Here is a 113508-nt window from a genome sequence, read left to right on the forward strand (position 1 = left end):
CTTCTCGGTCCGGGGGTTTCGTGGTTCGCGAGTCGGGTTAGCGGGCCGACAGCGCGTTATGTTCCTGCCGCATGTCGCCACTGGCGACGGCGACGAGACGCTCCTGGTCATCGAGCGGCATCGCGAAAAATCGCATTCCGAAGTGTGGTTCGCCGAGCTCAGCGGCATCGATTTCGATGGACCGCCGCGTCGTCTCGACCACGATGCCCGGCCGATCCTGCGCCACCCGGACGGCAACGATTTCAGGGAAACCGTCACGACCGCCGATGCAGTACCGCAGTTGCTCGCCGGGCTCGCGAACACCACCGATGCCGCCGGAATCCAGGCGCCCCTCGCCGTTCGCGACTTCCACGAAGGTCGCCAGGAAATCTGCATCCTCCGGCCAGCCCATGAGATCGGCTTCCGGTGGCCGTCGTGCGTCGCACCAGACGCGCCATGTGAATTCACCGCGGGAACCAACCGGCGTGACCGGCTCCCAACCTTGATCGCGGAGGGTCATTCGTGCGTTCCGGATCAAACGTTCTCGCGCAGTTCAGGCGCGAGGCCGAACAGGGGGAACAGCTTGTCGGTGTCGAGGAAGAAGTTCAGTCCGGCGATGGTGTCGCCGTCGAGTTCCAGCACCGTGATCGACCACGGCACCCACACGCCCGGCTCGTCGCTCGGCTTGTAGTGGCCGAAGGCGGGCAGGCCGTTGGCGCCTTCCAGCCGGACCAGTCGCGAATCCCGGCAGGCGCTTCCGTGGCCGAGCATGAACGCGGCCACGTTCTCCGGGCCGGAGATCCACAGCTCGATCGGCGGCATGGACAGTGCCACATCGGCTTTCAGCAGTGAGGTGAGGGTATCCATGTCGTAGGCCTCGAACGCCTTGACGAAACCGTCGACGAGTTTGCGCTGGTCCTCGTCGGTCTCGTCGTAGGTGTCGGTGGCCGCGGGCTGGACCTTGGACATGGTGGCGCGCGCTCGTTGTAGCGCGCTGTTGACCGACGCGGGCGACATGGTGAGCGCCTCGGCGGTCTCGTTGGCGGAGAAGCGCAGCACCTCGCGCATGATCAGGATCGCGCGCTGGGTGGCGGGCAGGTGCTGGCAGGCGGCGACGAAGGCCAGGCGCAGCGTGTCCTTAGCGCTGGCGTGCTCGGCCGGATCGGCGCCGAAGGCCAGGGCGTTCGGGATCGGCTCGATCCAGACGTAATCCGGTTGGGGCGCGGGCAACGGCGAATCCGGCCGCGACGGACCGGACAGATCCATCGGCCTGGCGCGGCGCTGCGGACCGTCGAGCATGTCCAGGCAGACGTTCGTGGTGATCTTGTACAGCCAGGAGCGGAGGCTGGCGCGGCCCTCGAACGAATCGTAGGACTTCCACGCCCGGGTGAGGGTCTCCTGCACCGCGTCCTCCGCTTCGAAGGACGAGCCGAGCATGCGGTAGGCGTACGCGCACAGCTCCCTGCGATGGGTCTCGAACGCGGCGAGCAGATCGGGAGCGAGGCCGGCGGGGGAGCCGGGCGAGTCGTTCATGGGTGTCACCCTGCCACAGGCCACCGACAAGAAACAGGCTCTTCAACTCGAGTACCGCGCTGATCAAGATCATTAAACCTGTGCGGCCTGTGGGACGTGTCACGGTCGTCGCGGCGATGAATCGACCGCTCGCGGACCGTCATATCCGGTGACACGAAAAGAATTTGCTCGAGAGGAAGAGGCCATGAGCAGCAAGATGATCTTCATCAATCTCCCGGTCGCCGATCTGCACCGATCGATGGCGTTCTACGAGGCGCTGGGCTGGAAGGTCAACCAGGAGTTCACCGACGACAACGCGGCCTGCATCGTGGTGGACGACAACATCTGCCTGATGCTGCTCATCAGGGATTTCTTCACCACCTTCAGCAAGCGTCCGGTGGCGGACACGAAGGCGGCGATCAACGCCGCGTACGCGCTCGCGCTGGGCAGCGCCGAGGAGGTCGACAGCCTGACCGAGGCCGCGCTGGCCGCGGGCGCGACCGAAGAGGTGAACGAGGACAAGCGAGCGCAGGAGGCGCAGGTCGGCATGCACGGCCGCACCTTCATCGACCCGGACGGTCACCAGTGGGAGCCGTTCTGGATGGATTACCCGGGCGCGAACTGAGCCCGGCGAGGGGTCGCACCCGATGCGCGTGCACTGGCCGCGCATCGGGGGCGTAGGGCTCGATCCGGGAACTCAGTTTCCGGTGAAAGAGGGCTTGCGCTTCTCCGCGAACGCGCGCGGCCCTTCCTTGGCATCGGCCGAGCGGAATACGGACATGCCGAGCTTGGCGTCGATCTGGAAGGCGTCCTCCTCCGGCATGGCCTCTGTCTCGCGGATGGTGCGCAGGATGGCCTGCACGGCCAGCGGGCCGTTGGCGGCGATCTGCCCCGCGATCTCCAGCGCTTTGTCCAGCGCCGTGCCGTCCGGCACCACGTGCCCGATCAGGCCGATCTCCTTGGCCTCGGCGGCGGTCAGGTGCCGTCCGGTGAGCAGAATCTCGGCGGCGACGGTGTAAGGGATCTGGCGGACCAGCCGCACCGCCGAGCCGCCCAGCGGGAACAGGCCCCAACGCGCCTCGGAAACGCCGAATTTCGCGCTCTCCCCGGCCACGCGGATGTCGGTGCCTTGCAGGATCTCGGTGCCGCCCGCGATGGCGGGGCCCTCGACCGCCGCGATCAGCGGCTTGGTCAGCCTGCGTCCCTTGAGCAGCGCCTCGAGCTTGGCCGGATTCCAGCCGCCGCCGTCGATGGTGTCGCCGGGGTGCTCGGAGGTCATGCCCTTGAGATCGGCGCCCGCGCAGAACGCGCCGCCCGCGCCGGTCAGGATCGCGACCCGGATGTCCGGATCGTCGTCCACCTGGTTCCAGGCGTCTTTCATGATCGCCATCATCTCGCCGGACAGCGCGTTGCGCGCCTCGGGCCGGTTCATGGTGACGATGAGGACGTGGTCGCGCTTCTCGACGAGGCAGTGCGGCATCGCTGATTCTCCTGACTTCGAGCCTTGTCAGAAACAGTAACACGTTCTATTTTTATGACTGTGAGCTACAACATAGCGGACCTTGTCGAACATGCCATCGACCTGATGCCCGACCGCGTCGCGCTGGCCGACGACGGCCGCGAGGTCACCTACGCCCAGTTGGAGGAGCGGGCCAACAGTCTCGCTCACTACCTGCAAGAACAGGGAGTCCAGCCGGGCGACAAGGTGGGTATCTACTCACGCAACACGATCGAGGCCGTCGAGGCCATGGTCGCGGTCTTCAAGGCGCGGGCCGTGATGATCAACGTGAACTTCCGATACGTCGAGAACGAGTTGCAGTACATCTTCGACAACTCGGACATGGTCGCGCTGATTCACGAGCGGCGCTACAGCGACCGGGTCGCCGCCGTTCGTTCCAAGACCCCGCAGCTGCGCACCGTCATCGTCGTCGACGACGATACGACCGGCACCATTCCCACCGCAGCCGATTCGGTGGAATACGAAGCGGTGATCGCGCAGTCCTCCGGCGAGCGCGACTTCGGTGAACGCTCCCCGGACGACCTGTACATGGTCTACACCGGCGGCACCACCGGCATGCCCAAAGGCGTGATGTGGCGTCAGGAGGACGTCTGGCGCGTGCTCGGCGCGGGCATCAACTTCATCACCGGCGAATACGTCCAGGACGAGTGGGAGCTTGCCAAGGTCGGTGCTGGCAGCCCGCCGATGGTGCGGTTCCCGATCCCGCCGATGATCCACGGCGGAGCGCAGTGGGCCACGTTCCACAGCCTGTTCGGCGGCGGCAAAGCCGTGATGCTTCCGGAGTTCTCCGGGCACGGCGTGTGGCAGGCCATCGATCAGCACAAGATCAATCTGATCTTCATCACCGGTGACGCCATGGCCCGCCCGATGCTCGACGCGCTGATCGAGGGCAATCCGGAAACCGGTCAGCCCTACGATCTTTCGAGCCTGTACGTGATGGCCAGCAGCGCGGCGCTGTTCTCGCCCGCGCTCAAGGACCAGTTCCTCGAGCTGCTGCCCAACCGGATGATCTCCGATTCGATCGGCTCCTCGGAGACCGGGTTCGGCGGTATCGCCATCGTCGCCAAGGGCGCGACGCACACCGGAGGGCCGCGCGTGAAGATCGACGCGTCCACCGAGGTGCTCGACGAGGACGGCAATCCCGTGCAGCCCGGCTCCGGTGCGGTCGGCATCCTGGCCCGGCGCGGGCACATCCCGCTCGGCTACTACAAGGACGAGGTCAAGACCGCGGCGACCTTCAAGGAGTTCAACGGCGTCCGCTACGCCATCCCCGGCGACTTCGCCCGCGTCGAGGAGGACGGCACGGTCACCATGCTCGGCCGCGGCTCGGTCAGCATCAACAGCGGCGGCGAGAAGATCTACCCCGAGGAGGTCGAGGGCGCGCTCAAGACGCATCCGGAGATCTTCGACGCGCTCGTGGTCGGCATCGAGGACGAGCGCTGGGGCCAGCGAGTGGTCGCGGTCGTGCAATGCCGCGGCGAGTCCCGCCCCACCCTGGAAGAGCTCCGCCCCATGCTCACCCAGGAGATCGCGCCGTACAAACTCCCCCGCAGCTTGTGGTTCGTCGACGAGATCAAGCGTTCTCCGGCGGGCAAGCCCGACTACCGCTGGGCCAAGGAACAGGCCCTCTCCCGTCCCGCCGACGACAACGCCGTGGCGAGCGCGAAGTAGCAGTCTGACCGCACGGCCGGCCACCGCGCCTCGCGGGGTGGCCGGCCACTACGGCATCAGCGCGGCCGATCGGTCTGCCGTGGATGCCTCGTACCGGCGGGTGTCAGGTAGAGGGTGCGGTTGGCGTCATCGATCGCGTACCAGATCCGGCCGCCTCCGGTGATCTCGTATTGCCATTGCTCCAATTCCGCGCCGCCGAGTTTGACCGATTTGAGCTCATACTTCAGTCGATGCTGCAGCGAAGGATTCGCCATGCTTCGAGGATCGCTGGTGATGTCGACCCATGCTCGATCGAGGTTTCCCGGGGCCTGGGCCAACAGTTCGGCCCAACCACGCGCGGCATTCGAGCTGTGCACGACAACGCGCCACGGATTGGGGCGCGGTACCTCATCACCTCGGTGCGGCTTCATTCCGCCGTTCCCGGCCGTGTGACCTCGGTGAAGTCCGCCGGGTCGAACGGCCCGGTCAGTCGGCGGGCGAGTTCTGGTTGCGCGTAGATCTCGGCGGTGCTCCGCCAAGCGGCCAGATCGCGGGCGAACGGAATGAACAATCCGGTGTCCGCACCGGCGATGAGCTGGTCCAGCAGTTCGCTCACCGCTTCGGTGCGTCCGGTCTCGGGTAGCCATTTCAGCCAGGGCAGCTCTTCGGCGAAAACCTCTTCCGCCAAGGACCGATTCGATCGGGCGATGATGGCGAGGGTGCGGGCGAGCAGCCGCGTCGCGGCCTCCTTGGCCTCGAACCGCTCCGAGCGAGACAGCACGAGATTTTCCGCGTCGCGGCGCTCCAGGATGACGTCGGCGTCGTCCAAGGCGGGAAACACCGACGTCTGTTTACGAATCAAGTCGCTGAAGGGAAAACTTCTCGCGGTCATGTTCCTAGCCTACGCGACTTCTGAAGTAGTTCAGCGATTGGCGAGTTCGGACAGTTGGTAGGCGAGGCGGTGGCGGAAGGTGGGGATGCGGGACAGGGTGCTGAGGACCAGGTTGCGTACGGTGCGGGCGGGGCGTGCGCGCAGGGTGGCCATCTTGGTCATGCGGTCGGTGAACGAGACGACGCCCAGCGCGACAGGGCGGCGGGTGGTTTCGTAGTCATCCAGCAAGGTGTCCGGCTCGCCGGCCAGCACGCGAACCAGCAGCGGGCCGAGGGTGGCGGCATCTTGGATGCCGGTGTTCATGCCCTGGCCGCCCGCCGGGCTGTGCACGTGGGCGGCGTCGCCCGCGAGCAGGATGCGGCCGCTGCGGTAGTGGTCGGCGACGCGGTGGTGCACGCGGAAGCGCGAGCTCCACAGCACTTCGTGCACGCGCACCGTGCCGCCGGGGCCGCGGGCGTCCAGAAGCTTCTGGATGTCCTCCGAGGTCGAGTGCTCGGGCGCCGTTTCCAGGGTGGCGACCACGCGGAAGCGGTTCGGCTCCTTCTCGTCGGGCAGCGGCGCGACCACCATGACGCCCTTCGGTGAGAGGTGCAGGGCCACTTCGTCGCGCGCGATCGGCCAGTCCATCCGCACGTCGGCGAGGACGAAGGATTCCGGGTAGGTCGCGCCGGTGAATCCGATGCCCGCCTGCTCGCGGACGATGCTGTGCATGCCGTCGGTTCCGATGACGTAGTCCGCGCGGATGCTGCCCGGCGCGCCCGCCTCGTCGGTGTATTCGACCGTGACGCCGTCGTTCTCCTCCGCCACCCGGGTGACCTGGTACGGGCGCTGGACCTCCCCGCCCGCCTGCCGCAGTCGCTTCAGCAGCACCGCCTCGGTGGTGTCCTGCGGTGTCATCAAGGTGTAGGGGTAGCGGGTCGGCAGCCCGTCGAACCCGATGGTCGCCAGGGTGCGCCCGCCGTCGTGGACGGTGAAGCGCGCGACGATGTCGCCGGTCGCCACCAGTTCGTCCGCGATGCCGAGCTGCTCGAGCACTTCCAGCGTCCTGGCGTGCACGACCGCGGCGCGCGAGGTGTTCGCGCCTTCGCTCAGCCGGTCCAGCAGGACGAAATCCACCCCCGCGTCGGCCAGGGTGATGGCGGCGGTGAGTCCGGCGGGACCCGCGCCGACGATCACGACGGAGGTGGCGGCGGGCAGCGGGTTCGGGGTGGCGTTCATCGGAACTCCTCAGGTCAACGTTTGTAGGCCAACGTTTGTTGACATAACCGTAGCGCGGGCCGCGCTAGGAAGTCAACAGTTGTTGGCCTACACTTGTTGGCGTGACCGTAGAGCCTGATCAAGCCCCCGCTCGGCGCTCGGACGCGACGCGTGCGGCGATTCTGGAAGCGGCCCGTGCCCGATTCGCCGCCGAAGGTTTCCGCAAGGCGACCATCCGCGCCATCGCCGCGGACGCGGACATAGACCCGTCCATGGTCATGCGGTACTTCGGCAGCAAAGACGGCCTCTTCGCGGCGGCGGTCGACGTCCGTCTCGATCTGCCCGACCTCGGCTCCGCGGACCCGGACACCCTGGGCGAGCAGTTGGTGCGCCGCTTCTTCGAGATCTGGGAAGAGCAGCCGAACAGGGAGGTGCTGCTGACGCTGCTGCGCTCGTCGATCACCGACGAGGCCGTGGCCGAACGCGTCCGCGCCATCTTCACCCAGCAGATACTGCCCGCCGTCCTGCGTTTCGGGGCTCCCGCCGACGCTCCACGCAGGGGAGGTCTGATCGTCACGCAGATGCTCGGCCTCGCCCTGTGCCGCTATGTCCTGTGCCTGCCCCCGGTCGTAGCCCTGACCCGCGACCAGATCATCGCCGAGGTCGCGCCCACCCTCCAGCGCTACCTGACGTCCATCCCGACTGAGTGAAATCAGCTGGTACGGGGCGGTACGGTCGAATGACGGCCGACGATCCCTGCTGCTCCGCGACAGAGTGGCCGCATGTCCATGGCTGCGGCGCGAATGCGCTCGACCAGCGCCGAGCGGCGTTCGAAGACGCCGCCGACCACGTATTGCGGGTCAGCGCGGAGCTGAACCGGCGAGTCGCCTGAGGCGCAACGAAATCGGCCCGCACGACGTGCTGTCGTGCGGGCCGATCGGTCTGCCGTGCCGCGCTCAGCCTGCCAGCAACGCACCGAGGGCGCGGAGGTGGTCGGTGCCCGCGCCGAGGGCGAACTCGTTGTGTTTGGCGGCGGTGAAGTAGTTGTGCGCGATGTGGTCGCGGTCGATGCCGACGCCGCCGTGCACGTGGACGACGGTGTGGGCGACGCGGTGGCCCGCGTCGGCGGCCCAGAACTTGGCGGTGTGTACCGCTTCGGCGGCGGGCAGGTCCTCCGACAGCAGCCATGCCGCTTGGGTGACCGCCAGGCGCAGGCCTTGGACGTCGATGTAGGCGTCGGCGAGTCGCTGCGCCACCGCCTGGAAGCTGCCGACCGCCTTGCCGAACTGCTCACGTTCCCTGGCGTAGTCGGCGACCAGCTCGAGCGCCCGTTCCAGAGTGCCGAGCTGTAGGGCGCTCAGACCGAGCCAGGCGCGAGTGAGGATCCAGTCCAGGATCTCCACGCCACTGTCCACCGTGCCGACGAGTTCGGCGGGGGTATCGGTGAGTTCGACCGCGAATTCGGGGCTACGGTCGACCACCTGCTGCGCGGTCACGGTCGCCGCCGCGGGATCGACCAGGAACACCGCGGTGATCCCTGAGACGGTGGCGGGCACCAGAATTCGCTCGGCCCGGTTCGCGAAGGGCACGGTGGTCTTCGCGCCGGTCAGCCGCCAGCCGTCCTCGGTCTCCACCGCGGTGGTGGTGGGTGCGGCGGGTTCCCAGTTGCGCTCCTCGGCCAGCGCGACCGTCAGGATGACGCTGCCCGCGCCCGCCCGGGTGGCCAGCTCCTGTTGCGCCGCGGAACCGAACCGCGCCAGCGCGCCCGCGCCGAGCGCGATCGACCACAGGTACGGCACGGCCGCGAGGTGCTTGCCCAGCTCGCGCAGGATGGCGGTCTGCTCGAGCGAGCCGAGGTCACTGCCGCCGACCGCCTCGGGCAGCGCGGCCGCGAGCACGCCGGTCTCGGCCAGCGAGTTCCACAGCTGCTGATCGAATCGCTCGTCTGCGGTGTCGAGTTCGCGCAGCCGGTCGGCGGTGACGAGCTTGCCGCACACCTCGCCGGTCAGCCGGCCGAGATCGAGTTGGGCTTCGGTGGGGGTGAAATCCATAGCGTTCTACCTGCTTTCGATCAGCGCGCCGCGGCAGGCTGCTTGAGGGCGGTCATGGCGATGATGTCGCGCTGCACCTCGTTGGTGCCGCCGCCGAAGGTCAGGATGAGCGCGGCGCGGTGCATGCGCTCCAGACGGCCGCGCAGTTCCGCGCCGGGGGAGTCCTGGCGCAGGTAGGCCTGCGGCCCGAGCACCTCCATGAGCAACCGGTACGCCTCGGTGGCCAGCTCGGTGCCGTACACCTTGCAGGTGGAGGCATCCCACGGGCGCGGAGCCGCGTCGCCGCCCGCGTCGGCCCGGCTGGCGATCTCCCAGTTCAGCAGCTTGAGGTACTCGACCTTGGCGTGCACCTTGGCCAGGTTGAGCTGCACCCATTCGCGATCGATCACGCGGGAGCCGTCACCGGCCTTGGTGTTGCTCGCCCACTCGACGGTCTGGCGCAGGGCCAGCGCGAGCGGCGCGGCCGAGGTGAGCGCGACGCGCTCGTGGTTGAGCTGATTGGTGATCAGCGCCCAGCCGCCGTTCTCCTGGCCGACCAGCGCGCTCGCGGGCACCCGCACGTCCTGGTAGTAGGTGGCGCTGGTGTCCGGCCCGGCCATGGTGTGCACGGGCGTCCAGGAGAAGCCCTCGGCGGTGGTCGGCACGATGAGCATGCTGATGCCCTTGTGCTTCTTGGCGGTCGGGTCGGTGCGCACCGCCAGCCAGACGTAGTCGGCGTAGGCGATCAGGCTGGTCCACATCTTCTGGCCGTTGATCACGTAGTCGTCGCCGTCGCGCACCGCGGTGGTGCGCAGGCTGGCCAGATCGGTGCCCGCGCCCGGCTCCGAGTAGCCGATGGAGAAGTGCAGTTCACCGGCCGCGATCTTGGGCAGGAAGAACTTCTTCTGCTCCTCACTGCCGTAGTGCATGATCGTGGGCGCCACCGAGTTGATGGTCAGGAACGGCACCGGCGCGCCCGCGATCGCGGCCTCGTCGGTGAAGATCAGCTGATCCATGGTGGGGCGATCCTGGCCGCCGTACTCCTTGGGCCAGCCCAGCGCCAGCCAGCCGTCGTGGCCCATCTGCTGGACCACCTCGCGGTAGACGTTGCCCTGCCCGTACTCGCCGGTCTGCGCGCTCAGGGCCTCCCGGCGCTCGGGGGTGATGAGCCGCGCGAAGTAGTCGCGCAGTTCCGCGCGCAGCTGCTCCTGTTGCGGCGTGTACGCAATGCGCATGGCTATACCTCATGCTTCGTTGGATCGGGTTCCCCCGATCATTGCATATGGACTGAAACATGTTCCAGTATTGATACTGAATCCTCCCGATGACGCCCCGGTGGAGCGGATCGGCTTGTTAGGCTTCGGCCAGAGTGGTGGTAAAGGAGTTGCCATGAAGATCAGTGTCGATCCAGACCAGTGCGAAGCTAATGGAATATGTGTCGGAATCGCCCCCGACGTGTTCGAACTCGATGACGAGGACGTGCTGCACATCGCGAACGCCGATGTGCCCGCCGATCGGCTCGCCGATGTCCAGGATGCCGTCGCGCAGTGCCCCAAGGCGGCGCTGCGGCTGCAGTGAAGGACTCTTGCCGTAAGTTGGAACACGTTCTAGAGTCGGCCGCGTGAGCAATGATCTGAGTCTGGCGGGCCGAGTAGCGATCGTGACCGGCGGCGGCGCCGGACTTGGGCGGGCCGAAGCGCTCGCGCTGGCCGAAGCCGGCGCGTCCGTGGTGGTCAACGACCTCGCCGAGTCCGACGCGGTCGCCGACACGCTCGGCGCGATCCGGGCGCTCGGCGCCAAGGCGGAGTTCGTCGCGGGCAGCATCGCCGAGCGCGCCACCGCCGACGCGCTGATCCGCGCAGCGGAGGAGTCGTTCGGCTCGGTCGACATCGTGGTCAACAACGCGGGCATCACCCGCGACCGGATGCTGTTCAACATGTCCGACGAGGACTTCGACGCGGTGCTCGCGGTGCACCTGCGCGGCCATTTCCTGCTGTCGCGCAATGCCGCCGCCTACTGGCGCGGCAAGTCGAAGCAGGCGGGCGCGCCGGTCTACGGCAGGTTGGTCAACACCTCCTCGGAGGCCGGCTTGCTGGGTCCGGAGGGGCAGGCCAACTACGGCGCCGCGAAGGCGGGCATCACCGCGCTGACCCTTTCGGCAGCGCGGGCGCTGGCGCGCTACGGCGTGCGCGCCAACGCGATCGCGCCGCGGGCGCGCACGGCGATGACCGAGGCTGTGTTCAGTCCCGCGCCGGAGGGGGAGCCCGATCCGCTGTCGCCCGATCACGTGGCCCGGCTCGTGGCCTATCTGGCCTCGCCCGCGGCCGACGCGGTCAATGGGCAACTGTTCGTCGTCTACGGGGGGATGGTGGCGCTCATGGCGGCGCCCGTCGTCGAGCATCGGTTCGACGCGGCCACGGGGGAGTGGTCGCCGCGGGATCTGGCCGACACGCTGGGCGGCTACTTCGCCGATCGCCCCGATGGGCGGACCTTCTCGGCCTCTTCGCTGACCGAGTTGGGGTGAGCCGCGGCGGCCCGCCGCGAGCGCGCAACTGATCAGCTGTCCAACTGTTGATCATGGGATCGGTGCTTGGTAGACATAGGGACGGGTTATGTCTCACCTCACAAAGGTGGGATCATCACTCGCTGACACCGGTTCCAAATTTATATGCCGATCTTTCGAAAAATTGCACTTCAAATGTGTGAAAAGTGCTACCGGCAACACGGTGAACATGTTCTAATCGTTCCGGCGGTGCGGCCACGGTGAGATTCGCGCCGTGTGCTGTGTACGCCGGTGAGCAAGGAGGATCGCGGATGAACGAGGTCCTTGCCGTGCCGTTGCGGGCCGTCGGCGGATTCTTCGAACTCACCGCCGATGTCGCACGCGCCAGCGTGCGCAGACCCTTTCAATGGCGCGAGTTCATCGATCAGTCGTGGTTCATCGCGCGGGTATCGATCGTGCCGACATTGCTGGTGGCCATTCCGTTCACCGTTCTGGTGAGCTTCACGCTGAACATTCTGTTGCGGGAGATCGGCGCGGCCGACCTCAGCGGAGCGGGTGCGGCGTTCGGTGCGGTCACCCAGGTGGGGCCGATCGTCACCGTGCTCATTGTCGCGGGGGCGGGCGCGACCGCGATCTGCGCCGACCTCGGCGCACGCACCATCCGCGAGGAAATCGACGCCATGCGGGTGCTGGGCATCGATCCGGTGCACCGCTTGGTGGTGCCCCGGGTGCTCGCCTCGATGTTCGTCGCACTGATGCTCAACAGCCTGGTGTGCACCATCGGCATCGTCGGCGGATTTCTGTTCTCGGTGTTTCTGCAGGACGTTAACCCCGGCGCGTTCGTCAATGGCATCACGCTGCTCACCCATCTGCCCGAGCTGATCATTTCGGAGGTGAAAGCCGGATTGTTCGGGCTGATCGCCGGACTGGTCGCCTGCTATCTGGGCCTTAATGTCAAAGGCGGACCCAAGAGTGTCGGTGATGCGGTGAATCAGACCGTAGTCTTCGCTTTTATGGCCTTGTTCGTCGTGAACGTGGTGGTCACCGCCGTCGGCATCAAGTTCACGGCGCGGTGATCCGATGGCCTTCGTAATCGAATCCCGCTTCCCCCGTACCGTTCGACGGATGCGCCGGATGTCGGACTCGCTCGATTCGGTGGGCAAGCATGCCGTTTTCTATGCCCAGGCGCTCGGCGCCATTCCGCGGGCGCTGGTGCACTACCGGACCGAGACCATCCGGCTGATCGCCGAGATCAGCATGGGCACGGGCGCGCTGGCGGTGATCGGCGGCACGGTGGTGATCGTCGGGTTCCTGACCCTCTTCGCGGGCGGCACCATCGCCGTGCAGGGCTACAGTTCGCTGGGCAATATCGGCGTCGAGGCGCTGACCGGCTTCTTCGCGGCGTTCATCAATGTCAGGATCGCGGCGCCGGTAATCTCCGGCATCGGCCTGGCGGCCACCATCGGGGCCGGTTCGACCGCGCAATTGGGCGCGATGCGGGTCGCCGAGGAGATCGACGCGCTGGAGTCGATGGCGATCCGGCCGGTGCCCTACCTGGTGGGCACCCGCGTATTGGCCGGGATGATCGCGATCGTCCCGCTCTACGCGCTGGCGGTAATCGCCTCGTTCCTGGCCAGCCGGTTCGCCACCGTGGTGATCTACGGGCAGTCGGCGGGCGTCTACGACCACTACTTCTCCACGTTCCTCATCCCGAGCGACATCCTCTGGTCCTTCGCCCAGGCGATCTTCATGGCACTGGCGGTCATGCTGATCCACACCTACTACGGCTACAACGCCGCGGGCGGGCCGGTCGGCGTGGGTGTCGCGGTGGGCAACGCGGTGCGCACCTCGCTGGTCGCGGTGGTCACGGTGACCTTGTTGATCTCGCTGGCCATCTACGGCACCTCCGGCAACTTCCATCTCTCCGGATAAGCGACATGGCGGAATCGAAGCAAACGGAAAACCGCCTGGTGCGGGCGCTGCGCGGCGGGCTCGGCCTGAAACTGGCCGGGGCGGCGATGGTGCTGGCGCTGGTCGCGATCGTGGCGGTCGCGCTGGTCATGTTCGTCGGCGGGTTCACGCCCACCGCCACTGTGACGGTGGACGCGCCGCGCAGCGGCCTGGTGCTGGACCCGGACGCCAAGGTGAAGGTGCGCGGTGTGGAGATCGGCCGGGTGGCCTCGGTCGACCACACCGACGAGGGCGCCAGGCTGAAGCTGGCCCTCGATCCGGAACTGCTGAAGCTGGTGCCGTCCAACGCGGACGTCGACATCAGGTCCACCACGGTGTTCGGTGCGAAGTACGTCAACTTCATCGTCCCGCAGCAGCCGGCGACCACTTCGCTGCAACCTGGCGCGGTCGTCACCGCGCAGCGGGTGACCGTCGAGTTCAACACGCTGTTCCAGCACCTGTCCGACGTGCTCGCCAAGATCGAGCCGGAGAAGCTGAACGCGACGTTGTCGGCGCTGGGCACCGCGCTGCAGGGCCGCGGGGAGAAACTGGGCGAACTGCTCGAGCAGAGCGACGCCTATCTGCGCGACATCAACCCGTATCTGCCGACGCTGCAACAGGATCTGGCGAAGACCGGCCAGGTCACCGACCTGTACGCGGACTCGGTGAACGACCTGCTGCGCACCGTGGACAACTTCACGGTCACCAGCAAGACCCTGACCCAGGAACAGGACAGCCTGGACAACGTGCTGGTGAATCTCACCGGCTTGGCCGACACCACCGGATCGGTTCTGCGCGACAACGAGAATCAGCTCGGCACGGCGCTGGATCTGCTGCGCCCGACCACCGGATTGCTCGACGAGTACGCGCCCGCGCTGTACTGCTTGATCGGCGGCCTGGGCAAGGCGCTGCCGATGGGTGAGGCGGTCTTCGGTGGCCTGCAGGAAGGCGTGGCGCTGAACACCGGCTTCATGTACGGCGCGAAGCCGTACACCTACCCGGAGGATCTGCCCAAGGTCAACGCGACCGGCGGCCCGCAGTGCGCGGGCATCCTGGACCGGGTGCCGGGCAGCCACTCGGACTATGTCGTCACCGACACCTCGGAGGGGCATGTGTACACACCGTCGACGACGCTGACTGTCAACCCGCCGAAGATCTTCCAGATCCTGTTCGCCGGACTACCGGGGGTGCCGCGCCCGTGAAGAACACCGCGACCACCGTCAAACTGGCCATCTTCACCCTGGTGATGACGCTGATCTTCGCAGGCCTGGCGGTCGTGTTCAGTCAGATGCGCTTCGCGCGGGAGAACGGCTACCACGCCGTGTTCACCAGTTCGTCCGGCATGCTGCCCGGTGCGAAGGTGCGCATCGCGGGCGTGCCGGTCGGCTCGGTCAAGTCGGTGAAGGTCGGCAAGGACTATCTCGCGCACGTCGAGTTCGATGTCGACCGCAAGTACCGGCTGCTCACCAGCACTCGTGCGGCGATCAAATACGAGAACCTGGTCGGCGACCGCTATCTCGAGCTGTCGGAGGGCCCCGGCTCCAACCGCGTCTTGCAGCCGGGCGGCACCATCGCCAAGGAACAGACCGCGCCCGCCCTCGATCTGGACATGTTGCTCGGCGGTTTCCGGCCGCTGCTGCGCGGACTCGACCCCGGCCAGGTGAACGACCTGACCAACGCGCTGCTGCAGATCTTCCAGGGCCAAGGCGGCACGCTGGTGTCGCTGCTCAACAGCGGCGGCTCGTTCGCCAAGACGCTCGCCGACCGGGACGCCCTGATCGGCAGCGTGATCAACAACCTCAACGCGGTCCTGCAGACCATCGATGAGCGCGGCGACCAGTTCGCCACCACGATCGCCGAATTACAACGCTTGATCAGCGGATTGGCCGCCGACAAGGACCAGATCGGCGACGCGATCCCGCGCATCGCCGGCGCCACCGGCGATCTGACCGATCTGCTCTCCCAAGCCCGCCCCGATCTGCGGGGCACCATCGAGCAGACCGGGCGCCTGGCCACGAATCTCGACGCCGGGTCGGACACGGTCCAGTGGGTGCTGGACCGGCTGCCGTCGACCTATCGCCAGCTGATCCGCATCGGCTCATACGGCTCCTTCCTCCAGCTCTACGTCTGCTCGACGAACTTCCTGGTGGACGGCCCGAACGGCCAGACGATGAAGATCAACATGCCCGGGGCGCAGACGACCGGAAGGTGTGCGGACAACCGATGAAAGAGCAGCGATCACCCGCCATCACCATCGGCATCGTCGGCCTCGTGCTCGCCGTGGCGGTGGCGCTGTCGGCCCTGCAATTCGACCGGCTGCCGTTCATCCGTTCCGGCGCGACGTTCACCGCCTACTTCGCCGACGCGGGCGGCCTGCTGCCCGGCGACCCGGTCCAGGTGGCGGGCGTTCGATCCGGTCGCGTGGAGGACGTCAGCCTGGACGGCGCGAAAGTGCTCGTCCGGTTCACTCTCGCGGAGTCGATCGTGCTCGGTGAGAAGACTTCGGCGGCGATCAAGACCAACACGGTGCTCGGCCGCAAGTCGCTGGAGCTGACGCCGTCGGGCACCGGCGCGCTGCGCGTCGACGACACCATCCCGCTCGAGCGCACCACATCGCCGTATTCGCTCAACGAGGCGCTGAGCGACCTGGCGGGCACGGTGCACGACCTGGACCTGGACCGGGTCGACCAAACCCTCGACGCGCTCTCGGCGACCTTCGCCGACACGCCCGCGCCGTTGCGCTCGGCGCTGGACGGCGTCACCGCGCTCTCCCGCAGCATCAACGCGCGCGATCAAGCGCTGACGGACTTGCTGAAGCGGGCGCAGAACGTGACGAAGATCCTCGCCGACCGGGGCAACCAGATCAGCGCGCTGCTGCTGGACGGCAACGAACTGCTCGGCGAGCTGGACCGGCGGCGCACCGCCCTCGGGCAGCTGATCGTCTACGTCAACGGACTCGCCCAGCAGCTCTCCGGCCTGGTCGCCGACAACGAGGCGCAGCTGAAACCCGCCCTGGACAAATTGAATTCGGTGCTGGCGCTGTTGCAACGCAACAAGCAGAATCTCGCGGACGCGCTGGACGGGCTCGGACCGTTCGCCGCGGCCCTGGGTGAGCAGGTCGGCAGCGGTCCCTACTTCCAGGCCTACGTGATCAACGCGGCGAGCAAGACGCTGCAACCGCTGGTGGACGCGCTGGTGTGGCCACAGCACCTGCCGAGTGATCTGCAGAGCTACCTCACGCCGTCCCCATCGATCGAACCCGCGATACAGGAGCCGCCGCGGTGAATATCGTACGGAAACTACCTCGCTGGGCGTTGGTGCTGGCCGGAGTGGTCGTCGCGGCGCTCGTGGTCGCCGTCGCGTGGAACGGCATAACCCGGATCGGGACCACCAAGGTCACCGCCTATTTCACCTCCACATCCGGCCTGTACGCGGGCGACGACGTGCGGGTGCTCGGCGTCAAGGTCGGCCGCATCGACGCGATAGAGCCCGGCGCGGATCGGGTGAAGGTGTCCATGACCCTGAATCGCGGAGTCGACGTCCCCGCCGACCCGAAAGCGGTGATCATCTCGCCTTCGCTGGTCTCGGCGCGTTTCATCCAGATCGCGCCCGCCTACGTCGGCGGTCCGAAATTGAAGGACAACGGCGTGATCCCGATCGAGCACACCGCGGTGCCGGTCGAATGGGACGACATCAAGGCCGAGCTGTCCAAGCTGGCCACCGCGCTCGGCCCGGTCGGCGACGACAAACAGGGGTCGTTCGGCCGCTTCGTCGACACCGCCGCGAACAACCTCGACGGCAACGGACAGCGGTTCCGCGACACCCTGCGGGAGCTGTCGGCCACCTTGAACACGCTGTCGGACGGCCGCACCGACCTGTTCGGCACCGTGCGCAACCTGCAGAAGTTCGTCGACGTGCTGTCGGCGAGCAACGAGCAGATCGTGCAGTTCGAAGGCAGGCTCGCGTCGGTGTCCTCGGTGCTGGCCGGGGTCTCCTCGGATCTCGGCGCGGGCCTGGACAACCTGGACGCGGCGATCGTCGACGTGCGCCGGTTCATCGCGGGCAGCGGAGCGGAACTCACCGAGGGCGTGCAGCGGCTGGCCGACGCCACCCAAGTGCTGGTCGACAAGCGACCGGAATTGGAACGCGTCCTGCACTCCGGCCCGACCGCGCTGGTGAACTTCTACCAGATCTACAAACCGGCCCAAGGCACCCTGACCGGCGCGATCGCGCTGAACAACCCGGCCGACCCGCTCGGCTTCCTGTGCGGCTCGGTCCGCGCGCTGGAGACCAACGACTCCGATCGCAGCGCCGACCTGTGCGCGCAATACCTCGCGCCCGTGATCAACAGCCTGAGCATGAACTACGTGCCGATCATGACGAACCCGGCCAGCGGCGTGACCGCGTTTCCCGACCAGCTGGTGTACTCCGATCCCAGCCTGGCCGGGCGGGTGGCGAGCCAGAATCCGGCGCAGCCGCAGCCCGCTCCGGTGAGCATCCCGGACGGCCTCGCCGGGCTGGCCATCCCGGGCCTGACAGGAGGAGGGCGATGATGCCGAGGCGGCGGATGCGCCGCACCGCCGCCGTCGCGGCGGGGCTGGCGGTGGCGCTCGGCGTCACGGGCTGTCAGTGGGACGGACTGAATTCGCTGCCCATGCCCGGCACCGAGGGGACCGCACCCGGCTCCTACGAGGTGCGCGTCCAGATGCCGAACGTCACCACGCTGACCAGGAATTCGCCGGTGCGGGTGCATGACGTCGCGGTCGGCACCGTCTCGAAGATCGAGGTGGAGGACTGGCACGCGCTGGTCACCGTCTCGCTGAACCCGGACGTGCACCTGCCCGCGAACGCCGTCGCCAAGATCGGGCAGACCAGTCTGCTCGGCTCCAACCATCTCGAGCTCTCCGAGCCGACCGATCAGCCCCCCGAAGGCCAGTTGAAGGCTGGCGATGTCATCCCGCTCGCGCGTGCCGGAACCTATCCGACCACCGAGCAGGTGCTGTCGTCGCTGTCGGTGGTGCTCAACGGCGGTGGCGTCGCGCAATTGGAAACCATCACCCACGAGCTGAATTCCGCGCTCACCGGGCGGGAGGACGCCATCAGGGACCTGCTGCCGCAGCTGAACGAGCTGACCACGAACCTGGACCGCCAGACCGGCGACATCATCGCCGCGATGAGCGGACTGGACCGGCTCGGCGGTCAGCTCGCCGAGCAGCGCGACGTGGTGGCGGAGGCGATCGAGCAGATCCATCCGGCGTTGACCGTGCTGGCCGATCGCCGCGCGAACATCACCAGGGCGATCACCGCGCTGGGCGAGCTGAGCGACGTCGTGCGGCGCATCGTCGCGGCGAGCGGCGACGACTTGAAGGCCAACCTGCACAGCCTCGTGCCGGTGCTGAAGTCGCTGTCGGACACCGGCAGCGATCTGACCGAGGCGCTGAAGATCCTGGCCACCTTCCCGTTCCCGATGAAGAACCTGGACCACGCGATCAAGGGTGACTACCTCAACCTGTTCATGACCGTGGACATCACCGGCAAGCGGCTGGATTCGAACTTCCTCACCGGAACGCCGCTGGGCGGACGGTTCGGCGGCGTGGAAGGCGCGCTCGGCAGCTTCGCGCCCGGCACGGCAGCGCAGAACGGCGACCCGGCCACGGGTCCGTTGCAGGCGCCGCCGCCCGCGGCGAGCCAGCCCGCCCCGACCATCCCGGGACTCCCGCCGATCCCCGGCATTCCCGCCATTCCCGGGTTGACCGTGCCCATGCCGGGCAACACCGCGCCGCAAGGGGGTCCGGGACAGTGACACTCACCCGGTTCGTCCGTACCCAGCTGATCATCTTCTCCGTGCTGACGGTGATCGGCCTGGTGGTCATGGGCGGCACCTACGTCAAACTGCCGGCGATGTTCGGCATCGGGCGCTACGAGGTCACCGTGCAGCTGGCCGCGACCGGTGGTCTCTACCCGACGGCCAACGTCGCCTATCGCGGCACGAACGTCGGTGTGGTGAAGGAGGTCCGGCTGACGCCGGTCGGCGTGGACGCGAAGCTGTCCATCGCCAGCGACTACAAGATTCCCTCGGATGTCGACGCGTGGGTGCGCAGCGTCTCCGCGGTCGGCGAGCAGTACGTGGACCTGGTGCCCGCGCAGAACCGCACGGGCGGAAACCTGCGCGACGGCAGCGTGATCCCGGTGGAGCGCACCAAGCTGCCGCAAGAGGTCGGCGCGCTGCTCGACCAGGCCGACCGGCTGCTGTCGAGCGTCGCGGACACCCGGCTGAAACAGGTCATCGACGAGGCGTTCCTCGCGTTCAACGGCGCGGGACCGGATCTGCAACGGTTCATCGATTCCGCGTCGTTGCTGGTGCAGGAAGCGCAGGCCAACGCGGAACCGACGAAACAGCTGCTCGACCGGATCGGGCCGCTGCTGGACACCCAGACCCGCTCGGACGCCGCGATCCGTTCCTGGACCGCCGATCTCGCGACGGTCACCGACCAGTTACGCGGTCACGACCCCGCGCTGCGTGGCATCCTGCGCGAGGGCCCGTCGTCGATGCAGCGGGTGACCAACCTGTTCGAGGACCTGCGCCCGACGCTGCCGCTGCTGCTGTCGAATCTGGTCAGCGTCGGTCAGGTCGCCGTCACGTATCACGCGGGGCTGGAGCAGATCCTGGTGGTGTATCCGCCGCTGGTCGCCGCGCTGCTGACCGCCGTCCGCGGTCCGCTGGAATACGGCGCGCTGGTCGACTTCATGGCGCTGGTCAACGACCCGCCCGCGTGCACGACCGGCTTCCTCCCGCCCGACCAGCGGCGCTCGCCGAGCGAGCTCGACACACCGGACACACCGCCGGGCCTGTACTGCAAGGTTCCACAGGACGCACCCGAAGCGGTGCGCGGCATCCGCAACACGCCGTGCGCCGAGGTGCCCGGTGTGCGCGCCCCGACGCCGGAACTGTGCCGCACGGGGTACGTTCCGATCGGTGACAACCCGCCGTTCGGGCCGCCGCGTCCGGTGGCGCCCGCCGCCGCGCCCGCGAGCGAGCCCCCGGTCGTCGCACCCGCGAGTTACGGTGGCGGCACACCAGCCGCCGCACGGTCGTACGACCCGGCCACCGGCGTGTACATCGGCACCGACGGGCGTACCTACCGACAGGGCGATATCGGACCGGGCGGTTCGGGCGCGGTACCGTCGAGCTGGCAGGCGATGCTCGAGGAGCAGCAACGATGAGTGAGAGCAACGGAGAAGGTCACCGCGCACGACGGCGTGCGGTGCGCTCGGCTGGGCCGCCGGTCGAGGAGAACGCGACCGGTGGCGTGCGGACCGTGGTCGCGAAGGACCCTGCCGCCGCGACCGAAACCGGCGTCGCGGACGGCGGTACGAGTTCGGTCGCGGCCGAGCCGGAAGTCTCGTCCGCTTCGGCGCCGGTCACGGACGACTCGAGCGTCGATGCGGCGAAGGTATCCGTGACGAAAACCGACGCCGAACCCGACTCCGAGGCAACACCGGCCGAGCCCGAAGGGAACAAACGGCGCGGAGTCCCGCGTGTCCTCGCCGCGGCCGCCGCGGCCTTGCTGGTCGTGGCGCTCGTGGCCGGTGCGGTCGTGTCGGTTGTCGCGACGCACGCGACCCACGAACGTGACCAGCGCCGAGCCGAATACGTGGAAACCGCCAGGCAGGCGATCGTCAACCTGACCACCATCCGCGCCGATACGGCCAAGCAGGACATCGACCGGATCCTCTCGCTGGCCTCGGGGGAGTTCAAGACCGAGTTCGACGGCCGGGTCGACCCGTTCACCAGCATCGTGCAGCAGGCCAAAGTGGTCTCCAGCGGCGAGATCGTCGAGGCCGCGCTGGAAAGCGACGACGATCGCTCCGGACGGGTGCTGGTCGCCGCCAAGCAGACGCTGACCAACGCCGGCCAGGCCGAGCCGCAGACCAGGTACTACCGGTTCCGGGTCACCGTGTCGCGCGGCGATTCGGGGCTGTCGGTGTCCAACGTGGAGTTCGTGGCATGAACGGTCAGGCCCGGAGGCGGCAGCGAAGCGTGACCACGCAGGGCCCCGTTCATGCCGGAGTCGGACACAGCATGAACGGTCAGGCCCGGAGGCGGCAGCGGAGCGTGACCACGGAGGGCCCCGTTCATGCCGGAGTCGGACACAGCATGAACGGTCAGGCCCGGAGGCGGCAGCGGAGCGTGACCACGCAGGGCCCCGTTCATGCCGGAGAGGACACAGCATGAGTATGAACGGCATTCGCGCCAAGATCCTGCTAGCGGTCCTCGGTGTGGTCGTCGCGGCGGCCGCGGTCGTCGGCGGCGTGAACGGCTACCGCTACTGGGATGACCGGCAGGCCGAGCAATCGCGCAAGGACGCGGTCGCGACGGCGGGCCGCACTCTCGAGGCCATGTTCACCTACAACCCGCAGACCGTGGACACCGAGCTGCGCAAATCCGCCGACAACCTCAGCGGTGACTTCCGCGCCGACTACCTGACGCTGATCGAGAAGCAGATCGCTCCCGGCGCCAAGGAGAAGCAGCTCACCGTCACTGCGACCACCCAGGCGGCCGGCGTCATCTCCGCCGACCGCTCGCACGCGCAGGTCCTGCTGTTCCTCAACCAGGTGATGACGAGCAAGGACACCCCGCAGGGCACCACCACGGGCAGCCGGGTACGCGTCTCTTTGACGAAGTCCGATTCGCACTGGTTGGTGTCGGCGGTGACGCCGGTCTGACGCCGGTCCGCTGGATTCGCTAGGCCGATTCCGATGACACTGTGCGCGGCAGCCGCACCGTGAACGTCGTCCCGGCCTCGGGCGTACTGCGCACGCCCACCTCGCCGCCGTGCGCCGTCACCAGCGCTTGCACGATGGACAAGCCGAGACCCGTGCCGCCGCTGCTGCGGGCGCGGGAGGTGTCGGCGCGGTAGAAGCGCTCGAAGACGCGCTCGGCGTCCTCCGCTGTCAGTCCTGGACCGGTATCCGCCACTTCGAGCAGCACATCGTCGGGGCCGGGGGTGAGCAATACCGTCACCTTCGCGTCGGGCGCGGTGTGGGTGAGGGCGTTGTTCAGCAGATTGCTCAGTACCTGGCGCAGCCTCGCCTCGTCCCCGATCACCTCGAGCGTCCCCTCGCCCGGTTCGATCCGCAGCTCGATGGTGCGGACGGGCCCGTCGGCGTGCCCGGCGGAGACCACGGCGCGCGCGTTGTGCACTCCGTCGCTGGCGACGGCGAGCAGGTCCACCGGGCCGAGTTCCAGCGGGCGCTGCGCGTCCAGCCGCGCGAGCATCAGCAGGTCTTCCACGAGCACGCCCATCCGCTGGGATTCGCGCTCGATGCGGTCCATGAACGCGGCGGGATCGTCGGTCGCGCCCTGCCGATACAGCTCCGCGAACCCGCGGATCGTCGTCAACGGGGTGCGCAACTCGTGACTGGCGTCGGCGATGAAACGGCGCATGCGGTCCTCGGACCGGCGGGCCGCCTCCTCGGACGCGGCGGTCGCGGTGAACGCGCGCTGGATCTGCGTCAGCATCCCGTTCAGCGATCTGGACAGCCGGTCGACCTCGGTGTTGGTGTCGCGCACCGGCACCCGGCGGTGCAGGTCGCCTTGGGCGATGGCCGCGGCGGTGCTCTCCACTCGGCGTAGCGGCCGCAAGCTGCGCCGCACCATGAAGTACGCGAGCACCGCCAGCACGGCCAGGACGACCGCCCCGACGATCAGCTCCAGCACCACGAGCCGGTGCACCGTGTCGGTGTTCTGCGTGAGCGGCAGCGCCACTGTCGTCGTGCCCTCCGGTGTGCGCAGCGTCAGCACCCGCCACCGGATCGCTCCTCCGTTCGCGGAGTCGACGGTGTACGGGCCCGTCGGCGGCGTGGCAGGCAGCACCGGCTCCGCGTCGACGGCGAACGCCGGGATGAGGAACGCGCGCCCGTCGGTGCGTATCGAACGCACCCAGAACTGGCTCGGGGCGTGGCGTGGGTCGGGTGGCAGCACCGGTGGCGGCGGCCCACGCCGGGACCATTCCATCGCGCCTCCGCGCAACTGCTGGTCGGTACGGGCGGTCAGCTGCTGTTCCAGGGCCGAAGTGACCACCATGCCGGAGACGAGCAAGCCGAGCCCCGCCGTGAGCACCAGCAGAACCATCAGCGTCACGCGCAGCGGAACGGCGGACAGCCAGCCGGAAACCTTCGCGCGCGCGCCGACGATCCGGCCCCGGCTCATGAACCGCTCTTGCGGTGGGGCGCGCGCATCACGTAGCCGACGCCGCGCAGCGTGTGGATCAGCCGGGTATCGCCGGTGTCGACCTTCTTGCGCAGGTAGGAGACGTAGGTTTCCACGACGCCGACCTCGCCGCCGAAGTCGTAGCGCCAGACGTGGTCGAGGATGCGCGGTTTGCTCAGCACGGTGCCCGCGTTGACCATGAAGTAGCGCAGCAGTGTGAACTCGGTGGGCGACAGCGCGACCGGCTCGCCCGCCTTCCACACCTCGTGGGTGTCGTCGTCGAGTTCGATGTCCTCGAAACGGAGGCGCGAGCTTTCCCGCTGCGGCGCGGCGTGCCCGGCGCGGCGCAGGATCACCCGCAGCCGGGCCACCACTTCCTCCAGGCTGAACGGCTTGGTGACGTAGTCGTCGGCACCGAGGGTGAGGCCGGTGATCTTGTCCTGCACGTCGTCGCGCGCGGTCAGGAACAGCACGGGCGCGTCGATGCCGTCGGCCCGCAACCTGCGCAGCAGGCCGAAGCCGTCCATGCCGGGCATCATCACGTCCACGATCAGCGCCTGCGGACGGAAGCTGCGCGCCTTGTCCAGCGCCTGCGCGCCGTCGGCCGCGGTGTCGACTTCGAAGCCCTGATAGCGCAGACTCACCGCGAGCAGTTCGACGATCATCGGCTCGTCGTCGACCACCAGCACCCTGGCCTCGGGTGTCTGCTGCACGGGGGCGCCACTCATGGCTTCATCGTCCGCTGTTCGCCTGCGAACTTCCTGGACCGAAGCTGGGTGATTCCTGTGAACGTCGGACTCAGCGGTCCTCGGGATAGACATCGTCGTCGGTCAGCAGCGCGCTGCCCGCGACCTGGTCCTGCGCCAGCGCGTCGAGGAAGGCCCGCGCCCAGCGATCAACATCGTGCGCCAGCACCTGCCTGCGCAGCGAACGCATCCGCCTGCGTTTGACGTCGCGCTCGTCCTCCAACGCCGCGACGATGGCGTCCTTCACGTCGTCCAGGTCGTGCGGATTGCACAGGTACGCCTGCCGCAGTTCCGACGCGGCGCCGGTGAACTCGCTCAGCACCAAGGCGCCGTTGAGCCCGCTGTGGCACGCGACGTACTCCTTGGCGACGAGGTTCATGCCGTCGCGCAGCGGCGTCACCAGCATCACGTCGGCGGCGACGAAGAACGCGACCAGCTCGTCGCGCGGGATCGGACGGTGCAGGTAGTGCACCACCGGGTAGCCGACCCGGGCGAACTCGCCGTTGATCCGGCCGACCTGGCGTTCGATGTCGCCGCGCATCTGGATGTAGCTCTCCACCCGCTCCCGACTGGGCGTGGCCAGCTGGATCATGACCGTGTCGGCGGGATCGATCCGGCCCTCGACGAGCAGCTCCTCGAGCGCGTTGAGGCGGATATCGATGCCCTTGGTGTAGTCCAGCCGGTCGACGCCGAGCAGGATGTTCTTCGGGTTGCCCAGCTCGGCCCGGATCTTGGCGGCGCGCTCGCGCACCGATCTGCGCCTGGAGTGCTCGTCCAGCTCGGCGGAGGCGATGGAGATCGGGAACGCGCCGACGCGCACCGTGCGGAAACCGACCTGGACGACGCCGAGCTTGGAGCGCACGCCGACCGACCCGCGCGAGGTCGGCTGACCGGCCAGCCTGCGCGCCAGATAGAGGAAGTTCTGCGCGCCGCCGGGCAGGTGGAAGCCGATGAGATCGGCGCCGAGCAGGCCCTCCACGATCTCCGTGCGCCACGGCATCTGCATGAACAGCTCGACCGGCGGGAACGGGATGTGCAGGAAGAACCCGATGGTGAGGTCGGGGCGCAGCATGCGCAGCATCTTGGGCACCAGCTGGAGCTGGTAGTCCTGTACCCACACCGTCGCGCCCTCGGCGGCGACCTTGGCGGTGGCCTCGGCGAAGCGCCGGTTCACGGTGACGTAGGCGCTCCACCACCTGCGGTCGTAGACCGGCCGCACGATGACGTCGTGGTACAGCGGCCACAGCGTGCCGTTGGAGAAGCCCTCGTAGTAGTCGGCCACCTCGTCGGCCGACAACGGGACCGGATGCAGTTCGAGGCCGTCCTCGATGATCGGATCCACGTCGACATTGGGGACGCCCGCCCAGCCGACCCACGCCCCCTTGTTGTTGCGCAAGACCGATTCCAGCGCGGTCACCAGACCGCCCGGGCTGCGTTTCCACCTGGTGCTGCCGTCGGGCAGTCGTTCGAGGTCGACCGGGAGCCGGTTGGCGACGACGACGAAACCGGAGCCAGCACCGGAGCCGGTGGTTTCCGCCGCGGCGTCAGCAGTCGAGGTGTCTCTGGCGTGCTCGGAGTCGTCGGACGGATTCATCTGGTCCACTCACGCATCCTTTGCGCGTTGCTGTATCCCGCTGGAGTTGTGTAGTCGACGTCGCCGTTGGCGTCGAGAACGAGATTATTCGCCTCGAGCGTTCGGTCCAATACCCAACATAGACAACAACATCCGGCATTCGTCCGCGTCCTCGGCGTAGGCCGCGACCACTCGCTGCGCCTGACGCGCCGTTTCGTCGGCGAGTGGTTCCAGATCGTCGTCCGCAATGTCGTTGGCGCTGCCCTTCGCGGCCATCGTCAAGTCCTCCCGGCTCGTGCGCTCTTACCCTGCGAAAAGTCAATGGTATGCGACGCTGGGAGGCGCGCCCGCCGGGGCGCTGGCGCAATGGCGGCGCGCGCCGCCAGGACACCCCGGTCGACGTGCCTTCCTCGCTGGTCCCTATACCGTGGGGAGCGCAGCACCAACTCCACGAAAGGGTCGACATGCCGCTGGCCACGGTGAACGGGATTTCCCTCAACTATCAGGTGAAGGGTGACCGCGCCAAGGGCTCCGCGCCGCTGGTGGTCATGATCATGGGCACCGGCAGTCCCGGCCGGGTGTGGGAGCTGCACCAGGTTCCGGCCCTGGTCGCGGCCGGTTACCGGGTGTGCACGTTCGACAACCGCGGGATCGCGCCGTCCTTCGAGGCCGCCTCCGGCATGACCATCGACGAGCTGGCCGCCGACACCGCCGCCCTGATCGAATTCCTGGACGAGGGCCCGGCGCTGGTGGTGGGCACCTCGATGGGGGCGCGTGTGGCGCAGGAGTTGGCACTGGCCCGCCCCGACCTGGTCCGCAAGGCCGTGTTCATGGCCGGGCACGGGCGGCTGGACCAGTTCCAGAAGACGCTCTCGCTCGGTGAACACGAACTCGACGCGGGCGGGGTGACACTGCCGCCGAAATACGAGGCGGCGATCACCGCGGTCATGAATCTCTCGCCTGCGACCATGGCCGAGCCGAACGCCGCGCGCGACTGGCTCGACCTGTTCGAGTTCACCGGCGGGCCGGTCTCGCCAGGCATTCGCGCCCAGCGCAGGATGGATCACGATTTCGACCGGGTGCAGGCCTACCGGGCGATCCGGGTGCCATGTCTTTCGGTCGGATTCGCCGACGACCGGATGATTCCGCCGTATCTGTCCAGGGAGATCGCCGAGGTCATTCCGGGTGCGCGGTACCAGGAGGTACCGGACGCCGGGCATTTCGGATATTTGGAGCGGCCGGAGGCGGTGAACAAGATTCTCCTGGACTTCTTTGCGTCCTGATTGCGAGTCGGCCGAGGTGCGGGCATAGGTAACCGCCCAGGCGTAACGTCTTGCTTGCTAGTGTCGAAACAACGCTCGGGTCTGTCGGCGCCAGAGGTTGGAAGCAACCCGGCACCGTGCGAACCAGGAGCGATCCCGTACATAGCGCCAGTATCCAGTGAGGTGAAATTGAGCACCAACCCCTTCGATGATGAAGACGGCCGCTTCTTCGTCCTGGTCAACGACGAGGAACAGCATTCCCTGTGGCCGGCCTTCGCAGAGGTTCCAGCCGGATGGCGAGTCGTGTTCGGTGAGGACAGCCGCGCCGCCTGCGTCGAGTACGTGGAGAAGAACTGGACCGACATGCGTCCGAAGAGCCTGCGCGACGCCATGGCCGCGGACGACGCGGCTCGTCAGGGCTCTGTCTGATCTGCCGCGCCTCCGGCGCGGCGTGTTCGTGACTCCTTGACGGCTCCCGTCCGAGTGACCGCCGCTCGCGACTTCGTCGCGGACGCGGCGGCCACTCGGCTATGAGCTGGGCCGCGAACGGCACATGCTCGATCTCGCTTCGCTCGAAAGCGGTTGTCGGGCCGGTACGGTCGCGTTCGGTGCCGAACGCGGATTCCGTTGTGATGCGGACGGCGTACCGGGCTATGATGACAACCGCTTTCCCGCCTCCTTAGCTCAGTGGTAGAGCACTCGCCTTGTAAGCGAGCGGTCGTCAGTTCAATCCTGACAGGGGGCTCCGTCCAGCCGCTGCGCGTCTGTAGCTCAGTGGTAGAGGCCGTGCTCGATGTTGTAAGCGAGCGGTCGTCAGTTCAATCCTGACAGGGGGCTCCGTTCAGCCGCTGCGCGTCTGTAGCTCAGTGGTAGAGGCCGTGCTCGATGTTGTAAGCGAGCGGTCGTCAGTTCAATCCTGACAGGGGGCTCCGTTCAGCCGCTGCGCGTCTGCAGCTCAGTGGTAGAGGCCGTGGCCTTGTAAGCGAGCGGTCGTCAGTTCAATAGTGACCGGGACACCATTCGGCACCTCTGTGGTTGCAGCCCGTGAGGTCTCTGCCGGGCAGGATGCCGCTCGATTCGATCGGCGGCCCCGACACCGCTCGTCGCTGTCGCGGTCGTCTCCGGCTCGAGTTCGGCTGCGTGATTCGGTCGGGCCGGGCGCTTTCGGGAGTCTCCGAGAGGGCGTCACGGTCGCGGCAGGCGAGAGCCGAGGCGGACCGGGCGCACCGCTTGCGCTGCCAGTTGGACGATCTGCGGGCTGTGGCGCGGCCAGAGGGAACGATCGCGGTGGCCGCGGAAGACCTGCCGCCGAACGCGCCGATTCGAATTCGGTGGCTGCGGTGAAGAATTCGTCATCCTTGCCTGCTCCCGAGTGCTCAGCGCAAACGGCTGACCAGTTCGAGAGTGATAGCAAACAGTTGGCAAATCTGATTACCGACTGCCGAGCATGTTTCCCGCTATGAGTCCGTTTGTAGTCTGGTGTGCGCAAATATTTCTCGTGACGAGCGTGTTCAGGTCACGCGCAAACACCGGATGGGCCACAAACGGGACATCTCGGCATACTTCGCGCACATTCGGGTGACTCTAGCTCTGTCGGGTTCTCCATCTGCCGAAAGTTGCTTCAGATGTACGAATACAACGCGTTGCCGCCGACCGTTGCGCGGGCTCGTACGACCAAGGGGGCGCGCGATGACTGAGCTGATCGACTTCTCCGCCGCGCTCATCGAGCCGCAAGCGATCAAAGACGCTGGATACACGGGCGTCATAGGCTACTTCAGCGATTCCCGTCCTGGCACGAATTTCGGTGCGAAGCCGCTGCGGCGGGAATACTGCGACCGATTACGCGCCATCGGGCTCGAGATAGTCACCAATTACCAGTACGGCAAGGGGGAGACGTCGGACTGGAAAGGCGGTTACGACGCGGGCGTGCGCCACGCGCGGATCGCGCTCGGTTACCACCGCGCGGCCGGCGGGCCGGATTCCCGCCCGCTGTATGCCCCCGTTGACGCGAATCCGTCGCTGGACGAGTGGAATTCGCTGATCGCGCCGTTTCTCCGGGGCTGGGCATCGGTCGTCGGTCTGGAATGGACCGGCATGTACGGCAACGCCCGGTGCATCGACTGGGCGCTCGAGGACGGCGTCGCCACGTGGTTCTGGCAACACAACTGGTCCGGTGATTCCTCGATCAACGGCGACCATCCCGCCGCGCACCTCCATCAGATCCGCATCGACGCCGACCGGGTCGGCGGCGTCGTCGTGGATGTCGACAAAGTCCTCGCCGCCGACTACGGCCAATGGTCGAAGGCGAATCCGAACTCAGGGGGAACAATGCAGAAGCCCGATTACGTCGAATTGGACCGGATGGGTGACTCCGCGTCCAGCCGCCACGGTGCGCGCGTCGAGAACTTCCTGCTGCATACCCAGGAAGGCAACGGAACCGCCGAGAGCCTGGCCAACTATCTGAACAATCCGGCGAACGGCGTGAGCTACCACTACACCGTCCGCGATGGCGTGGTGGTCGACGTGGTCGACACCGACCTGGCCAGCTGGTCGGTGCTGGACGCGAACTCGTTCACCATCAACCTCTGCTTCGCGGGCAGCCGCGTCGCGTGGAGCCGGAACGACTGGCTGCGCATCCGCGACGATATCCGCATCGCGGCCTGGCTCGCGGTGCAGGACGCGCGCAAATACGGCTTCGACACGTATGTCATCAAGCCGCCCTACCAGCGGCGCCAGGGCATTTCCGACCACAAGTACGTCACCGAGTGTCTCGGCATCGGAACGCACACCGATGTGGGACCGAATTTCCCGTGGGACGTGTTCGCCGACGACGTGCGCGGCTTCGCCACCGGCGAGCCGAGCGGGTCGGAGCCGAACGCGATCAACGATTGCGCGGCGGCGAATCCGTGGCTCGGTACGCGGATCACCGCAGGGGAGATCGCGACACCCGACGGCGCGGGGCGCTTCGCCCAGTTCGAGCACGGGTACATCTATTGGCATCCGGACACCGGCGCGCACGCCATCCCGGAGACGCTGTGGGGAAAGTTCGAAGCATTGGGTTGGGAGGCAGGCCCGCTCGGCTATCCGATCACCGACCGCACCGTCATGCGCGGGGCGGACGGCCAGACGACCGGTGAGGTGCAAGGCTTCCAAGGCGGAGCGCTCTACCGGCGCCAATCGAGCGACAGCGTGTGCTGGGTGCACGGCGCGATCCGCGACCGCTGGAACCGCTCGGGCTACCAGACCGGCCCGCTGGGCTGGCCGACGACCGACGAGATCCCCTGGGACACGGGTACCTACCAGGACTTCGAGCACGGCCGGATCTACTGGACCCCGAGCCAAACCCTGGCCACGGTCGCGATCGGCGGAGTCGATACACCCTTGCACGACGTCGCGAGCTGACCGATAGATAGAGAAAGGTAAGGGTCGACCGCGACGAGCGGTCGGCCCTTACCAAAACCGAGGCGACGACTGATCTCGTACGAACATGGGTAACTCACCGGGTACTCCCAGAACCTACGTGGCACGCAACGCAGGACCTGAACGCAAATCACGCACCACCCGACCAGTACGGCCTGAATACCCGGAGAGGCGGATCAGCCTGGGACGTTGTCGCCGTGGCCGAGGTCGCGCAGCGCCTGCTTGATCTTGGCCTGGGCCTCGTCCAGGGACTCCGGACTCGGGTTCGGGTCGGCGCCGGAGATGTCGAAGTCACCCAGCGAGAAGGCCGGGAACACGTGGACGTGCAAATGCGGCACTTCCAGACCGGCGATCAGCAGACCGGCGCGCGGCGCGTCCCAGGCCGCGCGCACGGCCTGGCCGATCTTCTGTGCGACGGCGGTCAGCCGGGCGAGGGTGTCGGCGTCGATGTCCTGCCAGTGGTCGATCTCCTTGCGGGGCACCACGAGGGTGTGACCGGGAGTGACCGGGGCGATGGTGAGGAAACCGACGAACTCGTCGTCCTCCCAGACGAAACGGCCCGGGAGCTGACCGGCGATGATCGCGCTGAAGACAGAAGCCATGTCCCGCAGCGTAGACCGGCCCGTGTGCCCAAAGCGCCGGACCGCCCCGCGCTACACCGCGACGAAATGCGACAGGATGCCCTGCACCTCGTAGATGTCCACCTGCCGGTTGAACCGCTTCAGCAGCGGCTCGTCGCTGCCCGAGATCCAGATGGCCAGCTCCGCGTCCAGATCGAAGGTGCCTGCGGTCTCCACCGAGAAGTGGGTGATCGCGCGATAGGGAACGCTGTGGTAGCTCACCTTGCGGCCGGTGACGCCCTGCTTGTCGATGAGGATCAGGCGGCGGTTCGTGAACAGCATCGCGTCGCGGACCAGCAGGTACGCGGCGTAGACCTGTTCGCCGTTGCCGAGGAGCTTGGCGTACTCCTGTTGCGCCTGTCCCGGATCGATCCGGCCGGCGTTGCCCATCAGTCCGTCGATCAGACCCATCTCAGCACTTCCTTCGGATGCTCCGGCGGCACGAGTGGTCAGGCCCCCGCTCGTGCCGGAAAGGACGACAGTGGTCGGTGTGGGCCGTGTCACGCCCCACATCCGTTGTCCCCTTTCATCATCCCCTCCGCGCGCACCGGCAGCGGCGAAGACGCCGAACGGCTCGTTTAGGCTGTCTGCCGTGCGTGTACTCGTCATCGGTTCCGGAGCCCGTGAACATGCCCTCGTCCTGGCGCTGCGCCGGGACCCCGCGGTGACCGCGCTCTTCGCCGCCCCCGGTAACGCCGGGATCGCCCAGCACGCGCAGGTCCGCCCGGTCGACCCGTGCGCCGCCGAGGACGTGGTCGCGCTGGCCACCGAGGTGGACGCCGACCTGGTGGTGATCGGCCCCGAGGTCCCGCTGGTGCTCGGCGTCGCCGACGCGGTGCGGGTGGCGGGCATCCCGTGCTTCGGCCCGTCGGCCGCGGCCGCCCGGATCGAAGGCTCCAAGGCGTTCGCCAAGGATGTGATGGCCGCCGCGGGCGTGCGCACCGCGCACAGCGAGGTGGTGGACAACCCGGCCGAGCTGGACGACGCGCTGGACCGTTTCGGTCCTACCTGGGTGGTGAAGGACGACGGACTCGCGGCGGGGAAGGGCGTGGTGGTGACCGCCGACCGCTCCGCCGCGCGCGAGCACGGGGCCGAACTGCTCGAACAAGGCCACCCCGTGCTGCTGGAATCGTTCTTGGACGGACCGGAAGTTTCGCTGTTCTGCCTGGTCGACGGCGAGACGGTGGTTCCGCTACTGCCCGCGCAGGACCACAAACGCGTCGGTGACGGCGATACCGGCCCCAATACCGGCGGCATGGGCGCGTATACGCCGCTGCCCTGGCTGCCCGCGCAGACCGTCACCGCGATCGTCGACGACGTGGTGAAACCCGTTGCCGCCGAGTTGGTGCGGCGCGGCAGCGGCTTCTCCGGCCTGCTCTACGCGGGGCTGGCGATCGGCGCGGCCGGACCCGCCGTGGTCGAATTCAATTGCCGCTTCGGCGATCCCGAGACGCAGGCGGTGCTCGCGTTGCTGGAAAGCCCGCTCGGCGAACTGCTGCACGCCACCGCCACCGGCACGCTGGCGCAGGTCGCCCCGCCGCGCTGGCGCGACGGCTCCGCGATCACCGTGGTGCTCGCCGCGGAGAACTACCCGGGGCGTCCGCGTCTCGGCGACGCGATCTCCGGCGCGGGCGAGGGCGCGTCCGACGAGAACGCGACGGTGCTGCACGCAGGCACCACGCAGCGCGAAGACGGCGCCCTGCTCTCCGCGGGCGGACGGGTGCTGAACGTGGTCGGCGTCGGCGCCGACCTTTCCGAGGCCCGCGCTCGCGCCTACGACCGCATCGCCGCGATCAAACTGCCGGGCAGCCACTACCGCACGGATATCGGCTTGGCCGCCGTCGAGAACCGCATCGAGGTCTGAGCGGGCGGCTCGGTCGGTGCAGGCCTTGATGGCCGCGCAGCAGAGCCGACGGATCGGGGTCGAACCGGCTCGGTCGGTGCAGGCGCTGGTCGCCGTACAGCAGAGGCAGTGGATCGGGGTCGAACCGGTCCGGTCGGTGCAGGCGCTGGTCGCCGCGCAGCAGAGGCAGTGGATCGGGGTCGAACCGGTCCGGTCGGTGCAGCCGCCCTGGTCGCCGTACAGCAGAGCCGACGGATCGGGGTCGAACCGGCTCGGTCGGTGCAGCCGCCCTGGTCGCCGTACAGCAGAGGCAGTGGATCGGGGTCGAACCGGCTCGGTCGGTGCAGGCCCTGATAGCCGCCCAGCAGACGGCAGTATGGGGCTCGAACTGCTGAGCCTGCTACTGGTCGGGGCCTGGTCCGCGGCGTCGATCTCCTATGCCGCTACGTGGCCGACCGTCGTCCACACCAGCGCAGCGCCGGTCCTCGCCGCAGGTGCGTGGGAACCGCTCCTGTGCCGACGGTTGCGCGTGCCCCGATGCCGCTCGAGCCACCGGGTGCGTCGCGGTTCAGCCGAACGTGAGTCCGCGCACCGCCAGCCACTGCTGCGGGTCCACGTGCTGTCCGCCGACGATCACCTCGAAGTGCAGGTGCGGCCCCGTCGAGTCGCCTCGGTTGCCCATGCGGGCGATCTGCATCCCCGCGGGCACCCGCTCGCCGACCGAGACGAAGAAGTCGTACATGTGCCCGTAGACGGTGATGCTGCCGTCATCGTGGCGGATTCGCACCCACAGGCCGAAGCCCTGCGCCGGTCCCGCGTCGATGACGGTGCCGTCGGCGACCGCGTAGATCGGGGTGCCGATCGGGCCCGCGATGTCGATGCCGTTGTGGAACGTGCCCCAGCGCGAGCCGAAGCCGGAGGTGAAGACGCCGTGGGCGGGTAGAACGAAGCCCCGGCCGCCCGGCAGCGTCGCCCCGGGCTGCACCGGTGCGGTTCCGGTCATCCACGGCTGCTGCTCACCGGCGACGGCGGCGGCGGCCTCGGCCTTCGCGCGTTCGAGGGTCGCGCGTGCGGCGGCCGCGACCACCGCCTGTTCGCGCAGCCGCTCACCGTTGGCGATGGCGTTCAGCAACCTGGTCACCGAGGGCGGAGTGTTCTGCATCTGCGGTGGATATGCGACGGCGACGAGCTGGGCGGCGTCCGGCGCGGGCGTGCGATCGGTGACCGTCCCGGCGAACGACATGTCGCTCGCGGCGAACACCGCGGTCGCCGCGAGCCCGCCGAGCAGCACCTTGTGCTTGCGCGCCAGTCCGAGCAACGCCTCGCCGCTGGGTTTGCGGCGCCACAGGTCACGGGGATCCGGCCTGCGCCGCCACCAGGCCCGCAGGTGGCGGCGGCGCGCCCACAGCACGCGCGGATCGAGTCTCCCGAAAAGTCGAGGTCGGGAACGTCGCGGTAGGCGCGCACGCCAGTCGCGCGGAATGACGCCTATGCCGGCTACTCCGCGCACTCGGTCGAGTCCGTCTCGTCGAGACTTATCGAGCATCGGGTAGACCATAACCGCGACTGCGCGGTGAAGCGTGCTCTACCGTCTGTCGAGTGTCCAGAGAATCTCGCCGGTCGACCATTCCACCTTTCTACGTGATGGATGTGTGGAAAGCCGCCGCGGAACGCGCCCGGACGCACGGTGATGTGCTCGTACTCGCGGCGGGGCAGCCGTCGACGCCTGCGCCCGCGCCGGTGCTGCGCGCGACCCAACTGGCCATTCAGTCCGAATTGCTGGGCTATACCGAGACTTTCGGCATCCTGGCGATTCGGGAAGCGATCGCCGAACATCATCGGGAGACCTACGGTTATCAGGTCGATCCGGACGACGTCGTCGTGACGACCGGCTCGTCCGGCGCCTTCTCGCTGATCTTCCTTGCCGCGTTCGACCCCGGCGACACCGTCGTGGTCGCGCGTCCGGGCTATCCGGCCTACCGCAACACGCTCGCCGCGCTCGGCTGCCGCGTGCTGGAGCTGGACTGCGGCGCGCAGACCAGGTTCCAGCCCACCGTCGCCATGCTCGAAGCGCTTCCGGAGCCGCCCGCCGGTCTGGTGGTGGCCAGCCCTGCCAACCCCACCGGCACCATGATCGCCCCGGCGGAGCTCGCGGCGCTGGCCCGCTGGTGCGAGGAGCACGGCACGCTGCTGATTTCCGACGAGATCTACCACGGCATCACCTATGACACGGGGGCCGACAGCGCGACCTCGTCGGCGTGGGAAACGTCGCGGGAAGCGGTGGTGATCGGCTCGGTCTCCAAGTACTTCTCCATGACGGGTTGGCGGCTGGGCTGGATGCTGGTGCCGAGCGGGTTGCGCCCCGCGTTGCAGCGCCTGGCCTCGAACCTGACGGTGTGCCCGCCCGCGATCTCGCAGTACGCGGCGCTGCACGCGTTCGGCGCGGAGGCCAAGGCGGAACTCGACGGGCACGTCCGCCGGTACGCGGTGAACCGCAGGTTGCTGCTGGACGGACTGCCGAAACTGGGCATCACCGACCTGGCCCCGGCCGACGGCGCCTTCTATGCCTACGCCGACATCGGCCACCTCACCGACGACTCCCGCGCCTGGTGCGCCGACGTGCTGAACCACACCGGCGTCGCGCTCGCACCGGGAGTGGATTTCGACACCGTCAACGGACACCGAACGGTACGTTTCTCGTTTGCCGGAGCCACCGCCGACATCGAGGCGGCGCTGCTGCGTCTAGGGCACTATCTACGCGTTTGAAAGCTTTGCCCGGCAAGAACTTTTCGCAGTTCGGCACCCCGGCCGCGCGGATGCGGTAAAACAACGATGGTTGCTTTTCCTCGCTGATTTCCCCTGGAAGAACTGATGACGACTGGCACGATGGCACGGTGATCACCGCGACGACCCCGAAAGGCGAACGGCGTCGCCAGGCTTTGATAGCCGCCGCTGCCGAGCTGTTGCTCGAAGGCGGATTCGAGGCGGTGCGGCATCGTTCGGTTGCGACGCGCGCTGATCTGCCTCTGGCGTCGACCACCTACTACTTCGAATCGCTGGACGACCTCATCGCGCGAGCGGTCGAGTTCAGCGGCAACGCCGAGTTGGACGCGATGCGCAGGCGCGTCGGCGAGGTGAGCCACCGCCGCCGCGGCGCGGAGGCCACCGTCGACCTTGTGCTCGACCTGCTGGTGGGCAGCGACGGGGCCGACGAGGGCGCGCGCGGGCAGCTCATCGCCCGCTACGAGCGATCGGTCGCGTCGGCGCGGCACCCGGAGCTACGCGAAGTCCAGCTACGGCTGCGGGCCCAGCTGGACGAGCTGCTGGCCGACGTGCTGCGCCGATCCGACCGGATGGTGCGGCCGGAACAGTTGCGCCGACTCGTCGCGGTGGTGGACGGAGCCGTGGTCGCCGCGCTCACCGAGATGGACCCGGAGCCCCGGCGGATGGCTCGCGGCGCGCTACTGGAAGTGATCGACATCGTCGCGCCCCCGGCGCGGTCGGCGCCTCCGGAGGCGGCGGCCTACGCGGCCGCGGACAGCCCCGTGCGTGCCACGCCCCAGCAAGTGGATCGTTACCGAGCACTAGACTGACCGGACGTGAGCATCGTCCCCAATGTCCTCGCCACCCGCTACGCCAGTCCCGGGCTGGTGCATCTGTGGTCGCCGGAGCACAAAGTCGTACTCGAGCGGCGGTTGTGGCTGGAGGTGCTGCGGGCACAGGCCGAGCTGGGCGTCGACGTGCCCGACGGGGTGATCGCCGACTACGAGCGGGCGCTCGACGAGGTGGATCTGTCCTCCATCGCCGAACGCGAGCGGGTCACCCGACACGACGTGAAGGCGCGCATCGAGGAGTTCAACGCGCTGGCCGGGCACGAGCACGTGCACAAGGGCATGACCAGCCGCGACCTCACCGAGAACGTGGAGCAGCTGCAGATCCGGCTCTCGCTCGAGCACGTGCACGCGCACGGCGTCGCGATTGCCGCGCGACTGGCCGAGCGCGCCGCGGAATACCAGGCGTGGGTGATGGCGGGCCGCTCGCACAACGTCGCGGCGCAGGCCACCACCCTCGGCAAGCGGTTCGCCTCTGCGGCCGACGAATTGCTGATCGCGCTCACCAGGCTGCGCGAGCTGATCGACCGCTACCCGCTGCGCGGGATCAAGGGCCCGATGGGCACCGCGCAGGACATGCTCGACCTGCTCGGCGGCGACCCGGCCAAGCTCGCCCGGCTGGAGCAGCAGGTCGCCCGGCACCTGGGTTTCGCGACCGTGCTCACCAGCGTCGGCCAGGTCTACCCGCGCTCGCTGGATCACGATGTGCTGTCCACGCTGGTGCAAGTGGGCGCGGGCCCGTCCTCGTTCGCGCACACCATCCGGCTCATGGCCGGGCACGAGCTGGTCACCGAGGGTTTCCAGCCCGGGCAGGTGGGCAGCTCGGCGATGCCGCACAAGATGAACACCCGCTCCTGCGAACGGGTCAACGGTCTGCAAGTGGTGCTGCGCGGTTACGCCTCGATGGCGGCCGAGCTGGCCGGTGCGCAGTGGAACGAGGGCGACGTGTTCTGCTCGGTGGTCCGCCGCGTCGCGCTGCCGGACGCGTTCTTCGCCATCGACGGGATGATGGAGACCTTCCTCACCGTGCTGGCCGAGTTCGGCGCCTACCCGGCGGTGATCGCCCGCGAACTGGACCGGTACCTGCCGTTCCTCGCCACCACCCGCATCCTCATGGCAGCCGTCCGGACCGGTGTCGGCCGCGAGACCGCGCACGAGGTGATCAAGGAGCACGCCGTCGCGGTCGCCTTGGCCATGCGCGAGCAGGGTCGCGAACCCGACCTCCTGGACCGCCTCGCCGCCGACCCGCGCCTCCCGCTCGACCGCCCCGCCCTCGACGCGGCGCTGTCCGACAAGTCCGTCTTCGTCGGCGCCGCCGAAGCCCAGGTCGCCGAGGTGATCGGCCAGGTGCAGAAACTCGTCGACCGGTACCCGGACGCGGCCCGATACTCGCCGTCACCGATCCTCTAGCGGACTGCGCCTTTCGCGGCGAAATCCTTCGTCGCGCGGGCGGGAACCGGAAGGGATTGCGTAGCACGAAGACACAGACGACCGCATAGGCTGCGAGTCGTGAATCCCTACACGATTTTCGCCGATATCGTTGCCGGGCGAGCGCCGTCGAGCAAGGTCTACGAGGATGACGATGTTCTGGCGTTCATGGACATTCGGCCCATGACGCCGGGGCATCTGCTGGTGGTGCCGAAGGTGGCGGCGCGCAGTCTGGCGGAGCTCGATCCGGTCGTCGGGGGGAAGTTGTTCCAGGTGGGGCAGCGGCTTGCGGCGGCGTTGCGGGCCAGTGAGGTGGGGTGCGACGGGGTGAATTTTTTTCTGGCGGATGGAGTTACCGCCGGGCAAGAGGTATTCCACGTCCACTTGCACGTGATCCCGCGTACTCCGGGCGACGGGTTCGGCTTGCGCGGCCGCCCGACCAGTCCGCGGCGGGAGGATCTGGACTACCTGGCCTCCTCGATCCGCGGCGCGCTGGACTGAGCTCGCCCGCCGCTCGGCTCATGGTCGGCGATCATCGCCAAGGCGTCATCGATCGGCGCGGTGATGCCCCGGCCTCTCGGGTTTTCGCGGGACGCGAGGAATCGGCCGCGCCCGCGTTTCCCGTAGCGACGAGTCAGTCGCGCACCAGTTCGGCCGCGGTCCAGTTCGGATAGTCGCTGTAGCCCTCGGCGGTGCGGCCGTACAGGTATTCCTCGCGGATGGGAGCCAGCGGCAGGTCATGCCGAATGCGGTGCACGAGATCGGGATTCGAGATGAACTGCCTGCCGAAGGAAACCAGGTCGGCGTGACCGGCGCGCAGCACCTGTTCCGCGCCCGCCGCCGTGGTCGGCTCGCGATTCTCGCCGATGTTCGCGATGAGCGTGCCGTGCCAGCGCGGCCGCAGGTCGGCCAGCGCCGGGTAGCGGTCGTTGTCGGTCAGGTGCAGGTAGGCCAACTCGCGCCGATCGAGCTCGCTGACGAGTGCGCGGTAGAGCGGGGCCGGGTCCGCCTCGTACATGTTGAACTGGGGATTGCCCGGCGAGAGCCGGATGGCGGTGCGGTGCGCGCCGATGGCCTCGCTCACCGCGTCCACTACCGCGAGGGGCAGCCGCATGCGGTTGGCGATCGAACCGCCGTATTCGTCGTCGCGCAGGTTGGTGTTGTCGGCGAGGAATTGGTGCAGCAGATAGCTGTTCGCGCCGTGGATCTCGACGCCGTCGAAGCCCGCTGCCACGGCATTGCGCGCGGCGGCGGCGTAGTGCTCGATCGTGGCCTCGATATCCGCGTGATCGAGTGCGGCGGGAGTGATCGGATCGGCCTTGCCGCCGTCGATCAGGTGCACTCTGTCGTCGTCCAGCACCGCCGACGGTCCGGCGGGCCAGGATCCATCGATCCGGGCGAGCGGATGACCCTTGCGCCCGCCGTGCATGAGCTGCGCGAAGATCCGTCCGCCGCGCGTGTGCACCGCCTCGGTGACCCGGCGCCACGCCGCGACGTGCGCGGGCGTCTGCAAGCCGGGCACCCACGCTTCGCTCTGGCCGGTCGAATGCGGCCAGATGCCCTCGGTGACGATGAGTCCCGCCGTGGCGCGCTGGGCGTAGTAGGCGGCGACGTCGCCGGTCGGCGAGCCGTCGGGCAGCGAACGCAGCCGGGTCATCGGCGCCATGACGATCCGGTTGGGGAGGTCGAGCGGGTGGTTGCGGTATTCGGTCAACAGCAGCATGGCTGTACCGTAAAACCTGACATTGATGTTAGGTCAAGGAGCGATGGTGCGGATCGGTGAACTCGCCGAGCGGACCGGCGTGAGCGTCCGGTCGCTGCGGTACTACGAGACGAAGGGACTACTGGCTTCGGAGCGGACCTCCGGCGGGCAGCGAGAGTACGCGGAGGCGGCGGTCGACCGCGTCCGGCGCATCCAGCAGATGTTCGCCGCCGGCCTGCGCAGCGACACGATCGGCGAACTGCTGCCGTGCATCCACGACGTCGACGGCACGCCCAACGCCAGGGCGACGCCGTTCCTGGTGGAAAAGCTCACCGAGGAGCGCGCCAGGATCGATCAGGCGATGCGCGATCTGCGCCGGACCGGTGACGTGCTCGACGGCATCATCCAGGCGGCGGGCGGCGAGGCATCCGAACAGTAGGGTGGACGCCATGGCTCTCGACAGCGGAACGATCTCCGAACCCGGTAGCGGCGCGGTGGCGCCGCCGGTCGCCAAGACGGTGCCCACCGAGCGGGTGCACCACGGCGACGTGTTCGTCGACGAGTACGAGTGGCTGCGGGACAAGGACAACCCCGACGTCATCGCCTACCTGGAGGCGGAGAACGCTTACACCGAGGCGCAGACCGAGCACCTGAGCACGCTGCGCGAGACGATCTTCGACGAGATCAAAGCGCGCACGCAGGAGACCGATCTGTCGGTGCCAACCCGGCTGGGCGACTACTGGTACTACTCGCGCAGCTTCGAGGGCAAGCAGTACGGCGTGCACTGCCGGTGCCCGATCGCGGCGAGCGCCGAAGGCATCGACGCGTGGACTCCGCCGCAGCTGAACGCCGAGACCGAGGTGCAGGGCGAAGAGGTGCTGCTCGACAGCAACGAACTGGCCGAAGGACACGATTTCTTCTCGCTCGGCGCGTTCTCGATCAGCCACGACGGCACGCTGCTCGCCTACTCGGTGGACAACGTCGGTGACGAGCGGTACGTGCTGCGCTTCAAGGACCTGCGCACCGGCGAACTGCTCGGCGACGAGATCGCGGGCACCGCTCCGGGCGCGACCTGGTCGCTGGACGGTAGCCACGTCTTCTACCAGACCGTCGACGAGTCGTGGCGGCCCGATACGGTGTGGCGGCACCGGCTCGGCGCCACCGATCCCGACGTCAAAGTGTTCCACGAACCCGACGAGCGCTATTGGGTCAGCATCGGCGCGAGCCGCTCGGAGAAATACCTGATGATCTGGGTCGGCTCCAAGATCACCAGCGAGGGCTGGGTCCTCGAGTCCGACGATCCCGAGGGCGAGTTCCGTGTGCTGCTGCCGCGCCGCGAGGGCGTCGAGTACTCCGCCGAGCACGCGGTGATCGGCGGCGAGCACCGCTTCCTGATCCTGCACAACGACGTGGTCGACGGCGTCAAGGCGGAGAACTTCGTGCTCGCCGAGGCGCCGGTGGACGACCCGTCGAACCTCACCCAGCTGATCGGCCATCGCGAGGACGTGCGGCTCGAGGACATCGACGCGTTCCGCGACCACCTGGTGCTCAGCTACCGGCGCGAGGCGCTCACCCGGATCGCGGTGTGGCCGCTGACCGACTCCGGTTACGGCGAGCGCCGGGAACTCGACTTCGATCTGGAACTCTTCGCGGTCGGCGTCGGCTCCAACCCGGAGTGGGCGCAGCCGACCCTGCGCATCGGTGTGACCTCGTTCATCACGCCGATGCAGGTGTTCGACTACGTCCCGGTCACCGGTGAGCTGCTGCTGCGCAAGGAACAGCCCGTGCTCGGCGGCTACGACGCGAACGAGTACGAGCAGCACCGGGATTGGGCCGTGGCCGAGGACGGCACCCGGATTCCGATCTCGCTCGTGCGGAAGAAGACGACGGCCGAGGGGCCGAAGCCGCTGCTGCTGTACGGCTACGGCTCCTACGAGGCGAGCATCGACCCGTCCTTCTCGGTTGCCCGATTGTCGCTGCTGGATCGCGGCATGGTCTTCGCGGTCGCGCACGTGCGCGGCGGCGGCGAGATGGGCAGGCTCTGGTACGAGCACGGCAAGACGCTCACCAAGAAGAACACCTTCACCGACTTCGTCTCCGCCGCACGGCATCTCGTCGACACCGGGGTCACGGCCCCGGACCGGTTGATCGCCGACGGCGGCAGTGCGGGCGGCTTGCTGGTCGGCGCGGTGGCGAACCTGGCTCCCGAACTGTTCACGGGCATCCTGGCGAACGTCCCGTTCGTCGATCCGCTCACCTCCATCCTCGATCCGTCGCTCCCGCTCACCGTGATCGAGTGGGACGAATGGGGGAATCCGCTCGCCGACGAGGACGTCTACGCGTACATGAAGTCCTACTCGCCGTACGAGAACGTCGAAGCCAAGGACTATCCGGCGATCCTGGCCATCACCAGCCTGAACGACACCCGCGTGCTCTACGTCGAGCCCGCGAAGTGGATCGCCAAGCTGCGCGCCACCGCGACCGGTGATGCGCCGCTGTTGCTGAAGACGGAGATGAGCGCGGGCCACGGCGGGGTCAGCGGGCGCTACGAGAAATGGCGGGAAGTGGCCTTCGAGCACGCTTGGATTCTGGACACGCTCGGTCTCGCAGGCGCGTAGCGCACCGGCACGCCGACGCCCGCCATCGGTTGGCATCGGCGCGCCGACCGCGGGGCGACCACTCGGCACAGGCGTGGCGGAGTGTTCGCCACGTGGTCATACACTCTGCACATCACGGACACGTGCGGCTGGCACCGTGGGGTCATGAACGCTGAGTTGATCGTGTCGATTTCCGGGATCAGGGACACCACCCGGGACACGGCGATCGAATTCGCCGAAGAGATGGATCGGCGCGGCGTGCCGCTCTCGCTGCTGGTCGCGCCGCGGCTGAAGGGCAAATACCGGCTGCTGGAGGATCCCGCGACGCAGGCCTGGCTGCGCGGCAGGCGGGCTCGCGGCGACGCGATCGTGCTGCACGGCTACGACCAGGCGGCCACCAAGCGGCGGCGCGCCGAGTTCGCCACGCTGCCCGGACACGAGGCGCGGCTGCGGCTGACCGCCGCGGACCGGGTGCTGGAGCAGGCCGACCTGCGCACCCGGCTGTTCGCCGCTCCCCGCTGGGATGCCTCGACGGGGGCGCTCGAGGCGCTGCCAGGAGCCGGTTTCCGGCTGGCGCTCGGCCTCACGTCGATCGTCGACCTGGAGCGCAACACGGCGCAGAAGGCCAGGGTGTACGGCATCGGCGAGGGTTTCCGCGCGGAACCGTGGTGGTGCCGCGCCCTGATCATGGGCGCCGCGCGCACCGCCCGTCGCGGCGGGGTGCTGCGGCTGGCCGTGTCCGCCGCACAGCTGGGGCGGTCCGGTCCGCGCCAAGCCGTGCTCGACGCCGTCGACCTCGCGCTGTTCCACGGTGCGGTGGGCGCCACCTACCGGTGGGAGCCCTTCGCGGCGGCTCGGGCCGCATGACTGACGCCGCGGGCGACGGTGGGTCGGCTCCATCGCCCGCGGCCGGTCGGGACCGCCTTCGCGCGACCGATCGGCGCCGCCGCCCGCGAATGGCGTAGCCGGGCGGCGGCGCTGTCAGGACGCGGCGATCGACGGCTTCGCTACGGCGGGCGCAGCGTCGTGTGTGAAGCCGCCCGCCTCGGCGCGCGTGAGCGAGGTCGAGAACGGCCGCTGCCGCAGCTGCCGCATGCAACGGTCGAGGTCCGCGAGCAGCAGGTCGGCCATGTCGATGGTGAAGCCGTGGCGCAGCACCGCCCGCATCACCGTCTCGTCGTTCCGGTCGGCGGGCAGCGGATAGGCGGCGATCAGCCAGCCTCGGGAACGCAGCCGGTCGGACAGGTCGTAGAGGTTGAAGCCGGGATCGCCGGTCAGGCGCCAGCACACCGCCGTGATGCCGCGTTGCGGGTCGCCGTCGTGGATCAGTTCGAAGACCCCGAGCCCGCGCACTCCCGCGGCCAAGTGCTGCGCCGCGCGGTAGATCGCGGACTGCACCCGCGCGTAGCCGGTGCGCCCCAGCCGGATGAACTGGTAGTACTGCGTGATCGCCTGCCCGCCGGGCCGGGAGAAGTTCAGGTTGAAGGTGGCCATGCTGCCGCCGAGGTAGTCGACGTCGAAGATCAACTCCTCCGGCAGGTCGCCGGCTTCGCGCCAGATCGCCCAGCCCGCGCCGAGTGGGGCCAACCCGGTCTTGTGGCCGGAGGCGTTGATCGACTTGACCCTGGGCAGCCGGAAATCCCAGACCAGATCCGGTGCGGCGAACGGGGCCAGGAAGCCGCCACTGGCCGCGTCGACGTGAATGGGGATGTCCAGGCCCTTCTCGCGCTGCAAGGCATCGAGCGCCGCGCTGATCCCGGCCACATCCTCGAACAGGCCGGTGTAGGTCTGCCCGAAGGTGGGCACGACCATCATGGTGTTCGCGTCGCAGTACTCGGCGAGGTCGTCAGGGTGCATGGTGAGCCGCTCGCCACGTAGCGGGATCTGGCGGATCTCGACATCGAAATAGCGCGCGAATTTCTCCCAGCACACCTGCACCGGTCCACAGACGAAGTTGGGTGTCCCCGTGCCGCCGCGCTTGCGCCAGCGGAATTTCGCCGCCAAGCCGCCGAGCATGGCCGCCTCGCTGGATCCGGTGGTCGAGGTGCCGTGCGTGACGGCCGGATCCGGCGCGTGCCACAGATCGGCGACCATCCGGACGGCTCGGCGCTCCAGCTCGGCGGTCTGCGGATACTCGTCCTTGTCGACGATGTTCTTGTCCAGGCATTCGGACATCAGCCTGCGCGCCTGGTCGTCCACCCAGGTGGTGCAGAACGTGGCCAGGTTCATCCTGGAGACGCCGTCGAGCATCAGTTCGTCGTGCACGATCTCGTAGGCGACCTGAGGAAACATCTCGTGCGCGGGGAATCCGGACCGCGGCGCGGACCGGCTGAGCCCCGGCAGGGCGAACAGGTCATCGGCTGCTTCGGACATGAGAACGGCCTCCCGATTCGACGGTGTGCGGGTGTGCCTGCAGAGGATGCCGACAGTTAGCCAACGCCCTCGAAGCTCAGCTTGGCACACCCTTTCCACCATCGGGCGCACTTCCCGCTTCCGCGCGCGGACCGTCCGAACACCCGGCAGGCGGTGCGAACTCCGCCCGGGGAACGGGGGATAGGGTGGGGGAATGGCGGAGGATGTGCGGGTGGCGGAATTGCGCGGTGCCGTGGCCGGATTGATGGACCAGGCGAAAACCGATCTGGCGCAACTTGTTTCGTTTCAATCGGTGGCCGATCCACGGCAGTATCCGATCGAGGAGTGCGACATGGCGGCCCAGTGGGTGGCGGACGCGTTCGTCGCCGCCGGGCTGACCACGGTCGGCTTACACGAAACGCCGGACGGCACCAAGGCGGTCGTCGCGTCCCGGCCCGCCCCCGACGGCGCGCCCACGGTGTTGCTCTACTGTCACTACGACGTTCAGCCCCCGATGGACGAGGCGGCGTGGCGCACCCCGCCGTGGGAACTGACCGAGCGCGACGGGCGCTGGTACGGACGCGGCAGCGCCGACTGCAAGGGCAACATCGTCATGCACCTGACGGCGTTGCGCGCGCTCGGCCCGGATCTGCCGTTGGGGGTGACCGTCGTCGCCGAAGGTTCCGAGGAGCAGAGCACCGGAGGACTGGAGCGCTTCGTCGAGGCCAATCCGGAACTGCTGCGCGCGGACGCGATCGTGGTCGGCGACTGCGGCAACTTCGCCGCCGGTGTGCCGACCCTGACCCAGACGTTGCGCGGCGGCGTGAACGTGGTGGTCACCATCGAAACGCTCGCCAGCCCTTTGCATTCCGGCATGTTCGGCGGCCCCGCCCCGGACGCGCTGGCCGCGCTGATCCGCTTGCTGGCCTCGCTGCGCGACGAGCGGGGCAACACCACCATCGACGGGTTGTCGAACGATCAGGTCTGGCCGGGGGTCCAGTACCCGAGCGAGCAGTTCCACGCCGACGCGCGCGTCCTGCGCGACGTCGAACTCATCGGTGACGGCACTGTCGCCGACATGCTCTGGGCGCGACCGGCGCTGACCGTGCTCGGCATCGACGCGCCGCCGGTGGTCGGATCGGCCGCCGCGATCCCCGCGACCGCGCGGGCCCGCCTCAACCTGCGTATTCCGCCTGGCACCGACCCGGAAGACGCGTACCAGGCGCTGCTCGCGCATCTCGAGGCCAACACGCCGTGGCGCGCCAGGCTGACCGTCGAGCTGGAAGGCACCGCAGCGCCGTTCCGTTCCTCGACCGGCGGACCCGCGCGCGCCGCGATGGAAGCGGCGCTGGCCGCGTCCTACGGCCGCCCGGCGACCACCCAGGGGCAGGGCGGCTCGATTCCGCTGTGCAACGTCTTCGCCACCACCTATCCGGACGCGGAGATCATGCTGATGGGTGTCGAGGAGCCGAAGTCCTTGATCCACGCGCCCAACGAGAGCGTGGATCCGAAGGAGATCGAACACATGGCGCTGGCCGAGGCGATATTCCTCGCCACCTACGCCGGGTAGCGCTACAGATCGGTGTCTTTCTCCGCCTCGAGCACCCGGAATTCGGTTCCGGCCGGGGCCATCTCCGACAGCCTGCCGAAATAGATGCCCTGCGCCTCCTCCCGGATGATGCCGTAGTGGATGGGCAGCGCGACACGCGGAGCGACCGCGCGGAGGTAATCGACGGCTTCGCTGATCCGCATCCAGGGCGCGGCGGCCGGTGCGGCGAGCACGCCGACCGGGACCGGGGGCACCCACAGCGAGTCGCCGGGGTGGACGAGCTGGGCCGGGTCGTCGGCGGTGCCCAGCTGGAAGACGGTGTTGTCGATCACGGGGATCTCCGGATGGATGACCGCGTGCCTGCCCCCGCCGCCGGTGATCCGGAGATCGCCGAGGGTCAGCACGTTGCCCGCATGCACCGCCTCCCACCGTTCGCCGCGCTGCTCGGCGGTCTGCGGGTCCGACAGCAACCGTGCGCCGGGGTTCGCGTCGATCAGCGCCTCGATCCGGTTCGGGTCGATGTGGTCGGGATGCTGATGGGTGACCGCGATCGCGTCCAGGCCGGTGAGGCCCTCGAAGCCGTGCGAGAAGGTGCCCGGATCGAACAGGATCTTCTTGCCGTGCAGCTCGACGAGGAGGCAGGAATGACCGAAGTGGGCTATGCGCATGCCGCCATGCTAACCACGCCGGGTGTGTTCTCCACGACAGTGCCACGGTCTCGGCCGACCCCGCGGATGACGCACGCGACCAGCACAACTACGCTGCTGAGGTAACCCCCCAACCACATGAGGAGCAACGCGTGGCACGAGTCGTGGTCGAGGTGATGCCGAAGGCCGAGATCCTGGATCCGCAGGGGCAGGCCATCGTCGGCGCACTCCCGCGTCTGGGATTCGAGGGCATCTCGGACGTGCGGCAGGGCAAGCGATTCGAACTCGACGTCGACGACAGCGTCGACGACGCGGCGCTCGAGCAGATCGCCGAATCGCTGTTGTGCAACACGGTGATCGAGGAGTGGAAGGTGGTTCGCGTCTCATGACCGCGCGCATCGGGGTCATCACGTTCCCCGGCACGCTCGACGACATCGACGCGGCCAGGGCGGTGCGTCTGGCCGGCGCCGAGGCGGTCGACCTGTGGCATGCCGACGCCGACCTGAAGGGCGTCGACGCGGTGATCGTGCCCGGCGGCTTCTCCTACGGCGACTACCTGCGTGCGGGCGCAATCGCCCGTTTCGCCCCGGTGATGGGCGAGGTCGTGCGAGCGGCGGGCTCCGGGCTGCCGGTGCTCGGCATCTGCAACGGCTTCCAGGTGCTGTGCGAGGCCGGCCTGCTGCCCGGCGCGCTGACCCGCAACGAGGGGCTGCACTTCATCTGCCGCGACGAGTGGCTCACCGTGGAGTCGGTGTCGACCGCGTGGACCTCCCGCTTCGAGACGGGCGCGCAGATCCTCGTCCCGCTCAAGTCCGGGGAGGGGCGCTACCAGGCGTCGGAGGCCGTGCTGGACCAGCTCGAAGGCGAGGGCCGCGTGGTCTTCCGCTACGCGAGCGACAACCCGAACGGCTCGCAGCGTGGTATCGCGGGTATCGCCTCGGCCAACGGTCGCGTCGTCGGCCTGATGCCGCATCCCGAACATGCCACCGAGCCGCTGACCGGCCCCAGCGACGACGGGCTCGGCCTGTTCCTCTCGGTGCTGGACACGCTGGTCGGGGTGTGATCGTCCCGCGGCGTCGGGTCAGCTGATCCGGTCGACGATCTCGAAGTCGACGCCGTTCGCGCGGGCGATGTAGCCGTGCTGAATCGCCTGATTGCCTCGGAAACCCCTGATTCCGGAAGGGGTTTCGAGGTGCAGGCCGTGGTCGAGGGCGTCGAGGATCTCCGGCACCTCCAGTGATCCGACCGTCCGCGCGAGCGCGCCCAGCGTGTGGACGGCTTCGTAGGTGGCGTTGCTGAAGCTGGTCAGCGCGGGAGCGAACGCGCCGTGCCGCGCGCGATAGCGGGTCATCCGGTCGCGTCCGTCGGACATACGGTCGTCGAGGAAGAAGCTGGACGCCACGAAGAAGTCGTGGTTCGCCTCCGCTCCCGCTGCCAACAGCACGTTTTCGTCGGCGGCCGGACTCACCCGCAACTGCGTCGCGGCACGGCCACTGGCCGCGTACTGCCGGTTGAAGCGGGCGACGTCGGCGCCGACCATCAGGATCACCACGGCGTCGGCCAAGTCCAGCGCCGGATGGGCGAGGAAGTCCGCGAAATCCGCGTATCCCAGTGGCACATACCTTTCCAGCACGATCGCGGCCGGGTCGGACAGGCTTTCCCGAATCGCCTTGGCGGACCGGCGCGGCCAGATGTAGTCGTTGCCGATGACGGCCCAGCGCCGCACGCCGTACTCGCGTTCGAGCCAGTGCACGGCGGCCACGGTCTGTCCGGCCGGGTGCTCGCCGAGCATCAGCACGCCGGGTAGCTCGTCGGTCAGTCCCTCGTGGCTGGTGGCGTACAGGTACGGCACCCGGCCCGCACCGGCGCGCGCCACGGCCCGCCGCACCGCGGAGGTGTGCCAGCCGGTGATGGCGTGCACCATGCCGGTGGCCAGCAGGGCGGAGACCTCGGCGGCCACCTCGTGCGGCGACCGTCCCCCGTCGATATTCGTAGTACGAATTTCCCGCCCTAGAATTCCCGCGCCTCGGTTGATTTCGTCGACCGCGAGCGATATCGCCGCATCGCAGGACGGCGCGACGATACCGCCAGGTCCCTGCCGTGGCACTATGTTCAGGACCTCGATCGTGCCGTCGGGGCTCTCGATCGGCGTCGACATTCGGTACTCTTCTTCTCGTTCGAACGGAATTCACGGCAGGCGGGAAATAATGACGTCCATTGTAAGCGGAAATTCGACGCTGCATGGCGCGCTGCGTGCCGCGGAGCGCGGTTGGGTACGGCATTTGGACGCGGCGCTGTGCGCCAGGCAGCTCTCGCCGGATCAGTGGTCGATGCTGTCGAATCTGTGCGGCGACGCGGGTATCACGATGACCGAGCTGGCGGCCAAATCGCAGCTCGCGCCGTCCTCTGCCACCAGGCATGCCGACTATCTGGCCGAGCGCGGCCTGATCTTCCGGCTCGCCGCGCAGGACGATCGGCGCCGCATCCTGATCGGCCTGAGCAGGCTCGGCGCCGACTTGGTCGGCGAGGTGCGCGCGGAGGAGGCGCGCGCCGAGCAGGAGTTGCGCGGGCGAATCGGCGCACGCCGATATACCGAACTCATGCGATTGCTCGACCTGGTTTCCATCGCCTCGGAGTAAATACTCCGGCGTACCGGACATTCGTCCGATGAATGCCGCGTACGTCCGATTCGTGATCGGTCGCCGGACCATTCTTGCCCTTATGTTGTGGGATGAATCGACGGGCGCCTCGAGCTGATCTCGGTGCGGCTATAACGGCATAGTCCGCACCGTTTCGGACGGTATTCGCCACGCGTGCCCAGCGACCGGGACACGCCGGTCGCGCCCCGCTTGCCTAGGATCGCAGGCATGCCCGTCTCCACCACCGCAGCCACGGCCGCCGGGCTGTGCGCGTTCATCGATGCGTCCCCGTCGCCGTTCCACGTCTGCCGCACGGTCGCCGCGGAATTGGACGCGCGCGGGTTCACCCGGCTCGCCGAGTCGCAGACCTGGTCTGCGGAGAGCCCGGGCAGGCATTACGTGATTCGCGGTGGGTCGCTGGTCGCCTGGGCGGCGGGGGACACCGCGGCCGCGACGGGGTTCCGCGTGGTCGGAGCGCACACCGACAGTCCCAACCTGCGCGTCAAGCAGCATCCCGACCTGACCTCGGCGGGCTGGCAGCTGGTCGGGCTGGAGCCCTACGGCGGTGCGTGGCTGAACTCGTGGCTCGACCGGGAGCTGGGTGTTTCCGGTCGGCTGAGCGTGCGGGACGGAAACACGATGCGCGAGCGCCTGGTTCGCATCGATGAGCCGATCCTGCGGGTGCCGCAGCTGGCCATCCATCTGTCCGAGGACCGTAGGGGTGTGACGCTGGATCCGCAGCGGCACGTCAACGCGGTGTGGGGCGCGGGGTACGAGGCGGCCGCCTTCATCGATTTCGTGGCCGACTGGGCTGAGGTCGATCCGGGCGACGTGCTCGGCTGGGAGCTGATGACCCACGACCTGACGCCGAGCAGGCTGATCGGGCGGGACCAGGACTTGGTCAGCGCGCCGCGACTGGACAACCAGGGCACCTGCTTCGCGGGCTTGCAGGCGTTCCTGGCCGCGATCGAGGAGCCGGGCGCGGCCGTCCCGGTGCTGGCCATGTTCGACCACGAGGAGGTCGGCAGTCAGTCCGACCGCGGCGCGCAGTCCGATCTGCTGCCCGCGGTGCTGGAGCGGATCGTGCTCGCGCGCGGCGGCGGCCGCGCCGACTATCTCGCCGCACTGGCCGGTTCGGTGTGCGCGTCCGGCGACATGGCGCACGCGACGCACCCGAACTATCCGGAGCGGCACGAGCCCGCGCACCGGATCGAGGTGAACGGCGGGCCGGTGCTGAAGGTCAACCAGAATCTGCGCTATGCCACGGACTCCACCGGCGCGGGCGCGTTCGCGCTGGCCTGCGCGCAGGCCGCGGTCCCGTTGCAGCGTTACGTCCATCGCGCCGACCTGCCCTGTGGCTCCACCATCGGGCCGATGACCGCGGCGCGTACCGGCATGTCGACCGTCGACGTCGGTGCGCCGCAGCTGGCGATGCATTCGGCGCGCGAGCTGATGGGCGCGTTCGACGTTCCGGCCTACGCCGCCGCGCTGGCCGCCTTCCTCACGCCCGAGACCACCGGGCGATAGGTGAACACCGCGACGACGAACACGGCGAAAGTGGCGAGCACGTAATTGCTTCCGATGATCTGCTGCCACCAGGCCCAGTCCAGCTCGCGGTCGCGCGAGTGCGGCAGCAGCCAGTGCGGGCCGACCAGGAACAGCGCGGCGGCGACCGTGACCACGCCGATCGCCCGCGGGCTGCGCGCACCGCGCACCATGAGGTCGGCGGCGACGACCAGTGCGGGCGCGATCCACACCCAGTGATGCGACCACGACACCGGCGAGACCAGCAGCACCGCCGCGGCGTTCACCAGCAGCGCCGCCACGGTGGCGCCCGCCTCGATCAGCCTGCGCATCCACACCGCGGCCAGCGCGACCGCCAGCACGGACAAGGTGATCCACACCAGTGTGGCCGCCGTGTCGCCGATGCCGAGGCGGAAGGCCATGCCTTTGATGGACTGGTTGCCCGCGAAGTAAGGAGGTCCGATCCGGCCGGTGTCGGCGAGGGTGTGGAACCAATAGTCCACGGAATCGCCGGGGAACAGCAGGAATCCGAGACCCACCGCCGCGATCGCGGAGACCACCAGTGTGCCCGCGGCTTTCCAGTCCTTGCGCAGCACGAAGTACAGCAGATAACCGGCGGGGATCAGCTTCACCGACACCGCGATGCCGATCAGCATGCCGCGCGGCCAGAAAGGCTTGCGCGCCAGGCAGTCCAGTGTGATCGCGGCCATCAGCACCAGGTTGATCTGGCCGAAGCCGAAGGTCTGGCGGATGGGTTCGAAGAACTGCGCCACCGCGACCGCGCCGATGACCAGCGTGAGCAGGATCGGGCGCGACAGCTCGGGCCGCAGGCGGGTCAGCACCAGCCACAGCGAGATGCCAAGGCTGACTACATTGGTGACGACCACCAGCACCTCGGCGGCGACCAGCGGCATCAGGGCCAGCGGCGCGAAGAACAACGCGGCCAAGGGTGGATAGGTGAACGGCAGTCCGATTCCCTCGACCGGCGGCATCGGGCCGTACAGGTCGCCGTTGTCCAGCCAGACCCGGGCGCCGTTGCGATACACCTGGAGGTCGATGTAGCCGTGCCACCAGTGCGCGAGCAGCGAGACGATCGCCGACACCGCGAACAACGCGATCGCAGCAATCAGCCAGCGTACTTGCGGGGTCAGTGGGTTCGGCGACGCGTGACCGGATGTGGTCCCCGATCCGCCGCTGCCGGTCGGCGCGGCATCCGAGGTGACCGATCTCTCACCCGGATTCGCGACCCCCGATCCTTCGTTCACGGGCCCAGAGTAGCCGGTGCGCATGGTCGGTACCCAGTGCCTCTAGACTTACACGTAGGCATCTCGCCGCCGCCCAGTGACAACGCTCGTCGCTTCGCTGAGCTCGCCCACCCCGCCGGCTCCGCCGGCTTGCCGACCCCCATGCCCGGCCGAAAGGACCCTGGTACTCCGTGACTCCGCAGGTCGACACCGTCAGCTCAGCCGCAGCAAACCCCGACGTGGCGCAACCCTACAAAGAACTCGGCCTCAAAGACGACGAGTACGCCCGCATCAAGGAGATCCTCGGTCGCAGGCCGACCGACGCCGAGCTGGCGATGTACTCGGTGATGTGGAGCGAACACTGCTCCTACAAGTCCTCCAAGGTGCACCTGCGCTACTTCGGCCAGACCACCACCGACGAGATGCGCGAATGCATGCTCGCGGGCATCGGCGAGAACGCGGGCGTCGTCGACGTGGGTGACGGCTGGGCGGTCACCTTCAAGGTGGAGAGCCACAATCACCCCTCCTACGTGGAGCCGTACCAGGGCGCGGCCACCGGCGTCGGCGGCATCGTGCGCGACATCATGGCGATGGGCGCGCGCCCGATCGCGGTGATGGACCAGCTGCGCTTCGGCGCGGCGGACGCGGCCGACACCCGTCGCGTGGTGGACGGCGTGGTGCGCGGCGTCGGCGGCTACGGCAACTCGCTCGGCCTGCCGAACGTCGGCGGCGAGACCGTGTTCGACGCCTCCTATCAGGGCAACCCGCTGGTGAACGCGCTGTGCGCCGGCGTGATGCGAGTCGAGGACCTGCACTTGGCCTTCGCCTCCGGCACCGGCAACAAGATCGTGCTGTTCGGCGCGCGCACCGGCCTGGACGGCATCGGCGGCGTCTCGGTGCTGGCCTCGGACACCTTCTCCGGCGACGAATCCGGCTCCGGCCGCAAGAAGCTGCCGTCGGTGCAGGTGGGCGACCCGTTCACCGAGAAGGTGCTCATCGAGTGCTGTCTAGAGCTGTACGCGGCGAAGCTGGTGGTGGGCATCCAGGACCTCGGCGGCGCCGGATTGTCCTGTGCCACATCCGAACTCGCGGCGGCCGGTGACGGCGGCATGCACATCGAGCTGGACAAGGTGCCGCTGCGCGCGACCGGCATGACGCCCGCCGAAGTGCTCTCCAGCGAATCGCAGGAGCGCATGTGCGCGGTCGTCACTCCCGAGAACGTGGACGCGTTCATGGCCGTGTGCCGCAAGTGGGACGTGCTGGCCACGGTGATCGGCGAGGTCACCGACGGTGACCGGCTGGTGGTCACCTGGCACGGCGAGACGGTGGTCGACGTGCCGCCGCGCACCGTCGCGCACGAGGGTCCGGTGTACGAGCGCCCGGTCGCGCGCCCCGACGAGCAGGACGCGCTGATCGCCGACACCCCGGACCGGCTCGCCCGTCCGAAAACCGCCGACGAACTGCGCGCGACGCTGCTGCGGATGATCTCCAGCCCGCAGCTGTGCAGCCGCAAGTGGATCACCGAGCAGTACGACCGCTACGTGCGCGGCAACACCGTGCTGGCCGATCAGGCCGACGCGGGCGTCATCCGGATCGATGAGGAGACCGGCCGAGGCATCGCGCTGGCCACCGACGCGTCCGGCCGCTACACCAAGCTGGACCCCTATGCCGGTGCGCAGCTCGCGCTGGCCGAGGCCTACCGCAACGTGGCCAGCACCGGTGCCACGCCGAAGGCGGTCACCAACTGCCTGAACTTCGGTTCGCCCGAGGATCCCGGGGTGATGTGGCAGTTCCAGCAGGCGGTGCGCGGCCTGGCCGACGGTTGCGTGGCGCTCGGCATCCCGGTCACCGGCGGCAACGTCAGCTTCTACAACCAGACCGGCCAGACGGCGATCCTGCCGACCCCGGTGGTCGGCGTGCTCGGCGTGATCGACGACGTGCACCGGCGCATCCCGACCGGGATCGGCCTGGAGCCGGGCGAGACGCTGATCCTGCTCGGCGAGACCCGCGACGAGTTCGGCGGGTCGATCTGGTCGCAGGTGGCGCACGACCATCTCGGCGGCGTCCCGCCGAAGGTCGACTTCGCCCGCGAACAGCTGCTCGCCGAGGTGCTGACCGCCGGTTCGCGCGACGGCATGATCAGCGCCGCGCACGACCTGTCCGAGGGCGGTCTCGCTCAAGCTGTCGTCGAAGCGGCGCTCGCCGGTGAGACCGGTTGCCGCATCCTGCTTCCCGAGGACGCGGATCCGTTCGTCACGCTGTTCTCCGAGTCGGCGGGCCGTGTGCTGGTCGCGGTTCCCCGCTCGGAGGAGACCAGGTTCACCCGCATGTGCACCGCGCGCGAACTGCCGTGGGTGCGCATCGGCGTGGTCGATCAGGGCTCGGATTCGGTCGAGGTGCAGGGCCAGTTCTCGATCACCATGGACGAGTTGCGGACCGCGCACGAGGGCACGCTGCCGAAGCTGTTCGGCGCCGGAACCGTCTGACGAGACGCCCACCTGGGCGGGCCTGAACCCCTCGTTACCGGGCCCGCCCAGGTGCGCGTACTCAGGCGACGGAATTGAACGGATCGTGCTCGGAGAGCAGCTTCTCCATCCGCGCCTGATCGATGCGACCGTGAACGGTCGCCGCCTCGTGCTGGTCGCGCACCACTTTCGCCAGCGTGAAGGTGCTGGTCACCAGGAAGAACACGGACATACCGAGGAATCCGCGCTGCCAGACGTCCAGCGGCAGCGCGTAGATCCCGATGCCGATGCCGACGAAACTGATGCCGAAGGCGATCGCGGCCTGTGCGACGTATGCGGCGCTGGCTTTCTGCGCCGCGGTCGTTGTGCTCATGGACCAAAGTTTCCGGATGGCGCGACCCGCGCACCCGTGTACAACTACTCGAGCGAAATGGGTAGTTGCCATCCGCGCGAAGGCGTCCGATCACGGGGTCGCGCAGGGTGTGATCCGCGTCGTGCGCGCCCGCGTCACGGTGGGCGACGCGCCGGGCCGTCGGTGGCGACCGCCATACTGATCGAATGCTGGAGACCGCGGGGACCATGCGGAAACTGCGCACGCGCGCGGTCGCGGTGATCCGGCGCGTCGAGGACGTCATCGACCTCAATTACGTCGGCTTGGTGGTGGCGACGGTGTTCTTCGCGCTGTCGGTGACGCCGTCGCTGCTGCCGCGCGACTGGCTGTTCCAGGGGCTGATCAGCGGGATCAATGCCGCCATCGGATACGGCGCCGGCTGTTTGCTGGAGTGGCTGTTCCGGCTGTGGGTGCGGCCGCGGCTGAAGATCGCGCCGCCGCCGACGTGGGCGCGTTACGCCGTCAAGTCCGCCGTGCTGCTCACCGCCGCGCTGAGCGCCGCGCTGATGCTGGTGCAGTCGGCGCGCTGGCAGCGGGAGATCACGGCGTTGATGGGCATGGCGGGCACCACCACGCCCGCCTATCTGCGCACCGGACTGCTGAGCATGGCGGTCGGCGCCGCGGCGGTCGCGGTCTACCGGACCGTGCGCGAGTTCATCCTGTTCCTGGCCCGCCTGCTCAACCGGTGGGTGAAGGTGCCCCGCGAACTCGCTCCGGCCGCCGGATTCCTGGTGCTGGTGGTGCTGGCGGTGACGATCTTCAACGGTGTCGCCACGCAAGCGTTCTTCGCGGTGGCCAACTCCGCGTTCAGCGTGCGCAACGACCACACCTCGGTGAACGCGGTGCAGCCGCAGCAACCGGAGCGCTCCGGCAGCCCCACCTCGCTGGCCAAATGGGAGACCCTCGGATTCGAGGGGCGCTGGTTCGTCTCGCACGGACCCACCGCGAGCCACATCACCTCGCTCACCGGCCGCCCGGCCAAGGAGCCCGTCCGGGCCTACGTCGGTCTGGAGTCGGTCGACGGGAATCAGGAACCGGCCGAGCTGGCGGTGTCCGAGCTCGAGCGAACCGGTGCGTTCGACCGGAAGGCGCTCGTGGTGGTCACCACCACGGGGACCGGATGGGTGAACTCGCTGGCCGCGTCCGCGCTCGAGTACATGTACGACGGCGACACCGCGATCGTCGCCACCCAGTACTCGTATCTGCCCAGCGTGCTGTCCTTCCTGGCCGACCGGAGCAAGGCCGCCGCGGCGGGCAGGGATCTGTTCGACGCGGTGTACCAGCATTGGACCGCGCGCCCGCCGCAGGCACGACCCAAATTGCTGGTGTACGGGGAGAGCCTCGGTTCGCAGGGTTCCGAGGCGGCGTTCGACGGCCTGGCCGATCTGCGCGCCAAGGTCGACGGCGCGCTGTGGGTCGGCCCGCCCAATTCCAACCGGCTGTGGCAGCAGTTCGTCGCCCGCCGCGATCCGGGCTCCCGTGAGGTGGAGCCGCTGTACGCCGACGGGCTGGTGGTCCGGTTCGCCTCCGACAGCGGTGACCTGGCGCGCCCGTCGTCGGAATGGCGGCCGCCGCGCATCGCGTATTTGCAGCACGCGTCCGATCCCATCGTCTGGTGGTCGCCGGATCTGATCTTCTCGCGGCCGGATTGGCTGTCGGAGCCGCGCGGTTCGGACGTCTCCTCCCAGATGCGCTGGTGGCCGTTCGTCACCTTCTGGCAGGTGGCCGCCGATCTGACCAATGCGCAGGGCGTCACCGACGGGCACGGACACCGCTACGGCAGCCTGGTCCTGGACGGCTGGGCCGCCATCGCCGCGCCACCGGACTGGACCGCCGAGCGTTCCGAGCGGATCCGGGTCGAAGTCGAGGCCGCGGAGGAATTCGAGCGGAAGATCAAGTGAGCCAGGAACGGGCCGTGCGAACCATTGCGGCCGTTGCCGTTCCGTTGTTCTGGAGCAACGCGGTCCTGCCCCGCCTCCGTCTCGGCATCCGCGGACGAACCGCCGCCAATGCCGGTTTCGCCACCGCCTACGCGGTCGCGCTGCGCGCCGAACCTGGCCGGTGGTCGAAGAGCGGCGTGCGCTGCGGACTGCTCGCCGCGTCGGTCGTCGTGGCCGGTTACGCAGCGGCCCTTGCCGTTCCGTCGCTGCGATGGCAACTGGCCGAACTCGCTGAACGGGGGCCCGCTGTGTCGACGCAGGAGTGGGTGGCTGTGCACATTCCTCTCGGGACTGTCTACAGCGAGGAACTCGTCTTCCGCGGCACGCTGGATCCCATGCTGGACCGCCTTTTCGGTCCGCGAGCCGGTGCATTGGTCGGCGCGACGACCTTCGGACTCTGGCACATCACTCCCGCGCGGGCCGTGGGCGACAGTGTTCCCGCCACTGTGGCGGTGACTACGGCGGGCGGACTCGTGTTCGGTTTGCTGCGCCGCCGCACCGCGGGCACCGCCGCCCCCGCGCTGCTGCATCTCGCCATGAACGCGGGCGGAGCGATCGCTCCGCGCCTGGCCCGCCACTTCCCGGGTTCCGCGCGTGCGATGCGGGTGGCACGTTCGGACCTCGGGACGACTGTGGATGAATTCGCAACTCCGGCTTCGGATATACCGCGAGCCCGTTGACGGGGCGGCCGACGCCGGGCACCGCGCCGCCGCCGTCCCGAAGCCGCGCCGACACCGTCGTGTCGACCGCCCTCGCCGAAGCACGGCTGAGGTCGATCACGGGCGCGAGGCGTACGGAGCGCGAAGTAGGGTCGGGCAGGTGGCAGGACGAGGCACGGTAGACCCCGCGCAGACGCGGGCAGCGGTGGCGGTGGTGAGCGAATGGTTGCGTGACGAGTCGGTCGACGCGCCCGCGCGCGCCGAACTCGCGGCGGCTGTGCGTACCACGGCGCGCTCGCTGGCGGCCTCCGCGCCCGGCCACTCGGTCGAGGTCCGGGTGCCGCCGTTCGTCGCGGTGCAGTGCGTCGAGGGCCCGCGGCACACCCGGGGTACACCGCCGAACGTCGTGGAGACCGACCCGCGTACCTGGCTGCTACTGGCCACCGGACTGCTCGAGTTCGACGACGCGCTCGACTCCGGCGCGGTGAGCGCGTCCGGCACCCGCGCGGCCGAGATCACGCACTGGTTGCCGATCGTCCGAGTCGACTGAGACCGAGCCGACCGTTGCGGCGCGGACAGTTCACGCCCGGACGATGTTGCGGCGCTCCAGCCCCTTGCGGTCGTAGAAGCGGGTGACCGACGCGCCGAAGATCAGCCCGATCGCGAGCCCGAGGACCGCCATCCACACACCACGCGTGAGCCCCGCCTCGAAATCGGCGTCGAAGTACAGGATCGACCGCACACCCAGGAACACCTGGTGCATGGGTTCGAAGGAGGCGAGCCAGCCGAAATATCGCGGCGTCGCCTCGATCGGCACGGTGCCGCCCGAGGACGGCAGGCCGAGGATGACGAACAGGATGAGGTTCACCAGCAGGCCCGCCGAGCCGATCGCCGCCAGCATCGACAGCCCGGTCACGCCGACGGCGATCATGGCGAGCGCGCTGTAGAGGTACAGGGCCAGCGGATTGCCGATCGGCATGTCCAGCAGTTCGCCCACGACGAGGAACACTCCGGCGACGATGTTCGCCGCCAGCACGAACACGCCCCACTTGATCAGCAGCGTCTTGAACCGCGAGATCGGCGTGGGCGGGTAGTGCACGTACCACGGGCCGTACTCGGTGGGCACGAAACCGAGCTGCGCATCGATCATGGTGTGGATGACCATCGCGCCGACCACGCCGGCCAGCAGCAGCAACAGGGCGTAGAAGAACGCGGTCAGGCCCTGGCCGCTACCGTGCGGCAGCGGGTGGTACTGCTGCTGCACCACCTCGATCGGCGACGCAAGAGCCACCCTGGTCGCGCCGGTCAGTTCGGGTGCGGGCGGACCGCCAGGACGCGGGGCCAGCTGCGCGTTCACCTGGTCGAGCAACTGCTTGCCGACCTGCTTGTTCACCTCGGTCAGCGCCTCGTTGCCGACCCGCAGCACGATCTGCGTGCCGAACGCGCCCGCGCGCGGGTTGGTCTGCACCGTGATGATCGGGCGCGGGATGTCACCGGGTATGACACTGCCCACACCCAGATTGCCGAGCTGCTTGCTGAAATCGCTCGGGATGACGATCGCGCCGTAGACCTGTCCGGACTGCATCTGCCGCTCGGACTCGTTGATGCTGAGCACGCGCAGGTCGACCTTGTCCGACGGCACTCCGGCGGCCAGCGCCTTGGTGATCTGATCGCCGAAATTGACCTTCTGCTCGGCGCTCCCGCTGCCGATGGTGTCGCCGACATCCTGGTTCACCAGGGCGATCGGGAAGTCGTGCAGGTTCTTCTCCGGATCGACGACATAGTCGAGGTACATGATGCCCAGCAGCGCGGTGAGCAGGCTCAACACCGCGATGGGAAACAGCACCATCCGAGGCCATGGCCTGCGCACCGGCGCCGTCGTGCCCGCGTCGTCCGTAGTCGTCACGGTCCGCACCGTAACAGCCGAAGGCGTCGCGGCGACCCCGCTTCGGTCACCTGGAATTGCTGCTCGGATGCGGCGGCGGTGCGCGGGCATCGCCGCGGCATCCGTAGAATGAAATCTGCCCCCAGCCCGCCCGAACAGGGAGCAAACGGTGACCAACGCCGAACTGCCGGTCCAGAGCATTTCCGCCGCCTCGTGTCCCACCCCGGACGTCGACGAGAACGAGCCGCGCGAGGAGTGCGGAGTCTTCGGAGTCTGGGCGCCGAGCGAAGAAGTGGCGAAACTCACGTATTACGGGCTTTATGCTCTGCAACACCGGGGACAGGAGGCGGCGGGCATCGCGGTGTCGGACGGCTCGCAGATCCTCGTGTTCAAGGATCTCGGACTGGTCAGCCAGGTGTTCGACGAGCAGACGCTGGCGGCCATGCCGGGTCACATCGCCGTCGGTCACTGTCGCTACTCCACAACGGGCGGGGTGACCTGGGAGAACGCTCAGCCCATCTTCCGCACCACCGCGGTGGGCTCCGGACTTGCCCTGGGGCACAACGGCAATCTGGTCAACACCGCCGAATTGGCCGGCCGTGCACGGGAACTCGGCCTGCTCGCCTCCGTCCGGGGCGGGCGCCCGCAGCCCGCCGCGGCGACCTCCGACTCCGACGTGGTCACCGCGCTGCTCGCGCACGCCGCCGCCGACTCCAGCATCGAGCGGGCCGCGATGGAACTGCTGCCCACCCTGAAGGGCGCGTTCTGCCTGACCTTCATGGACGAGCACACCCTCTACGCCGCGCGCGACCCGCACGGCGTGCGCCCGCTGTGCCTGGGCAGGCTGGAGCGTGGCTGGGTCGTTGCCAGTGAGACCGCCGCGCTGGACATCGTCGGGGCCGCCTTCGTCCGCGAGATCGAACCCGGCGAATTGCTGGCGATCGATGCCGACGGCGTGCGCTCGATGCGCTTCGCCAACCCCGAGCCCAAGGGCTGCGTCTTCGAATACGTGTACCTGGCGCGGCCGGACAGCACCATCGCGGGCCGGTCGGTGCACGCCACCCGGGTGGAGATCGGCCGTCGCCTGGCGAAGGAGCACCCGGTCGACGCCGATCTGGTGATCCCGGTTCCCGAATCCGGCACACCGGCCGCCGTCGGTTACGCGCAGGGGTCGGGCGTGCCCTACGGCCAGGGCCTGATGAAGAACGCCTACGTCGGCCGCACGTTCATCCAGCCCAGCCAGACCATCCGTCAGCTCGGCATCCGGCTCAAGCTCAATCCGCTGCGCGAGGTCATCCGCGGCAAGCGCCTGATCGTCGTGGACGACTCGATCGTGCGTGGCAACACCCAGCGCGCGCTGATCCGGATGTTGCGCGAGGCGGGCGCGTTGGAGATCCACGTGCGGATCGCCTCGCCGCCGGTGAAGTGGCCCTGTTTCTACGGCATCGATTTCGCCTCGCGGGCGGAACTGATCGCCAACGGAGCGGGCACCGAGGGCGATGTCGCGGACATGGTCGAGGGCGTGCGCCGGTCGATCGGCGCCGATACCCTCGGCTACATCTCGCTCGACGGCATGATCGCCGCCACCGAACAGCCGCGCTCGCGGCTGTGCGCCGCGTGCTTCGACGGCAACTATCCGATCCCGCTGCCCACCGAGGCCGCGATCGGGAAGAACGTGCTCGAGGGCATGCTCACCGGTCAGACCGAGGCCGAGCTGCTGGGCGACAACGCGAATGCGAGCGCGCTGAGCCGTCCGTGACGCGGGACGTCGCTCGGGATCCGCGTAGCCGAACTCGCTCACCGCGTGCCGCACAATGAGCGCATGGATGCGAAGTACGCCGCCGCGCTGGAGCCCGTGCGTCGGGATCTGGCCGCTACCTGCGCTGTCCAGCCCATCGTGGTCGAGGAGACGCATCAGGGCATGGACTGGGTGATGTTCTACGAGCCGGACGGTAGCGGCGCCGGGATCGGACCGCTGGTCGGCGACGACTACGCGGAGCAGGTGGCGTATCTCGCCGACAAGGCGCACGAGTGGGCGGTAGAGGCGTTGTGGACGGCGGGCGAGTCACCGGTGTGGCCGGTGTGCCCGAGACATCCGAACACTCATCCGCTGGCGGCGGGCGTGAGCGGCGGGGTGGCGGTGTGGTCGTGTCCGAGGACACGTGCGATGGTGGCGCCAATAGGGCAGTTGGGAGTCAGCGTGCCGTGACCCCGCACGTCGTTGACGATCACGAACCACCGCTGAGGTTCGGGCCAGTCGCGCTGCTGGGCGCGAACGCGATGCGCTGCTGATGCTGTTCGCTGTCTCGCGCGGTGATGTGGCCTGCTCGAGACATCACGCCGTGCACCGTCCGGCGATTCTGGACGTACGACCGGTTTTTGGGCCGGTCGTAGTCGCCGCGCATAACACCTGCTGAGAGCGCCGCGGATTTTCTTCGAAAACGTAACGTGCCGAAAATGCTTCGTAGGTACGGTGCCGATCAGATCGGAAGTTCACCCGTGTCCGCACCGGGCCTGCGATCCAGGGCAACGCGTGCGGCGCTCGAGAAGTGGGGCCGTGATGAGGAATTCGAGGTTGGGGCGACGGATCGGGACGCGAATCATCGCGGCCGTCGGCTTGCTGGCATTGGCGGGTTCGGTGCTGGCGGGATGCGGTTCCGGGCGAACCGGGGAGGGCGGTGACAGCGGCGGCTTGGTGGCGGGCACCACCGACAAGATCTTCTCGCTCGATCCCGCGGCCGCCTACGACAACGGGTCGCTGGTCGCCGAGACGCAGATCTATCAGTACCTGCTCAACTTCGCACCCGGTGACGCGACGCCGAAGCCGGACGCGGCCCAGAAGTGCGAGTTCACCACGCCCACGGTGTATACCTGCACGTTGAAAGACGGCCTGAAGTTCGCCAACGGCAACCCGCTGACCGCGACCAGCGTGAAGTTCTCCTTCGACCGGATGCTGCGGATCAACGACCCGAACGGTCCCGCCTCGCTGCTCGGCAACCTGGAGAAGACCGACGTAGTGGACCCGCGCACCGTCGCGTTCACGTTGAAGGTGGCCGACGACCAGACCTTCCCCGCGATCCTGCCCACCCAGGCCGGGCCGATCGTCGACGAGAAGGTATACGCGCCGGACAAGGTGATGCCGGACGAGGATGTGGTGAAGGCCAAGGGCTACTCCGGCCCGTACGTCATCGCAAGTTACGACAAGAACAAACTCGTCGAGTACCAGGCGTTCGCCGATTACAACGGCATCCTCGGCAAGCCGAAGACCGAGACGGTGTCCACCAAGTACTACGCCACCACCGACAACATGAAGCTCGACCTGCAGAACGGTTCGCTCGACGTCGGATATCGGTCGTTCACGCCCACCGACATCGAGTCGCTGCGCAACGACGGCAAGGTCGCCGTGCACGAGGGCCCCGGCGGGGAACTGCGGTACATCGTGTTCAATCTGAACACCATGCCGGGTGGCACGCCCGCGCAGAAACTGGCCGTGCGCAAGGCCGTCGCGGCCACCGTCGACCGTGCCGCGCTCGCCGACGGCGTCTACAAGAAGACCTACCTGCCCGCGTATTCGTCCGTGCCGCAGGGCATGCCGGGCGCGGCCGAGCCGTTCAAGGAAATCTACGGCCCCCGGCCGAACAAGGACCAGGCGGCGAAGTTCCTCGCCGACGCGGGGGTCGCGACGCCGGTCGAGCTGAATCTCCAGTACAACCCCGACCACTACGGCTCCAGCAGCTCCGAGGAGTACGCGGCGATCAAGTCGCAACTGGAGGCAACGGGTTTGTTCAAGGTCGATCTCCAATCCACCGAATGGGTGACCTACCAGCGAGAACGCGCCCGTGATGCCTACCCGCTCTTCCAATTCGGCTGGTTCCCGGACTTCCCGGACCCGGACAACTACCTTTCCCCGTTCTTCGGGCCGAACAACTTCCTGCAGTCGCATTTCGAAGACCCCGGCATCTCCGCCCAGCTGATCGCCCAGGCGACCCAGCCCGACAAGGACAAGCGGCTCGCGCAGATCCAGCAGGTGCAGCGTGATCTCGCGCAGAACTTCCTGCCGATCGTTCCGCTGCTGTCCGGCAAGCAGATCGCGGTCTCCGCCACCGGGGTGCGGGGTGTGGAACAGACGCTCGACGCATCGTTCAAGTTCCGCTATACGGTGCTGAGCAAGTGAGTTCCGGCGGTCCGGCCGGGCCCGGGGCGACCACATCGGCGGACATCGCGCCGACACCCGTCCGGGCCCGGCCCTTCGCCCTGCGGCGAACCGGCAAGGGCGGCGACGATTCTCGCCACGGCGCGTTGCTGCGCTACCTCGGCGTCCGCCTGCTGCTGATTCCGGTGACCGCGTGGATCCTGGTCACGGTCGTGTTCTTCCTGATGCGCGTGGTCGGCGACCCGATCAGCGCGGCGATGGGCGGACGCATGACCCAGGAACAGATCGAGGCGCGCAAGGAGGCGGCCGGGCTGAACCGGCCGATGCTGACCCAGTACTGGGACTATCTGTCCGGGCTTCTGCACGGGGATCTCGGTCGCTCCCAGGACAACCGGGAGATCAGCGAGGTGGTGGTCACCTACGGCGCCGCCTCGCTGGAACTGGTGTGCTGGGCACTCGTGGTCGCGTTCGCGATAGGCGTCCCACTGGGCAGGTACGCCGCCACCCGGCGGGATTCGGCCGCCGACACCACGTTGCGGTTGCTGGCCATCTTGTTCTACGCCGCGCCGGTGTTCTTCGTCGGCCTGCTGCTGAAGCTGGTGTTCGCGGTGCGACTCGGCTGGCTGCCGGTGGCGGGCCGGGCGAGCACCAACGTGGAACTGCGGCTGCAACACGTCTCGCCGAAGACCAACATCATGGTGATCGACGCGATCCTCTACGGCGACGCCGGATACCTGCTCGACGTGCTGGAACACGCCGTGCTGCCCGCCATCGCGCTCGGCTTGCTCACCGCGGGCATCTTCTTGCGGCTGGTGCGGATCAACCTGATCCAGACCCTCCGCGCCGACTACGTGGACGCGGCACGGGCCCGTGGCTTGTCCCGCCGCGTGGTGACCGGGCGGCATGCCTTCCGCAACGCGCTGATCCCGATCGTCACGGTGATGGGCATGCAGATCGCCATGATGCTCGGCGCCTCGGTGCTCACCGAGACCACGTTCGAGTGGAAAGGCCTCGGCTATCAATTCGCGCAATACCTCTCGGCGCGCGACTTCATCGCCGTGCAGGGCATCGTCGCGTTCATCGCGCTCATCGTGGCGGTGATGAGCTTCCTGGTCGACGTCCTGGTGGCGCTGATCGATCCGAGGGTGAGGTTCTGATGACGGCTCCGGAACTGCTGAACGAAACCCTGGTCACGCCACCCGCGGCGCGGCGGGGTGTACCCGGCCTCCGGTTGTTCTCGATGACCTCCGGTTTGCAGCGTGCGACGCTGGTCCTCGGCCTGGCTCTGGTCGGTGTCTTCGTGGTCGCCGCGCTCTTCGCTCCGCTGATCGCACCGTACGGATTCGCCCAGAGTGCCGCCGACGGCGTCGATTTCGTTCGCCAGCAAGCACCGTCGGCCGAGCATTGGTTCGGCACCTCGGTGCGCGGGGAAGACGTGTTCTCCCGGGTGATCTATGGCGCGCGGACAGCCGTGTGGGTGATCACGATCTCCCTGCTGCTCTCGCTGCTGATCGGGGTACCGCTCGGACTGCTGTCCGGCTACGTCGGCCGGTGGCCGGACCGGTTGCTCGTGCTGTTCATGGACGCGATGTACGCGTTCCCGACACTGTTGCTGGCGATCGTGGTGTCCATCGTGGTCGCGGGCGGTCGCTCGACCAGCCTGGGCGGTGTGCTGTCCGCGGCGGTGGCCATCACGGCGGTCTTCGTCCCGCAGTACTTCCGGGTGGTGCGCAACGCGACCGTGGCCGTGAAGCAGGAGCCGTACGTCGACGCGGCGCGGGTAACCGGCGCGTCGACCACGCGAATCCTGTTCCGGCACATCCTGGCCAATGTCACTCAATCGCTGCCGGTGATCATCACGCTCAACGGGTCGGAAGCCATCCTCACCCTGGCCGGCCTCGGCTTCCTCGGTTTCGGCATCGAACCGACCCAGGCCGCGGAATGGGGTTTCGATCTGAACAAAGCGCTGCCGGACGTGTCCAACGGCATCTGGTGGACGGGCATCTTTCCCGGTGTCGCCATCGTGCTCGTCGTGCTCGGCATGACCTTGGTAGGGGAAAGCCTCAACGAAGTGCTGAACCCCGTCCTGCGCACCCGCCGCGCCGCGGCGGTGGCCGGACCGGACGGCGGCGGAAAGGACGCGACCGATGCCTGAGTCCTCCGCGACGGAGCGGGGCCGCCCCGCCCTGTCCATCGAATCGTTGTCGGTCACCTTCGCCACCGACGCGGGGCCGGTGCACGCGGTCACCGACGTCTCCTACGAGGTCTACCCCGGCGAAGTGCTGGCCATCGTCGGGGAGTCCGGTTCGGGCAAGTCCGTGAGCTCACGCACCGCGATGGGCTTGCTGCCGGAGACGGCCACGGTGCGCGGCCTGGTCACCCTGGGGACCGAGCAGGTCACCACGATGAACGAGAGGCAGCTCACCGCATTGCGCGGCGGCGCGATCTCGATGGTGTTCCAGGAACCAAGCCTCGCCCTGGACCCGCTGTTCACCGTCGGCTTCCAGATCGGCGAGGCGCTGCGCGCCCACACCGACCTGACCAAGAAGGCGGCCAAGGCGCGGGCGGTGGAACTCCTGCGCCTGGTCGGGTTGCCCGATCCGGAGCACCGGGTGGACTACTACCCGCATCAGCTCTCCGGCGGGCAGAAACAACGCGTGGTGATCGCCATCGCCATCGCCTGCGAGCCGAAGGTGATCATCGCCGACGAGCCGACCACGGCGCTGGACGTCACGGTGCAGGCCGAGATCCTCGCCCTGCTGCGGGGCCTGCGCGACCGGATCGGCAGCGCGATCGTGCTGATCACCCACAACATGGGCGTGGTCGCCGACATCGCCGACCGCGTGGTGGTGATGCGCGACGGAGCGGTGGTCGAGCAGGCGCCGGTGGATGAACTGTTCGCGCGTCCCAGGGCGGACTACACCCGCGCCCTGCTTGCCGCGGTCCCGCACCTGGGTACCGAGCAGATCGAGCACGGCCCGCCCGACAGTGCCGAGACCGAGGGCGATCCGGTACTCGAGGTCCGTGATCTGGTGGTCGAATTTCCCGGCCCGTTCGGCAGGCCGCGTTTCCGCGCTGTCGACGGCGTGAGTCTGCGCATCGGTCCCGGCGAGACGCTCGGCCTGGTCGGTGAGTCCGGCTCGGGCAAGTCGACCATCGGCCGCTGCGTCGCGGCACTGCAACGGCCCACCTCCGGAACGGTGCGAGTGCGCGGGCAGGACATCGTGGGGTTGTCACAGCGCGAGCTGCGACCGATTCGGCGGCGCTTCGGATTCGTCTTCCAGGACCCGGCCAGTTCGCTGAATCCCCGGCTCACCGTGGGCGAGTGCGTATCCGAACCGCTGCTCGTGCACAAGGCGGGCAGCTCGGCGGAGATTCGCGCCAGGGTGCGCCTGCTACTCGACGACGTGCGGTTGCCCGCGGGCGTCGAACGCCGGTACCCGCACGAGTTGTCCGGCGGGCAGCGTCAGCGTGCCAGCCTCGCCCGCGCGCTGGTGCTCGACCCGGACCTGCTGGTCGCCGACGAGCCGACCAGCGCGCTGGACGTCTCGGTCCAGGCTGCGGTGCTGGAGCTGTTCGGTCAGCTACAGCGCGAGTGCGGCTGGGCCTGCCTGTTCATCAGCCACGACTTGGCCGTGGTCGACCAGCTCGCCGACCGGATCGTGGTGCTGCGCGACGGTGCGGTGGTGGAAGCGGGCGATCGGAATCGCATCCTGCGCGCCCCACGGGAGGAGTACACCCGCCGCTTGGTCGCCGCGGTGCCGGTACCGGATCCGGTGCGGCAACGCCACCGCCGGGCACAGGCCGCGGGGTTCGATGGCGACGAGACGGACTGATCGTCCGCTTTACGGTTGGCTCTGCCCTATTGTCAAGAGGGCGAGCCAACACCGGTGCGGGGTCGTTATCCGGCTCCGGTAGCGTGAGCAGGCATCTATCCGCCGATTCGGTTTGGAGCTTTCCCCGAAAATGACTGAACAGACCCCCAGTGGTGGTGCTTCGTACGCCGCGGCAGGCGTGGACATCGAGGCAGGTGATCGCGCAGTCGAGTTGTTCGGGCCATTGGCGAAGAAGGCGACCCGGCCCGAGGTCCAAGGCGGCCTCGGCGGCTTCGCCGGGCTGTTCGCGCTGAAGGGCGGCTACCGGGAACCGTTGCTGGCGGCCTCCACCGACGGCGTCGGCACCAAGATCGCGGTGGCGCAGGCGATGGACAAACACGACACCGTCGGCCTCGACCTGGTGGCCATGGTGGTGGACGATCTCGTGGTCTGCGGCGCGGAGCCGCTGTTCCTCCAGGACTACATCGCCATCGGCAAGGTCGTCCCGGAGAAGGTCGCCGAACTCGTCTCCGGCATCGCCGAGGGCTGTGTGCGCGCCGGGTGCGCGCTGCTCGGCGGCGAGACCGCCGAGCATCCCGGGCTGATGGATCCGGACGACTACGACCTGTCCGCCACCGGCATCGGCGTGGTCGAAGCCGACGCGGTGCTCGGACCCGACCGGGTCCGTCCCGGCGACGTGGTGATCGCCATGGGGTCCTCCGGACTGCACTCCAACGGCTACAGTCTGGCCCGCAAGGTGCTGCTCGAGATCGATCGCATGTCGCTCACCGGCCACGTCGAGGAGTTCGGCCGCACCCTGGGCGAGGAACTGCTCGAGCCGACCAGGATCTACGCCAAGGACTGCCTCGCGCTGATCGCCGAAACCGATGTGCGCACGTTCGCCCACGTCACCGGCGGTGGCTTGGCGGCCAATCTCGCCCGGGTGCTGCCCGCGGGCATTGTGGCCGAGCTGGATCGAGGCACCTGGAACCCGGCGCCGGTGTTCAAGATGATCGCCCAGCGCGGCCGGGTCGAGCGGCCCGAGATGGAGAAGACGTTCAACATGGGCGTCGGCATGGTCGCCGTCGTCGCTCCCGAGGATGTGGACCGGGCGCTGGCGGTGCTGACCGCACGGCACATCGAGTGCTGGACGCTGGGCACGGTCAAGAAGGCCAAGGACGCCGACGCCGCGCGCGCCGTGCTGGTCGGTGAGCATCCGCGGTTCTGATTCGCGGTGAAGACACGTGAGAGTCCCGCATCTATGTACGATGCGGGACTCCGGTGTGTTGCAAGCCTTTTCGGCGCCAGAGACGTCAACCCGCGACAACGATCGAAGGGGGAGGCCCGTCGGCCTCCCCCTTCAGACGTAAATCCGAGTCAGCGGCGCCAGTCGTCGTAGTCGTCGTCCTCGTCCCAGCGGGACAAGGAGTCGTCCGCGTCGTGCTCATCGGACAGCACACCACCACTCCGCTGGGAGTTGGGGCTTCCCGAAAGCTCGCGCTGAAGGCTCGCGAAGTCGGTCGTGGGCGAGCTGTACTTCAGCTCGCGTGCGACCTTGGTCTGCTTTGCCTTAGCCCGGCCACGGCCCATGGCTGACCCCCTCGCGTCACAGCGGGGCGGCCTGGGGTTTGGTGGCGGCCCCGTTCGAATTAATACTCTTCCTGACAGACACTTTAGCGTGTGTCCGGCGGTCTCGCTTCCAGGAGTGGGTGAAGAACTCCGGAACCAGTGCCGTTTGCCCGCTTGTCGCCCTGCCGTGGAATAGCTAGACGACCCCGGGTATAGCACGAATCACACCGACTCGGATACCCCCGCCCAGCACCGCGGGGGCCGCCAGCTCCGCGTGCGCATCGGTCCACTCGATTCCCATTCGGTGCAGAATCGCCAGCGTCAGCGGCATTCGCGCGCGATCGTGGCCGTCTTCGATCTTGTACGCGAAAGCCGATCCGTCCGGCAGCGCGCCCGCGTGCACACCATCCGCGCCGATCTTGCACACCAGCCCGGGAGTGGCCAGCATGGTCAGCAGATCGGGCGCGTTCGTGCCGGAAATCACTCGCGGATGCGCGCGCACCGCGTCGGCGACCCGGCGTTCCGGGCTCCCCGGCTCGGCCGTCGCGATGGTCGAGAACACCCGCGCGAGGTTGACGAGTGAGACCGGGATGATCGGCAATCCGCAGCCGTCGATGCCCAGATCGGCTTCCGGCTCGCCGGTCAGGTCGGCCACGGTCGCGATCACCGCGCGCTGCAGCGGATGCGCCCGGTCCTGGTAGCCCTCGGTCGGCCAGCCGTTGATCGCGCAGGTCGCGAGCATCGCCGCGTGTTTGCCCGAGCAGTTCATGTAGATGGGGCGGGGTTGTCCTCCGCCGGACAGCAGCGCGGTGCGGGCGCCCTCGTCGTACGGCAGATCGGCCGGGCAGGCCAGGGCGGATTCGGGCAGGCCGAACCGGTCCAGCAGCCTGCGCACCAGCGCGACATGGTCGGGTTCGCCGTAGTGCGAGGCGGTGGCGATCGCCAGTTCGGCGTCATCGACCGGCTGGAAACCGTTGCGCAGCAGGGTGATCGCCTGCATCGGCTTGTTCGTCGAGCGCGGGAAGATCGGCAGGTGCACTTCGCCGAGTTCGAGGGTGGGCTCGCCCGCGGCGTCGAGCACCACCACCGAGCCGCGGTGCACGCATTCACGGAAGCCCGAGCGGACCACTTCGACCAGTTCCACACTCACGATTTCGCTCCCGTGCCGATGTCGTCGGTGCTCGTCGTCGCGTGCCGGTGCGCGGTGGCGCGCACGGCGTTGCCATGCCTGCGCGCGTGCCGTTCCACTTGCATGCGCACGTCGTCGGAGATGGTCGGCTCGTCGGCGAGCAGGATCGCCAGCAGATCCGGATCGGCGCCGGTGAACAGATCGCGGACCGTGATGCCGTGCTCGGGGACGTGTACCACCGAGATCCGGTCGCCCGCCGCGATCGTGCCCTCGGTGAGCACCCGCAGATAGGCGCCGGTATCGCTGCGCAGGGTGAACCGTTTGACCCACTGCAGCTCGCCGCTCCAGTGCTGGAACGTGGCGCACGGCACGCGCGGAGCGCTCACCTCCAGCACGGTGTCACCGACCGTCCAGCGCGCGCCGATCACCGAGTCGCTGACCGGAAGGCCACGCACGCGCAGGTTTTCGCCGAACCAGCCCGCGGGCAGTTCCCGGCCGAGCTCCGTGCCCCAGCGGCGGGCGTCCTCGTCGGCGTAGGCGTAGACGGCCTGGTGCACGCCGCCGTGATGCTTGGTGTTGCAGACGTGATCGCCGTCCAAGCCGAGGGCGCGTACCGCGACTCGTCCCGCCGCCGGGCGCTTGTCGATGGCGCTGCGACCGACCCTTCCCGGTACCTCGATATCGGCGTGCACGACGCACGCCGCGAGCACCTCTCCGGAATCACCGACGCGCATGAACGGCGCTCCTCTCGTCACGAATGGGGAACTCGGCGCTGAGCAAGAGTGCGGATGTCGGCTGAGGAAAACGTCCCGCTTGCCGGTGGCCGGTCAACAGGTCAGCGCCCACGCAGCCGGTCGACCGCGAGCCGGCCCGCTTGCGGTTCGTCGTCGGAGGGCATCGAATCGGGATCGATGGACGCCGCGACCGGGCCGGCGACCAGCGCGGTGTCGGCCGGAACCGCGCGCTTGACCAGCGCGAGGGCGATCGGGCCGAGTTCGAAGTGGTCGACGACCGTGCCGAGCCTGCCGACCGCGCGGCCGCCGGCGGTGACGTCGTCGCCGATGACCGGGCGCTCGTCCGCCGAGCCGTCCAGGTGCAGCAGCAACAGGTGCCGCGGCGGCTTGCCGAGGTTGTGCACCCTGGCCACCGTCTCCTGGCCGCGGTAGCAGCCCTTGTCCAGGTGGACGGCTCCGTGTTCGGCGACGCCGCCGATCCAGCGGGCCTCGTGCGGGATGGTCCGCTCGTCGGTGTCCGATCCGATCCGCGGCCGGACGGCCGCGACGCGCAATGCCTCGAACGCCCACATTCCGGCGGGAACGGCGCCTGCCGCGGTGAGCCGGTCCCACAGGCCGGTCAGCTGATCGCGCGGGACGACCAAGTCGAAGGAGTCGGCCGTCGGCCACGGCATCCGGCGCAAGAATCCGCCGCCGGGCAGCGGCGTCGCCTCGTACACGCCGGGAAGGGCGGTGATGCCGAGTGTTTCGGCCAGGTCTGCCACTCCGGGGCCGAGCAGACTGAGTACCGCGTGGTCGGCGGCTTCGGGTTTGGCATCGGCCCAGAAGACCATCTTCTGCAGGAACGCGAGCAGGTCGGGTCCGCGCTCGGCTTCGGTATCGATCCAGACGGCGCCGTCCAGTTCGGTGAGCACGAAGTGATGCTGGACCCGGCCGTTCAAATCCAGGTCGAGGTTCTCGGCGGACTGCCCGTCGCCGAGGGTGGCGACATGTTGACTGGAGATGGTGTGCAACCAGGAGAGCCGCTCCGCGCCGGTGATGCGCAGCACGAATCGGTGTGACCGGTCGACGATCGCGGCGCGCTGCACCGCGGCGCGCTGCTCGCCGAACGGATCGCCGTAATGCCACGCGACGGCGGCGTCGGGCGAACCCGCCGCTCCCGCGACGGCTCCCGACACACTGAGGATGGGGCTGGGCGCAACGACCACGGACACCTCTCCCACTCTAGGCGGGCCCGCCCGGCGGTGCGCGAACCGGGCCAGGGCGCCGGAGAACGGCATAGCCGATCGGCATTGTCCGAGCATTACAGCGGGCCGCGTGGGGCGGCTGCACAAAAGGTCTGGCAAAAGCGGCCGTGACATAGGCATTGTCCGCTCACACCGCCTACGCTCGTCGCATGGTGGATCGAGTTCTGGTAACTCTCGATGGCGCGGTCCGGGATGCGGATGCGCCGTTGTTGTTTGCGGACGATATTGGCGTATTGCGTGGCGATGGTGTCTTCGAAACGGTGCTCGTGCGCGCGGGCGTCGCGTGTGCGATCGAATTTCATCTAGGCAGATTGCGCCGCTCCGCCCAGGCGCTCGATCTGCCCGAGCCGGAACTGGGCAAATGGCGCGAGGCGGTGGAGACCGCCGCCAAGGAGTGGGGCAGCGAGCGCGAAGGCGTGATGCGGCTGGTGCTCACCCGCGGGCGCGACTCCGAGTTGGCCGCAACGCCCGACAAGGTCAAGACCGGTGACCTCGCCGCCGCCGTGCCCGTGCCGACCGCTTTCGTGCTCGTGGTGCCGGTGCCCGAGCGCGTCGAGAAGGCCCGCGCCGAGGGCGTCGCCGTGGTGAGCCTGTCGCGGGGCATCTCGGTCGACCTCGCGCAAGCGGCGCCATGGCAACTGCTCGGTGCCAAGACGCTGTCCTATGCCACCAATATGGCCGCCCTGCGGTTCGCCGCGCGGATGGGCGCGGAGGACGTGATCTTCACCAGCACGGAGAACCGGGTGCTGGAGGGGCCGCGATCCACCGTGGTGATCGCCCGCGACAAGCAGCTGATCACGCCGCCCGCGAAGAACGGTGTGCTGCCCGGCGTCACTCAGCGCGCGCTGTTCGCCGAAGCCGAGAAGGCCGGCTGGCAATGCCGCTACGACTCGCTGTTCACCGCCGACCTGCTCACCTGCGACAGCATCTGGATGCTGTCGAGCATTTCGCTTGCGGCGCGGGTGAATTCGCTGGACGGGCTGCGGATGTCCGCGCCGGACAACGCCGAAGAGATCATCGGGCTGGTCGATCGCGGTATCGAGCGGGCGGGAGCCATCGGCGACTGGTGAGTGTGCGCCGCTCCGTGATCTCCGTCCTACTCGGGCGGGCACGGGGCGGTGATGAGCACGGAAAACAGGCCGAACAGGCAGTATCAGCCCTGGTGGCGTGGCCTAGGACTCATTTTTCGAGGTCTGCTCCGGCGTAGGCTTTACTACGACATGTCGTAGACACGCAGGAGGCCGGCTTGAACGCCTTGGACATCTCCCGATGGCAGTTCGGCATCACAACCGTTTACCACTTCCTGCTGGTGCCGCTGACCATCGGTCTCGCGCCGCTGGTCGCTGCCATGCAGACGGCATGGGTCGTCACCGGCAAGCAGCACTGGCTGCGGCTGACGAAGTTCTTCGGCAAGCTGTTCCTGATCAACTTCGCGCTCGGCGTCGCGACCGGCATCGTGCAGGAGTTCCAGTTCGGCATGAACTGGAGCGAGTACTCCCGCTTCGTCGGTGACGTGTTCGGCGCCCCGCTCGCGCTGGAAGGGCTGATCGCCTTCTTCATGGAGTCGACCTTCCTCGGACTGTGGATCTTCGGCTGGACCCGGTTGCCGAAACTGCTGCACCTCGGCGCGATTTGGATGGTCGCGATCGGCGTGAACGCCTCGGCGTATTTCATCGTCGCGGCCAACTCGTTCATGCAGCATCCGGTCGGCGCCCGCTACAACCCGGAAACCGGTCGCGCGGAGCTGGAGAGCATCGTGAAGGTGCTCACCAACAACACCTTGCTGGCGGCTTTCCCGCACGTGGTGGCCGGATCCTTCCTCACGGCGGGCACCTTCGTCGTCGGCATCGCCGGTTGGTGGATGGTGCGCAACGCGCGCAGTGGCGACGAGGCGAAGTCGGCTGACGCGCGCGAGATGTGGCGGCCCGCCGCGCGTGCGGGCATCGTCGTGGTGATCGCGGCGATGGCCGCTCTGGTCTACACCGGCGACGTGCAGGGCAAGCTGATGTTCGAGCAGCAGCCGATGAAGATGGCCTCGGCGGAATCGCTGTGCCACACCGCCCTCGACCCCGATTTCTCCGTGCTGACCGTCGGCACGCACAACAACTGCGACAGCGTGACGCACGTGCTCGAAGTGCCCTATGTGCTGCCCTGGCTGGCGAAGGGGGAGTTCACCGGTGTGACGCTGGACGGCGTCGTCGACCTGCAGAAGACCTACAACGAGAAGTTCGGTGTCGGTGACTACCGGCCCAACCTGTTCGTCACCTACTGGTCGTTCCGTGCCATGATCGGGCTGTCGGCGGGTTCGGTGCTGCTCGCGCTGGCCGGGCTCTGGCTGACCCGCCGCGGACGAGTGCCGGACCAGCGCTGGTTCGCCTGGCTGAGCCTGCTGGCCATCCCCACCCCGTTTTTGGCCAACAGCGCCGGGTGGGTGTTCACCGAGATGGGGCGGCAGCCCTGGGTGGTCGCGCCCAACCCAACCGGCGACCCGAATCTGCGCCTCACCGTTCAGCAGGGCGTCTCCGATCACGCGCCAGGCGTCGTGCTGTTCTCGCTGATCACCTTCACGCTGCTGTACGGCGCGCTCGCGTTCGTGTGGTTCTTCCTGATGCGCCGGTACGTGATCCACGGACCGGATCCGGCGGCGCCCGCCGCCGAGCCGCACGACACGGATACGACTTCGGGCGAACGCCGCCTCGAAGAGCCCGCCGTCGAACAACTTTCGTTCGCCTACTAGGAGCCGGCGATGAGTCTGCAAGAGTTCTGGTTCGTCCTGATCGGTGTGCTGTTCACCGGCTACTTCGTGCTGGAGGGCTTCGATTTCGGCGTCGGCATGCTCATGCCGATCCTCGGCAAGGGGTCCGACCGGCGCAGGCGCGCGGTGCTCAACACGATCGGGCCGGTGTGGGACGCCAACGAAGTCTGGTTGATCACCGCGGGCGCCGCGATGTTCGCGGCGTTCCCGGAGTGGTACGCGAGCCTGTTCTCCGGCTTCTACCTGGCGTTGCTGCTGGTGCTCGTCGCGCTGATCCTGCGGATCTGCGCCATCGAGTACCGCGGCAAGATCGATGATCCGCGCTGGCGGGCCCGCTGCGACATCGGCATCGGCATCGGCTCCTGGGTTCCGGCGCTGGCGTGGGGCTGGGTGTTCGCCAATGTGGTGCACGGTGTCCCGCTGAACGAGAAGAAGCAGTTCGCGGGCTCGGTCGCCGACTTGTTCGGCCCCTACGCCCTGCTCGGCGGGCTGGCGACCGGACTGCTGTTCGCGCTGCACGGAGCGATGTTCCTGGTGCTCAAGACCGCGGGCGAGGTCCGCGACGACGCACGACGCACCGCTCGGCTGCTGCTCGTCCCGACCGTGGTCGTCGTCGGCGGATTCGGATTGTGGACGCAGCTGGCCTACGGGAACGACTGGACCTGGATCCCATTGGGGCTGGCCGTGCTCGGTCTGGTCGTGGCGGCGGCGGCCGATCTCGCGCAGCGCGACGGGTGGGCGTTCACCGGCACCACGGTGACCGTCGCGGCGGCGACCGCGCTGCTGTTCGGTTCGCTGTTCCCCGCGGTGCTTCCCTCGACGATCGATGCGGCGTTCGACCTGACGGTTTACAACGCGTCCTCCACGCCGTACACGCTGAAGGTGATGAGCTGGGCCGCCGCGCTGGTCACGCCGGTCGTGCTGGTGTACCAGGGCTGGACGTACTGGGTGTTCCGCAAGCGCATCACCGTCGAGCAGATCCCGCCCCCGGTCGGCCTGCCCCTGCGGGTCGCGCAGGATTGACGCCATGGCCCGCCCGCCGATCGATCCGCGCCTGTGGCGTTATGCCCGCTCGGCGCGCAGCTACCTCGCGCTGAGCGTGGCGCTGTCGCTCGTCGTCACCGGCGCGATCGTGGTCGCGGCGGTGCTGATCGGGCGGGTGCTCGCCGGGGTGGTCACCGATCCGAGTGCGCGCACGCTCGGCGCGTGGACGGTCGAACTCGTCGTGCTCGCGGTCGCGATCGCGGCCCGGGTGCTCGCCACGTGGGCGCAGTCCCGGCTGGCGCACCGAGCGGGCGCGAGCGTGGTGGCGGAGCTGGAAGGCGCGGTGCTCGATGCGGGCGCACGGCTGTCGCCTCGCGAACTCGACGCACGTCGAACGGAATTGGCCGTGGTCGTCGGCACGGGCCTGTCCGGGCTGCGCGGATATCTCGTCGGCTACCTGCCCGCTCTGCTGCTGGCGGTGCTGGTTCCGCCGATCGTGCTCGCGGTCATCGCGGCCCACGATGTGACTTCCGGTGTGATCGTGGTGATCACCTTGCCGCTCATCCCGATCTTCATGATCCTCATCGGGCTGCTGACCCAGGGGCGGGCGGAAGCCACGCTCGCGGCCACCACCCGGCTGTCGGACCAAATGCTCGATCTGTTCGCGGGCATGCCGACATTGCGTGCGCTCGGCCGCGAGACCGGCGACGCGCAGCCCGAGCCCACTGCGCGGGGACAGCGGAACGACACCGGGACGGGCGGTTCGACCGCACACGCGCACACCATGCGGCACCGTGTTCGCGATCTCGGCGACGCGCTGCGCCGGCGCACCATGGGCGCGCTCCGCATCGCCTTTCTGTCTTCCATGGTGCTGGAGTTGCTCGCCACGCTGAGCGTGGCACTGATCGCGGTCTCCATCGGGCTGCGACTGGTCTTCGGTGAGATGAGTCTTTACGCGGGCTTGGTGGTGCTGGTGCTCGCCCCGGAGGTGTATCTGCCGCTGCGCATGGTGGGCGAACGTTTCCACGCCGCCCAGGACGGTATGGCGGCCGCGGACCGAGCGTTCGCGATCCTCGAGTCCACGCCCGCCGAGCCGACCGAGCGGCTACCCGGCCACGGCGCGCGGCGAGCGGCGGCGCACGCCGGTGTGGGCGCACCGGACGAGTCGGCCCACGCGGGTACATGCGACTGTCGACGCACCGAGCCGGAGAAGGCCGTGGTGACGGCTCGCCGCGGCAGTCCCCAGGACTCCGGCGCGGCGACGGCGCCTGACCACGAGCCGGTCGAGTCGCTGCCCAGCCGGGGCGTGCAGGGGGTGGCGCGCGTCGATGCGGTGCGGGACGAGTCGACGCGCGCCGGTGCATGCGACCGCTGTGCCTTGCCGGAGGAAGCCGGGGTGACGGCTCGCCGCAGCAGCTCCGAGTGGCCTGGCACGGTCGAACTCCGCGACCTGTCGGTCCGGGCGCGGGACGGGTTCGCTCCCGCGGGCCTGTCGGCGATCTTGCGGCCCGGTGCCCTCACGGTGCTCGCCGGTCCCAACGGAAGCGGTAAATCTACCGCGGTACAGGCGATTCTGGGCCTGATCACACCCGACCGAGGTGCCGTGACCGTCGACGGGGTGGACGTCCGCGAACTGGACCAGGACCAATGGTGGGCGCGTGTGGCTTGGCTGCCGCAGCGGCCGGTGCTGGTTCCCGGCACATTGCGCGACAACCTCGAATTGCTCGGCGCGCGGACGGTGGACCACGCCGCACACGGCCCGGCGCGCGTCCTCGATGATCTCGAAGTCGCTTGTCTGGCAACTGGTTTCGATGCCGTGCTCGATGAACTGCCCGAGCGCTGGAACACGGTGGTCGGCCCCGGCGGCGTCGGCCTGTCGCTCGGTCAACGCCAGCGCCTCGCGCTGACCAGGGTGCTGGCCACCGATCGCCCGATCCTGCTGCTGGACGAGCCGACCGCGCACCTCGACGCCGCCGCCGAAGCCACCGTGCTGGCCGCACTCCAAGCCAGGGCCCGTATGGGCGCGACGGTCGTCGTCGTCGGCCACCGCCCGACCGTGCTGGCCGCCGCCGACCATGTCGTGCAGGTGCGCGCGGACCTGCGCACCTCGCGAGAGGAGGTGCCGGGATGAACACCGGCGGACGCGCGACGCGGGCCGTTCCGCGTGCCACCGGTTCCACGGTGCCCGGTGATCTGCGGCGAATGTGGGCGCTGCTCGAATTGTCCCGTTGGCGGGTCGCGGTGGCGATCGGATGGGGCGTGCTGGCGCTCGGCAGCGGGCTCGGGCTCGCCGCGTTGGCGGCCTGGCTGATCGCGCGCGCCTGGCAGATGCCGCCGGTGCTCGATCTGAGCATCGCCGTGGTGGCGGTGCGCGCGCTCGGCATCTCCCGTGGCTTGTGCCGGTACCTGGAACGTCTCGCCACACACGACGTCGCACTGCGCGCTATGACAACAGCGCGAACCACGGTGTACCGGACGCTGGCTCGTTCGGATTTCTGGCTGCGCCGACCCGAGGTGTCGCCGAGTGGCGGCGATCGGTCGGGCAAGCCGCTGCGCCGCGGAGATCTCCTGGTCCGGATCGGCAGCGACATCGACGACTTGGGTGCCGTGGTGGTCCGCGCGTTCGTGCCGGTCGCGGTCGCCCTCGCGCTCTCACTCGCCGCCGTCGCTCTGCTGGCCACGATCTCGCCCGCCGCCGCCGCGATCCTGGCGGGTGCGCTGGTCCTGTCGGGCATCGTCGCACCGTGGTTGTCGGCCAAGGCGGCGTCCGAGGCGGAACGCGCCGTGCGGGCCGACCGGGCGGAGTTCACCGCTCAGGCCCTCACCGTGCTCGACCACGCCGCGGAACTACGCGTAGCCGGTCGCCTGGATGCCGCCCTCGCCGCGGCCGGGCAAGCGTCGCGCCGTGCGGTCGCCGCGGAAGATCGGGCGGCCGCGCGCAGCGCCTGGTCGGCCGCTGCCACGCCCCTGTCCATCGGCGCGGCTGTCCTCGGCGCGCTGCTGATCGGCATCACCCTCTACGGCCCGGACGGCGGCTCGCCAGGCGCGATGACGCCCATGGCGCTCGTCGTCCTGGTCCTCTTGCCCTTGTCGGCCTTCGAAGCGGTCGGCCCGCTGCCCACGGCGGCGCAGACGCTGACCACGGCCCGCGCGGCCCTGCATCGCCTGGATGGACTCGACCCCGATTCGCCCCCGAGTGCGTCGGTCGGCCCGTCGGCGCGGCAGACCACCCGCCCTCCACATGCAAAGGACGCGGCGAACGTCGCTCGGACTCTTCCCATCGACGCCCATGTGCCGGAACTGCCCTGCGGACGGCGGATCGCGGTGGTCGGCCCCAGCGGCGCGGGCAAGACGACTCTGCTCATGAAGTGGGCCGGGTTGTTCGACACGCCGCGCCCCGGCGTCACCTTCTTCGCCGAAGACGCGCACCTGTTCGGCACCTCCGTGCTGGAGAATCTGCGGGTCGCCCGCGGTGATCTGACCGCGGAAGAAGCCGAAGAAGCTTTGCGAACGGTCGGTCTCGGGAACTGGCTGGACGGGCTTCCGCAGGGTGTGCACACCGATCTCGTCGGGGGAGCGGCCGCCGTGTCGGGTGGCCAGCGTCGCCGGATCCTGCTCGCGCGCGCCCTGGTGTCACCGGCGCGGGTATTGCTGCTCGACGAACCGACCGAGCACTTGGAAGCCGAAGCCGGGGCGAAGCTGCTGCGCGACCTGTTGGACGCCGACAACGGTCTCGTGGAACCGGATCGGATCGTGGTCGTCGTCACGCATCAGCTCCCGGAAGACCATCGGGCCGACGCGGTGCTGCGAGTATCCGCATCAGGGCAGGTCACGACGGACTTCGCGGGGCACGGAACGCCATGTGGCAGCGCCGATTCAGCCCACCGAGAAAATCCGTTGCCGAGCTACTGACGCATCGCTAGATTCGTTCGTACACAGGAAGGAGGTGGTTCGAAGAATGATTATTCATAGGACACGTGAGGTGGCTGTCCGCTAGCGCCACCGCTGCAGGTGGATTTCGCCCGCGCGAGCGCTAGCGAATTCCAGGCAGTCACCCGGCCCCCGAGCCCCGGTCCGTCCGACCGGACCCGTGCGACCACAATCGCACCGGTATGGCTCGGGGGCTGTTCTGTTCCGCCTCTCCGGGTATTCCGGCCGTACCAGTGGGGTGGGGTGTGGGTTGGTCACAGGGCCTGCGTTGGGGATGTGGGTGGGTTTTGGGCGTTCCCGGTGAGTTACCCATGTGCTCGCGAGATCAGGTGTTGCGTGGGGGTGGAGTCGGTCAGGGGTTGCAGCAGACCACGTACTGCGTTCCGCTGCGGCTAGCCTGCGATTGCGTTGGGCAGCGCCGAGCGCGGCGGGGTGCCGCGCTGGGCGAGGAGACATTCTCAGCCGATGTAGCGCTGGAGGCGGGCCGAGAGGCGGGGTTGGAGGGGGCCGTCGGCTACCACGCGTTCTTCGACGTAGGCCAGGTCGCCGCCCTCGACGATGCCGTAGAGGCGCTTGGCGCCGCCCACGACGATGCCGGACTGGCTGCGGATCACCACGTCGGTGGCCAGTTCCCAGGACGACTGGGACAGCGCTTGCCCGTAGAACAGCTCCACGATGCCGCCGCTGTGTGACAGCAGCAGTTCGATGACCTCGTCGTTGCCGTCGATGCCGACCCGCCAGAAGCCGCTCTCGCGCAAGTCGGGGCCGCCGTAGGCGCCGTCGGCCTCGATGACCCAGGACCGGGATTCCCAGGCGAGATAGTCGCCGCCGTCGTGTGAGACGACGATCTGCTGGCCGAAGTGGTAGTCCCCGCGCTCGGGATCGTTGCCCTCCCCCTCGCCGCGCCACACGCCCACCAGCGGGAGCAGCGCGAGCATCGAGGCGCTGAGGTCCGGGCCGAGGCGCAAGTTGGCCGTGTCCTCGGGCAGCGGAAGATCCGGTAGGACCGGGATGTTGCGGGCACCGGTCGATTTCGCTCGTTCGGCAGCCTCGGCTACGGCCTGGTCGCCGCTGCGGCGACCGGCGGAATCAGCCGGAGCGTTGCCGTTCAGTTGTTCACTCGCTCGCTCGGCCGGATTGGAACCTTCGCTCGCGAGTTCGCTCATGATTCGGTGAACAGCCGGTAGAAGACGTAGAGGCCGAACCAGCCGATCAGGACGGCCACGGCCACCAGCAGAATCTCGAAGAAGAGGACCACGTTTCGAGTCTAACGACCTCGCTTTCGCGGCGCGCAAACGGCCCCGGTGCTTCCGCGGAGCGGAAAGCGACCGGGGCCGTTCGACGACTGCGAGGTCTTACTTGGCGACCGCGACGTCCACCGCGTGGATGCCCGCGCCTTCGGGGCGCACCTCGGCGGAGCCGTTGCCCGCCGAGGACAGCGCGCGGACGGTCCACGAGCCGGGAGCCGCGAAGAACCGGAAGTCACCGGTGCCCGACGCGACGACCTCGGCGGTGAAATCACCGTTGCCGTCGAGCAGGCGCACGAACGCCCCGCCCACCGGCTGGCCGTCGGTGCTCAGGACGCGGCCGGTGATGACCGTCTCCTTCTCCACGTCGACACCGGCCGGGATTGCCTGGCCCTGGGTAGGTGCTGCACACATATGGATTACTCTCCCAACTCGATCGGAGCGCCGACGAGCGAGCCGTACTCGGTCCAGCTGCCGTCGTAGTTCTTGACGTTCTGGTGGCCCAGCAGTTCCTGCAGCACGAACCAGGTGTGCGAGGAACGCTCGCCGATCCGGCAGTACGCGATGGTCTCCTTCTCGCCGTCCAGGCCGGCTTCCTGGTAGATCTCGGTCAGCTCGGCGTCGGACTTGAAGGTGCCGTCCTCGTTCGCGGCCTTGCTCCACGGCACGTTGATGGCGCCGGGGATGTGGCCGGGACGCTGGCTCTGCTCCTGCGGGAGGTGGGCGGGCGCCAGGATCTTGCCGCTGAACTCGTCGGGCGAACGCACGTCGACCAGGTTCTTGGTGCCGATGGCCGCGATGACCTCGTCACGGAAGGCGCGGATGTTCAGGTCGGGCGCCGACGCCTTGTACTGGGTGGCGGGCCGGTTCACCGGCTCGGTCGACAGCGGACGGCCGTCGAGTTCCCACTTCTTGCGACCGCCGTCGAGCAGCTTGACGTTGTTGTGGCCGTACAGCTTGAAGTACCAGTAGGCGTACGCGGCGAACCAGTTGTTGTTGCCGCCGTACAGGATGACCTCGTCGTCGTTCGAGATGCCGCGCGCCGAGAGCAGGTCGGAGAACTGCTCCTGGTTCACGAAGTCGCGACGAACCTGATCCTGCAGGTCCTTCTTCCAGTCGAGCCGGACGGCACCCTCGATGTGACCACCGTCGTAGGCGGAGGTGTCCTCGTCGACCTCGACGAACACGACGCCGGGGGCGTTGAGGTTCTCTTCGGCCCAGTCAACGGAGACCAGGACATCGGAGCGAGCCATTGTTTTCCTTTCAGAGATGACGTGCAGGGTCAGTTCGATGCCGGTGACGGGGTCCGGCGGAGGCGGGCTACCAGCGGATAGATCCGGCAACCCAGGCAGAGCCCGAACGCCGCGTTCAGGAACGCCGCGAACAAGGCGAAGCCGGCGAACACCGCGCCGACGATCGTGGAGCCGAGCGCGAAGCCCAGCAGGCTGACGGCCGCGAACACGAAACCGAGCAACTGCGCGAACCGCAGCGGGGCCGTCGGCTCGGTCTCGGTGGTCGGCGCGAGACGCGGCGCGACGACGGCCGCGTAGATCCGGCCGTAGGGGTGGCGGCGCGGGCCGAGGGCGGCGCCGACCGCGAAGACGACTGCTTGCAGGGCGATCAACACCCCCGCGGCGACCGGCGAGAACGCGGCGGCGAGCAGCACCACGACGAGGACGCCGGTGGTCACCCATGCGGCGAATCGTGGTCCGCGCACGTCGACCCGGTCGGAAGAAACGGGGATCGCTTCGGAAGTATTACGGATCTCGGTGGACATTGTGCGTACTCCTGCGCTGAATAAGTCCGATGACTGAAAATTTGCCAATTCGCCGGGGGATCGTGAGATCGCTCGCGCGGCGGACAGGGGTCGGCGTCAGGAAATCCGGAAAAGCCGACCGCTCAGCGGCACAGGCAGCAACAACCACCGAGCCGACACAGATCCACTGTGCGGCGTCGGGTGAGCATCAGCTCGTGGTTGGTAAGCACGTCAGCAGTTTACCCAATTCGGCGGGAGAATATGGACCCGGGGTGGATCACTTCCGTCCAGGGGGCTTGTCGTCGCAGCTCAGGCCGCCGCGGTCAGCGGCTCGAGCGCGGAGTGCAGATCCGTGGCCTTGGGCACGCCGGAGATGCGGAACCGTTCCCTGCCCGCGATGTCGAAGACGAACGTGGTGGGCAGCGAGAGCACGTTCAGCTCCCGGGCGAGCGCAGGCTCGGCGTCGATGTCCACCTCGATGTCCTGCGGCGGCTGCGGTGAGCCCGCGAGCTGGCCTGTGACGTTGGCAACCACCCGGCGAACAGCGGAGCACGGTCCGCACCACTCGGCGGAGAAATGCAGTACCGCGGGACCGGCGCCGGTCACGCCGACGGACGCCAGCAGTTCCGCGCGGGCGGTGTGGGACAGGTCGATGCCGTCGGCCGCGCGGATCTTGCCGTCGCGCCGGCGCAGCAGGACGCCCACCGCCAGCGCGGCGAGCAGTACTACTGCGAGGATGGTGACTTGGATCATGGTCGCTGCAATCGGTCGAGGTCGATCGTGACGTTCACGCCCTTGCCCTCCACGACGATCTGACCGCCCTGAGCGGAGACCTTGGTAGGCCGGACACCGAACGGCAACTCCTTGGTGTCGATGGTACGGGTGAAGCGGGCGAGGACCGCCGGGCGATCGGCCTCGGTGATCACCGCCACAGGCATGGTCTCGGTGCCGGGCGGGCCGCGGTAGAACCCGGTCGCCACGATTTTCACCTGATCGCCGTCGAGGAGCAGATCGGCCTGCACGCTGACTTTTTCACCGCCGTACTGCGCGCCGGGCGTCTCCGGCATGGTTCCGGTGAGCACCAGTGCGCCCGTGGTGGTCATGCCGGAACCGCCCGATCCGCCGGTCCCGTCGGACTTGTCGGCAGGCCGCGAGTGCACCTGCAGATCGGGAATGGCGAACAGCCTGCCGAGTTCGGTCGGCTCCACGCGCAACCGGCTGTCCACGCGCTCCACCGGGACGCCGCGCAGGCTGCCGTCGACGAGTTCGCCGACCGGCAGCCGCACCCCGGTCAGCGTCGCCTCGAGCGCGATCTCCCCCGGGATGTCCAGTCGCTTCGCGCGGGCCCGGATCTCCACGTGGTCGTAGCGGCTGTCCCAGGCCTGGCCGAGGAAGGGGAAACCGTGGATCGTCACTTCGGGATCGGCGGTGAGATCGGCGCCGTCGCGCAGCGCACGGGACACGCGATACTCCGAATAGGCCGCGGTACTGAAGTCGACGACGACGGCGAACCCAGCCAGACACAGCAGGCCGATGATCAGCTTGCGCATGCTCCCCCGTCTCTCCGGGTCTCGGGCCGCGGCGGCCGGGAGCCGCGCGGCGCGCGTTCGGCTACCGCCTCGGGGGCCTCGCCGACGGCGGGCATGCCCGATACGTAACCCATGTACGCACCATATCGGTTGGCCCGGGCGGGGCTCCCGAGTGTCCTCCGGTGCGCTCGCCGACCCCGGAATGCGTGGTCATGCCTTGTTACGCGCTAATCTTGCATCCGATTACCTGTGATTAGCGACGTGGCCGCGGCGGTGCTGCCGCATCCACGTGGCTACGAGATGGGAGGAGGGCCCGTGGAGCTGCTCCTGCTTACCTCCGACCCCAACCCCGAGTCGGTGTTGCCCTCGCTCGCGTTGCTCGCGCACAACGTGCGCCCTGCGCCCACTGAGGTGGCCTCGCTGCTCGAGGCAGGCACGGCGGATGTCGCGCTGGTGGACGCCAGGACGGACCTGGCCGCCGCCCGCGGTCTGTGCCGCTTGCTCGGCAGCACCGGGTCCTCGGTGCCGGTCGTCGCGGTGCTCACCGAGGGCGGCCTGGTCGCCGTGAACGCGGACTGGGGACTCGACGACATCCTGCTGCCCGGCACCGGCCCCGCCGAGCTCGACGCCAGGCTGCGGCTGCTGGTCGGCCGCAACGGCGGCGTGGCCAGCCCGGAGAACACCGGCAAGATCACCCTCGGTGAGCTGGTGATCGACGAGGGCACTTATACGGCGCGTCTGCGTGGCCGCCCGCTCGATCTCACCTACAAGGAGTTCGAGCTGCTGAAGTATCTGGCGCAGCACGCGGGCCGGGTGTTCACCCGCGCGCAGCTGCTGCAAGAGGTCTGGGGCTACGACTTCTTCGGCGGCACGCGCACCGTGGACGTACACGTGCGACGGTTGCGCGCCAAGCTCGGCACCGAATACGAGTCGCTGATCGGCACGGTGCGCAATGTCGGCTACAAGGCCGTGCGCCCCTCGCGCGCGGCGGTCAAGGGGGAGCCGGTGAGCTTTCCGGACGACGACAACGAGGGCACCGACGATTCTCCGCTCACGCCGGTCAACGGCTCCGTGCAGTAATCGTCGGCGGACCGTGCCCGCATCGCTTCGGCGGGGCCGAAATGCCAGCTGCCGCTACGACGTTGCCAGGAGTGGACTCCATGCGGGGTCCGCAGGCTCGATGAACGGAGGCCGATGAGCGGCGCGACGACACAGTGGACCGACGGCCCCGACGCGGGCGACGCGCGGGCGGTCACCGATCTGCTCGCGCGCGCCACCGAGGCCGACGGTGTCGCCCCGGTCTCGGAACAGGCCGTGTTGTCGCTGACTTCTGGCGCGGATACCGGAGCGCGCCATCTGCTCGCGCGGACCGGAGGCGCCGTCGTCGGCTACGCGAATCTCGTTCCGGCCCACGGCGAACACCCTGCTATGGCCGAGGTCGCGGTCGACCCGGCTCGGCGCGGTCACGGCGTCGGTACCGATCTGGTCACGGCAGCGCTGGCCGCGGGCGGTCCGGGCGCGCGGGTCTGGGCGCACGGCGACCGGCCGGCGGCCAAAGCCGTCGCAGCGCGGCTCGGGCTGCGGACCGCGCGGGAGTTGTGGCAGATGCGACGGTCCCTGGCAACTCCTGAGCTACCGGAATTGGCCGTGCCGGACGGCATCGTGCTGCGCACCTACGCCGGTCCCGCCGACGACGCGGAATTGCTGCGGGTGAACGGCGCCGCCTTCGCCTGGCACCCGGAACAGGCCGCGTGGACCCGGCGCGACATCGAGATCCGCCGTGACGAGACGTGGTTCGACCCGGCGGGCCTGTTCCTGGCATTCGACACCGCGGCCCCTGATCGTCTGCTGGGATTCCACTGGACCAAGGTGCATCACGCGGAGCAACCGCCGCTCGGCGAGGTCTACGTGGTCGGCATCGATCCGGCGGCGCAAGGACGCGGACTCGGCCGGCTGCTCACCTTGACCGGTTTGCATCACCTGCGGGAGCGCGGGCTGGCCGAAGTTCTGCTCTACACCGAGGCCGACAATGTCGCCGCGGTGCGCACTTATACCCGTCTCGGATTCGCTCCGGCACATGTCGACGTCGCCTACGCGGCGGCGGAGGTTGAATAACAGGCGGCAGAATGGGTGCGCGCCAGTAAAACTGCGGCAAACGTCACATCTACCAGGTGCAATCGCGCCGGGCTGTTCACTCTCCGTTCACTCAGGTCGGTCCAACTGTCAACCACATGACCTTAGGTTGAGTGAGGGCAGCACACTGCTGCCTGGTGCGCAAGTTCCCCGCGAACAGCACCACAACACCCGTCCGGGCCGGTGAGGGACCGGACGAGTAGGACGCCATTCCGGAGGAATAGTGAATCTCAAGCGCAGCAGCGCCCTCGTTGGTGTGCTGGCCGTCGGCGCCATGGCGTTGGCCGCCTGTGGCAGCGACGACAACACCTCGGCCGATTCGGGCAACGTGGCCAAGGTCGACGTCGCCTGCGGCGGCAAGAAGGCCCTCAAGGCCAGCGGCTCTTCGGCGCAGAAGAACGCGATGGAGCGCTTCATCGCCGCGTACGAGAAGAACTGCGACGGCGCCACGCTCAACTACACCTCGAGCGGCTCGGGCGCCGGTGTGAGCGAGTTCCTCGGTGGCCAGACCGATTTCGGTGGCTCCGACTCCCCGCTGAGCGCGAAGAAGGACGAGCCGAAGAAGGCCGCCGACCGCTGCGCCTCGCCCGCGTGGAACCTGCCGACCGTGTTCGGCCCGGTCGCGATCACCTACAACATCGACGGCGTGACCGATCTCGCGCTGGACGGCCCGACCGCCGCCAAGATCTTCAACGGCACCGTCACCACCTGGGACGCGCCCGAGATCAAGGCGCTGAACCCGAACGCCAAGCTGCCGTCCGAGCCGATCGCCGTGATCTTCCGCAGCGACGAGTCGGGCACCACCGACAACTTCCAGCTCTACCTGGACTCCGCCTCCGACGGCGCCTGGGGCAAGGGCGCGGGCAAGGCCTTCAACGGCGGCGTCGGCGCGGGCTCGAAGGGCAACGAGGGCACCTCGGCCGCGGTGAAGAGCACCAAGAACTCGATCACCTACAACGAGTGGTCGTTCGCGAAGGCGCAGAACCTGTCGATCGCGCGGATCATCACCTCGGCGAGCAAGGACCCGGTGACGCTGAGCGTCGCCTCGGCGGGCAAGGCGATCGAGTCCGCGAAGGTCTCCGGCCAGGGCAACGACCTGGTCATCGACACCTCCTCGTTCTACAAGCCGTCGGTGGCGGGCGCGTACCCGATCGTGATGCCGACCTACGAGATCGTGTGCTCGAAGTACTCCGACGCCGACACGTCGAAGGCGGTCAAGGCCTTCCTCACCTCGGCGGTCACCAACGGCCAGCAGGGCTTGGACGAGGCCGGGTACATCCCGATCCCGGAACAGTTCAAGACCAAGCTGACCACCGCCATCAACGCCATCTCCTGATAGCAGTCCCACATGACCGTGCACGACGAGGTTGCCGCCGCTGGTCCGTCTGATTCGACCGACCAGCGAGCAGGCGGAGATACTGCGCTCATGCCGAGCAAGCCGAGCACCGAACCGACCGCGAAGAGCCGTCGCCAGCACAGCCCGCGGGCGGAGATCATCTTCCGCTCGCTGGCGACGACGGCCGGTGCGATCATCGTCGCGTCCATCGCGTTGATCGCGCTGTTCCTGCTCATCCGGGCGGTGCCGTCGGTGCTGGCGAACGAGGCGAACTTCTTCACCAGCACAGAGTTCAACACCTCGGACGCCAACCACTTACGGTTCGGCATCCGGGATCTGTTCATGGTGACGGTGCTCAGTTCGGTCTTCGCCTTGGTGATCGCCGTTCCGATCGGCATCGGCATCGCGCTGTTTCTGACGCACTACGCGCCGAAGACGCTGGCACGGCCGTTCTCGGTGCTCGTCGATCTGCTCGCGGCGGTGCCCTCGATCGTGTTCGGTCTGTGGGGAATCCTGGTTCTCGCTCCGCAACTGGAGCCGATCCAGAACTTCTTGAACGACAACCTGGGATGGCTGTTCCTCTTCGATGACGGCAACATCCCGCTGGCCAGCGGCGGCACGATCTTCACCGCGGGCGTCGTGCTCGCGGTGATGATCCTGCCGATCATCACGTCGGTCAGCCGTGAGGTGTTCAATCTCACCCCCCGTGCGCACATCGAGGCGGCGCAGGCGCTCGGCGCGACGAAGTGGGAAGTCGTGCGGATGACGGTGCTGCCCTACGGGCGCAGCGGCATGATCGCCGGCGCGATGCTCGGCCTCGGCCGCGCGCTCGGTGAGACCATCGCCGTGTTGATCGTGCTGAAGACGGCCGCGCAGCCAGGACACTGGTCGGTGTTCGACGGCGGCTACACCTTCGCCTCCAAAATCGCCTCGGCCGCCGCGGAGTTCAGTGCCCCGCTGCCGACCGGTGCGTACATCGCGGCAGGCTTCGTGCTGTTCGCGCTGACCTTCGTCGTGAACGCGCTCGCTCGACTGGCCGCGGGCGGAAGGGTGAACGGGTGATGACCTCCTCGACTCTGGACCGGCCGATCAAGCCGCCCACCTTCCGCGATGTGAGCCTGGCGCGCAAGGTGCGCAACAACGTCGCGACCGGCTTGGTGTGGCTGGCGTTCGCGGTCGCGCTGGTACCGCTGGCCTGGGTCCTGATCATGGTGATCAGCAAGGGCTTCGCCGCGGTGGTCCGGGTGGACTGGTGGCAGAACTCGCTGAAGGGCGTGCTGCCCAATCAGGTCGCGGGCGGCGTCTATCACGCCATCTACGGCACGATCGTGCAGTCGCTGGTCGCGACGGTGATCGCCGTGCCGCTCGGCATCATGGCCGCGGTGTATCTGGTCGAGTACGGCCGCGGCTTGCTGGCCAAGGTCACCACCTTCATGGTCGACATCCTGGCCGGTGTGCCGTCGATCGTCGCGGCGCTGTTCATCTTCGCGCTGTGGATCGCGACGCTCGGATTCCCGCAGAGTTCGCTGGCGGTGTCGCTGGCGTTGGTGCTGCTGATGTTGCCCGTGGTCGTCCGCAGTACCGAGGAAATGCTGAAACTGGTGCCGGACGAACTGCGTGAAGCGTCCTACGCGCTGGGCATCCCGAAGTGGAAGACCATCGTGCGGATCGTGGTGCCCACCGCGCTGCCCGGCATGATCAGCGGCATCCTGCTGGCCATCGCCAGGGTGATGGGCGAGACCGCTCCCGTGCTGGTGCTGGTCGGCTACAGCAAGTCGATCAACATGAATATCTTCGACGGCAACATGGCGTCGCTGCCGCTGTTGATCTACCAGGAGCTGGCCAACCCCGAAGCTGCCGGACGCGAGCGGGTCTGGGGCGCGGCTCTGACCCTGATCATCATCATCGCCCTCCTGTACCTGGCGGCTGCGGTCCTCAACCGCCTGCTCACCCGGAACCGATAGAAGCGGAACGGATTACCGAAAATGGCCAAGCGGATCGACGTCAAAGATCTGAACATCTACTACGGCAAGTTCCACGCCGTGTCGGATGTCTCGCTGACCGTGCTGCCGCGCAGCGTGACCGCCTTCATCGGTCCCTCCGGCTGTGGCAAGTCCACCGTGCTGCGTTCGCTCAACCGCATGCACGAGGTAACCCCGAATGCCAGGGTCGAGGGCGCGGTGTTGCTGGACGGCGAGGACATCTACGGCACGCAGGTCGACCCGGTGGGTGTGCGCCGCACGATCGGCATGGTCTTCCAGCGGCCCAACCCGTTCCCCACGATGTCCATCAAGGACAACGTGGTCGCGGGTCTGAAGTTGCAGGGCGTGCGCAACAAGAAGGAACTCGACGAGGTCGCCGAGCGCTCGCTGCGCGGCGCCAACCTGTGGAACGAGGTGAAGGACCGCCTGGACAAGCCGGGCGGCGGCCTCTCCGGCGGTCAGCAACAGCGTCTGTGCATCGCGCGCGCCATCGCGGTTTCGCCCGACGTGCTGCTGATGGACGAGCCCTGTTCGGCGCTCGACCCGATCTCGACCCTGGCGATCGAGGATTTGATCACCGAGTTGAAGAAGGAATTCACCATCGTCATCGTCACCCACAACATGCAGCAGGCCGCGCGCGTGAGTGACCAGACCGGTTTCTTCAACCTGGAGGCCCAGGGCAAGCCGGGCAAGCTGATCGAGATCGACGACACCGAGAAGATCTTCTCCAACCCGTCGCAGAAGGCCACGGAGGACTACATCTCCGGTCGCTTCGGCTGATCCCAGGGCGGGTTCCGCATCCGCGGACGCGCCGCATACGCAAAACGAAGGCCCTGGGCGGTGACCACCCCCAGGGCCTTCGGATATTCGGGCCTCGGCTATTCGTCGAGAGGCGGGGTCTCGAACAGCGGCGTCGGCGTGGATTGCACTCGGCGCGTGTGCTCCGAATCCGATTCACGATTCGCCGCTGACATTCCTCCGAGCAGTCCGGTGCTCGCGGGTGCGGTGGACGGGGAACCGGACGCGGACGCGGGAGCAGCGCTCGGACTGCCGGAGTCGGCATTGGTGTAGCTCGCCTGCCGGACGGACGCCGGTTGGTCCTGCTTGGTTTCCGCGTGTTGCGACGAATTCGGTTTATCCGTCTTGCTGTTCTCGGTGCCTGCCGGATGGTCGGTCTTCGAATCGGTGGACTTCGCGTTCGGATCGTCCGTTTTCGCGTTCGGATCGGTGGCTGCGGGTTGTCCGGTCGTGGGATCGGTGGCCGCCGGATCCTGCTTCGGGGTCCCGGTTCCGGCGGGGTCACCCGTGGACGGTGAGTCCGTGTGCGTGCCGTCCGTTTGGTGCGTTCCGGCGATCGTGTCGACGGCGTTCGCGAACTTCTCGGCGCTGGTACCGGCGGCCTCGATCAGACCCTTTCCAGCCTCCCCGCCTGCTTTGATGATGTCGTCGAGATCGTCGTCGAGTTTGCCGATGGATTCGATCAGCGTGGGCACATTGCCGGTGATCTGGCTGACCGAGCTGATCAGACTCGTCACATCCGACGGCTTCCACGAGTTCGGGTCGCTGGCCGCACCGGTGGAGGCGGACTTGTCCTCGGACCCGTTGCCGGTGCCTTTGTCTTTGCCGTCCCCGGTGTCTTTGTTCTTTCCGTCGCCGGTGTCTTGCTTGTCTTTGCCGTCGCCCGTTTCTTTCTTGTCCTTACCATCGCCCGACTCGCCGCTGTCCTGTTTGTTCTCGGCGCCGGTCTGGTCGGCGGACTGCTGTTGGGCGGCGATCGGACTCGCCTGCGGTGTGCTCGCGGGGGCCGTCTGGTCGGACTGCTTGCTGTCGTCCGCCGGTGTGCCTGCGGCCTGGTCCGTGGCCGAGGCGTCGGACTGGTTGCTGTACAACGCGAGGGCCGGGTCCGTCCCGTCGGCGGACTTGTCGCTGTCGAGCGGGTCGCCGTCGCCGAGTTGAGCGGCTCGGGTGCTGACGTCACCGCTCGCCTGCTCGATCTTCGCCGCGACGTCCGTCTGGGTGCCGAGCAGTTCGTTCATGGCGGTGGTGATGGCGGTCTGGTAGGTGAACTGCGCATCACCGTCCTCGTCCGAGGTGCCCGGCCCGGGAGTGACCTGCCAGTCCTCGGAGACGGTGAATCCGGCCGCGACGGCCTCATCGACCTTGTCCAGCAACGTTTGGCGGAATCCGACGAGGCTGGTACCACTGTCGATCAATGTCTGGGCGAGCGTCTCGGTATCCAACGCCACCTTGTTCGCCGTGTCGCGGTCGCCTGCGATGCGGTCGTACGCGGCGTAATAGGCGTCACCGCTCCAATGCGCGCCCGCTGCCCGGATCTGCGTCACCGTTTGATCGATCAGGGAAACGAATTCGCCGTTGCGCGTGCGTATTTCGATACCGGCTTCGCTCAGTTTCCACGGCTGCCATTCCGACCGCACCTGGCTGAGGGTTGGCGTACTGCTCGTAGACCTCACAGCTGTGCGCCCATCGCGTCGAGACCCGCGCGAAACTCCTGGTCGGACACCTCGTAATTCGCGGCGCCGCCTTTCGCGATATTCGAAACTCGTTTGCAGCGCATGGCCATTCGCCGCCATGCGTCTTCGACGTTCGAACCCGCTGTGGAACACGCTTCACCCACCGTCGAACCGGGCAGCACGCCACCGAGCGCGTCGGTGGTGGCACGCACGGTCAATGCGCCGATCTCGCCGCCGATTTTGTCCATCGACGCGGCCAGCGCGCGCAGCTCCGCTGGATCGACGTCCATAACGCCCCCCTTCATGCCGGTTCCCCTCCGGCGTAACGCTATACCAGAGCAATCTCGCCCTGTGCGGCTCAATCTATCATTCGCCGCCTGCGAAACGTCAAGCGCAGCAAGCTTTTCGTTTACGACTCCGAGTCGGGGTCCGGCGGGAGCACTCCGGTGACCAAGAAGATGACACGGCGGCCGATTTCCACCGCGTGGTCGGCGAAGCGCTCGTAGTAGCGACCGAGCAGCGTGACATCGACGGCAGCCGCGACGCCGTACTTCCAGTCGCGGTCCATGAGCAGTGTGAACAGGTGACGGTGCAGATCGTCCATCGCCTCGTCGTCTTCGTTCAGCTGCGCGGCGCGCTCCGGGTCACGGGTCTCCAGCACCTCACGCGCACTGGCTCCCATGTTCACGGCGATGCGGCCCATCTCTGCGAAGTAGCCGTTGACGGACTCCGGTAGCGCGTGGTTCGGATGACGCCTGCGCGCGACCTTCGCCACGTGCAGCGCCAGCGCGCCCATCCGATTCACATCGGCGACGATCTGGATCGTGCTCACCACTTGCCGCAAATCACCGGCGACCGGAGCTTGCAGCGCGAGCAGAGCGAAGGCCTTCTCCTCGGCGTCCTGGATCAGCTCGGCGATCCGGTCGGACTCGCTGATCACCTGCTCCGCCAGGGCGAGGTCCGCCTGGAGCAGCGACTGGGTAGCCCGCTCCATGGCCGAGCCGGCCAACCCGGCCATCTCACCCAGCAGGTGGGCGAGCTCAGCCATTTGCTCGTTGTAGATGACACGCATGGAAACTGACACTAGTTCGCCGCGCTGACCAAGTCACGAACAGGGAGTGAATGACCGGTGCGCATCATTAGCGCGGGAGTTGCCGTTGATCATTCAACGACCGCGATCCGCACCCTCGCCGACCGCGAAACGGCAGCATCACGGCGATCTGTGATTTGCGTCGCATCTGTGCTGCCGTGTGCGCCGGGTGCAACATGCAGTCGTCGGCGGCGTTGATGTGCTCCAGATCGGAGGGCGGGTCCCGTTTCACCCCGAGAACTCCGATGGCGACCGAGCGCTCGCGCAGTCGCCGTCGGAGTTCGGCCCGAACCTAGCTGTAAATGCGATACCCCCAGGCGTCGCCGTCGCCGAACGAGCTGCCGTTGGGGACCAACTGGCACCCGCTTACGCGGCTTCCGTGATTTAAGGCGTCCTGTCGGGAGTGCTCACATTCCTGTGGCGTTTCGTACTGCCACCACCCGTCCGCTTGGGCAGGACCTGCGAACAATGCCATGGCGGCCGCCGCCGCGGTTGCTCCGAAGATTAGTTTGCGTACCACTGGAATCCCCTCCGTATCGATGATCGACATCGATGATCGACGTCCCCGACGCTAGCAGCGATCGAACGAGCGGCTCAAGCGAATATCGTTGCGGTAGAACGTGAGTCAACACGAACTTGGGCTGCGGGGGTGGGTCGGGTGCTGGTGCACCCGGTCGCCTACTTGCAGACCTCGTCGGCCGCGTTGACGTGTTCCAGGTCGGAGGGCAGGACGGCGGGCGTCGAACTCGTCGAGGTGCTCGTCGTGACGTTGGTGATCTCGTCACCGACCGGCGTCGGCGCCTTCACGGTGACGCCGGTCTTCGAGTCACCTCCGATGACGACCTCGACGATGCCGCCGAGATCGTCGGCGGCCTCGATGGTCGCGCCGGGGATGGAGGTCGCTACGGTTGCGGCCTCTGCCTCCAGGCCGGGGGCGTAGCGGACCTTCGTCGTGGTGGAGGTGCCGTTGGCGTAGTTTCCGGTGTTGTAGATCGTGAAGCCCTGGTTGCCGAGCTTGGTGGCCGCGGTGCGCGCCAGTCCTTCGACTCCGGAACCGTTGGACACCAGCAGCGAAACAGTCAAAGGATCCACCGCCTTGTACTTGGTCGGTGTCGGAGCGGTCGGTGTCGGAGCGGGTGCGTTCGCCTGAACGGTTGGCTTCTCGCCCGGCAGAGGCTGATCGTCGCGGATCGCCTTGAAGATCGCCTTGATGTCGGATTCCCGGGGGATCTCGTTGCCGTAAGTGGTGGTACCCGCGGTTGGAACGGTGATGAAGGTGACCACGCCGGCATCGATCTTCTGCAGTGAACGTCCCAGCATCAGCAGGTCGGTCGTTTCGACCTTGTTGACCCAGGTGTGCTCGCGAAGCGCAGTGATGAAGCCGTTCAGCTTACCCGGATTGAACAGAACCTTGCTGGACAGCGTGCTGCGCAGCAGCGAAGCGAGGAAGCGTTGCTGTCGGTTGATGCGGTCGTAGTCGCTGCGCTCCTCGCCGTAGACATGCCTGGCGCGCACGTAGTTCAGCGCGGTTTGGCCATCGATGCGCTGCTTGCCCGGGTGCTCGAGGATGGTGCCGAGCACGTCGTCGACGAGCGGCTTGGACGCGCAGACCTCGACGCCATCGATCTGGTTGACCATGGACTCGAAACCGGCGAAGTCGATGCCGATGAAATGATTGATCGACGCGCCGGTGAGGCGCTGGATCGTGGAGACGAGGCACATCGGCCCGCCGAGGTTGTAGACGGCGTTGAGCTTGTCGCCCATGGCAGACGGGAACTTCTCGTTGGTGTATCCGTTTTTCTCGTTGTCCCATCCGTTGCACTGGGGCCTGGTCACATCGAGGTCGCGCGGGAAGGAGACTACGACGACGCGACTCCGGTTCTTCGGGATGTGGACCAGCATGGTGGTGTCTGCACGGGCGCCTTCGGCGTCGTCCAAAGTGCCCGCGCCGAGCTGGCCGTTGGCCCCTGCGCGTGTGTCGGTGCCGACGAGCAGGTAATTCTCGTCGCCGAGCTGGGCATTGGAATCGATGATGTCCTCTGAGTTCTCGTCGAGGGCAGAGACCTGGGTGAAGCCGTCCGTGGTCGACCGTAGGTAGCTCCAGCCGCCGCCGGTGACCAGCAGAGCGAGCACAGCGCACACTGCACCCCCCGCCCTTCCCGCGGTCCGCAGACGCTTGTTGCGGCGCTCCTTGGAGGCCTGCAGACGGGTCTGTGCCGTGCCGACGGGCTTCGGCTTGGCGTCCTTGCCGTCCTTGGTCGGCCAACTCACGCCCTTGCGCTTGGCGCGCGTGGGCTCGTCGAGCGGAGGTAGGACGTCGGTGACCTCTTCGGCCTGTTCCGGTTCCGGGGGAGCGACGGGTGGCGCGGCGGATGCCGAGCGCTCGGCAGGGCGGCGGCTCGCGGGACGGGCGGCCGGTGTCGCGCCCGTGATGTCCTGGACCACCGGTGAGCTACCGGTCTGCCGTGGCGGTGGCGAGTCCGGTGCGCGCCGGGGACCGGCTGCCGCGCCACGGCCGTTGGCGGCGGCCGGGTCGGCGGGTCGGCGGGGAGCTTCTTGACGTGGCTCGGCGCGATTGATTCGTGCGGATGGTGGGCCTGCCTGCGGCGGTACCGGCTCAGGGCGGCGGCCTCGGTTCGTCGGAGAGCCCGCAACCGGTGGCGTGGGCTCGGGGCGGCGGCCTCGGATGGGCGCGGCGGCGGGGTCCGGCGGGCCGGGCTCGGGGCGGCGGCCTCGGATGGGCGCGGCGGTCGGGTCCGGTGGTTTGGGTTCCGCGCGGCGGCCTCGGCTCGGCGGGGCGGTCGGGTCCGGTGGCGTGGGTTCCGCGCGGCGGCCGCGGCGGCCGGTGCGTTCGTTGTCGACTCGCTGGACGAGATCCTGCACCGTCAGGGGCGCGGAACTCTGGTCAGGAGCGGCGTCGGTATGGCGGGAACGACGAGACGTGCGTGCGACGTCTCCTTCGGGGTTGTCCGCCGCGGGATACCGCTCCCACGGGGCGCGACCTCCGGGCCGTGGCGAACGCCCGTGCCGATCGTCACCCACCAACGAACCTCGCTTTTCGTCTTGCTTTCCGCCTGGGTCATACCGGACCGGCGGCACCGATCCCGCAATGATAACGATTCCGCCACGGCAGGCCACCCCACGGCGAAATCGAACAGGTCACAACGGTTCGACGCCAGCGTTCGCTGTGCGATTGCCGATCACCCTCCGCTGTGCATCACATCTGCCGCGCGAGGCACCGCGGGATCGTCCGGGTCATCGAGCCAGCCGTGTGGCAGCGCGACTTTGCCCGGCGAGCCCTGCCTGCCGCGCGGACCTTCCGCGTCCTCCGGGAACGGAACCGTCGGGTCGAGTTGGCCGACGAGGTCTTCCAGTTGTGCGAGGCTGCCCACGGTGGCGAACGCACGTCGCAGATCGGAGCCGACCGGGAAGCCCATCAGGTACCACGCCATGTGCTTGCGCAGATCACGCATGGCCTTCTCCTCGCCGAGATGCTCGGAAAGCAGCGCGCCGTGCCGGTACAGCACCGCGCCGACCCGGCCCAGATCGGGCGCCTCCGGCAGCGGCTCACCGCGCAGCGCCGCCTGCAACTCGGCGAACAGCCACGGCCTGCCAAGGCAGCCGCGGCCGACGACCACACCGTCGCACCCGGTTTCGTCCATCATGCGGACGGCGTCGGCGGCGGAGAAGATGTCACCGTTGCCGAGCACCGGGATCGAGGTGACCGCCTCCTTGAGCCGGGCGATCGCGGTCCAGTCGGCTTGGCCCGAGTACCGCTGCGCGGCCGTGCGAGCGTGCAACGCGACCGCTCGCGCGCCTTCGGCTTCGGCGATCCGGCCCGCGTCCAGATAGGTGAGGTGGTCGTCATCGATGCCGATGCGGAACTTCACGGTGACCGGGACCCCCGCCGGTTCCGCCGCGCTCACCATGGCGCGCACGATGCTCCGGAACAGCGTCCGCTTGTACGGCAGGGCGGCGCCGCCGCCGAGGCGGGTGACCTTGGGCACGGGGCAGCCCAGGTTGAGGTCGATGTGGTCGGCCCAGCCCTCGCCGACGATGATCCGTACCGCTTCGCCGAGCGTGGCCGGGTCGACGCCGTAGAGCTGCATCGAGCGAGGATGCTCGTCGGCGTCGAAGGACATCATGTGCAGCGTCTTCTCGTTACGCTCCACCACCGCCCGCGCGGTGATCATCTCGCACACGTAGATCGAGGTCGGGCTGCCGAATTCCCGGCACAACTTGCGGAACGCCAGATTCGTGATGCCCGCCATCGGCGCGAGCACGACCGGCGGATCGACCGGATACGGCCCGATCCGCAGCTTCGTCATCGCCTCGGTAGTCATCGTCACGCCGACCAGTGTCTCATTTGCGCACGTAAGTCGGCCGGAGCGGGTCGTTCGCCCGGTGCGCATGTCGCGCGGCACCGGGCCGTGCACACCGGCGCCGCCCTCGGTCTTCCGGGGCGGCGCCTGCTGTTGTTCCTCGGGTTCTACACGGAGCTGCCGACCATCGCGCGGTCGCGCTTGGCGGCCTCGCGGGCGAGCATCCGGTCGCGCTGTTCCTCGAACTTGATGACGTCCTTGCCCAGCTTGTCCAGGAACAGGCCGAGGCGCTCACGGACCGCCTCGCCGCGGGCGGTGAAGTCGGTGCGGTCGAAGATGTTCCACTTCTTCAGCACCGGCTGGACCACTTCCTCCAGGTGCTGGCGCAGATCGTAGATGCCGTGCTTGGCCATCAGCACTCCGTTGCGGCGGAAGTTGGGCATACCCGCGCCCGGCATCTGGAAGTTCTCCAGGATCAGGGTGATCGCCTCGATCGCCTGGTCGGGAGACAGGTCGAGGGCGGCGCCGCACATGTTGCGGTAGAAGATCATGTGCAGGTTCTCGTCGGCGGCGACGCGCTGCAGCATGCGATCGGCGATCGGGTCGTCACAGACCTTGCCGGTGTTGCGGTGGCTGACCCGGGTGGCCAGTTCCTGGAAGGTGACGTACGCGACGGAATGCAGGAAGCCCGCGTCGGCTTCCGCGGGGGAGGCGAAGCCGTTGGTCATGTGGACCATTCGGGCTTCCTCGAGCGCGACCGGATCGACGCCGCGGGTCACGACCAGGTAGTCCCGCATCACGATGCCGTGCCGGTTCTCCTCGGCGGTCCAGCGGCCGACCCAGGTGCCCCACGCGCCGTCCTGAGAGAAATTCTCGGCGATCTCGCGGTGGTAGGAGGGCAGGTTGTCCTCGGTCAGCAGGTTCGTGATCATGGCCGCCTTCGCGACCTCATTGAGGCGGGACTGCTCCGGATCCCAGTCCACGCCACCGAGTGCCGCGAAATTGCGGCCGTCGTCCCACGGAACGTAGTCGTGCGGGTGCCATTCCTTTGCCATGGAGAGGTGCCGGTTGACGTTTTCTTCGGCAACCGGCTCCAACTCCGTCAGCAGCTCGAGTTGAGTCAGATCCCTTGCCATGTATGAACCCTTCAGTGTGTGCTTCCGGTCGTGCAGGTCAATCCCAAGGTAGACCGATACCGATGCGGCCATACCTTACGGCACCGTAGGTGTGATGCGAAACGCATCCGTTAGGCGATCGATGCTCTGGTGATCCACCTCATACGACCTCTTCGCCGTTCGGTGATCTCCATGAGTGTATGGGCTCTACCCGCTGCAATGGGTCTATCGACGCGGTGATAGGAGCGTTAGCCGTACGTGGGCGAACACACAAGGGCGGCCCAGGGGGCCGATATGGGATCGAAACGCCCTGGTTCTGCGCGTGTCGGCGAACTGCGGCGAGCCCAGCTGCGATGTTCCTGTGAATTGGCGCCGACGACGCCCTCCGTGGAGAACGGTCGAGAGGTCGGCACCCGCCAGGAAGTGAGTAGGTGTGATGGCGGGATCCGGCATGTGTCTCCCAGACGCCACGCGCCTTGGTTGCATGACGTCGTGTGCGATCGAGCCGGCGATTCGTGATGGATCGCGGTGAAATCGGCGTCTCCGATCGCCATCTATCGCCTCCGAAGGCCAACGCCTTCATGCCGCTCTTCCCAAGTCGCACGCTTGTCGGATCTTCGCAGGCTTTTCCTCCCCGATCGCCGACGGCGGTTCGACTGCGCATCGCAACTACGCCGACAACCATGTCCTTCTATACGTAATGCGCCGCCCGGCGGCGTATGCCACTGCCCTCGGCTGCTCGTCACTATCGGGTCATGCCGCCATGGATTGTTCATGAAGCGACGAAGCATCCGGGCCTCCAGCTGTGCCGTCGTGACCCGACGGTTGTCCTGCGTCGCGAATTGTCCGTATGTATCTACTGTGCAAGCCGAGCTGTCATCGGCTTTTCCGCCGACCGGCGTACAACCGCGATCAAGGGGATATCACAACCGGCGCATGACTGACCGGTACGCGAGACGCGATCTCTCCAGTCGACGAATGCCCTATGTGAGGTAGCTGTGCTGTTCGTCACAATCCAACCGGTACACCTCTGATGCCACTCCATCGTGGTGCCCCCTATAGCCGTGCCGGGGGTGACCGGCGATGTCGCTCCGGCCGAGATTCCTGTTCCCCACCGCTTACACCGTCTACGGCGCCGACTGCGCAAACCGTGACCGGTGATCGGGGAGCGGTGCAGCCCTTCTCGCCGCCGAGCGCGCTCCCCGGACGCCGCCTCCTGCGAAGCGTCCGTGCGGCACAGGTAATAGAGCCTCGACGCGGCGTTTCCACTGCCGTATGGCCGGCGCCGCACGGCGGAGAACTCCGAGAAAACAGGTCGGGCGCCCGGAGCAATCCGGACGCCCGACCTTTGTGCCCCCAGTAGGGCTCGAACCTACGACCTGCGGATTAAAAGTCCCTTTTCGACTCTCGTATCAGACTGCCTGGACATACGTCAACAGTTCGGACATGAATGTACGTCTGTTCAGCGTGTTTGCGGCTGTTTTGGTTTTTGCATTCGGGTCGTGAGTGTACACATCGGTACGTCTGTCTGCCCCATGTCTGCCCCATTGGTGATGACCTACTGCCCCACGGAAGTAGGGAATGTTCGTGGTCTGCTGTGCCGCGGGCGATGTGAAAGCCTGAGCGGCGGTGCAGCTCATAGCCCACCAAGCGGCCGTCGAGGTCGGCACAATCGACTGGGTGACAGGATTCGTATTGACACCAGAGCGTCGTGAAGAGCTGTCCGATCTTCTTGGGGACGAAACACGCTTCCGCACTTCGTATCCCAGGGTTGCGGAGTACCTCGATACTGCCGCTGCCATACCTGGAAGCGGTGATGCCGAGGCCGACAGGGCCTTCGACATTCGTTTGCTGCACTACATGACGGGCGGTGACAGTGAGAATCCGTACTGGGACATCGTTGGTCCGTCCGTCAGTGCGGCCCCGGCCGAGCGTGGTGGGCGTCGCGAGGTCAACGGCGGTGTAGCGAAGGGCAGTGCGCGACTGGCCTATGCGCAGACGGTTCTCCAGGAGGCATATGCATATGCGATCCCGTCGCCCGAGACGCTGGAGTGGATCACCGCCGTTTGCGCGGGTCGAGGGCTGTTGGAGATCGGCGCCGGGCGCGGATACTGGGCGGAACAGCTGCGACGCCGCGGCGTCGATGTCTTGGCATTCGACTCGGAACCGCCCGGCCGGATCGAGAATGTGTCGTTTCGTGGGGGAGCTGGGCAGTTGGATGTCTGGCACGAAGTCGGCGACCTCGCCGACCTGGCCGCAGCGCGGGAAGCTGGCGAGGAGTCGCGTCGAGTTCTTTTCTTGTGCTGGCCGCCGGGCTGGGGAGATCCGATGTCAACTGACGCGTTGGAAGCGTTCGAGGAAGCCGGAGGCGACACGCTGATTTACGTTGGCGAACCTCGCGGCGGCAAGACCGGCACTGATGCCTTCTTCGACAAGCTCGCTTACGGGTGGGAGCAGGTTGGTGAGGATACGCAGTTCGTGTCCTGGTGGAACCTGCACGACAAGGCGCAGAGCTGGACTCGTCGGAAGTAGCACCAGAAGTCGCGCAAACGCGTCGCCCCACTTCCAACACGCTGCCATGATGTATGTATACGTAGTTGTGTATTGGTAGGGGTGACTAACTCCTGCCCGAGTGGACGAAGCGAGGGGATTGACTGTGGCTGAACCGGCATACGTGAAGATCGCGGGTGAATACGCACGCAAGATCAGGGCTGGTGAACTCCCGCCGGGAACCCAGCTGCGGAGCTACCCGGAACTGGCGAAGCGCCACGGCGTGTCGCAGATCGTGATCCGCAATGCGATCGAGTTGCTTCTCGGTCAGGGATTGGTGCGGACCGAGCGGCGGAAGGGCACCTTCGTTGCCGACCGGCCGAATCTGACCAGGGTCTCGCCCGAGCGGCAGTTCGAGCAGCCCGAGACGACATTCGAGAACGAAGCAACGGAGCCGGTGGAGGTGGAGCGTGACATCGAGAGTGTGTTCGCTACGGAAGACCTCGCGGACAAGCTGGGCGTGAAAGTCGGCTCTGAATTGACGCATGTAATCGTGCGCGCGTCGGAGGGCGGCCGACCGATCTCCGTGTCGGACAGCTACCAGCCCATCGACGTCGCCGATGTCTCGGCTGCGGCGTTCCTGGAGGAGACCATCACGGACACTCTGCCGCCGGCGAGCCATGCCGAGTGGCTCAGGACTCCGTCCGGCGAGCTGGTCAAGGCTGTATTTCAGCGCTACATCGCCAGCGATGAGCAAGTCCTCATGATCTCGAACATCTCGTATCCACGTGACCGCTACGACGCGTTCCTGTTCCGGATGGCACTAGAGCCTGAATCGGTCGCTACGAGCAGGCGGGAGACCTCCACTTGACCTGACTCGGACCGACTTCGGTCGAAACGTATAGGGGCCTGATCAATGCGTTGATCAGGCCTTTTTCATGCCCTTTGGCGTCTACACATGTGTAGGCCTTGTGCGCATGCGCAACTACACATACGCTGTTGTGTATACGTAACGACAAGTCGCCAAAGGAGTGACATTTATGAGCAGACGAAGTGGCTCGGTTGGTGGACCGAAGACGCTGATCAGCCTTCGCGTCGCGGCGGAACTGGCCGGGGGTGTCCACCCGCGGACCGTCCGGCGCTGGGTGGATGGCGGCCTCTTGCAGGGCTTTCAGGTCGGCCCGAGGCTCATCAAGGTCGATCGAGATCAGGTCCTCGCGCTGGTCCGTCCCTTGAACGAGACCGGAGTCGCGTAATGCGGGCGGGGACTTTTGGTTTGGTGGTCGCCGCAGTTGCGGTCGGCTACCTCGTGCTGACGGCGCCCGAAGTCATCGGGATCACGCTGGTGATGCTGGGCGGTTTCGCGCTGTGGCGGTCCTCGCGGCAGTGGGGGCTTCGGCGATGAGCATCTACCTGCGCGATGGGGATCAAGAGCGGCAGGCCCACCCCGAAGGCGTGTTGCGGGACTACGTGGGTCACTACGTGATCGCGGCGAGCGAGTCGGGTGTTCCGGTGGATACCGGGGTCTCCGCGGAAATCTCGGTGCACGGGTCGTTCCGGGTGCGGTACGCGGCACACGTCGACCGGGTATGTGTCCGGGTGTACCCGGCGTCGTCGTCGACGTACGTCGGGATGTCGATGCAGTTGACGCTCGAGCAGGCAACCGCGCTGCGCGCGCTGCTCGACGCCGGCATCGCGGATGCAGTGGCCGCGCGTGACAGCCGCGGGGCCGACACGGGCGAGGCGGTCGACGGCGACGGTGCCGAGCGGAACGAGGCGGATCGATGACCGCGCCGTGGCGGGAGGACCCGCCTGTTCAGGGGTACACGGTCACTCATTTCGACCGCCGCGGTGGTCACAACCCGTTGCATTCGATGGCCGGTCCGGAATTCACCGGCGCCAGTGCGGTGTTCGCCCCCCTGGGGTTGTTGCCGCCGATGGTGCGGCTGGCCGCGTTCGGTGCGCTGCTGCTTATCGGCATGGGTGGCTGCACGGCGGCGTGGATCGATCACCAGGACTACATGCCGTCGCCGAACATCTGCCGCCCGCTCAATGCCGGGGTCCCTCCGGAACCGGCGGGTTCGTGCGTGTCGCGTGAGCAGGTGGCGCGGTGAGCGAAGGCATTCCGACCTACCGGTGGCACATGGCGCCTGGGCATTTGCGGACGAAGCGGCAACTTGAGGCCGCAGGGATGCGCCCGAATGGGCAGGACATCCAGGGCCGGATTCCGTTCCGCCGCTACGGCCGAGAGCAGGTGGCGCACCTGTTCGACGTGAACCAGGCCGCGCCTAAACGGCCCGCGACGCCCGCGCAGCTGGCAGCTCTGGCGAAGGCGACGCGTGAGCACCAGCTGCGTGCGGCGGAGCGTCACGGCCTCGACCGCGCCGAGATCGAGCAGGCCGGGGATCCGGGGCCGGGCTGGAACACATCCACCAGCGCTCTCGCGGACTACCGGCCGGGTTCGTCCCTTGCCGACGTGTTCGGGCGAGAGACCGAACGGGAGGGATACGACCGATGAGTTTTCGACTCTCGCCCCGTGATCTCGCTGGCCTGACAGTCCTGGCCGAGATGTACGGGGCACCGCTGGATGTGGTCGCCGAGATGTTGGGCGTGAGCATCAACCGCGCCTACCGGATCACGGCGAAGTGGGAAGCCGCTCAGATGATCAGCGCCAAGCGGATGCGGCCGGTGCCGGGTCCGTCGTGGATCTTCCCGACGAAGTCCTCGGCGGAGGCCCTGTTGGGTCGGTCGGTGCGTTATTGGGTGCCGACGCCGAAGATGGCCGCTCACACCAAGGCCGTGTTGCAGCTGCGGCTGACCTTGGTCGGTCTGGATTTGGACCGCTGGATCTCGGAGCGGTCGATGCGCGCGGATGTCGGCTTGGTGAAGGCCGGGCAGCCGCGCCCGCATATCCATGACGGCCGCTATCTCACCAGCGCTGGTGAGCTGTGGGCTGTCGAGGTCGAGCTGACTGCCAAAAGCGCTACGGCCGCGCGTACTTCGGTGGTCCAGGCGCTGAAGGTCGCCGAGAGGGCTCAGTGCATGGGCTTGACCTACTACTGCCGCGGTGAAGCGGTGAAGAACGTGATCCGGGCTGCTGCGGCCGGTCTGGATCTGTCGGATGGCCCGAAGCTGCGGCTGGTCGATCTGGACGAGCTGCTGGCCAGGAAGAAGGTCGAATCCTTCTCGCTCGCTTCGCGTCCCGGGCTCCGGGTGATCGCGGGCGGTGCCGCTGATCACGAAATCTCCCAGGGCGCAGACCCGAACGAAGGAAAGGCGGTCTGATCATGACCGATTGCACTCCGATCATCACTCAGGCCGATTGCGCGCCGTATGCGCAGACCCCGGTCGTTACCCCGACTCCGACGCCCGCGCCGGGCGCACCGATTCAGATCGAGCGGAAGATGCCGCCGATCGGGCTGGACCATGACCCGCTGGGGTGGCTGCCTGATTTCAGCACGTGGTCGCTGGAGGGTTTGGGCGATGGCGCGTTGCTGATCGCGGCGTGTGTGATCGCGATCCTGGTCATGACGATCATGATCCTGATCCCGGCGACCGCGCTGGCGTGGAAGCCCACCCGGTTGCGGAACTGGCTGATCGGCAGCGTGTTGGCGATGCCGGGCGCGACCGCGCTGTGGGCGTGGGACGTGTTCGAGCCCGGCCGGATGGCCACCGAGGCCAGCCACCAATTCCTCCAGGGCCAGTACACCGCCGGGCTGCTGGGCATGGCCGTGGTGCTGGTGCCGTTGGCGTGGCTGACCGCGACCATCACCTACACCAACCGCCGCGTCCAGCTCGCCACCGTCGGGTTGAAGTCCCCGGCGCGCACGGAGCGGGCGTTGTGGGCGCAGGCGCAGCGTGAGCAGCGCGCCGCCGCCCGGTTGTCGCGGCGTCGGTTGCCTTTCACCACGGGCGGGTTGTCGCCGGAGATGGTGATCGGGCGCCTGGCGCTGGAGACCGACCAGGCCCCGGCGGCGTCGATGCTGCGGCAGCTGCTCGGGCGTACCGAGACCCGGCTGATCGTGCCGTGGATCAACGCCGCCGAGCACCAGACCACCGTCGCGGGATCGGGGTCGGGCAAGACCACGTTGATGGTGCGGCTGTTGGTGTCGTGGTTCATCACCACGTGGATGCGGCATCGGCAGTGGTGGCGGCTGGATCGTCCCGGTCGGCCGCTGGTGATCGTGGTCGACTGCAACGGCGGGCCGGAGTCGCGCAAGGTCGCCGCCCGGATGCGCACGTGGTTCACGGCGTTGGGTGTGCCCGCGCCGCGGATCGGGATCTTCCCCGACGACGTGTCGCTGGGCATGTGGCCGCGCAACGACTTCGACGCGCTGGAGGTCAAGGCGCAGAAGGCCATCGTGGATGACCTGCGCTCGATCCTCTCGGCGATGGTCTCCGGCGGCTCGACGCCGACCACCGACACCGAGAAGTACTTCCACGAGATCCGCGAGACCCTGATCCACCTGATCGTGGACGCCCCGGCTCGGGTCGAGGTCCTCGACGGCGTCCCGACGCCGATCGGGCACAACCCGCCGCGCACCTGGCTGGAGTTCCTGTCGCGGTTCGACGTGGAGCGGCTGTCGAAGCTGTGGGGCGGGCAGCCCGCCGCCGAGGTCTGGACCGGCGTCATGGGCATCGACATGGAGATCAAGTCGACCATCGACGGCAAGCAGCCGGTGATGAACTCCGCCCGCGCGGAGTTCGCCAACCTCTACCGCGCGTTGGGGGATGCGTTCGACGGCGACAAGGAACTCACCGACTTCGACGTCCTCTACATCGTGCTGGAGGGCGTGAAGACCCCAGATCGGGCCCGCGCCCAGTTCGGCGCGATCGGCACCATGCTCGAACAGCTCGCCGACAAGGAACACGGCCGCACGTCGCTGATGGCGGTCGATGAGTTCTCCGCGGTCTCGGATGGCAAGACCCGCGCGGTGAAGTGGGTCGAGCGCCTGCGCAAGGCCGGCATCGGGTCGTGGTGGATCGCGCAGTCCTGGCAAGGCCTCGGTCACGACGACGACAACCGCACCGGCCTGGTCGCCGCCGCCTCGGGTGGCTCGCTGCTGATGCGCTCGTCGGATCCGGAAACGCTGGCCAAGAAGTACGGCACCCGCGCGAAGTTCGAACTGTCGCGCAAGTTGATCAGCGGCAACCGCGACGGTGACGAGGGCAACGTCAAGCCGGGCGATCAGTTCCTGATCCCGCCGAACCGGCTGCGTGCCATGGCCAAAGGCGACGTGGTCCAGGTCGCGGGTGGCCGCGCCCGCTGGGGCCGGGTCTCCCCGCTGGACGACGCCGAGCTCAAGCGGCTGCGTCCGCTGCCCGGCATCGCCGATTTCACCGACCCGAAGCCCGACACCGACGACACCACCGGTCTGGCGCCGGTGATCGACCTGACCAAGCGCCGCCCGGCCTGAATCACCGCTACGACAAGGAGTTACGAGCAATGGCTTTCCCGAACCCGATCGAACCCGAGGACCACGGTGAAGAGCTGGGTGGCCGCAGCGCCGCTGAGCAGGCCCGCGAGCAGCAGGTGCTCGAAGCGCTCACCGCCGACATGGAAGGCAGCGAGGCGCAGAAGCTCGCCGCGCAGCTGCTGACGCCGGTCGTGCCCGACGGCGGCAGCGTGGGGCGCACTGTGACCCCGCACGTTTCCCGGCTCACCAAGGCCCGCGACAGCGTGCGGATCTGGGGTCCGGCGGTGGCGACCACGGCCGGCGCGGTTGTCGCGGTGGCGGTGTTGCCGCTGCCGGGCCCGCTGTCGCTGTACGTGCTGGCTTTGGCGGCGTTCGCGTGGTGGCACTGCGCCGGACGCCCCGGCGCCATCGAAACCGTCCGGATGCTCGCCTACGCCCTGGCCGACGCCGGTTCCTGGATCCAGCGGGCCGGAACGGACCTGCTGACCCATGTCCGCGCCAACGTCGCCGCGGGCTACATCCCCACCATCCAGAAGGAGAAATGATCATGTCCGATCGCAGTCCTGAGGACGAGATGATCGCGCAGGCACGCCAGTTCAGTGCCGCGATGCGCACGGCGATGCAGCGCCACGCCCAGGCCGCGAACTGGATTGAGCGGCGCCGGGTCCGCAAGGAGATCAGCCGCCTGGTCCGCACCGAGCGGCGTGAGCAGCAGCAGGCCCGCGCTCATCACCGGATCTGGACCAGCCAGGCCGTTGACCGCTACCGGCTGCACGCCCAGGCCGTCGCGCAGCGTGCCAACGATCCGCGGGTGGATCACGACCGCCGCGCCCGCGACGCCCGCGCTCTGGTCGAGCACCGCGACCGGCTCGCGGTGCAGTTCATCGGCAACGAGCACCTGACCCGTACCGAGCAGGGCATCGCCCTGGACGGCTTGGACGCGGCGACGGTGTTCCCGGAGTACAAGACCGGCGACCTGTTCGCCCGCGCCCACAAGGTCAAGGGCCTGGAAGCGCTGCACTACCGCGCGCGTGTGGCTCGCGAGACGGTCAGCGCCCGGCAGCGCGCGGAGCGGGAGCGTGAGAACTGGCTCGTCGACCCGAACCGGCTGCGCGAGATGGGCGACGGCGACATCGCGCACCTCTCCGATGTTCAGGCCCGCTGGGGCCGCATCGCTCAGGACCGCGACACCGAGCGTGGATCTCGGCCGGTGCCGCAGGTCTCGGTCAAGGACGCGCCGTGGGCGCACGTCCAGGCGGTGCAGCAGCTTCGTGCGGCCCAGTTGGCCTGGGACGCGAACGCGCCGCGGTTGTCCCGGCCATCGACCGCGTCGCTCGATCCGGCCGCTCAGGACCGCGCGAACCGGGCGGCGCTGAATGCCTACGGCCGTGACATCAGCACCGCGCGGGAGCGGGCGATCGCGGCCGGCCTTTCTCCGGAGCAGGCCGAATCCGAGCTGGAGAACGCACAGGAGCGGGCGAAGGTGTCGGCGGCGATCTCGATCGCCCCGGACGAGCCCGGTGGCTATGTGCGGGTCGAGCGTAGCTGGCATGCCACCGACGCCGAGGCGGCGGCATGGGCAGACCGTCGGGCGCGCACTATCCCGGCCCGGCCGGGTGCGCAGATACGGGTGTCGGTGTACGAGCGGGACGCCGAGGCGCCGAAGTGGATCAGCGAGGGCGGTCGGGAACACGTCACCACCGCCACGCGGGAATGGCGCGAACGCACCGACCGACCTCTCACCGAGGCCAGGCAGGAGCGCGGCGCCCAGCAGCTGCCCGCGTCGGGGCAGCAGCTTGCGGCCGAGCGTGACCAGCTCGCCGAGGATCTCGCGCGGCGTGGTCGCGAGATCGAGCAGCTGTCCGGGGATCTGGTCGACGCCGCCGAGCGCAACAACCAGCTGGCCGGACAGCTCACCGCGCGGGATAAGAAGCTCGCGGAGCTCACCGCCCGGCACGGGTTGTCGATCGAGCACAACAACCAGTTGACCGAGGCCAACGCCCGGCTCACCCAGCAGTTGACCGCGCTCACCGCCGAGCGCGACCAGCTGCGCGGCGAGCGCGACGAGGCGGTGGCGAAGCTCGCCGAGCGCACCCCGACCCACGAGCGGTTCGGCAGCCCGGAGCGCCAGGCCGAGCAGGCCAAGGCGTCCGTTTCGAGCGGCCGTTCTGCGCTGGCGGACTACCGGCCCGGCAACAGCCTGGCCGACGCCATCGCACACAACGGACACGACCGAGAGGGCATGGACCGATGAGCAGCAACGACCTGGATGACCTGTACATCAACCGCTACGCCGGGCGCGTCGAGAACCCGGAGGAAGTGTTGATGCGGGCGGACTTCGACCGCGTGAAGGACCTGAGCGAAGCCGCGTTCCGCACCGAGTTTCGGCAGGACAGCGACCGGATCTTCGACCAGGTCGATGAGATCCGGGATCGCTGGAGCGGCCGGGATGACGAACTCGGGGCGGCCTACCGGTACCTGGAGGACGCGCACAGCGACTGGCGCTCGGCGCCGGACACCATGCGCCGCATGCACGAGCAGATCACCGCGGATCGCGCTCAGGGCTTCCACGCGATCAGCGAGATCGACTGGCGCAGCCAACTGCACGCCCGCGAGCTGGCCGGACACGGTGCCTGGGTGGTCGAGCCCCGCTCGATCGAGCAGGCCCGCCAGCAGCTCGCCGCCGTCGAACGCCGCGATTCCTGGTCGGATCCGGCCGAGGCCCGCCCGTCCGCGGGGCCGGTCCCGGTGTCGGGCGCGTTCGCCGCCGCGCGCACTGCGGAGCTGTCCACGGACATGCCGGGCGGTGCAACGCCCGGCATGCACCGACGGTCCGACACCACAAACATCCAGCAGGGAGCCGAACCAACCACCGACATTACCCGCGATACCGCGCCCCGTTCGGCGTTGGCGGACTACCGATCCGGCAACGTGCTGGCGGCGTCGCTGGCGAACACCGAGCGTGACGGAGTCCAGCGGTGAGCGCCCCGTCGGTCGAGGCGACGATGCCCGCCCAGCCCGCGGACTGCTTCGCCGACGCGCTGGCCATCCGGCCGACGCCGCTGCGGTCGACCCCGCAGTCGGTGTCCCTGGTTGGGACTCCGCCGGTGAGCCCGGCCCAGCCGACGACGTCCGGTTCGGCCACCGGCGATTTGGAGGCGCGGTTGATCGCGGCGAACGAGCGCGCCGCGGATCTGGCGCAGCGGCTGGCGGTCGCGCTGGCGGCGCTGGATGCCGCCGAGCACCAGGCCGCTCAGCTGGAAGACCTTAACCGCGAGCTTGCCAGCGATCTGGACAACGCCTTGGACCAGCTCGCCGGGCACGCACTGCACGCCGAGCAGGAACGGCTGATCCACACCCCCGTCTACGGCCTGTGGGCGGTGTCCACCGATCGAGAGGGATACGACCGATGAACTCGACAGCCACTGTCCAGTCCGTCCACCGGGCGTCCAGCGGTCGGTTCGATGTCGCGGAGCTGACCGCGCTGGCGATGACGATCGTCATCGGCGCGGGCGCGTTCGCGTGGTCGTTCGCCGCCCTGACCGAACTGAGCGTGATGGCCGGGATTACACCGCGTCTAGCGTGGGCCGGACCGATTTTCGTCGACGGCGCGATTGTCCAGTCCGCGGTCGCGCTGGTCTCGTTGCAGCGACGAGCCCGCCAGAACGTGACGATCCCGGCCGGGACGCGCTGGTTCTTCTGGGGTGAGTTGTTCGCCGCCGAACTCATCTCCGTGGTCGGAAACGGCTTGCATGCTGCGGAATCCGGGCAGCGGATCTTGCCCGCGACGATCGCGGCGTGCGTCGCGGGCGCCGCGCCGCTGTTCGGCCTGGCCGCCACCCACGGCCTGACCGCCCTGATCGAGGTTCCTCGTACCCCGGAGCCAGGTCCGGAGGACGGGTTGACGCCGGTGTACGCCGAGGCGACCCGGCTGGACACCGAGTGGACAGGACCGGACAGCGACTCCACACGACTCGACAGCGACCGGACAGCGCTGGACAGCGGGCAGACAGCCACCGCCGAAGTGGTGGACAGCGACCCGCTCGCCGAACGCGATGCGGAGATCCTGCGCCGCGCTGCGGCGGGGGAGTCGACGCGCCGGATCGGCGCCGCGGTCGGGTTGTCGCACTCCCGCGTCGCGCAGATCATCGCCGCCGCCGATGCGGACGACACCGGTGGGGAGGTGCTGAGCCTGATTCGCTGACCGATCGCCAGAGGGCAGGGCCTGCCTGCCCTCTCTTCTCCTCCACTTCTCAACCTCATCCATCGAAGGAATTCACCATGACGAACACCTTGACCGACCTGGACCAGATCAACGCCGAGCTGATGAGCCAGGGCGCCCGCAACCCGTTCGGCCGCGACGTGGAGCCGAACACCACGGTGTCCGGCGAGATCGTCGCCGTGGTTCGGCGCCACCGCCACAACAGCAAGGGGCAGCCGCTGTTCTGGGTCAACCGCAAGCCGATGGTCGCCCATGCCGGGGATCCCGTCATCGATTCGGCGCTGATCCTCGAGACCGACGAGCGCGCCGACTCCGACGACGAGGGCCTGCGCTCGATCACGCTGGATCGCGACGTGCAGCGCGCGATCGCCGCGGGCGTGCGCCGAGCGCGGGCCGGCGGATTCGCGATCGGCGGCCGCCTCGATCAGCTGGTGTACGTCGGCCCGGTCGAGGGCGGCGGTTACGGCCGCGTCTACGAGCTGCTCGCCTACATCCCGCCCGCCGAGTAACCCGACCAACCGACAGAAGCCCGGCCGTGAATTCGGCCGGGCTTCTTCGTGTCTACAGCCGGTCTACAACTCAGCTGTGGATCCCCTGACCTTTCCCCTGGCCCTTCCTCCGCAGGCAAATCGAGTCCGGAGCGGTGGTTGCTCAAGGGTGGCCGAATGGCCATCGCCGTAGGCGACGCGACGCAGGAGCGCCCTTGAACAACCGCCGAGCCGGGCTCACGCTATCCGGCCGAGGAAGGGCCTTCTCGCCGTAGTCTCGACGGATCGAGATGTCGATCTTGTCGGCCGTCAGGTGTGCGAGAAACGCGCAACTTTCGAGCGAATCACGCATACAAGCGGGTGCGCGATTCTCGCGCCTCTCAGCCACCACCCCAACCCTCCGTGAGCTGGGTAAAGGGCGGGATTTCTGCTCACTCCCCCACCCCCTCCCAGTCCGACATCTCATCGCCCACTGCGTGTTCAACGAGATGTCGGACTGGGAGGGGGTGGGGGAGCAATCAGAAATCAAAAGAGCAGAAAAGGGGGAGGTGGGGTGGTGGCTGAGAGAAAGAGAAGTGGTTGCGTTGGGTGGGCATCGGAAAGTTCGCGTGTGGGTTGCTCTGGGAGACGGTGGCGGTGGGGGCGGCGTGTGCATCGGCTGCGGTCTACTGCACGCGGCTGTGCGTGTGTCGGGGTCGCGTAGCGCGAGTTCCGTGGGTCGTGGAGCGCGGGCGTGTAGCTGCACGGTGGTGCAGCGCGCGGCGCGATTCGGAGTTGGTTCCGCGACCTGGCGGTCGCGCGGTCCGGCGCGCAGGGTGCTGGGTGTCCCTCCGGTATGGCCTTGTCTGGGGCTATCACGACGACAACGACCGTCAAGGGCAAGTCGGCTGCGCCGATGGCCTGGCGGCCACCCTTGACGGCCGCCGCCGTCGTGATCGAGTAGCCCCAGGCCATACCGGAGGGACACCCAGCACGATCCTGAGGCGCGCGCTATTGACCGGGAAAGCTGCGCAGCCGAAGGCTGCGAGGCGGGGCGCTGCCCCAGCACCCCGCCCTCGCCGGGAGGCAGGCCACCCAGAGGGGCACAGGTGCGCAAGCGGGAGTCGGGTTGGTCTACCGCAGCTCCATTGCAGCGGGCCGGTCGCCGAACTACTAGCTTTGCCGACCCTCTCAGCAACTTCCAGGCATCGCAAATAGCTACCGATTGGAAGTCGGTGGAAGGGGTGAAATTTCCTACTGGCCGCGCGTTGGTGCCCGAGAGACTACCACCAATTCGCGGCAGGAAACCCGCCACTTTAAACGATCAAACATCCTGGTAGACGCACAGATCGCACCGTACAAACCGTCTGCCAGGGTAGGTGGACATGTGCGGCATGAACGCATTCCATCGAATCCGGCACCGATGAAACGGGTAGGTTATTGATTAAAAACGGGTAGACTGTTGCATAGAAGTTCGTTGTGGCCGGACACCACATCGCGGCTTCGTTCCCACCCACGAAATCCGAAGGGATGCAAACATGCTCGACTTGATGGACTGGTTCTGCGGCGCAGGTGGATCGAGCCAGGGCGCGCACTCCGTGCCCGGGGTGCGGGTCACTCGCGCGGCGAACCACTGGACACGGGCGATCGAGACTCATGCCGCGAACTTCCCCGACACCGATCACCACCTCGGCGATATTCGGGAGGCCCCGGTGGAGAAGTGGCCGACCGCCGATCTGTTCTGGGCGAGTCCGGAATGCCCGCAGTGGTCCTCGGCACGCGGCAAGACCCGCGACTTCCACAACACCATGCAGGGCGATCTGTTCGACACCCCACGCGACGAGGAGGCCGACCGGTCGCGGGCGTTGATGGAGGAAGTGCCGATGTATCTGCGCGGTGTGATCGAGCGCGGAGGCAAGGTCCGCGCCGGAGTGGTCGAAAACGTCGTCGAGGTCCGTGCTTGGGATCAGTGGGACCGCTGGCTGAACGAGATCCGCGCGTTGGGCTACCGCGTCCGCGTGATCGCAGTCAACAGCATGCACGCGCAGTCGGTGCGGACTCCGGTCGCGCCGC

At 68.1% G+C, this 113508-nt stretch carries 109 protein-coding genes and 1 tRNA gene (1 of these 110 only partly in view); 70 read left to right on the forward strand and 40 right to left on the reverse strand.

Features of this window, described 5'->3' with window-relative positions:
* Nucleotides 1–37 precede the first annotated feature (37 nt).
* Both ACL03I_RS04730 and ACL03I_RS04735 read right to left on the reverse strand, forming a co-directional pair.
* Nucleotides 38–499, reverse strand: coding sequence for a hypothetical protein (locus ACL03I_RS04730; protein ID WP_355076875.1), 462 nt, complete (start codon nucleotides 497–499; stop codon nucleotides 38–40).
* 14 nt (nucleotides 500–513) lie between these two features.
* Nucleotides 514–1512 (reverse strand): sigma-70 family RNA polymerase sigma factor, encoded by a 999-nt coding sequence (locus ACL03I_RS04735; protein ID WP_412805206.1) that lies wholly within the window; start codon nucleotides 1510–1512, stop codon nucleotides 514–516.
* 184 nt (nucleotides 1513–1696) lie between these two features.
* Here ACL03I_RS04735 and ACL03I_RS04740 point away from each other — a divergent pair, with 184 nt between their 5' ends.
* Entirely contained in the window at nucleotides 1697–2116 is a 420-nt protein-coding gene (locus ACL03I_RS04740) for a VOC family protein (RefSeq protein ID WP_379250382.1), read from the forward strand.
* Nucleotides 2117–2188: 72 nt separating this feature from the next.
* Here the strand turns inward: ACL03I_RS04740 and ACL03I_RS04745 are convergent, their stop codons facing one another.
* Nucleotides 2189–2971 (reverse strand): crotonase/enoyl-CoA hydratase family protein, encoded by a 783-nt coding sequence (locus ACL03I_RS04745; RefSeq protein ID WP_355076882.1) that lies wholly within the window; start codon nucleotides 2969–2971, stop codon nucleotides 2189–2191.
* A 60-nt stretch (nucleotides 2972–3031) separates the two neighbouring features.
* Between ACL03I_RS04745 and ACL03I_RS04750 the strand changes: the two genes are divergently transcribed.
* A complete protein-coding gene (locus tag ACL03I_RS04750) occupies nucleotides 3032–4681 on the forward strand; it encodes an acyl-CoA synthetase (RefSeq protein WP_412805207.1) in 1650 nt (549 codons plus the stop codon).
* A gap of 56 nt (nucleotides 4682–4737) precedes the next feature.
* Here ACL03I_RS04750 and ACL03I_RS04755 read toward each other — a convergent pair whose 3' ends face one another.
* The 3 genes from ACL03I_RS04755 to ACL03I_RS04765 all read right to left on the reverse strand — a co-directional run bounded on the left by ACL03I_RS04755 (nucleotide 4738) and on the right by ACL03I_RS04765 (nucleotide 6770).
* A complete protein-coding gene (locus ACL03I_RS04755; RefSeq protein WP_412805208.1) occupies nucleotides 4738–4935 on the reverse strand; it encodes a hypothetical protein in 198 nt (65 codons plus the stop codon).
* Nucleotides 4936–5087: 152 nt separating this feature from the next.
* A complete protein-coding gene (locus ACL03I_RS04760) occupies nucleotides 5088–5552 on the reverse strand; it encodes a hypothetical protein (RefSeq protein WP_355076888.1) in 465 nt (154 codons plus the stop codon).
* A gap of 30 nt (nucleotides 5553–5582) precedes the next feature.
* Nucleotides 5583–6770, reverse strand: coding sequence for an FAD-dependent monooxygenase (locus ACL03I_RS04765; protein WP_412805209.1), 1188 nt, complete (start codon nucleotides 6768–6770; stop codon nucleotides 5583–5585).
* Between the two features lie 101 nt (nucleotides 6771–6871).
* Here ACL03I_RS04765 and ACL03I_RS04770 point away from each other — a divergent pair, with 101 nt between their 5' ends.
* On the forward strand, nucleotides 6872–7459 hold the full coding sequence (locus ACL03I_RS04770; protein WP_355076891.1) for a TetR/AcrR family transcriptional regulator: 588 nt from the start codon (nucleotides 6872–6874) through the stop codon (nucleotides 7457–7459).
* A gap of 246 nt (nucleotides 7460–7705) precedes the next feature.
* On the opposite strand, the gene ACL03I_RS04775 is transcribed toward ACL03I_RS04770, so the two are convergent.
* A complete protein-coding gene (locus ACL03I_RS04775; protein WP_355076893.1) occupies nucleotides 7706–8800 on the reverse strand; it encodes an acyl-CoA dehydrogenase family protein in 1095 nt (364 codons plus the stop codon).
* Between the two features lie 20 nt (nucleotides 8801–8820).
* A complete protein-coding gene (locus ACL03I_RS04780) occupies nucleotides 8821–10014 on the reverse strand; it encodes an acyl-CoA dehydrogenase family protein (RefSeq protein WP_356963637.1) in 1194 nt (397 codons plus the stop codon).
* A 154-nt stretch (nucleotides 10015–10168) separates the two neighbouring features.
* On the opposite strand from ACL03I_RS04780, the gene ACL03I_RS04785 reads away from it, so the two are divergent.
* The 12 genes from ACL03I_RS04785 to ACL03I_RS04840 all read left to right on the forward strand — a co-directional run bounded on the left by ACL03I_RS04785 (nucleotide 10169) and on the right by ACL03I_RS04840 (nucleotide 21959).
* Complete coding sequence (locus tag ACL03I_RS04785; protein ID WP_355076896.1) at nucleotides 10169–10357, forward strand: ferredoxin; 189 nt, start codon at nucleotides 10169–10171, stop codon at nucleotides 10355–10357.
* Between the two features lie 43 nt (nucleotides 10358–10400).
* Nucleotides 10401–11303 carry a 3-oxoacyl-ACP reductase gene (locus tag ACL03I_RS04790; RefSeq protein WP_355076897.1) on the forward strand — a complete coding sequence of 301 codons (903 nt, stop codon included), beginning with the start codon at nucleotides 10401–10403 and terminating at the stop codon, nucleotides 11301–11303.
* 290 nt (nucleotides 11304–11593) lie between these two features.
* Nucleotides 11594–12358, forward strand: a complete 765-nt coding sequence (locus ACL03I_RS04795) for an MlaE family ABC transporter permease (RefSeq protein WP_355076899.1) — start codon at nucleotides 11594–11596, stop codon at nucleotides 12356–12358.
* Between the two features lie 4 nt (nucleotides 12359–12362).
* Nucleotides 12363–13214: an MlaE family ABC transporter permease gene (locus ACL03I_RS04800; RefSeq protein ID WP_412805210.1), complete on the forward strand. Its 852-nt coding sequence runs from the start codon at nucleotides 12363–12365 to the stop codon at nucleotides 13212–13214.
* Nucleotides 13215–13219: 5 nt separating this feature from the next.
* Nucleotides 13220–14434 carry an MCE family protein gene (locus ACL03I_RS04805; protein WP_412805211.1) on the forward strand — a complete coding sequence of 405 codons (1215 nt, stop codon included), beginning with the start codon at nucleotides 13220–13222 and terminating at the stop codon, nucleotides 14432–14434.
* Nucleotides 14431–15459, forward strand: coding sequence for an MCE family protein (locus tag ACL03I_RS04810; RefSeq protein ID WP_355076905.1), 1029 nt, complete (start codon nucleotides 14431–14433; stop codon nucleotides 15457–15459). Before ACL03I_RS04805 ends, ACL03I_RS04810 begins: the two co-directional genes overlap by 4 nt.
* Nucleotides 15456–16517, forward strand: a complete 1062-nt coding sequence (locus tag ACL03I_RS04815; RefSeq protein ID WP_355076906.1) for an MCE family protein — start codon at nucleotides 15456–15458, stop codon at nucleotides 16515–16517. Before ACL03I_RS04810 ends, ACL03I_RS04815 begins: the two co-directional genes overlap by 4 nt.
* Nucleotides 16514–17785 (forward strand): MCE family protein, encoded by a 1272-nt coding sequence (locus ACL03I_RS04820; protein ID WP_412805212.1) that lies wholly within the window; start codon nucleotides 16514–16516, stop codon nucleotides 17783–17785. Before ACL03I_RS04815 ends, ACL03I_RS04820 begins: the two co-directional genes overlap by 4 nt.
* Complete coding sequence (locus ACL03I_RS04825) at nucleotides 17782–19035, forward strand: MCE family protein (RefSeq protein WP_355076909.1); 1254 nt, start codon at nucleotides 17782–17784, stop codon at nucleotides 19033–19035. Before ACL03I_RS04820 ends, ACL03I_RS04825 begins: the two co-directional genes overlap by 4 nt.
* Nucleotides 19032–20456 carry an MCE family protein gene (locus ACL03I_RS04830; RefSeq protein ID WP_412805213.1) on the forward strand — a complete coding sequence of 475 codons (1425 nt, stop codon included), beginning with the start codon at nucleotides 19032–19034 and terminating at the stop codon, nucleotides 20454–20456. Before ACL03I_RS04825 ends, ACL03I_RS04830 begins: the two co-directional genes overlap by 4 nt.
* Nucleotides 20453–21244, forward strand: coding sequence for a hypothetical protein (locus ACL03I_RS04835; RefSeq protein ID WP_355076911.1), 792 nt, complete (start codon nucleotides 20453–20455; stop codon nucleotides 21242–21244). The genes ACL03I_RS04830 and ACL03I_RS04835 overlap by 4 nt, the downstream gene beginning before the upstream one ends.
* A gap of 220 nt (nucleotides 21245–21464) precedes the next feature.
* Nucleotides 21465–21959, forward strand: coding sequence for a h domain protein (locus ACL03I_RS04840; RefSeq protein WP_355076913.1), 495 nt, complete (start codon nucleotides 21465–21467; stop codon nucleotides 21957–21959).
* Nucleotides 21960–21978: 19 nt separating this feature from the next.
* Here ACL03I_RS04840 and ACL03I_RS04845 read toward each other — a convergent pair whose 3' ends face one another.
* From ACL03I_RS04845 to ACL03I_RS04860, 4 genes are all read right to left on the reverse strand, one after another.
* Nucleotides 21979–23445, reverse strand: coding sequence for a sensor histidine kinase (locus tag ACL03I_RS04845; RefSeq protein WP_355076915.1), 1467 nt, complete (start codon nucleotides 23443–23445; stop codon nucleotides 21979–21981).
* Nucleotides 23442–24173 carry a response regulator transcription factor gene (locus tag ACL03I_RS04850; protein WP_067795068.1) on the reverse strand — a complete coding sequence of 244 codons (732 nt, stop codon included), beginning with the start codon at nucleotides 24171–24173 and terminating at the stop codon, nucleotides 23442–23444. Before ACL03I_RS04850 ends, ACL03I_RS04845 begins: the two co-directional genes overlap by 4 nt.
* A gap of 70 nt (nucleotides 24174–24243) precedes the next feature.
* A complete protein-coding gene (locus ACL03I_RS04855) occupies nucleotides 24244–25785 on the reverse strand; it encodes an alpha,alpha-trehalose-phosphate synthase (UDP-forming) (protein WP_364425229.1) in 1542 nt (513 codons plus the stop codon).
* An 84-nt stretch (nucleotides 25786–25869) separates the two neighbouring features.
* The gene (locus ACL03I_RS04860) at nucleotides 25870–26040 is read right to left on the reverse strand and encodes a hypothetical protein (protein ID WP_169334155.1); all 171 of its coding nucleotides are present in this window, start codon (nucleotides 26038–26040) and stop codon (nucleotides 25870–25872) included.
* A gap of 188 nt (nucleotides 26041–26228) precedes the next feature.
* Between ACL03I_RS04860 and ACL03I_RS04865 the strand changes: the two genes are divergently transcribed.
* The 4 genes from ACL03I_RS04865 (at nucleotide 26229) to ACL03I_RS04880 (ending at nucleotide 30428) form a co-directional block, all read left to right on the forward strand.
* Nucleotides 26229–27047, forward strand: coding sequence for an alpha/beta fold hydrolase (locus ACL03I_RS04865; protein WP_355077054.1), 819 nt, complete (start codon nucleotides 26229–26231; stop codon nucleotides 27045–27047).
* A gap of 168 nt (nucleotides 27048–27215) precedes the next feature.
* Nucleotides 27216–27455, forward strand: a complete 240-nt coding sequence (locus tag ACL03I_RS04870; RefSeq protein WP_067795192.1) for an MbtH family protein — start codon at nucleotides 27216–27218, stop codon at nucleotides 27453–27455.
* Nucleotides 27456–27699: 244 nt separating this feature from the next.
* Nucleotides 27700–27771, forward strand: a tRNA-Thr gene (locus tag ACL03I_RS04875).
* 944 nt (nucleotides 27772–28715) lie between these two features.
* Nucleotides 28716–30428, forward strand: a complete 1713-nt coding sequence (locus ACL03I_RS04880; protein WP_412805214.1) for a glycoside hydrolase domain-containing protein — start codon at nucleotides 28716–28718, stop codon at nucleotides 30426–30428.
* A 194-nt stretch (nucleotides 30429–30622) separates the two neighbouring features.
* On the opposite strand, the gene ACL03I_RS04885 is transcribed toward ACL03I_RS04880, so the two are convergent.
* Nucleotides 30623–31048, reverse strand: coding sequence for an HIT family protein (locus ACL03I_RS04885; RefSeq protein ID WP_356963645.1), 426 nt, complete (start codon nucleotides 31046–31048; stop codon nucleotides 30623–30625).
* A gap of 51 nt (nucleotides 31049–31099) precedes the next feature.
* The gene (locus ACL03I_RS04890; protein ID WP_067795076.1) at nucleotides 31100–31477 is read right to left on the reverse strand and encodes a PH domain-containing protein; all 378 of its coding nucleotides are present in this window, start codon (nucleotides 31475–31477) and stop codon (nucleotides 31100–31102) included.
* A gap of 181 nt (nucleotides 31478–31658) precedes the next feature.
* Here ACL03I_RS04890 and purD point away from each other — a divergent pair, with 181 nt between their 5' ends.
* Nucleotides 31659–32930: a phosphoribosylamine--glycine ligase gene (purD, locus tag ACL03I_RS04895; RefSeq protein ID WP_412805215.1), complete on the forward strand. Its 1272-nt coding sequence runs from the start codon at nucleotides 31659–31661 to the stop codon at nucleotides 32928–32930.
* A gap of 547 nt (nucleotides 32931–33477) precedes the next feature.
* Here purD and ACL03I_RS04900 read toward each other — a convergent pair.
* Nucleotides 33478–34455, reverse strand: coding sequence for a M23 family metallopeptidase (locus tag ACL03I_RS04900; RefSeq protein WP_412805216.1), 978 nt, complete (start codon nucleotides 34453–34455; stop codon nucleotides 33478–33480).
* Between the two features lie 53 nt (nucleotides 34456–34508).
* Between ACL03I_RS04900 and ACL03I_RS04905 the strand changes: the two genes are divergently transcribed.
* The 4 genes from ACL03I_RS04905 to ACL03I_RS04920 all read left to right on the forward strand — a co-directional run bounded on the left by ACL03I_RS04905 (nucleotide 34509) and on the right by ACL03I_RS04920 (nucleotide 38449).
* Nucleotides 34509–35675, forward strand: coding sequence for a pyridoxal phosphate-dependent aminotransferase (locus ACL03I_RS04905; protein ID WP_355076924.1), 1167 nt, complete (start codon nucleotides 34509–34511; stop codon nucleotides 35673–35675).
* 128 nt (nucleotides 35676–35803) lie between these two features.
* Nucleotides 35804–36502 (forward strand): TetR/AcrR family transcriptional regulator, encoded by a 699-nt coding sequence (locus ACL03I_RS04910; RefSeq protein WP_355076926.1) that lies wholly within the window; start codon nucleotides 35804–35806, stop codon nucleotides 36500–36502.
* Between the two features lie 6 nt (nucleotides 36503–36508).
* A complete protein-coding gene (gene purB / locus ACL03I_RS04915) occupies nucleotides 36509–37930 on the forward strand; it encodes an adenylosuccinate lyase (RefSeq protein WP_412805217.1) in 1422 nt (473 codons plus the stop codon).
* A gap of 99 nt (nucleotides 37931–38029) precedes the next feature.
* Nucleotides 38030–38449, forward strand: coding sequence for an HIT family protein (locus ACL03I_RS04920; RefSeq protein WP_355076930.1), 420 nt, complete (start codon nucleotides 38030–38032; stop codon nucleotides 38447–38449).
* Between the two features lie 133 nt (nucleotides 38450–38582).
* Here the strand turns inward: ACL03I_RS04920 and ACL03I_RS04925 are convergent, their stop codons facing one another.
* A complete protein-coding gene (locus tag ACL03I_RS04925) occupies nucleotides 38583–39671 on the reverse strand; it encodes an alkene reductase (RefSeq protein WP_412805218.1) in 1089 nt (362 codons plus the stop codon).
* A gap of 46 nt (nucleotides 39672–39717) precedes the next feature.
* Between ACL03I_RS04925 and ACL03I_RS04930 the strand changes: the two genes are divergently transcribed.
* The 3 genes from ACL03I_RS04930 to ACL03I_RS04940 all read left to right on the forward strand — a co-directional run bounded on the left by ACL03I_RS04930 (nucleotide 39718) and on the right by ACL03I_RS04940 (nucleotide 43114).
* Complete coding sequence (locus tag ACL03I_RS04930) at nucleotides 39718–40089, forward strand: MerR family transcriptional regulator (protein ID WP_412805365.1); 372 nt, start codon at nucleotides 39718–39720, stop codon at nucleotides 40087–40089.
* 10 nt (nucleotides 40090–40099) lie between these two features.
* Nucleotides 40100–42268, forward strand: coding sequence for a S9 family peptidase (locus ACL03I_RS04935; protein WP_412805219.1), 2169 nt, complete (start codon nucleotides 40100–40102; stop codon nucleotides 42266–42268).
* A 144-nt stretch (nucleotides 42269–42412) separates the two neighbouring features.
* Nucleotides 42413–43114 (forward strand): DUF2334 domain-containing protein, encoded by a 702-nt coding sequence (locus ACL03I_RS04940; RefSeq protein ID WP_412805220.1) that lies wholly within the window; start codon nucleotides 42413–42415, stop codon nucleotides 43112–43114.
* Nucleotides 43115–43228: 114 nt separating this feature from the next.
* Here ACL03I_RS04940 and ACL03I_RS04945 read toward each other — a convergent pair whose 3' ends face one another.
* The gene (locus ACL03I_RS04945; RefSeq protein WP_412805221.1) at nucleotides 43229–44620 is read right to left on the reverse strand and encodes a glutamate decarboxylase; all 1392 of its coding nucleotides are present in this window, start codon (nucleotides 44618–44620) and stop codon (nucleotides 43229–43231) included.
* 193 nt (nucleotides 44621–44813) lie between these two features.
* On the opposite strand from ACL03I_RS04945, the gene ACL03I_RS04950 reads away from it, so the two are divergent.
* Nucleotides 44814–46169: a dipeptidase gene (locus ACL03I_RS04950; protein WP_356963655.1), complete on the forward strand. Its 1356-nt coding sequence runs from the start codon at nucleotides 44814–44816 to the stop codon at nucleotides 46167–46169.
* A 2-nt stretch (nucleotides 46170–46171) separates the two neighbouring features.
* Here ACL03I_RS04950 and ACL03I_RS04955 read toward each other — a convergent pair whose 3' ends face one another.
* Nucleotides 46172–46816 (reverse strand): MBL fold metallo-hydrolase, encoded by a 645-nt coding sequence (locus ACL03I_RS04955; RefSeq protein ID WP_356963656.1) that lies wholly within the window; start codon nucleotides 46814–46816, stop codon nucleotides 46172–46174.
* A gap of 131 nt (nucleotides 46817–46947) precedes the next feature.
* Here ACL03I_RS04955 and purS point away from each other — a divergent pair, with 131 nt between their 5' ends.
* Together purS and purQ are read left to right on the forward strand one after the other, a co-directional pair.
* Nucleotides 46948–47184 (forward strand): phosphoribosylformylglycinamidine synthase subunit PurS, encoded by a 237-nt coding sequence (gene purS / locus ACL03I_RS04960; protein ID WP_195078153.1) that lies wholly within the window; start codon nucleotides 46948–46950, stop codon nucleotides 47182–47184.
* Complete coding sequence (gene purQ, locus ACL03I_RS04965; protein ID WP_355076943.1) at nucleotides 47181–47858, forward strand: phosphoribosylformylglycinamidine synthase subunit PurQ; 678 nt, start codon at nucleotides 47181–47183, stop codon at nucleotides 47856–47858. The genes purS and purQ overlap by 4 nt, the downstream gene beginning before the upstream one ends.
* Before the next feature lie 18 nt (nucleotides 47859–47876).
* Here the strand turns inward: purQ and ACL03I_RS04970 are convergent, their stop codons facing one another.
* Nucleotides 47877–48953 (reverse strand): substrate-binding domain-containing protein, encoded by a 1077-nt coding sequence (locus ACL03I_RS04970; RefSeq protein ID WP_355076945.1) that lies wholly within the window; start codon nucleotides 48951–48953, stop codon nucleotides 47877–47879.
* 49 nt (nucleotides 48954–49002) lie between these two features.
* Between ACL03I_RS04970 and ACL03I_RS04975 the strand changes: the two genes are divergently transcribed.
* Together ACL03I_RS04975 and ACL03I_RS04980 are read left to right on the forward strand one after the other, a co-directional pair.
* Complete coding sequence (locus ACL03I_RS04975; protein ID WP_355076947.1) at nucleotides 49003–49434, forward strand: MarR family winged helix-turn-helix transcriptional regulator; 432 nt, start codon at nucleotides 49003–49005, stop codon at nucleotides 49432–49434.
* A gap of 228 nt (nucleotides 49435–49662) precedes the next feature.
* Nucleotides 49663–50961, forward strand: a complete 1299-nt coding sequence (locus tag ACL03I_RS04980; RefSeq protein WP_412805222.1) for a M18 family aminopeptidase — start codon at nucleotides 49663–49665, stop codon at nucleotides 50959–50961.
* Here ACL03I_RS04980 and ACL03I_RS04985 read toward each other — a convergent pair.
* Nucleotides 50910–52223, reverse strand: a complete 1314-nt coding sequence (locus ACL03I_RS04985; protein ID WP_355076950.1) for a glycosyltransferase 87 family protein — start codon at nucleotides 52221–52223, stop codon at nucleotides 50910–50912. The genes ACL03I_RS04980 and ACL03I_RS04985 overlap by 52 nt on opposite strands.
* Nucleotides 52224–52393: 170 nt before the next feature.
* Between ACL03I_RS04985 and purL the strand changes: the two genes are divergently transcribed.
* Nucleotides 52394–54688 (forward strand): phosphoribosylformylglycinamidine synthase subunit PurL, encoded by a 2295-nt coding sequence (purL, locus tag ACL03I_RS04990; protein WP_412805223.1) that lies wholly within the window; start codon nucleotides 52394–52396, stop codon nucleotides 54686–54688.
* Between the two features lie 61 nt (nucleotides 54689–54749).
* Here purL and ACL03I_RS04995 read toward each other — a convergent pair whose 3' ends face one another.
* A complete protein-coding gene (locus ACL03I_RS04995) occupies nucleotides 54750–55040 on the reverse strand; it encodes a YiaA/YiaB family inner membrane protein (RefSeq protein WP_355076953.1) in 291 nt (96 codons plus the stop codon).
* A 185-nt stretch (nucleotides 55041–55225) separates the two neighbouring features.
* Here ACL03I_RS04995 and ACL03I_RS05000 point away from each other — a divergent pair, with 185 nt between their 5' ends.
* The 3 genes from ACL03I_RS05000 to ACL03I_RS05010 all read left to right on the forward strand — a co-directional run bounded on the left by ACL03I_RS05000 (nucleotide 55226) and on the right by ACL03I_RS05010 (nucleotide 58207).
* Nucleotides 55226–56959: an alpha/beta hydrolase gene (locus ACL03I_RS05000; protein WP_356963662.1), complete on the forward strand. Its 1734-nt coding sequence runs from the start codon at nucleotides 55226–55228 to the stop codon at nucleotides 56957–56959.
* 14 nt (nucleotides 56960–56973) lie between these two features.
* The gene (locus tag ACL03I_RS05005; RefSeq protein WP_355076957.1) at nucleotides 56974–57678 is read left to right on the forward strand and encodes a CPBP family intramembrane glutamic endopeptidase; all 705 of its coding nucleotides are present in this window, start codon (nucleotides 56974–56976) and stop codon (nucleotides 57676–57678) included.
* A gap of 139 nt (nucleotides 57679–57817) precedes the next feature.
* The gene (locus ACL03I_RS05010; RefSeq protein ID WP_355076959.1) at nucleotides 57818–58207 is read left to right on the forward strand and encodes a sterol carrier family protein; all 390 of its coding nucleotides are present in this window, start codon (nucleotides 57818–57820) and stop codon (nucleotides 58205–58207) included.
* A gap of 30 nt (nucleotides 58208–58237) precedes the next feature.
* On the opposite strand, the gene ACL03I_RS05015 is transcribed toward ACL03I_RS05010, so the two are convergent.
* Nucleotides 58238–59506 carry a YhgE/Pip domain-containing protein gene (locus tag ACL03I_RS05015; protein WP_355077058.1) on the reverse strand — a complete coding sequence of 423 codons (1269 nt, stop codon included), beginning with the start codon at nucleotides 59504–59506 and terminating at the stop codon, nucleotides 58238–58240.
* A gap of 205 nt (nucleotides 59507–59711) precedes the next feature.
* On the opposite strand from ACL03I_RS05015, the gene purF reads away from it, so the two are divergent.
* Together purF and ACL03I_RS05025 are read left to right on the forward strand one after the other, a co-directional pair.
* Nucleotides 59712–61301 (forward strand): amidophosphoribosyltransferase, encoded by a 1590-nt coding sequence (gene purF / locus ACL03I_RS05020; RefSeq protein ID WP_355076960.1) that lies wholly within the window; start codon nucleotides 59712–59714, stop codon nucleotides 61299–61301.
* A 63-nt stretch (nucleotides 61302–61364) separates the two neighbouring features.
* A complete protein-coding gene (locus ACL03I_RS05025; RefSeq protein WP_355076962.1) occupies nucleotides 61365–61751 on the forward strand; it encodes a hypothetical protein in 387 nt (128 codons plus the stop codon).
* Nucleotides 61752–61770: 19 nt separating this feature from the next.
* Here the strand turns inward: ACL03I_RS05025 and ACL03I_RS05030 are convergent, their stop codons facing one another.
* Nucleotides 61771–61947, reverse strand: a complete 177-nt coding sequence (locus ACL03I_RS05030; RefSeq protein ID WP_412805224.1) for a hypothetical protein — start codon at nucleotides 61945–61947, stop codon at nucleotides 61771–61773.
* 197 nt (nucleotides 61948–62144) lie between these two features.
* Here ACL03I_RS05030 and ACL03I_RS05035 point away from each other — a divergent pair, with 197 nt between their 5' ends.
* The 5 genes from ACL03I_RS05035 to purM all read left to right on the forward strand — a co-directional run bounded on the left by ACL03I_RS05035 (nucleotide 62145) and on the right by purM (nucleotide 68738).
* Nucleotides 62145–63716 (forward strand): ABC transporter substrate-binding protein, encoded by a 1572-nt coding sequence (locus tag ACL03I_RS05035; RefSeq protein WP_412805366.1) that lies wholly within the window; start codon nucleotides 62145–62147, stop codon nucleotides 63714–63716.
* A gap of 125 nt (nucleotides 63717–63841) precedes the next feature.
* Nucleotides 63842–64852, forward strand: coding sequence for an ABC transporter permease (locus ACL03I_RS05040; RefSeq protein ID WP_412805367.1), 1011 nt, complete (start codon nucleotides 63842–63844; stop codon nucleotides 64850–64852).
* Nucleotides 64852–65850: an ABC transporter permease gene (locus tag ACL03I_RS05045; RefSeq protein WP_412805225.1), complete on the forward strand. Its 999-nt coding sequence runs from the start codon at nucleotides 64852–64854 to the stop codon at nucleotides 65848–65850. Before ACL03I_RS05040 ends, ACL03I_RS05045 begins: the two co-directional genes overlap by 1 nt.
* A complete protein-coding gene (locus ACL03I_RS05050) occupies nucleotides 65843–67531 on the forward strand; it encodes an ABC transporter ATP-binding protein (RefSeq protein ID WP_412805226.1) in 1689 nt (562 codons plus the stop codon). Before ACL03I_RS05045 ends, ACL03I_RS05050 begins: the two co-directional genes overlap by 8 nt.
* A gap of 130 nt (nucleotides 67532–67661) precedes the next feature.
* A complete protein-coding gene (gene purM / locus ACL03I_RS05055; protein ID WP_355076965.1) occupies nucleotides 67662–68738 on the forward strand; it encodes a phosphoribosylformylglycinamidine cyclo-ligase in 1077 nt (358 codons plus the stop codon).
* Nucleotides 68739–68887: 149 nt separating this feature from the next.
* Here purM and ACL03I_RS05060 read toward each other — a convergent pair whose 3' ends face one another.
* The 5 genes from ACL03I_RS05060 to ACL03I_RS05080 form a co-directional block, all read right to left on the reverse strand.
* Nucleotides 68888–69100, reverse strand: a complete 213-nt coding sequence (locus tag ACL03I_RS05060; RefSeq protein WP_039794982.1) for a DUF3073 domain-containing protein — start codon at nucleotides 69098–69100, stop codon at nucleotides 68888–68890.
* Nucleotides 69101–69275: 175 nt separating this feature from the next.
* Nucleotides 69276–70229 carry an asparaginase gene (locus ACL03I_RS05065; protein WP_355076967.1) on the reverse strand — a complete coding sequence of 318 codons (954 nt, stop codon included), beginning with the start codon at nucleotides 70227–70229 and terminating at the stop codon, nucleotides 69276–69278.
* On the reverse strand, nucleotides 70226–70942 hold the full coding sequence (locus tag ACL03I_RS05070; RefSeq protein WP_412805227.1) for an MOSC domain-containing protein: 717 nt from the start codon (nucleotides 70940–70942) through the stop codon (nucleotides 70226–70228). Before ACL03I_RS05070 ends, ACL03I_RS05065 begins: the two co-directional genes overlap by 4 nt.
* Before the next feature lie 101 nt (nucleotides 70943–71043).
* Nucleotides 71044–72156, reverse strand: coding sequence for a CAF17-like 4Fe-4S cluster assembly/insertion protein YgfZ (gene ygfZ / locus ACL03I_RS05075; protein ID WP_355076971.1), 1113 nt, complete (start codon nucleotides 72154–72156; stop codon nucleotides 71044–71046).
* A gap of 89 nt (nucleotides 72157–72245) precedes the next feature.
* Nucleotides 72246–72491 (reverse strand): hypothetical protein, encoded by a 246-nt coding sequence (locus ACL03I_RS05080; protein WP_355077071.1) that lies wholly within the window; start codon nucleotides 72489–72491, stop codon nucleotides 72246–72248.
* Here ACL03I_RS05080 and ACL03I_RS05085 point away from each other — a divergent pair.
* The 5 genes from ACL03I_RS05085 to cydC all read left to right on the forward strand — a co-directional run bounded on the left by ACL03I_RS05085 (nucleotide 72399) and on the right by cydC (nucleotide 79840).
* Nucleotides 72399–73259 carry an aminodeoxychorismate lyase gene (locus tag ACL03I_RS05085; protein WP_355077065.1) on the forward strand — a complete coding sequence of 287 codons (861 nt, stop codon included), beginning with the start codon at nucleotides 72399–72401 and terminating at the stop codon, nucleotides 73257–73259. The genes ACL03I_RS05080 and ACL03I_RS05085 overlap by 93 nt on opposite strands.
* A 176-nt stretch (nucleotides 73260–73435) precedes the next feature.
* On the forward strand, nucleotides 73436–74926 hold the full coding sequence (locus ACL03I_RS05090) for a cytochrome ubiquinol oxidase subunit I (protein ID WP_364425050.1): 1491 nt from the start codon (nucleotides 73436–73438) through the stop codon (nucleotides 74924–74926).
* 9 nt (nucleotides 74927–74935) lie between these two features.
* A complete protein-coding gene (gene cydB, locus ACL03I_RS05095) occupies nucleotides 74936–75967 on the forward strand; it encodes a cytochrome d ubiquinol oxidase subunit II (RefSeq protein ID WP_355076974.1) in 1032 nt (343 codons plus the stop codon).
* Between the two features lie 4 nt (nucleotides 75968–75971).
* The gene (locus ACL03I_RS05100) at nucleotides 75972–78059 is read left to right on the forward strand and encodes an ABC transporter ATP-binding protein/permease (protein WP_412805228.1); all 2088 of its coding nucleotides are present in this window, start codon (nucleotides 75972–75974) and stop codon (nucleotides 78057–78059) included.
* A 71-nt stretch (nucleotides 78060–78130) separates the two neighbouring features.
* Nucleotides 78131–79840, forward strand: a complete 1710-nt coding sequence (gene cydC, locus ACL03I_RS05105) for a thiol reductant ABC exporter subunit CydC (protein ID WP_412805368.1) — start codon at nucleotides 78131–78133, stop codon at nucleotides 79838–79840.
* Between the two features lie 476 nt (nucleotides 79841–80316).
* Here the strand turns inward: cydC and ACL03I_RS05110 are convergent, their stop codons facing one another.
* The 6 genes from ACL03I_RS05110 to ACL03I_RS05135 form a co-directional block, all read right to left on the reverse strand.
* On the reverse strand, nucleotides 80317–81024 hold the full coding sequence (locus ACL03I_RS05110) for a heme-binding beta-barrel domain-containing protein (protein ID WP_355076977.1): 708 nt from the start codon (nucleotides 81022–81024) through the stop codon (nucleotides 80317–80319).
* Nucleotides 81025–81213: 189 nt separating this feature from the next.
* A complete protein-coding gene (locus tag ACL03I_RS05115) occupies nucleotides 81214–81519 on the reverse strand; it encodes a DUF1416 domain-containing protein (protein WP_063023277.1) in 306 nt (101 codons plus the stop codon).
* Between the two features lie 5 nt (nucleotides 81520–81524).
* Complete coding sequence (locus ACL03I_RS05120; RefSeq protein WP_355076979.1) at nucleotides 81525–82358, reverse strand: sulfurtransferase; 834 nt, start codon at nucleotides 82356–82358, stop codon at nucleotides 81525–81527.
* A 29-nt stretch (nucleotides 82359–82387) separates the two neighbouring features.
* Nucleotides 82388–82882: a DUF4395 domain-containing protein gene (locus ACL03I_RS05125; protein WP_364425042.1), complete on the reverse strand. Its 495-nt coding sequence runs from the start codon at nucleotides 82880–82882 to the stop codon at nucleotides 82388–82390.
* A 288-nt stretch (nucleotides 82883–83170) separates the two neighbouring features.
* Nucleotides 83171–83614: a thioredoxin family protein gene (locus ACL03I_RS05130; RefSeq protein ID WP_379250435.1), complete on the reverse strand. Its 444-nt coding sequence runs from the start codon at nucleotides 83612–83614 to the stop codon at nucleotides 83171–83173.
* Entirely contained in the window at nucleotides 83611–84411 is an 801-nt protein-coding gene (locus tag ACL03I_RS05135) for an LmeA family phospholipid-binding protein (RefSeq protein ID WP_355076984.1), read from the reverse strand. Before ACL03I_RS05135 ends, ACL03I_RS05130 begins: the two co-directional genes overlap by 4 nt.
* Before the next feature lie 294 nt (nucleotides 84412–84705).
* On the opposite strand from ACL03I_RS05135, the gene ACL03I_RS05140 reads away from it, so the two are divergent.
* From ACL03I_RS05140 to pstB, 6 genes are all read left to right on the forward strand, one after another.
* Complete coding sequence (locus ACL03I_RS05140) at nucleotides 84706–85470, forward strand: winged helix-turn-helix transcriptional regulator (RefSeq protein ID WP_355076986.1); 765 nt, start codon at nucleotides 84706–84708, stop codon at nucleotides 85468–85470.
* Between the two features lie 114 nt (nucleotides 85471–85584).
* On the forward strand, nucleotides 85585–86505 hold the full coding sequence (mshD, locus tag ACL03I_RS05145) for a mycothiol synthase (RefSeq protein WP_412805229.1): 921 nt from the start codon (nucleotides 85585–85587) through the stop codon (nucleotides 86503–86505).
* A 241-nt stretch (nucleotides 86506–86746) separates the two neighbouring features.
* The gene (pstS, locus tag ACL03I_RS05150; RefSeq protein WP_355076989.1) at nucleotides 86747–87859 is read left to right on the forward strand and encodes a phosphate ABC transporter substrate-binding protein PstS; all 1113 of its coding nucleotides are present in this window, start codon (nucleotides 86747–86749) and stop codon (nucleotides 87857–87859) included.
* 90 nt (nucleotides 87860–87949) lie between these two features.
* Nucleotides 87950–88921 (forward strand): phosphate ABC transporter permease subunit PstC, encoded by a 972-nt coding sequence (gene pstC, locus ACL03I_RS05155; protein WP_355076991.1) that lies wholly within the window; start codon nucleotides 87950–87952, stop codon nucleotides 88919–88921.
* The gene (pstA, locus tag ACL03I_RS05160; RefSeq protein ID WP_355076993.1) at nucleotides 88921–89823 is read left to right on the forward strand and encodes a phosphate ABC transporter permease PstA; all 903 of its coding nucleotides are present in this window, start codon (nucleotides 88921–88923) and stop codon (nucleotides 89821–89823) included. Before pstC ends, pstA begins: the two co-directional genes overlap by 1 nt.
* A gap of 21 nt (nucleotides 89824–89844) precedes the next feature.
* Nucleotides 89845–90621 (forward strand): phosphate ABC transporter ATP-binding protein PstB, encoded by a 777-nt coding sequence (gene pstB / locus ACL03I_RS05165; protein WP_039795034.1) that lies wholly within the window; start codon nucleotides 89845–89847, stop codon nucleotides 90619–90621.
* 98 nt (nucleotides 90622–90719) lie between these two features.
* Here the strand turns inward: pstB and ACL03I_RS05170 are convergent, their stop codons facing one another.
* The 6 genes from ACL03I_RS05170 to ACL03I_RS05195 all read right to left on the reverse strand — a co-directional run bounded on the left by ACL03I_RS05170 (nucleotide 90720) and on the right by ACL03I_RS05195 (nucleotide 98860).
* Nucleotides 90720–92276: a hypothetical protein gene (locus tag ACL03I_RS05170; protein ID WP_412805230.1), complete on the reverse strand. Its 1557-nt coding sequence runs from the start codon at nucleotides 92274–92276 to the stop codon at nucleotides 90720–90722.
* 32 nt (nucleotides 92277–92308) lie between these two features.
* Nucleotides 92309–92602, reverse strand: coding sequence for a hypothetical protein (locus ACL03I_RS05175; RefSeq protein ID WP_355076997.1), 294 nt, complete (start codon nucleotides 92600–92602; stop codon nucleotides 92309–92311).
* 119 nt (nucleotides 92603–92721) lie between these two features.
* Complete coding sequence (gene phoU / locus ACL03I_RS05180; RefSeq protein WP_355076998.1) at nucleotides 92722–93384, reverse strand: phosphate signaling complex protein PhoU; 663 nt, start codon at nucleotides 93382–93384, stop codon at nucleotides 92722–92724.
* Nucleotides 93385–94080: 696 nt separating this feature from the next.
* Nucleotides 94081–95847 (reverse strand): LCP family protein, encoded by a 1767-nt coding sequence (locus ACL03I_RS05185; RefSeq protein ID WP_355077000.1) that lies wholly within the window; start codon nucleotides 95845–95847, stop codon nucleotides 94081–94083.
* A gap of 755 nt (nucleotides 95848–96602) precedes the next feature.
* The gene (gene dusB / locus ACL03I_RS05190) at nucleotides 96603–97730 is read right to left on the reverse strand and encodes a tRNA dihydrouridine synthase DusB (RefSeq protein WP_355077069.1); all 1128 of its coding nucleotides are present in this window, start codon (nucleotides 97728–97730) and stop codon (nucleotides 96603–96605) included.
* Between the two features lie 161 nt (nucleotides 97731–97891).
* Nucleotides 97892–98860, reverse strand: a complete 969-nt coding sequence (locus ACL03I_RS05195) for an acyl-ACP desaturase (protein WP_355077002.1) — start codon at nucleotides 98858–98860, stop codon at nucleotides 97892–97894.
* A 1659-nt stretch (nucleotides 98861–100519) separates the two neighbouring features.
* Between ACL03I_RS05195 and ACL03I_RS05200 the strand changes: the two genes are divergently transcribed.
* The 16 genes from ACL03I_RS05200 to ACL03I_RS05275 all read left to right on the forward strand — a co-directional run.
* Complete coding sequence (locus ACL03I_RS05200; RefSeq protein WP_412805231.1) at nucleotides 100520–101371, forward strand: methyltransferase domain-containing protein; 852 nt, start codon at nucleotides 100520–100522, stop codon at nucleotides 101369–101371.
* Nucleotides 101372–101471: 100 nt separating this feature from the next.
* A complete protein-coding gene (locus tag ACL03I_RS05205; RefSeq protein WP_412805232.1) occupies nucleotides 101472–102200 on the forward strand; it encodes a GntR family transcriptional regulator in 729 nt (242 codons plus the stop codon).
* A gap of 169 nt (nucleotides 102201–102369) precedes the next feature.
* The gene (locus ACL03I_RS05210; RefSeq protein WP_195078191.1) at nucleotides 102370–102585 is read left to right on the forward strand and encodes a DNA-binding protein; all 216 of its coding nucleotides are present in this window, start codon (nucleotides 102370–102372) and stop codon (nucleotides 102583–102585) included.
* A gap of 23 nt (nucleotides 102586–102608) precedes the next feature.
* Nucleotides 102609–102734 (forward strand): hypothetical protein, encoded by a 126-nt coding sequence (locus tag ACL03I_RS05215; RefSeq protein ID WP_355077007.1) that lies wholly within the window; start codon nucleotides 102609–102611, stop codon nucleotides 102732–102734.
* A complete protein-coding gene (locus ACL03I_RS05220) occupies nucleotides 102698–103117 on the forward strand; it encodes a hypothetical protein (protein ID WP_355077009.1) in 420 nt (139 codons plus the stop codon). The genes ACL03I_RS05215 and ACL03I_RS05220 overlap by 37 nt, the downstream gene beginning before the upstream one ends.
* On the forward strand, nucleotides 103114–103443 hold the full coding sequence (locus tag ACL03I_RS05225) for a hypothetical protein (RefSeq protein WP_355077010.1): 330 nt from the start codon (nucleotides 103114–103116) through the stop codon (nucleotides 103441–103443). Before ACL03I_RS05220 ends, ACL03I_RS05225 begins: the two co-directional genes overlap by 4 nt.
* Nucleotides 103440–103847 (forward strand): RRQRL motif-containing zinc-binding protein, encoded by a 408-nt coding sequence (locus tag ACL03I_RS05230; protein WP_412805233.1) that lies wholly within the window; start codon nucleotides 103440–103442, stop codon nucleotides 103845–103847. Before ACL03I_RS05225 ends, ACL03I_RS05230 begins: the two co-directional genes overlap by 4 nt.
* Nucleotides 103844–104614, forward strand: coding sequence for a hypothetical protein (locus tag ACL03I_RS05235; RefSeq protein WP_412805234.1), 771 nt, complete (start codon nucleotides 103844–103846; stop codon nucleotides 104612–104614). The genes ACL03I_RS05230 and ACL03I_RS05235 overlap by 4 nt, the downstream gene beginning before the upstream one ends.
* Before the next feature lie 2 nt (nucleotides 104615–104616).
* On the forward strand, nucleotides 104617–106746 hold the full coding sequence (locus ACL03I_RS05240) for a type IV secretory system conjugative DNA transfer family protein (protein WP_412805235.1): 2130 nt from the start codon (nucleotides 104617–104619) through the stop codon (nucleotides 106744–106746).
* Nucleotides 106747–106775: 29 nt separating this feature from the next.
* Nucleotides 106776–107291 (forward strand): hypothetical protein, encoded by a 516-nt coding sequence (locus ACL03I_RS05245; RefSeq protein WP_412805236.1) that lies wholly within the window; start codon nucleotides 106776–106778, stop codon nucleotides 107289–107291.
* A 2-nt stretch (nucleotides 107292–107293) separates the two neighbouring features.
* On the forward strand, nucleotides 107294–109000 hold the full coding sequence (locus ACL03I_RS05250) for a hypothetical protein (RefSeq protein ID WP_412805237.1): 1707 nt from the start codon (nucleotides 107294–107296) through the stop codon (nucleotides 108998–109000).
* Nucleotides 108997–109728: a hypothetical protein gene (locus ACL03I_RS05255; RefSeq protein WP_412805238.1), complete on the forward strand. Its 732-nt coding sequence runs from the start codon at nucleotides 108997–108999 to the stop codon at nucleotides 109726–109728. Before ACL03I_RS05250 ends, ACL03I_RS05255 begins: the two co-directional genes overlap by 4 nt.
* Nucleotides 109725–110159, forward strand: coding sequence for a hypothetical protein (locus tag ACL03I_RS05260; protein WP_412805239.1), 435 nt, complete (start codon nucleotides 109725–109727; stop codon nucleotides 110157–110159). The genes ACL03I_RS05255 and ACL03I_RS05260 overlap by 4 nt, the downstream gene beginning before the upstream one ends.
* Nucleotides 110156–110950 carry a DUF2637 domain-containing protein gene (locus tag ACL03I_RS05265; RefSeq protein ID WP_412805240.1) on the forward strand — a complete coding sequence of 265 codons (795 nt, stop codon included), beginning with the start codon at nucleotides 110156–110158 and terminating at the stop codon, nucleotides 110948–110950. The genes ACL03I_RS05260 and ACL03I_RS05265 overlap by 4 nt, the downstream gene beginning before the upstream one ends.
* 77 nt (nucleotides 110951–111027) lie before the next feature.
* On the forward strand, nucleotides 111028–111477 hold the full coding sequence (locus ACL03I_RS05270) for a hypothetical protein (RefSeq protein ID WP_412805241.1): 450 nt from the start codon (nucleotides 111028–111030) through the stop codon (nucleotides 111475–111477).
* Nucleotides 111478–112973: 1496 nt separating this feature from the next.
* Nucleotides 112974–113508 carry the start of a DNA cytosine methyltransferase gene (locus ACL03I_RS05275; protein WP_412805242.1) on the forward strand. The gene runs 1106 nt beyond the window's last position, so the window shows 535 of its 1641 coding nt (coding positions 1–535); its start codon is at nucleotides 112974–112976; its stop codon lies off the right edge, out of view.

The organism is Nocardia sichangensis (assembly GCF_047200615.1).
Taxonomy (GTDB): Bacteria; Actinomycetota; Actinomycetes; order Mycobacteriales; family Mycobacteriaceae; genus Nocardia; species Nocardia sichangensis.

Coding starts and splice junctions, on each gene's coding strand:
- ACL03I_RS04730 (WP_355076875.1), bottom strand. CDS start 499: ATGACCCTCCGCGATCAAGGTTGGGAGCCGGTCACGCCGGTTGGTTCC.
- ACL03I_RS04735 (WP_412805206.1), bottom strand. CDS start 1,512: ATGAACGACTCGCCCGGCTCCCCCGCCGGCCTCGCTCCCGATCTGCTC.
- ACL03I_RS04740 (WP_379250382.1), top strand. CDS start 1,697: ATGAGCAGCAAGATGATCTTCATCAATCTCCCGGTCGCCGATCTGCAC.
- ACL03I_RS04745 (WP_355076882.1), bottom strand. CDS start 2,971: ATGCCGCACTGCCTCGTCGAGAAGCGCGACCACGTCCTCATCGTCACC.
- ACL03I_RS04755 (WP_412805208.1), bottom strand. CDS start 4,935: ATGGCGAATCCTTCGCTGCAGCATCGACTGAAGTATGAGCTCAAATCG.
- ACL03I_RS04760 (WP_355076888.1), bottom strand. CDS start 5,552: ATGACCGCGAGAAGTTTTCCCTTCAGCGACTTGATTCGTAAACAGACG.
- ACL03I_RS04765 (WP_412805209.1), bottom strand. CDS start 6,770: ATGAACGCCACCCCGAACCCGCTGCCCGCCGCCACCTCCGTCGTGATC.
- ACL03I_RS04775 (WP_355076893.1), bottom strand. CDS start 8,800: ATGGATTTCACCCCCACCGAAGCCCAACTCGATCTCGGCCGGCTGACC.
- ACL03I_RS04780 (WP_356963637.1), bottom strand. CDS start 10,014: ATGCGCATTGCGTACACGCCGCAACAGGAGCAGCTGCGCGCGGAACTG.
- ACL03I_RS04785 (WP_355076896.1), top strand. CDS start 10,169: ATGAAGATCAGTGTCGATCCAGACCAGTGCGAAGCTAATGGAATATGT.
- ACL03I_RS04795 (WP_355076899.1), top strand. CDS start 11,594: ATGAACGAGGTCCTTGCCGTGCCGTTGCGGGCCGTCGGCGGATTCTTC.
- ACL03I_RS04800 (WP_412805210.1), top strand. CDS start 12,363: ATGGCCTTCGTAATCGAATCCCGCTTCCCCCGTACCGTTCGACGGATG.
- ACL03I_RS04805 (WP_412805211.1), top strand. CDS start 13,220: ATGGCGGAATCGAAGCAAACGGAAAACCGCCTGGTGCGGGCGCTGCGC.
- ACL03I_RS04815 (WP_355076906.1), top strand. CDS start 15,456: ATGAAAGAGCAGCGATCACCCGCCATCACCATCGGCATCGTCGGCCTC.
- ACL03I_RS04825 (WP_355076909.1), top strand. CDS start 17,782: ATGATGCCGAGGCGGCGGATGCGCCGCACCGCCGCCGTCGCGGCGGGG.
- ACL03I_RS04835 (WP_355076911.1), top strand. CDS start 20,453: ATGAGTGAGAGCAACGGAGAAGGTCACCGCGCACGACGGCGTGCGGTG.
- ACL03I_RS04840 (WP_355076913.1), top strand. CDS start 21,465: ATGAGTATGAACGGCATTCGCGCCAAGATCCTGCTAGCGGTCCTCGGT.
- ACL03I_RS04845 (WP_355076915.1), bottom strand. CDS start 23,445: ATGAGCCGGGGCCGGATCGTCGGCGCGCGCGCGAAGGTTTCCGGCTGG.
- ACL03I_RS04850 (WP_067795068.1), bottom strand. CDS start 24,173: ATGAGTGGCGCCCCCGTGCAGCAGACACCCGAGGCCAGGGTGCTGGTG.
- ACL03I_RS04855 (WP_364425229.1), bottom strand. CDS start 25,785: ATGAATCCGTCCGACGACTCCGAGCACGCCAGAGACACCTCGACTGCT.
- ACL03I_RS04860 (WP_169334155.1), bottom strand. CDS start 26,040: ATGGCCGCGAAGGGCAGCGCCAACGACATTGCGGACGACGATCTGGAA.
- ACL03I_RS04865 (WP_355077054.1), top strand. CDS start 26,229: ATGCCGCTGGCCACGGTGAACGGGATTTCCCTCAACTATCAGGTGAAG.
- ACL03I_RS04880 (WP_412805214.1), top strand. CDS start 28,716: ATGACTGAGCTGATCGACTTCTCCGCCGCGCTCATCGAGCCGCAAGCG.
- ACL03I_RS04885 (WP_356963645.1), bottom strand. CDS start 31,048: ATGGCTTCTGTCTTCAGCGCGATCATCGCCGGTCAGCTCCCGGGCCGT.
- ACL03I_RS04890 (WP_067795076.1), bottom strand. CDS start 31,477: ATGGGTCTGATCGACGGACTGATGGGCAACGCCGGCCGGATCGATCCG.
- ACL03I_RS04900 (WP_412805216.1), bottom strand. CDS start 34,455: ATGCTCGATAAGTCTCGACGAGACGGACTCGACCGAGTGCGCGGAGTA.
- ACL03I_RS04925 (WP_412805218.1), bottom strand. CDS start 39,671: ATGCTGCTGTTGACCGAATACCGCAACCACCCGCTCGACCTCCCCAAC.
- ACL03I_RS04935 (WP_412805219.1), top strand. CDS start 40,100: ATGGCTCTCGACAGCGGAACGATCTCCGAACCCGGTAGCGGCGCGGTG.
- ACL03I_RS04940 (WP_412805220.1), top strand. CDS start 42,413: ATGAACGCTGAGTTGATCGTGTCGATTTCCGGGATCAGGGACACCACC.
- ACL03I_RS04945 (WP_412805221.1), bottom strand. CDS start 44,620: ATGTCCGAAGCAGCCGATGACCTGTTCGCCCTGCCGGGGCTCAGCCGG.
- ACL03I_RS04950 (WP_356963655.1), top strand. CDS start 44,814: ATGGCGGAGGATGTGCGGGTGGCGGAATTGCGCGGTGCCGTGGCCGGA.
- ACL03I_RS04955 (WP_356963656.1), bottom strand. CDS start 46,816: ATGCGCATAGCCCACTTCGGTCATTCCTGCCTCCTCGTCGAGCTGCAC.
- purQ (WP_355076943.1), top strand. CDS start 47,181: ATGACCGCGCGCATCGGGGTCATCACGTTCCCCGGCACGCTCGACGAC.
- ACL03I_RS04970 (WP_355076945.1), bottom strand. CDS start 48,953: ATGTCGACGCCGATCGAGAGCCCCGACGGCACGATCGAGGTCCTGAAC.
- ACL03I_RS04975 (WP_355076947.1), top strand. CDS start 49,003: ATGACGTCCATTGTAAGCGGAAATTCGACGCTGCATGGCGCGCTGCGT.
- ACL03I_RS04980 (WP_412805222.1), top strand. CDS start 49,663: ATGCCCGTCTCCACCACCGCAGCCACGGCCGCCGGGCTGTGCGCGTTC.
- ACL03I_RS04995 (WP_355076953.1), bottom strand. CDS start 55,040: ATGAGCACAACGACCGCGGCGCAGAAAGCCAGCGCCGCATACGTCGCA.
- ACL03I_RS05000 (WP_356963662.1), top strand. CDS start 55,226: ATGCTGGAGACCGCGGGGACCATGCGGAAACTGCGCACGCGCGCGGTC.
- ACL03I_RS05015 (WP_355077058.1), bottom strand. CDS start 59,506: ATGGTGCTGTTTCCCATCGCGGTGTTGAGCCTGCTCACCGCGCTGCTG.
- ACL03I_RS05025 (WP_355076962.1), top strand. CDS start 61,365: ATGGATGCGAAGTACGCCGCCGCGCTGGAGCCCGTGCGTCGGGATCTG.
- ACL03I_RS05030 (WP_412805224.1), bottom strand. CDS start 61,947: ATGCGCGGCGACTACGACCGGCCCAAAAACCGGTCGTACGTCCAGAAT.
- ACL03I_RS05045 (WP_412805225.1), top strand. CDS start 64,852: ATGACGGCTCCGGAACTGCTGAACGAAACCCTGGTCACGCCACCCGCG.
- ACL03I_RS05050 (WP_412805226.1), top strand. CDS start 65,843: ATGCCTGAGTCCTCCGCGACGGAGCGGGGCCGCCCCGCCCTGTCCATC.
- purM (WP_355076965.1), top strand. CDS start 67,662: ATGACTGAACAGACCCCCAGTGGTGGTGCTTCGTACGCCGCGGCAGGC.
- ACL03I_RS05060 (WP_039794982.1), bottom strand. CDS start 69,100: ATGGGCCGTGGCCGGGCTAAGGCAAAGCAGACCAAGGTCGCACGCGAG.
- ACL03I_RS05070 (WP_412805227.1), bottom strand. CDS start 70,942: ATGCGCGTCGGTGATTCCGGAGAGGTGCTCGCGGCGTGCGTCGTGCAC.
- ACL03I_RS05080 (WP_355077071.1), bottom strand. CDS start 72,491: ATGAAATTCGATCGCACACGCGACGCCCGCGCGCACGAGCACCGTTTC.
- cydB (WP_355076974.1), top strand. CDS start 74,936: ATGAGTCTGCAAGAGTTCTGGTTCGTCCTGATCGGTGTGCTGTTCACC.
- ACL03I_RS05100 (WP_412805228.1), top strand. CDS start 75,972: ATGGCCCGCCCGCCGATCGATCCGCGCCTGTGGCGTTATGCCCGCTCG.
- cydC (WP_412805368.1), top strand. CDS start 78,131: ATGTGGGCGCTGCTCGAATTGTCCCGTTGGCGGGTCGCGGTGGCGATC.
- ACL03I_RS05110 (WP_355076977.1), bottom strand. CDS start 81,024: ATGAGCGAACTCGCGAGCGAAGGTTCCAATCCGGCCGAGCGAGCGAGT.
- ACL03I_RS05115 (WP_063023277.1), bottom strand. CDS start 81,519: ATGTGTGCAGCACCTACCCAGGGCCAGGCAATCCCGGCCGGTGTCGAC.
- ACL03I_RS05120 (WP_355076979.1), bottom strand. CDS start 82,358: ATGGCTCGCTCCGATGTCCTGGTCTCCGTTGACTGGGCCGAAGAGAAC.
- ACL03I_RS05125 (WP_364425042.1), bottom strand. CDS start 82,882: ATGTCCACCGAGATCCGTAATACTTCCGAAGCGATCCCCGTTTCTTCC.
- ACL03I_RS05130 (WP_379250435.1), bottom strand. CDS start 83,614: ATGATCCAAGTCACCATCCTCGCAGTAGTACTGCTCGCCGCGCTGGCG.
- ACL03I_RS05135 (WP_355076984.1), bottom strand. CDS start 84,411: ATGCGCAAGCTGATCATCGGCCTGCTGTGTCTGGCTGGGTTCGCCGTC.
- mshD (WP_412805229.1), top strand. CDS start 85,585: ATGAGCGGCGCGACGACACAGTGGACCGACGGCCCCGACGCGGGCGAC.
- pstC (WP_355076991.1), top strand. CDS start 87,950: ATGCCGAGCAAGCCGAGCACCGAACCGACCGCGAAGAGCCGTCGCCAG.
- pstA (WP_355076993.1), top strand. CDS start 88,921: ATGACCTCCTCGACTCTGGACCGGCCGATCAAGCCGCCCACCTTCCGC.
- pstB (WP_039795034.1), top strand. CDS start 89,845: ATGGCCAAGCGGATCGACGTCAAAGATCTGAACATCTACTACGGCAAG.
- ACL03I_RS05175 (WP_355076997.1), bottom strand. CDS start 92,602: ATGGACGTCGATCCAGCGGAGCTGCGCGCGCTGGCCGCGTCGATGGAC.
- phoU (WP_355076998.1), bottom strand. CDS start 93,384: ATGCGTGTCATCTACAACGAGCAAATGGCTGAGCTCGCCCACCTGCTG.
- dusB (WP_355077069.1), bottom strand. CDS start 97,730: ATGACGAAGCTGCGGATCGGGCCGTATCCGGTCGATCCGCCGGTCGTG.
- ACL03I_RS05195 (WP_355077002.1), bottom strand. CDS start 98,860: ATGGCAAGGGATCTGACTCAACTCGAGCTGCTGACGGAGTTGGAGCCG.
- ACL03I_RS05210 (WP_195078191.1), top strand. CDS start 102,370: ATGAGCAGACGAAGTGGCTCGGTTGGTGGACCGAAGACGCTGATCAGC.
- ACL03I_RS05225 (WP_355077010.1), top strand. CDS start 103,114: ATGACCGCGCCGTGGCGGGAGGACCCGCCTGTTCAGGGGTACACGGTC.
- ACL03I_RS05235 (WP_412805234.1), top strand. CDS start 103,844: ATGAGTTTTCGACTCTCGCCCCGTGATCTCGCTGGCCTGACAGTCCTG.
- ACL03I_RS05240 (WP_412805235.1), top strand. CDS start 104,617: ATGACCGATTGCACTCCGATCATCACTCAGGCCGATTGCGCGCCGTAT.
- ACL03I_RS05245 (WP_412805236.1), top strand. CDS start 106,776: ATGGCTTTCCCGAACCCGATCGAACCCGAGGACCACGGTGAAGAGCTG.
- ACL03I_RS05250 (WP_412805237.1), top strand. CDS start 107,294: ATGTCCGATCGCAGTCCTGAGGACGAGATGATCGCGCAGGCACGCCAG.
- ACL03I_RS05255 (WP_412805238.1), top strand. CDS start 108,997: ATGAGCAGCAACGACCTGGATGACCTGTACATCAACCGCTACGCCGGG.
- ACL03I_RS05265 (WP_412805240.1), top strand. CDS start 110,156: ATGAACTCGACAGCCACTGTCCAGTCCGTCCACCGGGCGTCCAGCGGT.
- ACL03I_RS05270 (WP_412805241.1), top strand. CDS start 111,028: ATGACGAACACCTTGACCGACCTGGACCAGATCAACGCCGAGCTGATG.